104 protein-coding genes and 2 tRNA genes (2 of these 106 running past the window's edge) are annotated in these 115,343 nt (G+C 37.5%); 60 read left to right on the forward strand and 46 right to left on the reverse strand.

The features are described from left to right. Both KRODI_RS03000 and KRODI_RS03005 read right to left on the reverse strand, forming a co-directional pair. A protein-coding gene (locus tag KRODI_RS03000; protein WP_013750095.1) for an ABC transporter permease crosses the window boundary here: on the reverse strand, positions 1–583 show its 5' portion. The gene continues 518 nt to the left of window position 1, outside the view; only the first 583 of its 1,101 coding nucleotides appear in the window; its start codon is at positions 581–583; its stop codon lies off the left edge, out of view. A gap of 3 nt (positions 584–586) precedes the next feature. Further along, positions 587–2,743, reverse strand: a complete 2,157-nt coding sequence (locus tag KRODI_RS03005; protein WP_013750096.1) for a carboxy terminal-processing peptidase — start codon at positions 2,741–2,743, stop codon at positions 587–589. Positions 2,744–2,890: 147 nt separating this feature from the next. On the opposite strand from KRODI_RS03005, the gene surE reads away from it, so the two are divergent. The 5 genes from surE (at position 2,891) to KRODI_RS03030 (ending at position 7,827) form a co-directional block, all read left to right on the forward strand. Further along, positions 2,891–3,664, forward strand: a complete 774-nt coding sequence (surE, locus tag KRODI_RS03010; RefSeq protein WP_013750097.1) for a 5'/3'-nucleotidase SurE — start codon at positions 2,891–2,893, stop codon at positions 3,662–3,664. Between the two features lie 147 nt (positions 3,665–3,811). Beyond that, a complete protein-coding gene (locus KRODI_RS03015; protein WP_013750098.1) occupies positions 3,812–4,099 on the forward strand; it encodes a hypothetical protein in 288 nt (95 codons plus the stop codon). Next, on the forward strand, positions 4,099–5,223 hold the full coding sequence (lpxB, locus tag KRODI_RS03020; protein WP_013750099.1) for a lipid-A-disaccharide synthase: 1,125 nt from the start codon (positions 4,099–4,101) through the stop codon (positions 5,221–5,223). Before KRODI_RS03015 ends, lpxB begins: the two co-directional genes overlap by 1 nt. Positions 5,224–5,246: 23 nt before the next feature. After that, complete coding sequence (locus KRODI_RS03025) at positions 5,247–5,744, forward strand: C40 family peptidase (RefSeq protein ID WP_013750100.1); 498 nt, start codon at positions 5,247–5,249, stop codon at positions 5,742–5,744. A gap of 58 nt (positions 5,745–5,802) precedes the next feature. Next, positions 5,803–7,827 (forward strand): ComEC/Rec2 family competence protein, encoded by a 2,025-nt coding sequence (locus KRODI_RS03030; protein ID WP_083811788.1) that lies wholly within the window; start codon positions 5,803–5,805, stop codon positions 7,825–7,827. 6 nt (positions 7,828–7,833) lie between these two features. Here the strand turns inward: KRODI_RS03030 and KRODI_RS03035 are convergent, their stop codons facing one another. The 3 genes from KRODI_RS03035 to KRODI_RS03045 all read right to left on the reverse strand — a co-directional run bounded on the left by KRODI_RS03035 (position 7,834) and on the right by KRODI_RS03045 (position 12,300). Beyond that, on the reverse strand, positions 7,834–8,376 hold the full coding sequence (locus tag KRODI_RS03035; protein WP_013750102.1) for a thioredoxin family protein: 543 nt from the start codon (positions 8,374–8,376) through the stop codon (positions 7,834–7,836). Between the two features lie 104 nt (positions 8,377–8,480). Then, on the reverse strand, positions 8,481–10,070 hold the full coding sequence (locus KRODI_RS03040; protein ID WP_013750103.1) for a peptide MFS transporter: 1,590 nt from the start codon (positions 10,068–10,070) through the stop codon (positions 8,481–8,483). 40 nt (positions 10,071–10,110) lie between these two features. Continuing rightward, complete coding sequence (locus KRODI_RS03045) at positions 10,111–12,300, reverse strand: S9 family peptidase (RefSeq protein ID WP_013750104.1); 2,190 nt, start codon at positions 12,298–12,300, stop codon at positions 10,111–10,113. Between the two features lie 174 nt (positions 12,301–12,474). On the opposite strand from KRODI_RS03045, the gene KRODI_RS03050 reads away from it, so the two are divergent. Both KRODI_RS03050 and KRODI_RS03055 read left to right on the forward strand, forming a co-directional pair. Further along, on the forward strand, positions 12,475–13,788 hold the full coding sequence (locus KRODI_RS03050; protein ID WP_013750105.1) for a hydroxymethylglutaryl-CoA reductase, degradative: 1,314 nt from the start codon (positions 12,475–12,477) through the stop codon (positions 13,786–13,788). A gap of 26 nt (positions 13,789–13,814) precedes the next feature. Next, the gene (locus KRODI_RS03055) at positions 13,815–14,729 is read left to right on the forward strand and encodes a GYDIA family GHMP kinase (RefSeq protein ID WP_013750106.1); all 915 of its coding nucleotides are present in this window, start codon (positions 13,815–13,817) and stop codon (positions 14,727–14,729) included. Between the two features lie 113 nt (positions 14,730–14,842). On the opposite strand, the gene KRODI_RS03060 is transcribed toward KRODI_RS03055, so the two are convergent. The 12 genes from KRODI_RS03060 to KRODI_RS03115 all read right to left on the reverse strand — a co-directional run bounded on the left by KRODI_RS03060 (position 14,843) and on the right by KRODI_RS03115 (position 26,572). Then, on the reverse strand, positions 14,843–16,984 hold the full coding sequence (locus tag KRODI_RS03060) for a peptidylprolyl isomerase (protein ID WP_013750107.1): 2,142 nt from the start codon (positions 16,982–16,984) through the stop codon (positions 14,843–14,845). Positions 16,985–17,060: 76 nt separating this feature from the next. Beyond that, entirely contained in the window at positions 17,061–18,359 is a 1,299-nt protein-coding gene (locus tag KRODI_RS03065) for a hemolysin family protein (RefSeq protein WP_013750108.1), read from the reverse strand. Then, positions 18,359–18,553, reverse strand: a complete 195-nt coding sequence (locus KRODI_RS03070; RefSeq protein WP_013750109.1) for a hypothetical protein — start codon at positions 18,551–18,553, stop codon at positions 18,359–18,361. The genes KRODI_RS03065 and KRODI_RS03070 overlap by 1 nt, the downstream gene beginning before the upstream one ends. After that, positions 18,550–19,119, reverse strand: coding sequence for an LPS export ABC transporter periplasmic protein LptC (gene lptC / locus KRODI_RS03075; protein ID WP_013750110.1), 570 nt, complete (start codon positions 19,117–19,119; stop codon positions 18,550–18,552). The genes KRODI_RS03070 and lptC overlap by 4 nt, the downstream gene beginning before the upstream one ends. Beyond that, a complete protein-coding gene (locus KRODI_RS03080) occupies positions 19,119–20,498 on the reverse strand; it encodes a hypothetical protein (RefSeq protein ID WP_013750111.1) in 1,380 nt (459 codons plus the stop codon). The genes lptC and KRODI_RS03080 overlap by 1 nt, the downstream gene beginning before the upstream one ends. A 17-nt stretch (positions 20,499–20,515) precedes the next feature. Further along, a complete protein-coding gene (locus KRODI_RS03085; protein ID WP_013750112.1) occupies positions 20,516–21,763 on the reverse strand; it encodes a hypothetical protein in 1,248 nt (415 codons plus the stop codon). Then, positions 21,756–22,481, reverse strand: coding sequence for a type III pantothenate kinase (locus KRODI_RS03090; protein ID WP_013750113.1), 726 nt, complete (start codon positions 22,479–22,481; stop codon positions 21,756–21,758). The genes KRODI_RS03085 and KRODI_RS03090 overlap by 8 nt, the downstream gene beginning before the upstream one ends. 63 nt (positions 22,482–22,544) lie before the next feature. Continuing rightward, positions 22,545–23,321, reverse strand: coding sequence for a zinc-dependent peptidase (locus KRODI_RS03095; protein WP_013750114.1), 777 nt, complete (start codon positions 23,319–23,321; stop codon positions 22,545–22,547). Positions 23,322–23,340: 19 nt separating this feature from the next. Next, the gene (locus tag KRODI_RS03100) at positions 23,341–24,189 is read right to left on the reverse strand and encodes an alpha/beta hydrolase (RefSeq protein WP_013750115.1); all 849 of its coding nucleotides are present in this window, start codon (positions 24,187–24,189) and stop codon (positions 23,341–23,343) included. Positions 24,190–24,338: 149 nt separating this feature from the next. After that, positions 24,339–24,932, reverse strand: a complete 594-nt coding sequence (locus KRODI_RS03105) for a hypothetical protein (protein WP_013750116.1) — start codon at positions 24,930–24,932, stop codon at positions 24,339–24,341. Positions 24,933–25,319: 387 nt separating this feature from the next. Beyond that, positions 25,320–25,392: transfer RNA gene (locus tag KRODI_RS03110), tRNA-Phe, on the reverse strand. A 178-nt stretch (positions 25,393–25,570) separates the two neighbouring features. Then, complete coding sequence (locus tag KRODI_RS03115; RefSeq protein ID WP_013750117.1) at positions 25,571–26,572, reverse strand: aldose epimerase family protein; 1,002 nt, start codon at positions 26,570–26,572, stop codon at positions 25,571–25,573. 130 nt (positions 26,573–26,702) lie between these two features. Between KRODI_RS03115 and KRODI_RS03120 the strand changes: the two genes are divergently transcribed. The 17 genes from KRODI_RS03120 (at position 26,703) to KRODI_RS03205 (ending at position 43,674) form a co-directional block, all read left to right on the forward strand. Continuing rightward, positions 26,703–27,038 carry an arsenosugar biosynthesis-associated peroxidase-like protein gene (locus tag KRODI_RS03120; RefSeq protein WP_013750118.1) on the forward strand — a complete coding sequence of 112 codons (336 nt, stop codon included), beginning with the start codon at positions 26,703–26,705 and terminating at the stop codon, positions 27,036–27,038. Positions 27,039–27,117: 79 nt separating this feature from the next. Continuing rightward, a complete protein-coding gene (arsS, locus tag KRODI_RS03125) occupies positions 27,118–28,173 on the forward strand; it encodes an arsenosugar biosynthesis radical SAM (seleno)protein ArsS (RefSeq protein WP_013750119.1) in 1,056 nt (351 codons plus the stop codon). A 91-nt stretch (positions 28,174–28,264) separates the two neighbouring features. Further along, positions 28,265–28,870: a DUF2064 domain-containing protein gene (locus tag KRODI_RS03130; protein WP_013750120.1), complete on the forward strand. Its 606-nt coding sequence runs from the start codon at positions 28,265–28,267 to the stop codon at positions 28,868–28,870. A 66-nt stretch (positions 28,871–28,936) separates the two neighbouring features. Beyond that, positions 28,937–32,152: a SusC/RagA family TonB-linked outer membrane protein gene (locus KRODI_RS03135; RefSeq protein ID WP_013750121.1), complete on the forward strand. Its 3,216-nt coding sequence runs from the start codon at positions 28,937–28,939 to the stop codon at positions 32,150–32,152. 34 nt (positions 32,153–32,186) lie between these two features. After that, a complete protein-coding gene (locus KRODI_RS03140) occupies positions 32,187–33,626 on the forward strand; it encodes a SusD/RagB family nutrient-binding outer membrane lipoprotein (protein ID WP_013750122.1) in 1,440 nt (479 codons plus the stop codon). 114 nt (positions 33,627–33,740) lie between these two features. Beyond that, complete coding sequence (locus KRODI_RS03145) at positions 33,741–35,075, forward strand: sodium:solute symporter family transporter (RefSeq protein ID WP_013750123.1); 1,335 nt, start codon at positions 33,741–33,743, stop codon at positions 35,073–35,075. Beyond that, the gene (locus KRODI_RS03150; protein ID WP_013750124.1) at positions 35,060–35,887 is read left to right on the forward strand and encodes a metallophosphoesterase family protein; all 828 of its coding nucleotides are present in this window, start codon (positions 35,060–35,062) and stop codon (positions 35,885–35,887) included. Before KRODI_RS03145 ends, KRODI_RS03150 begins: the two co-directional genes overlap by 16 nt. A 3-nt stretch (positions 35,888–35,890) precedes the next feature. After that, a complete protein-coding gene (locus KRODI_RS03155; RefSeq protein ID WP_013750125.1) occupies positions 35,891–36,385 on the forward strand; it encodes a rhodanese-like domain-containing protein in 495 nt (164 codons plus the stop codon). Continuing rightward, positions 36,386–36,577: a hypothetical protein gene (locus KRODI_RS03160; protein WP_013750126.1), complete on the forward strand. Its 192-nt coding sequence runs from the start codon at positions 36,386–36,388 to the stop codon at positions 36,575–36,577. Positions 36,578–36,755: 178 nt separating this feature from the next. Further along, positions 36,756–37,358: a TIGR04282 family arsenosugar biosynthesis glycosyltransferase gene (locus KRODI_RS03170; protein WP_013750128.1), complete on the forward strand. Its 603-nt coding sequence runs from the start codon at positions 36,756–36,758 to the stop codon at positions 37,356–37,358. A gap of 33 nt (positions 37,359–37,391) precedes the next feature. Continuing rightward, a complete protein-coding gene (locus KRODI_RS03175) occupies positions 37,392–38,204 on the forward strand; it encodes a purine-nucleoside phosphorylase (RefSeq protein WP_013750129.1) in 813 nt (270 codons plus the stop codon). Positions 38,205–38,285: 81 nt separating this feature from the next. Next, positions 38,286–39,254 (forward strand): arsenosugar biosynthesis arsenite methyltransferase ArsM, encoded by a 969-nt coding sequence (gene arsM / locus KRODI_RS03180; RefSeq protein ID WP_013750130.1) that lies wholly within the window; start codon positions 38,286–38,288, stop codon positions 39,252–39,254. A gap of 129 nt (positions 39,255–39,383) precedes the next feature. After that, positions 39,384–40,274, forward strand: a complete 891-nt coding sequence (locus KRODI_RS03185; protein WP_013750131.1) for a sterol desaturase family protein — start codon at positions 39,384–39,386, stop codon at positions 40,272–40,274. A 49-nt stretch (positions 40,275–40,323) separates the two neighbouring features. Continuing rightward, entirely contained in the window at positions 40,324–41,223 is a 900-nt protein-coding gene (locus tag KRODI_RS03190) for a DUF547 domain-containing protein (RefSeq protein WP_013750132.1), read from the forward strand. Positions 41,224–41,314: 91 nt separating this feature from the next. Next, positions 41,315–42,115, forward strand: a complete 801-nt coding sequence (locus KRODI_RS03195) for a DUF547 domain-containing protein (protein ID WP_013750133.1) — start codon at positions 41,315–41,317, stop codon at positions 42,113–42,115. Between the two features lie 53 nt (positions 42,116–42,168). Beyond that, complete coding sequence (locus tag KRODI_RS03200) at positions 42,169–42,879, forward strand: TIGR04283 family arsenosugar biosynthesis glycosyltransferase (protein ID WP_013750134.1); 711 nt, start codon at positions 42,169–42,171, stop codon at positions 42,877–42,879. A 195-nt stretch (positions 42,880–43,074) separates the two neighbouring features. After that, on the forward strand, positions 43,075–43,674 hold the full coding sequence (locus KRODI_RS03205) for a nitroreductase family protein (protein ID WP_013750135.1): 600 nt from the start codon (positions 43,075–43,077) through the stop codon (positions 43,672–43,674). A 90-nt stretch (positions 43,675–43,764) separates the two neighbouring features. On the opposite strand, the gene KRODI_RS03210 is transcribed toward KRODI_RS03205, so the two are convergent. The 3 genes from KRODI_RS03210 to KRODI_RS03220 all read right to left on the reverse strand — a co-directional run bounded on the left by KRODI_RS03210 (position 43,765) and on the right by KRODI_RS03220 (position 46,013). Next, positions 43,765–44,526 carry a head GIN domain-containing protein gene (locus KRODI_RS03210; RefSeq protein ID WP_041295604.1) on the reverse strand — a complete coding sequence of 254 codons (762 nt, stop codon included), beginning with the start codon at positions 44,524–44,526 and terminating at the stop codon, positions 43,765–43,767. Positions 44,527–44,528: 2 nt separating this feature from the next. Continuing rightward, positions 44,529–45,635, reverse strand: coding sequence for an acyloxyacyl hydrolase (locus KRODI_RS03215; protein WP_013750137.1), 1,107 nt, complete (start codon positions 45,633–45,635; stop codon positions 44,529–44,531). A gap of 222 nt (positions 45,636–45,857) precedes the next feature. Next, the gene (locus KRODI_RS03220) at positions 45,858–46,013 is read right to left on the reverse strand and encodes a YqaE/Pmp3 family membrane protein (RefSeq protein ID WP_013750138.1); all 156 of its coding nucleotides are present in this window, start codon (positions 46,011–46,013) and stop codon (positions 45,858–45,860) included. Positions 46,014–46,237: 224 nt separating this feature from the next. On the opposite strand from KRODI_RS03220, the gene KRODI_RS03225 reads away from it, so the two are divergent. Further along, positions 46,238–48,424: an ATP-binding protein gene (locus tag KRODI_RS03225; RefSeq protein ID WP_158306997.1), complete on the forward strand. Its 2,187-nt coding sequence runs from the start codon at positions 46,238–46,240 to the stop codon at positions 48,422–48,424. An 18-nt stretch (positions 48,425–48,442) separates the two neighbouring features. Here KRODI_RS03225 and KRODI_RS03230 read toward each other — a convergent pair whose 3' ends face one another. From KRODI_RS03230 to KRODI_RS03250, 5 genes are all read right to left on the reverse strand, one after another. Beyond that, on the reverse strand, positions 48,443–49,702 hold the full coding sequence (locus KRODI_RS03230) for a hypothetical protein (RefSeq protein WP_013750140.1): 1,260 nt from the start codon (positions 49,700–49,702) through the stop codon (positions 48,443–48,445). Positions 49,703–49,764: 62 nt separating this feature from the next. Further along, positions 49,765–50,991: a POTRA domain-containing protein gene (locus KRODI_RS03235; protein WP_237699377.1), complete on the reverse strand. Its 1,227-nt coding sequence runs from the start codon at positions 50,989–50,991 to the stop codon at positions 49,765–49,767. 129 nt (positions 50,992–51,120) lie between these two features. Beyond that, complete coding sequence (locus tag KRODI_RS03240; RefSeq protein WP_013750142.1) at positions 51,121–52,131, reverse strand: glycoside hydrolase family 113; 1,011 nt, start codon at positions 52,129–52,131, stop codon at positions 51,121–51,123. A gap of 218 nt (positions 52,132–52,349) precedes the next feature. Next, entirely contained in the window at positions 52,350–53,240 is an 891-nt protein-coding gene (locus KRODI_RS03245) for a hypothetical protein (RefSeq protein ID WP_013750143.1), read from the reverse strand. 185 nt (positions 53,241–53,425) lie between these two features. Beyond that, positions 53,426–54,148: a DUF547 domain-containing protein gene (locus KRODI_RS03250; protein WP_013750144.1), complete on the reverse strand. Its 723-nt coding sequence runs from the start codon at positions 54,146–54,148 to the stop codon at positions 53,426–53,428. Between the two features lie 356 nt (positions 54,149–54,504). Between KRODI_RS03250 and KRODI_RS03255 the strand changes: the two genes are divergently transcribed. The 7 genes from KRODI_RS03255 (at position 54,505) to KRODI_RS03285 (ending at position 61,132) form a co-directional block, all read left to right on the forward strand. Beyond that, complete coding sequence (locus KRODI_RS03255) at positions 54,505–55,845, forward strand: NAD(P)/FAD-dependent oxidoreductase (RefSeq protein ID WP_013750145.1); 1,341 nt, start codon at positions 54,505–54,507, stop codon at positions 55,843–55,845. 21 nt (positions 55,846–55,866) lie between these two features. Further along, complete coding sequence (locus KRODI_RS03260; protein ID WP_013750146.1) at positions 55,867–57,501, forward strand: 4Fe-4S binding protein; 1,635 nt, start codon at positions 55,867–55,869, stop codon at positions 57,499–57,501. Between the two features lie 236 nt (positions 57,502–57,737). Then, positions 57,738–58,466, forward strand: coding sequence for a DUF4328 domain-containing protein (locus KRODI_RS03265; protein WP_013750147.1), 729 nt, complete (start codon positions 57,738–57,740; stop codon positions 58,464–58,466). A 21-nt stretch (positions 58,467–58,487) separates the two neighbouring features. Then, the gene (locus KRODI_RS03270) at positions 58,488–58,793 is read left to right on the forward strand and encodes a dATP/dGTP pyrophosphohydrolase domain-containing protein (RefSeq protein ID WP_041295605.1); all 306 of its coding nucleotides are present in this window, start codon (positions 58,488–58,490) and stop codon (positions 58,791–58,793) included. Positions 58,794–58,895: 102 nt separating this feature from the next. Further along, positions 58,896–59,585, forward strand: coding sequence for a GNAT family N-acetyltransferase (locus tag KRODI_RS03275; protein ID WP_013750148.1), 690 nt, complete (start codon positions 58,896–58,898; stop codon positions 59,583–59,585). 5 nt (positions 59,586–59,590) lie between these two features. Further along, a complete protein-coding gene (locus tag KRODI_RS03280; RefSeq protein ID WP_013750149.1) occupies positions 59,591–60,133 on the forward strand; it encodes a DinB family protein in 543 nt (180 codons plus the stop codon). Between the two features lie 72 nt (positions 60,134–60,205). Beyond that, on the forward strand, positions 60,206–61,132 hold the full coding sequence (locus KRODI_RS03285) for a DUF4240 domain-containing protein (RefSeq protein WP_013750150.1): 927 nt from the start codon (positions 60,206–60,208) through the stop codon (positions 61,130–61,132). A gap of 100 nt (positions 61,133–61,232) precedes the next feature. On the opposite strand, the gene KRODI_RS03290 is transcribed toward KRODI_RS03285, so the two are convergent. Further along, a complete protein-coding gene (locus tag KRODI_RS03290; RefSeq protein ID WP_013750151.1) occupies positions 61,233–62,168 on the reverse strand; it encodes a lipid A deacylase LpxR family protein in 936 nt (311 codons plus the stop codon). Positions 62,169–62,326: 158 nt separating this feature from the next. Between KRODI_RS03290 and KRODI_RS03295 the strand changes: the two genes are divergently transcribed. Beyond that, positions 62,327–62,800 carry a hypothetical protein gene (locus KRODI_RS03295; protein ID WP_013750152.1) on the forward strand — a complete coding sequence of 158 codons (474 nt, stop codon included), beginning with the start codon at positions 62,327–62,329 and terminating at the stop codon, positions 62,798–62,800. Between the two features lie 58 nt (positions 62,801–62,858). On the opposite strand, the gene accC is transcribed toward KRODI_RS03295, so the two are convergent. The 6 genes from accC to pdxA form a co-directional block, all read right to left on the reverse strand. Next, positions 62,859–64,211, reverse strand: a complete 1,353-nt coding sequence (gene accC / locus KRODI_RS03300; protein WP_013750153.1) for an acetyl-CoA carboxylase biotin carboxylase subunit — start codon at positions 64,209–64,211, stop codon at positions 62,859–62,861. 106 nt (positions 64,212–64,317) lie between these two features. Beyond that, complete coding sequence (gene accB, locus KRODI_RS03305; protein ID WP_013750154.1) at positions 64,318–64,812, reverse strand: acetyl-CoA carboxylase biotin carboxyl carrier protein; 495 nt, start codon at positions 64,810–64,812, stop codon at positions 64,318–64,320. Between the two features lie 27 nt (positions 64,813–64,839). Continuing rightward, positions 64,840–65,838 carry a beta-ketoacyl-ACP synthase III gene (locus tag KRODI_RS03310; RefSeq protein WP_013750155.1) on the reverse strand — a complete coding sequence of 333 codons (999 nt, stop codon included), beginning with the start codon at positions 65,836–65,838 and terminating at the stop codon, positions 64,840–64,842. 163 nt (positions 65,839–66,001) lie between these two features. After that, positions 66,002–66,199 (reverse strand): 50S ribosomal protein L32, encoded by a 198-nt coding sequence (gene rpmF / locus KRODI_RS03315; protein ID WP_013750156.1) that lies wholly within the window; start codon positions 66,197–66,199, stop codon positions 66,002–66,004. A 9-nt stretch (positions 66,200–66,208) separates the two neighbouring features. Next, a complete protein-coding gene (locus KRODI_RS03320) occupies positions 66,209–66,748 on the reverse strand; it encodes a YceD family protein (RefSeq protein ID WP_013750157.1) in 540 nt (179 codons plus the stop codon). Between the two features lie 108 nt (positions 66,749–66,856). Further along, on the reverse strand, positions 66,857–67,939 hold the full coding sequence (gene pdxA, locus KRODI_RS03325; protein WP_013750158.1) for a 4-hydroxythreonine-4-phosphate dehydrogenase PdxA: 1,083 nt from the start codon (positions 67,937–67,939) through the stop codon (positions 66,857–66,859). Positions 67,940–67,998: 59 nt separating this feature from the next. Between pdxA and KRODI_RS03330 the strand changes: the two genes are divergently transcribed. Next, a complete protein-coding gene (locus tag KRODI_RS03330) occupies positions 67,999–68,586 on the forward strand; it encodes a riboflavin synthase (protein ID WP_013750159.1) in 588 nt (195 codons plus the stop codon). Here the strand turns inward: KRODI_RS03330 and KRODI_RS03335 are convergent. The 3 genes from KRODI_RS03335 to mce all read right to left on the reverse strand — a co-directional run bounded on the left by KRODI_RS03335 (position 68,570) and on the right by mce (position 69,597). Continuing rightward, positions 68,570–68,797 carry a hypothetical protein gene (locus KRODI_RS03335; RefSeq protein WP_013750160.1) on the reverse strand — a complete coding sequence of 76 codons (228 nt, stop codon included), beginning with the start codon at positions 68,795–68,797 and terminating at the stop codon, positions 68,570–68,572. The two genes, KRODI_RS03330 and KRODI_RS03335, sit on opposite strands and share 17 nt — an antisense overlap. A gap of 239 nt (positions 68,798–69,036) precedes the next feature. Continuing rightward, positions 69,037–69,110, reverse strand: a tRNA-Ile gene (locus KRODI_RS03340). Positions 69,111–69,189: 79 nt separating this feature from the next. Continuing rightward, positions 69,190–69,597 (reverse strand): methylmalonyl-CoA epimerase, encoded by a 408-nt coding sequence (gene mce, locus KRODI_RS03345; protein WP_013750161.1) that lies wholly within the window; start codon positions 69,595–69,597, stop codon positions 69,190–69,192. Between the two features lie 160 nt (positions 69,598–69,757). Between mce and rbfA the strand changes: the two genes are divergently transcribed. Both rbfA and KRODI_RS03355 read left to right on the forward strand, forming a co-directional pair. Next, a complete protein-coding gene (gene rbfA, locus KRODI_RS03350; RefSeq protein WP_013750162.1) occupies positions 69,758–70,150 on the forward strand; it encodes a 30S ribosome-binding factor RbfA in 393 nt (130 codons plus the stop codon). Beyond that, positions 70,151–71,356 (forward strand): ABC transporter permease, encoded by a 1,206-nt coding sequence (locus tag KRODI_RS03355; RefSeq protein ID WP_013750163.1) that lies wholly within the window; start codon positions 70,151–70,153, stop codon positions 71,354–71,356. It abuts the gene before it with no gap. On the opposite strand, the gene dusB is transcribed toward KRODI_RS03355, so the two are convergent. Together dusB and KRODI_RS03365 are read right to left on the reverse strand one after the other, a co-directional pair. Then, positions 71,353–72,345 (reverse strand): tRNA dihydrouridine synthase DusB, encoded by a 993-nt coding sequence (gene dusB / locus KRODI_RS03360; protein WP_013750164.1) that lies wholly within the window; start codon positions 72,343–72,345, stop codon positions 71,353–71,355. The two genes, KRODI_RS03355 and dusB, sit on opposite strands and share 4 nt — an antisense overlap. Before the next feature lie 227 nt (positions 72,346–72,572). Beyond that, a complete protein-coding gene (locus tag KRODI_RS03365) occupies positions 72,573–74,984 on the reverse strand; it encodes an outer membrane beta-barrel family protein (protein WP_013750165.1) in 2,412 nt (803 codons plus the stop codon). Between the two features lie 135 nt (positions 74,985–75,119). On the opposite strand from KRODI_RS03365, the gene lepA reads away from it, so the two are divergent. Further along, entirely contained in the window at positions 75,120–76,916 is a 1,797-nt protein-coding gene (gene lepA, locus KRODI_RS03370) for a translation elongation factor 4 (RefSeq protein WP_013750166.1), read from the forward strand. Positions 76,917–76,973: 57 nt separating this feature from the next. Here lepA and KRODI_RS03375 read toward each other — a convergent pair whose 3' ends face one another. Beyond that, positions 76,974–77,690: a copper homeostasis protein CutC gene (locus tag KRODI_RS03375; RefSeq protein ID WP_013750167.1), complete on the reverse strand. Its 717-nt coding sequence runs from the start codon at positions 77,688–77,690 to the stop codon at positions 76,974–76,976. 100 nt (positions 77,691–77,790) lie between these two features. Between KRODI_RS03375 and KRODI_RS03380 the strand changes: the two genes are divergently transcribed. The 4 genes from KRODI_RS03380 (at position 77,791) to polA (ending at position 86,712) form a co-directional block, all read left to right on the forward strand. Then, entirely contained in the window at positions 77,791–80,733 is a 2,943-nt protein-coding gene (locus tag KRODI_RS03380; RefSeq protein WP_013750168.1) for a GH92 family glycosyl hydrolase, read from the forward strand. Between the two features lie 10 nt (positions 80,734–80,743). After that, on the forward strand, positions 80,744–81,544 hold the full coding sequence (locus KRODI_RS03385; protein ID WP_013750169.1) for a sulfurtransferase: 801 nt from the start codon (positions 80,744–80,746) through the stop codon (positions 81,542–81,544). A gap of 24 nt (positions 81,545–81,568) precedes the next feature. Continuing rightward, complete coding sequence (locus tag KRODI_RS03390) at positions 81,569–82,597, forward strand: isoaspartyl peptidase/L-asparaginase family protein (protein WP_013750170.1); 1,029 nt, start codon at positions 81,569–81,571, stop codon at positions 82,595–82,597. A gap of 1,265 nt (positions 82,598–83,862) precedes the next feature. Then, positions 83,863–86,712 (forward strand): DNA polymerase I, encoded by a 2,850-nt coding sequence (gene polA / locus KRODI_RS03405; RefSeq protein ID WP_013750172.1) that lies wholly within the window; start codon positions 83,863–83,865, stop codon positions 86,710–86,712. Between the two features lie 82 nt (positions 86,713–86,794). On the opposite strand, the gene KRODI_RS03410 is transcribed toward polA, so the two are convergent. The 3 genes from KRODI_RS03410 to KRODI_RS03420 all read right to left on the reverse strand — a co-directional run bounded on the left by KRODI_RS03410 (position 86,795) and on the right by KRODI_RS03420 (position 91,220). Continuing rightward, the gene (locus KRODI_RS03410) at positions 86,795–87,298 is read right to left on the reverse strand and encodes a hypothetical protein (protein ID WP_013750173.1); all 504 of its coding nucleotides are present in this window, start codon (positions 87,296–87,298) and stop codon (positions 86,795–86,797) included. 295 nt (positions 87,299–87,593) lie between these two features. After that, positions 87,594–88,406 carry a hypothetical protein gene (locus KRODI_RS03415; protein WP_013750174.1) on the reverse strand — a complete coding sequence of 271 codons (813 nt, stop codon included), beginning with the start codon at positions 88,404–88,406 and terminating at the stop codon, positions 87,594–87,596. 120 nt (positions 88,407–88,526) lie between these two features. After that, positions 88,527–91,220 (reverse strand): DUF5916 domain-containing protein, encoded by a 2,694-nt coding sequence (locus KRODI_RS03420; protein ID WP_013750175.1) that lies wholly within the window; start codon positions 91,218–91,220, stop codon positions 88,527–88,529. 293 nt (positions 91,221–91,513) lie between these two features. Here KRODI_RS03420 and rplM point away from each other — a divergent pair, with 293 nt between their 5' ends. The 4 genes from rplM (at position 91,514) to tsf (ending at position 94,457) form a co-directional block, all read left to right on the forward strand. Continuing rightward, complete coding sequence (gene rplM / locus KRODI_RS03425) at positions 91,514–91,969, forward strand: 50S ribosomal protein L13 (protein ID WP_013750176.1); 456 nt, start codon at positions 91,514–91,516, stop codon at positions 91,967–91,969. Next, positions 91,970–92,356: a 30S ribosomal protein S9 gene (gene rpsI, locus KRODI_RS03430; protein ID WP_013750177.1), complete on the forward strand. Its 387-nt coding sequence runs from the start codon at positions 91,970–91,972 to the stop codon at positions 92,354–92,356. It begins immediately after the preceding gene. A gap of 207 nt (positions 92,357–92,563) precedes the next feature. Continuing rightward, positions 92,564–93,400, forward strand: coding sequence for a 30S ribosomal protein S2 (rpsB, locus tag KRODI_RS03435; protein WP_013750178.1), 837 nt, complete (start codon positions 92,564–92,566; stop codon positions 93,398–93,400). A 91-nt stretch (positions 93,401–93,491) separates the two neighbouring features. Then, positions 93,492–94,457, forward strand: a complete 966-nt coding sequence (tsf, locus tag KRODI_RS03440; protein WP_013750179.1) for a translation elongation factor Ts — start codon at positions 93,492–93,494, stop codon at positions 94,455–94,457. Between the two features lie 62 nt (positions 94,458–94,519). Here the strand turns inward: tsf and KRODI_RS03445 are convergent, their stop codons facing one another. The 4 genes from KRODI_RS03445 to KRODI_RS03460 all read right to left on the reverse strand — a co-directional run bounded on the left by KRODI_RS03445 (position 94,520) and on the right by KRODI_RS03460 (position 98,367). After that, the gene (locus KRODI_RS03445) at positions 94,520–95,002 is read right to left on the reverse strand and encodes a hypothetical protein (protein ID WP_013750180.1); all 483 of its coding nucleotides are present in this window, start codon (positions 95,000–95,002) and stop codon (positions 94,520–94,522) included. Between the two features lie 422 nt (positions 95,003–95,424). Then, positions 95,425–95,925 (reverse strand): hypothetical protein, encoded by a 501-nt coding sequence (locus KRODI_RS03450; protein ID WP_144783010.1) that lies wholly within the window; start codon positions 95,923–95,925, stop codon positions 95,425–95,427. 53 nt (positions 95,926–95,978) lie between these two features. Further along, the gene (locus KRODI_RS03455) at positions 95,979–97,496 is read right to left on the reverse strand and encodes a hypothetical protein (RefSeq protein WP_013750182.1); all 1,518 of its coding nucleotides are present in this window, start codon (positions 97,494–97,496) and stop codon (positions 95,979–95,981) included. Positions 97,497–97,854: 358 nt separating this feature from the next. Next, positions 97,855–98,367, reverse strand: a complete 513-nt coding sequence (locus KRODI_RS03460; protein WP_013750183.1) for a hypothetical protein — start codon at positions 98,365–98,367, stop codon at positions 97,855–97,857. A gap of 281 nt (positions 98,368–98,648) precedes the next feature. Here KRODI_RS03460 and pyrH point away from each other — a divergent pair, with 281 nt between their 5' ends. The 14 genes from pyrH to KRODI_RS03530 all read left to right on the forward strand — a co-directional run bounded on the left by pyrH (position 98,649) and on the right by KRODI_RS03530 (position 113,677). Continuing rightward, positions 98,649–99,353, forward strand: coding sequence for a UMP kinase (gene pyrH, locus KRODI_RS03465; RefSeq protein ID WP_013750184.1), 705 nt, complete (start codon positions 98,649–98,651; stop codon positions 99,351–99,353). 53 nt (positions 99,354–99,406) lie between these two features. Continuing rightward, the gene (gene frr, locus KRODI_RS03470; protein ID WP_013750185.1) at positions 99,407–99,964 is read left to right on the forward strand and encodes a ribosome recycling factor; all 558 of its coding nucleotides are present in this window, start codon (positions 99,407–99,409) and stop codon (positions 99,962–99,964) included. A gap of 77 nt (positions 99,965–100,041) precedes the next feature. Further along, complete coding sequence (locus tag KRODI_RS03475) at positions 100,042–102,162, forward strand: DUF5686 family protein (RefSeq protein WP_013750186.1); 2,121 nt, start codon at positions 100,042–100,044, stop codon at positions 102,160–102,162. Between the two features lie 150 nt (positions 102,163–102,312). After that, the gene (locus KRODI_RS03480) at positions 102,313–104,721 is read left to right on the forward strand and encodes an efflux RND transporter permease subunit (protein WP_013750187.1); all 2,409 of its coding nucleotides are present in this window, start codon (positions 102,313–102,315) and stop codon (positions 104,719–104,721) included. A 35-nt stretch (positions 104,722–104,756) separates the two neighbouring features. After that, entirely contained in the window at positions 104,757–105,302 is a 546-nt protein-coding gene (locus KRODI_RS03485) for a pyridoxamine 5'-phosphate oxidase family protein (protein ID WP_013750188.1), read from the forward strand. A 177-nt stretch (positions 105,303–105,479) separates the two neighbouring features. After that, positions 105,480–106,922 (forward strand): asparagine--tRNA ligase, encoded by a 1,443-nt coding sequence (gene asnS / locus KRODI_RS03490; protein WP_013750189.1) that lies wholly within the window; start codon positions 105,480–105,482, stop codon positions 106,920–106,922. Positions 106,923–107,835: 913 nt separating this feature from the next. Then, complete coding sequence (locus KRODI_RS03495; RefSeq protein WP_013750190.1) at positions 107,836–108,357, forward strand: hypothetical protein; 522 nt, start codon at positions 107,836–107,838, stop codon at positions 108,355–108,357. An 18-nt stretch (positions 108,358–108,375) separates the two neighbouring features. Further along, complete coding sequence (locus tag KRODI_RS03500; protein WP_013750191.1) at positions 108,376–109,023, forward strand: hypothetical protein; 648 nt, start codon at positions 108,376–108,378, stop codon at positions 109,021–109,023. A 172-nt stretch (positions 109,024–109,195) separates the two neighbouring features. After that, positions 109,196–109,852 carry a hypothetical protein gene (locus KRODI_RS03505; RefSeq protein WP_013750192.1) on the forward strand — a complete coding sequence of 219 codons (657 nt, stop codon included), beginning with the start codon at positions 109,196–109,198 and terminating at the stop codon, positions 109,850–109,852. 489 nt (positions 109,853–110,341) lie between these two features. Next, on the forward strand, positions 110,342–110,512 hold the full coding sequence (locus tag KRODI_RS15565) for a hypothetical protein (RefSeq protein WP_158306998.1): 171 nt from the start codon (positions 110,342–110,344) through the stop codon (positions 110,510–110,512). A gap of 36 nt (positions 110,513–110,548) precedes the next feature. Further along, positions 110,549–111,205: a hypothetical protein gene (locus KRODI_RS03515; protein WP_013750194.1), complete on the forward strand. Its 657-nt coding sequence runs from the start codon at positions 110,549–110,551 to the stop codon at positions 111,203–111,205. A gap of 273 nt (positions 111,206–111,478) precedes the next feature. Then, a complete protein-coding gene (locus KRODI_RS03520) occupies positions 111,479–112,132 on the forward strand; it encodes a hypothetical protein (RefSeq protein WP_144783008.1) in 654 nt (217 codons plus the stop codon). Between the two features lie 133 nt (positions 112,133–112,265). After that, positions 112,266–113,051, forward strand: a complete 786-nt coding sequence (locus KRODI_RS03525; RefSeq protein ID WP_013750196.1) for a sensor histidine kinase — start codon at positions 112,266–112,268, stop codon at positions 113,049–113,051. Beyond that, positions 113,048–113,677, forward strand: coding sequence for a response regulator transcription factor (locus KRODI_RS03530; RefSeq protein WP_013750197.1), 630 nt, complete (start codon positions 113,048–113,050; stop codon positions 113,675–113,677). Before KRODI_RS03525 ends, KRODI_RS03530 begins: the two co-directional genes overlap by 4 nt. 17 nt (positions 113,678–113,694) lie before the next feature. Here the strand turns inward: KRODI_RS03530 and KRODI_RS03535 are convergent, their stop codons facing one another. Further along, positions 113,695–114,039, reverse strand: a complete 345-nt coding sequence (locus KRODI_RS03535) for a DUF1801 domain-containing protein (RefSeq protein WP_013750198.1) — start codon at positions 114,037–114,039, stop codon at positions 113,695–113,697. A 199-nt stretch (positions 114,040–114,238) separates the two neighbouring features. Between KRODI_RS03535 and KRODI_RS03540 the strand changes: the two genes are divergently transcribed. Further along, positions 114,239–115,343, forward strand: the 5' portion of a protein-coding gene (locus KRODI_RS03540) for a sodium:solute symporter family protein (RefSeq protein ID WP_013750199.1). 707 nt of this gene lie beyond the right edge of the window; 1,105 of the gene's 1,812 nt are visible here — the first part of the coding sequence; the start codon lies at positions 114,239–114,241; its stop codon lies beyond the right edge, outside the window.

Genomic DNA, 115,343 nt, shown 5'->3' on the forward strand with positions numbered 1-115,343 from the left:
CTCCAAAATACCCCGCAAGCGACCCCATAAGTAAGCCTATGATAAGTGAAATAAATACAGCCACAAATCCTATGGAAAAAGAAATACGCGCACCTATAAGCATACGACTTAGTAAGTCCCGACCGTACTTATCTGTACCTAACAAAAATGTACGTGAGGAGATATTCGCTTTCGCGAAAGCGTTATAATCCTCCACACCATCTATTTCCAGCGTTTTAGGCATTCCTTCTACTCCATCGCCTACATACTGGATGTAAGTAATACCACTTTCTGAAATAGTATACGAAGTGACGGGAATTTCTGTACTCGCATTCTTACTGCCAGAAAACCATTTTGAAAAGAAACTTTGACTCGCATCAACCTGAGCGGGTATGGTGAGTATATCTACCGTAAATCCTGGGCCTTGAGAGTGAATAGAGAGGTGCATTTGATTTGCGTTCTCACTACTATCTGGTGCAATTACATAGGCAAACAATGCTGCAAGACCACACAACACGATATATAGTAAACTCAAAACGCCCCAAAAATTCTTTTTGAATTTTTGGAGCGCTAAGCCTGTTAAAGAATTTGCTCTTTGCGACATGAATTAATCTTTTATCGCAGCAAGTTTATCTTTTCTTATGTTATTTATTTTAAGATCCTTAAGCACATTTAACGCCTCTTCTACGTAAGCATCTTTTGTAAGACTCTTGTGCCAGCGATCACGCTTTTCCTTTAAAATAGTATCGCTTTCAAAAAGTTTCTGCTCATAAGGAAGTGACTTGTATGACAACTTCGTATCATAATCATCTATCGCATCAAATTTCTTTGCAAACTCCTCACTTTGCGCAAGACGCTCTTTATACTTTTCATAATTAAGTGACCATTGTTGATCATCTCTACGATCTTTAATCCACTTAGCATAATCATCTACTAGTTGTAAATGCTCACTCTTAGACATACGTTGCACACTATTTTCAATAGTTTCATCAAAATCTACATAACCATCCCAAACATCATAACTTGCAGCTTTAATTTTATCCCAAGGAAGCGGGTTTTCTTGATCACGCTCTCCTATGTCGATATACTTAAAACGATCCGGAACTACCACATCACTCTTCACTCCTTCTAGCTGAGTAGACCCACCATTAACACGGTAGAATTTCTGCGTAGTCAACTTAAGCGCTCCAAGATCTCCATAAGGGTTCTTACGTAAGTACTGGTTAAGGTCTGCAACATTCTGCACAGTTCCCTTACCGTATGTTTGTTTACCTCCTATGATGATTGCTCGTTTATAATCTTGCATTGCAGCTGCGAGAATCTCACTTGCCGAAGCAGATATTTCATTTACAAGAATCACAAGTGGACCATCCCATAAAATAGAAGAATCTGCATCTTCAAGAACTTCTGGCTCATCGCCACTAGAAGCTACTTGCACAATAGGTCCGTCTTTAATAAATAGTCCAGCAATATCTACAACTGTTTTTAAAGATCCTCCTCCATTATTTCTAAGATCAATAACTAGACCTTCCATTCCTTCTTCTTTAAGACGCTCTATTTCTTTTTTTACATCACTTGCAGCGTTCTTCTCTTTGTAATCATCCATCGTAAAGTAAAACTTAGGAAGATTTACAATACCATACTTTTTACCATCTTTTTCAACCTCGGCAGATTTTGCATAGGTTTCTTCGAGTTCAACAATGTCTCTTTCTATAGTAATATTCTGAGTGCTTCCGTCTAGTTTTGTTTTTACCGTAAGAATCACCTTAGTACCTTTTGGGCCCTTGATATATTCTATTGCATCTTGTAAACGCATCCCCACAATGCTAATGGCATCTTTCTCGTCTTCTTGGCGCACTTTCATAATAACATCACCTTCGCGCAGCTCATCACCTCTCCATGCTGGACCTCCAGAAATAACATCTGTAATTTTTATCTCTCCGTTTTTCTTTTGAAGTCTCGCACCTATTCCTTGAAACTGACCACTCATCTGAGTATCAAAACGATCTTTTGCTACTGGAGCAAAGTAATATGTGTGAGGATCAAATTCCTCCACTACCGCATTCAAGAAAATAGCAAAGTAATCTTGACGCTCTAGTTCATCTGTAAATTCAAAAAACTCTTTTGTATTATCCTTTACTTCATTTCTAGCCTTAAGCTCTAATGCTTCATCGCTAAGAATTTCCTTAGGTTCATCTGTATTTACAACCTCTTCACCTTCTTCTGGTGTTTTTTCCTGCTCCTCCTTTTTATCAAAATAAGAACTCAATGCATTGAGTTTTAATTGCTGTCTCCAGCGATTTTTAAGCTCTTTCTTATTTTTTGCAAATGGTTGCTTTTCATAATCTGTATCTAAGATTTCATCCTCTGTAAAGTCAAATGGCTTTTCTAGCAAGTCTGCTTGAATCTCGTTTGCTTCCTTCGTACGCTCCATAAGACGTGAGTAAGTAAGATCAAAGAACGTCAAGTCCTTATCTCTAATAGCATCATCTATTTTATCCTTATACTTCTCAAATTCTTCAATATCTTTCTTGTAAAAGAAACGGCGATATGGATCTAATGCATCTATATAATCATCAAATACCGCTGCAGAAAATTCGTCATTAATATCTTTGGCATCATAATGACCTCTCTCAAGTAAATAAGAAATAAGATCAAGTAATGTCTTATCCTTATCTGGATCATCAAATGACTTTGTAGTAAAACTGCAACTCGCTACGGAGAAGAGGAGTACTACTGCGATTAATTTTAAATTCCTTTTCATAAAATCTTTTATTTGCATGTAACTAGCAATGTACATTAAAAATTGTGCCACGATAAGATTAACCTTCGTAATCTTTTGTTAAACCCGACTGTCGCTCGAATTGAAGTACAATTTACGTATTTTCGTGCTTAGTTTACAACTCCTCTTATGAAGAATAAACCATTAATACTTGTTACAAACGATGACGGTATTACCGCTCCCGGAATACGCAACCTTATCGATGTAATGCTCACGATAGGTGATGTCATTGTTGTTGCACCAGATAGCCCGCAGAGTGGTATGGGACACGCCATTACCATAAACGACACACTGTACTGTGACCCTGTAAAACTTGATCCAGCAGCGACACATAAAGAATATACATGCTCTGGAACTCCAGCAGATTGTGTAAAACTTGCAAACCAGCAGATTGTTCCTCGCAGACCCGACATCTGTGTGAGCGGTATAAATCACGGCAGCAACTCTAGCATCAATGTAATTTACAGTGGTACGATGAGCGCAGCTGTAGAAGCTGGTGTAGAAGGCATCCCAGCAATAGGATTCTCACTATTAGACTACAGTCACGATGCCGATTTTGAGCCTGCAAAAAAATATGTGGAGCGCATCACTCGCCAAGTATTAAAAAACGGACTTCCTAAGGGAATTGTTTTAAATGTAAATATCCCAAAACTACCAGCAGCCGAAATTAAAGGTACTAAGGTATGCCGTCAAGCAAAAGCGCAATGGGTAGAAGATTTTGACAAGCGCACTAACCCTATGGGCAGAGATTACTACTGGCTCACCGGCAAGTTTGTAAATCAAGATAAAGGAGAAGATACAGATGAGTGGGCGCTGTCTCAAGGGTATGTATCTGTTGTGCCAGTGCAATTTGACCTCACGGCTCACCACTTTTTACAAGAATTAAATGAGTGGGAAGACTAGTCTAAAGTTTACAAAGCAATCGTAACTTTGACACACATCAATATCTTCCCATAGCTTAATGTGAATAATTCCGCTTTCGCGAAAATTTTAAAACAATAAGCATATTTGTAAAGAATTCAAATTTTGGCGAAAGCCGAAACATAGCATATGAAAAAAGACATTATTATAGGAATCATAGTAGGACTCATTGCAAATGCGATAGGTGTATTATTATTTTCTCTATACATAGGTAGTACTCAAGATCGAACTATTACAAACGTGCTTCAAACCGCAGTAACCGAAGGGCGTCTAGGTAAAATTATGGCAATAGGTGCCGTTCTTAATCTGCTCGCATTCTTTTTAATGCTTAGACAAGGACAAGATGCGAGAGCGAGAGGCGTTCTTTTTGCTACGATTACTATTGCATTTGTAACTATGATATTAATGTTTACCTAATGAAATATTACGTTCTTGCAGGCGAGGCTAGTGGTGATTTACATGGTGCAAACCTTATGAAATCATTGTATAAAGAAGATCCAGAGGCAGATATACGCTTTTGGGGTGGTGATCTCATGCAGGAAGTAGGTGGCACTCTTGTGACACATTACAAAGAGCGTGCTTTTATGGGCTTTATGGAGGTTGTCACAAACTTGCGTAAGATCACAGGCCTTATTAAAGATTGTAAGAGAGATATTGCCCGTTTTGAACCAGATGCACTTATACTTATAGATAACTCTGGTTTTAACTTGCGCATTGCAGAGTGGGCAAAACCATTAGGCGTAACGACGCACTATTATATCAGTCCGCAGGTATGGGCATCACGTGCTAGTCGTGTCAAAAAGATTAAAGCATATGTAGATCATATGTATGTGATATTACCTTTTGTAAAGGACTTTTATGACGAGCATGACTACAAAGTACATTTTGTAGGTCACCCACTTCTAGATGCCGTTGCAGGTCGTAAGCAAGCAGATCCAGTTGCTTTTACAAAAGAACACGACCTTGATGAGCGACCTATGATTGCCTTACTCCCAGGAAGTCGTAAGCAAGAAATAAGCGCTATGCTCGATGTCATGCTAAGTGTAGTAAATGATTATCCAGACTATCAATTTGTAATCGCTGGAGCGCCGAGCCAAGAGGTATCTTTTTACCAACCTTTCCTAAAAGATTATCCAGTAAAGCTGGTGATGAATAAAACGTATGATATTTTGAGTTTTGCAAATGCCGCTTTAATCACTTCTGGGACCGCTACACTAGAAGCTGCAATATTTAAAGTACCACAGGTAGTTTGTTACAAAGCAAATGCCGTCTCATACAGTATTGCAAAACGCATTATAAAAACCAAATATATCTCGCTGGTAAATCTTATTATGGATCGTGAGGTGGTAAAGGAATTAATACAAGGAGATCTCAATACTGCACAATTAAAAAAGGAACTTGACAAGATTACTAATGATGATTATCGTGCAACGCTGTTTGAAGACTATTTTGCGCTTGAGAAAAAATTAGGTGGAGCTGGAGCAAGTCAAAAGACTGCATCGCTCATTGTAGCAACCACCAAAGCTCAGCTAAGCAATTAACAACCTACGAGCCCAACTACTATATGAAACAATTATTCATAGTGCTTTCTTTACTCTTTTTACTGACTTCATGTGGAAGTTCAAAAACGACAACATCTAGAACAAGAGCTACTGCTAGGGTCAAAGATATAAGCGCATCAAAGATGGATCGCATTATTAACCAAGCACAATCATTTGCAGGTACTCGATATAAATTTGGTGGTACTACAAGAAAGGGAATGGACTGCTCTGGATTGATTTACATTGCCTTTCAAAAAGAAAATATAGTTCTACCTCGTATCTCCAGACAGATGGCAGAAAGAGGTCAACCTATAAAAGATAAAGACATTTCTAAGGGTGATTTGCTATTTTTTAGAACAAATAAAAGCAGCAAACGCATAAATCATGTAGGACTCGTCACTAAAGTTACAAGTGATGATATTTACTTTATACACGCGACTACTTCAAAAGGCGTACTCACCTCTAACCTCAATGAGCGCTACTGGAATAACGCCTACATCATGGCTAGACGTGTCTTGTAAATTATAAATCACTATATTACTGAAAGTTACACCTCAAAAAAGGTTAATTAGTAATATATTGAAGAGGATTAACACGCCCATTTTAGTAATACTTCTCGCCCTCATTGCTGGGATAATTTGTTATGACGTCTATAAAGTCTCCTTGTTCTGGATAGCTATTATCCTCCTACTCGCTGCATCATTTCTTTTTGTACTCCACAGACGTGCTTTTAAAAGACCTCTCAACGCCATAGCGTTTACCGTAGGTATTGCCATTGTATTTATAACCATAGGCTACTTAACCTCCGAAAGAGCAAACGCGCTAAACAACGAGACGCATTTTACCCACACAAACACTAGCAACCCAAGTACCTTTTTATTCTCGATAGATGAAGTACTAAAACCCACAATGTATCAAGACAAATATGTTGTTACATTAAAGACGATAAACAAAGAAGCTACTTCGGGCAAGGTAATTCTCAATGTCAATAGAGATAGCATATCGCATCGTCTTCGCGTAGGAGAATGGTACTACACAAGAGCTCTACTTTTACCTCTCCCCAAACCCAAAAACCCATATCAATTTGATTACGGAAGCTATTTAAAAAGAAAACAAATACACGGGCAGCTGTCAATTAATAAAAACGTGTTACTCATATCACAACACACCTCTAGCGGATTGAGGGTGTGGTCATCACGCTTTCGCGAAAGCGTACTAAAAGCAATTCACTCTCATTCATTTACTAGCGACCAACTTGCAGTTATAGATGCACTCGTTCTTGGGCAGAAAAATGGTATAGATAAGCAAATGAGCACTCATTATGCATCTGCCGGAATGATGCACATACTTGCCGTCTCCGGGCTGCATGTAGGCATTATACTATTATTGCTACGCTTTATTACCAAACCAATAGCAGACTACAAGCTACGATGGCTTCGGTCTATGATTATTATCGCTATGATTTGGATTTTTGCTTTTATCACTGGATTATCACCCTCAGTATTGAGGGCTGCTACTATGTTTAGCTTTCTTGAGGTAGGACAACAACTAGGCGGAAAAAGAAAAACTACTGATGCCGTTATGGCTTCTGCTGTTCTATTACTTTTATACGATCCATTTCTTATACATCAAGTAGGCTTCCAACTTAGTTATCTCGCTGTTATTGGAATTTTATGGATTCAACCATGGCTATCTTCTTTTTATACTCCGCGGTATTATATAGACAGGCTTCTCTGGGGTATTGCTACGGTTTCTGTTGCTGCCCAGTTAGGCGTACTACCCTTGAGTTTATTTTACTTCCACCAGTTTCCAGGATTATTTTTTCTGTCTAATGTTATCATTATTCCATTTCTAGGAATCATATTAGGCGGCGGTATTCTAGTTGTATTACTTGCTGTATTAGATATCTTACCAGAGACTTTAGTAACGACGTATGGCTACGCCATAGACCTAATGAATGGATTTATTTTTTGGGTAGCTAATAAAGAGGCCTTTATCACAGATCACATCACGATAAGTTTTGCATTACTTATAGGCTTATATCTCTGCATTGTTTTCAGTATTTCTTTATTCAAAAAATACAATAATCCCAGACTTGTACCGGCATCTCTATCTATGGTATTGTTGACCTCTATTATTATTTATGAGAAAAGTAATCCTCCCGCTACGCATCTCACTATTTTCAACAAAAGCAAATCTACCATGATAGGTACTTTCCACATCTCCACGCTTAAAATACATAGCGCAGACTCATTACATACCATAATACAAGATAGTAGAGTACGCAATTATAAGGATGGCTTGCGTGTAGATAAAGTAACTGTAGAAGGCATGCAGAACTATTTTCGCTTTAAGCGAAAAGAAATACTCGTTATAGATAGTCTTGGCATATATCAATTAGCTAATGCAAATCCAGATTACATACTTCTCACCCAGTCCCCAAAGATTAATATGAACAGACTTACAGAGAGATTTCCAAAAGCTCAAATCATTGCAGATGCATCAAACTACAAAAGTTACATCACTAGATGGAAAACAACATGTTTAAATAAAAAAATCCCTTTTCATAGTATTTATGAAAAGGGAGCTTATATAATTGAATGATTTTTTCTAATTAGGCCATGAGTACTCAAACTCTTCTTGATAGGTTGCCCACTTCTCTTGAGTAGTAATCTCTTTATAATCATCATTACCCACCATCTTCACGTATATTTCTAAACGCTTAGGAGAGTGATAACCTACAATAGGCTGGATATAATTACCTTTTTCGTCAAAGAATACCATACTTGGATACCCCTGAAGTTTTAAAGCCTGTGCAAGTTCATGCTGACTGTTACGCCCTCTTGATTTTTTAGGATCATGACGCGGGTTGGTATATGTGTTACCTAAGTAATTAATTACTTCTGTACCTTCTGCGTTAAATTTTACCGCGTAGTAGTTTTCATTTATAAAAGCAGCTACATCTGGATTTGCAAAGGTGTTTTTGTCTAACATTTTACAAGGTCCACACCATACAGTGTAAACATCCATAAAAATCTTTTTAGGCTCTTTTTGTTGGGCAGCAAGCGCCTCATCCATGGTCATCCAGTTAATCTTCTGGGCACTCATAGTTCCCGTCGCAATAAATAGAAGAAGGTATAATACTTTTTTCATTAGATTCTTTCCTTTAGAGGTAGTCTGTTTATGTTTCAAATTCTTACAGACAAAAAACGTTCCACAAAATAGGGAACGTTTTTAAATTATACTATTAAATGTGCTTAGCGTATACCATGCATCATTCTAATAAGTGTTTTATTTAATAATAACATTACAACACCTGCTGCTGCTGGTATTACGGTAAAAATCAAAAAGAAGATTGCCATTCCATGCTCCTCAACTATTGGATCAATATAACTACCCGTTATACCCGCTGCAAAGTTTGCTATAAAGTTTGCAACAAACCAGATACCAAACATAAGCCCAACAAGTTTTGCTGGTGCAAGTTTACTTACATATGAAAGTCCCACTGGTGATACACATAACTCTCCTAGTGTATGGAATAAATATGCAAGTACTAGAAATACCATACTTACAGAAGCAGTTTTTGCACCTAATGGGATTCCCATAGATCCAAAAGAAAGAATACCAAAACCAAGACCTAAAAGAATAAGTCCAATAGCAAACTTTACTGGTCCGCTAGGGTTGTATTTGCTCTTCCATATTTTTGAAAATAAAGGAGCAAATGCAATGATAAAGAATGAATTTAATATTCCGAACCAAGAAGCAGGTACTTCTGGAGCGTCATCTGCAAACTGACGAGATAACATCCAGATTACAATTCCCCAAATGATAACAAAACCTAAGCCTAAGATAATATTAGAAAGTGCGTATTTACCATACGTTTGCTTAAATAACATCGCTAATACCCATGTAATAATAAGCATAGGAACTACTGTAAGTATTGTGTTGACTATTTTAAAAGTCATACCGCTACTACCTTCAAGAACTCTATCTGTATAATCTGCTGCAAAGATGGTCATAGATCCTCCTGCTTGCTCAAATGCCCACCAAAAGAAAATAGTGAAAAATGCAAGAACACTAATTACAATTAAACGATCACGAGTTACTTTAGACTTTTCGGCATCGTCAATAACATCTTCAATACTATCTGCAGCATTTTCAACGCCATCTTCTAAGACATCATCAAGTTCACCAGCTTTTGCTGGTGCTGATCCTATCTTACCAAAGATACCTTGAGCAAAATAAAACTGAAGCATTCCCACAAGCATGAAAATTCCCGCAAGCCCAAATCCATAATGCCATCCAACAGATTCTCCAATATAACCACAAAGTAAAATACCTAAAAAAGCTCCGGAGTTAATACCCATGTAAAATATGGTATATCCCGCATCCTTTTCTTTACCTTGATCCTTATACAACTGCCCTACCATCGAAGAAATATTCGGCTTAAACATACCGTTACCAATGATGAGTAATATAAGACCTGCATAAAAGAAAATGTCTGAACTAATCTCAAAAGCCATAGATGCGTGACCTAGTGTCATCAATAAGGCACCTATGATTACGGCTTTTCTATATCCTGTAATCTTATCAGCTATTAAACCTCCTAATATCGGAGTCACATAAACTAGACCTGTATAGAACGCATATAACTGTAGTGCCTCTGCTCGCTCCCAGCCCCATCCGCCATCAATAATAGCTGACACTAAAAATAAAACAAGTAATGCACGCATTCCATAGTAGGAAAATCGTTCCCACATTTCTGTAAAAAAGAGAACAAAAAGACCTGAAGGATGCCCTAAAACTGTCTTTTGATTGGTTTCAGAACCACCGAATTTATATTCCATATTGTATTATTTATTTACTGCTAATATAAGTTGTTTATCCTTAAAGTTTCTCTTTTATGAATTCTGTCATCATTGTATATAAATGAAAACGCGTATTCCCACCATAGATACCGTGGTTTCTATCTGGATAATTGAAGTAGTCAAATTGCTTATTTGCTTGTACTAAAGCCTCTACGAGACGCGTAGAGTTTTGCACATGCACATTATCATCTCCACCTCCATGCACAAGTAATAAATCACCTTCCATCTTATCTACGTGGCTCATAGGAGAGTTGTTATCATACCCACTTGCATTTTCTTGCGGAGTTTGCATGTAACGCTCTGTATAAATAGAATCATAAAACCTCCAAGAAGTAACTGGTGCAACAGCGATCGCCATTTCAAAGGTATCTGCTCCTTGGAAAAGACAATTAGACGCCATAAAGCCTCCATAACTCCATCCCCAGATTCCTGTGCGATTTTCATCTATGTATGGACGTTCACTTAATTGTTTAGCAGCTGCTATTTGATCTTGCACTTCATACTTCCCTAATTCTTTCTGAGTGATTTTCTTAAAATCACGTCCTTTTAATCCTGTTCCTCTAGGATCTACACAAACCACGATATAGTCGTTCTGAGCAAGCATCTGGAACCAGTAATCATTACCTGTATCCCATTTATTTGCAACGCTTTGTGATCCAGGCCCAGAGTACTGAGTCATAAATAACGGATACTTTTTATTAGGATCAAAGTTTGTAGGTTTAATCATATATGCATTAAGAGAAACTCCGTTTACGTCAATCTCAAAAAATTCCTTTGGAGAGATATCATAAGTAGCATAAAGCTCTTTGAGATCATTATTGTCTTTTATAACACGTATTTGCTTTCCATCCCTAGCATCGTTAAGTGTAAAACGATAAGGCGTTGTTGTGTTTGAGTATGTATGAATGAAGTTGCTAAAGTCTGCACTAAAATCGGCATCATTTGTTCCTTCCTTTATAGCGAGTGCTTGCTTCTTTTTACCGTTAAGTCCTATCGCGTAAACCCCTCGGTTGATTGAACCATTTTCTGAGCTTTGGTAAAATATCCTTTTTGTTTTTGCATCATAACCGTAATATCCTGTCACTTCCCAGTCGCCTGAGGTTACTTGGCTTTTAAGAGTTCCATCTGCATTGTGGTGATACACGTGATTCCATCCATCTTTTTCACTCGTCCAGATAAAGCTGTTATCTTCTAGAAAAGTAAGATTATCTGTTACATCCACGTAAGCCTTATCCGTTTCAAGAACAGCGAGTTTTGTTTGATAGGTAGCCGCATTAAAAAGTGACAACTTCAATGTGTCTTGATGACGATTTAAAGTTTGTACAGAAAGTACGTTTGGATCTTTTGACCAAGATATACGTGGAATATAGTACCCAGCGTTATCACCTAGATTTATCTCAACATCCTTTGCTTTACGGCTATTTCCGCTATCTAAGTTGTGAAGGCGTAATGTTACTTTTGCATTTGCCTCACCAGCTTTAGGGTATTTAAAAACTGACTGTGTCTGGTAAAGCTCTTTGCCATAAATATCCATAGAGAATTCTGGCACATCTGTTTCGTCAAAACGTATATAAGCTATCTTCTTGCTATCTGCACTCCAATCAAAGGCGCGCACAAAACCAAATTCTTCTTCATAAACCCAATCCGTAATACCGTTTATAATACTATTTTTCTTTCCATCTATAGTAAGCTGCTGGGTTGTACCTTCTGCGATGTTAAATACATATAAGTTGTTACCCTTTCCGTAAGCAATCATCGTCCCATCAGGAGAAAATGTAGGCTCTTGGATAAGATCATCTGATACCTTTGTTAGCTTTCGCGAAAGCGTATTCCAAACATAAAATTCGCCTAGCGTAGATCTTCTAAAGATTGACTGTAGTTTGGTCGCTAGCAAGACTTGCTTTTCATCACCACTAAATTCATAACTGATGAAGTAATCAAGACCTTCAATGTCTGCACTGCTTACTGCTGTGCGCACTTTATCTCCCGTTGCATAGCTGTAAATATCTACACTTCCCGTACGTGATGCTCTATCAAAGTTTTGAACGGCATACTCTTGTCCGTTTGCCATGGAGTGAATAGACTGGAGTCTCTCTGCACTAAAAGTGCCTTCTTTCCATATATCTTCAAGGGTGATTTGCTTTTTTTGCGCAGTTGCGCTCTGGATTGCCATGAGTAAAATGGCACTCAAAAAGAGTTGTATTTTCATATATAATTGCTAATTCTAGTAATGTATCTCAATTTTACTAAAAATAACGCAAAAAGCCCCGTAAAAGCTGTTAAATAGCGCCATATTGTTAAGAAATAAAATCACTAGATTACTTACACAAAGCTAGGTTTACCTCATTCTCAGTATCTTTGACACTTTTATAAATACAGCTTAATGACAAAGGCAATATCAGGATTTTCAAGACTTTCAAAAACAGAGAAAATTGCGTGGCTCACGTCTACGTATTTTGAAAATCCAACACAGGCAACTGAGGTGCTATCATCTTACTGGAATGATGATAAAAAATTACAACAGCTACACGATGAGTTTATAGAAAACACCATCACTAACTACTACTTACCACTAGGTGTTGCGCCAAACTTTGTTATAAATGATCGTATTTATACCATTCCCATGGCTATCGAGGAGAGCTCTGTGGTAGCTGCCGCAAGTAAAGCGGCTAAATTCTGGAAAGATAGAGGTGGTTTTAAAACTACCGTACTAGGAACTACAAAAGTAGGCCAAGTACATTTTACCTATGATGGTGATGCGTCGCTTTTGACATCATTTTTTGAATCCATCAAGCCACAGTTAATTGCAGATACTGCTGCAATCACAAAAAACATGGAGAAACGTGGTGGTGGCATTAAAGACATCACGCTCGTAAATAAAACCCAAGCAGTAGCAGATTATTACCAACTTCATTGCACTTTTGAAACGCTAAATGCAATGGGAGCCAATTTTATAAATAGTTGTCTAGAACAATTTGCAACGACACTTAAAGCGGGTTTTGAGGAAGAAGTACGCTTTCGCGAAAGCGGTGCAAACCTCTCTATTATCATGTCTATTTTATCAAACTACGTTCCAGATTGTGTAGTGCGAGCAGAGGTAAGTTGTCCAGTAGCTGATCTTTCTGAAAAGAATATAGATGGTGCACAATTTGCTAAAAAATTCATACAAGCTATTGCCATTGCCGAAGAGGAACCTTACCGCGCAGTTACTCACAACAAAGGAATAATGAATGGTATTGATGCTGTAATTCTTGCCACTGGAAACGACTTTAGAGCCGTAGAGGCTGGCGTGCACGCATATGCTGCTAGGGACGGGCAATATAGAAGTCTCACACATGCTAGCGTAAATAATGGAATATTTAAATTTTGGATTGAGGTACCACTCGCACTAGGAACCGTAGGCGGACTTACAAAATTACATCCGCTGGTAAAATGGTCTATGGAATTGCTAGAAAACCCATCTGCGCAAGAACTTATGCAAATTGTAGCTGTTGCGGGACTTGCACAAAACTTTGCAGCCTTAAAATCACTCACTACAACGGGAATTCAAGAAGGACACATGAAAATGCACCTCATGAATATCCTTAATCAAATGGAAGCAACTACTGCAGAAAAACAAGAAACAGTCACTCATTTTAAGACCAACACGGTTACACACAGCGCCGTTGTTTCTTTTATAGAAGCACTACGCTCATAAGTAGCCCACAAACACAAATACACAAAGTGAACTCATCTTTTTACAGCCATGGTAAGTTATTATTAACCGCAGAATATCTGGTTCTTGATGGTGCAGAAGCACTTGCGCTTCCCACAACCAGAGGTCAGAAACTTACAGTCACAACAACGCAAGATCCGGGCCTACGTTGGAAAAGCGAGCTACATGATGGTTCCACATGGTTTGAAACCCATTTTACATTACCCATAAAAGACTGCGCAGTTCCTAATGGGGATATCCCGCAGCGCTTACTTACCATATTACAAGCAGCACAAGAACTTAATCCACAGTTTTTACAAGGGCAAGAAGGGCTTATAGCAACTAGCACTTTAGAATTCCCAAGAGATTGGGGTCTGGGCTCCTCCTCTACTCTTATTGCAAACATTGCTTTATGGGCTCAAGTTAACCCTTATAAGCTACTTGAAATGACTTTTGGAGGAAGTGGTTATGATATTGCCTCTGCAACAGCACAGAGCGCCATTACCTACCAGAGAACGAAAAGCGATCCAATCGTCAAAAGTGTAACTTTTGACCCCGACTTTAAAGAAAACATCTTCTTTATACACCTCAATAAAAAGCAGAACAGTAGACAAAGCATTAAGCACTATAGAAGCTTAGACAGCAACTTACTCCTCAACGAGGTTTCTCATTTTTCTCAACTTACTACAGCTGTCAAAGAAACCAAGGCACTTCAAGCTTTTGAACAACTGCTTACTGAGCACGAAGAAAGACTTTCAAAAATCATCAAAACTCCTACTATTAAAAGTGAGCTATTTTCTGACTATCCACACCTCATTAAGAGTTTAGGAGGTTGGGGAGGTGATTTTGTAATGGTTACCGGAGAAGCTCAAGAAATGGAGTATTTTAAAAACAAAGGCTTTCATACTATCATCCCGTACAACGAGATGATACTAAACTTCTAAGAACGATTTACAGATAAGTTTTACGCTTTCGCGAAAGCGAACTAACACCATGATAAACTAAAAAGGCTCGAACATAACGTTCGAGCCTTTTTAATAATTATGTAATTCAACTACTAGTAAAAAGTAGCTCTGTTATCTTCAATTTCTGCAGCTTCCTTAAGTGCATTAAGCACTTTAGAACTTACTGCTACTCTAGCCTTTTGAGCTTCTTGAGTTGCAAATGATGCGTAGTTTTCAAGCGCCGGTGCTTCCGTAATTTTTGTTACTTGAACCACATAAACTCCTCTTGAACCTTCAATAGGATCAGAAATTTCTCCCTCTTTTAATCCAAACGCCGCTCCTACAACTTTAGGCTCATTACCTGCTCCAGCAATCGTAGGCGCATTCATAGATATTGCAGATGCAGTTTTTACAGTTTGGCTTTGTGACTGTGCCATCTCTGCAAGTGTAGCTCCAGAGAGCTTGTCTTTTATGATAGCAGCTTTCTTCATGTTACGTAGTATAGGAGTTACCTGAGTAGATACATCCTCTACACGCTCCGTTCCTTTAGGAGTGCGACGAGTAACTTGTGCTACAATATATCCATTGTTTACTGGAAAACGCTTAATATCTCCTACAGAAACTTCTTCCTCAAAAGCCCACTGCACGATTGAACGTTGAGCTCCTTCTCCAGGAAGATTCTCATCCATTGCACGTATACGCTGCACTGGTCTTACTGTGTAACCATTTTCTGTTGCTACTTCTTGAAAATCTCCATCTTGTGCAGCTAATTCAAATTTTTGAGTTGTATTGTAGATAGATGAAATTGTTTTATCTGATGGTACAATCTCTTTTACTACCGTTGCTACTTTAATTACATCCTGAAGATTCTTTTGATCTGTAATCTCAATCACGTGGTAACCAAAGTTTGTTTCGGCTATACCTACAGATCCAGTTTTATTATCAACGATAAAGTCTCTATATCCTTCAGCAAAGAGATTTGGATTTTGGTAATCAAGATCTCCTCCATTTTCGCTGTTACTCTTATCTGAAGAAAACTCTTTTGCTAGCTCTTCAAATTTCCCACTGTTTCTTTTTATAACTGAAAGCAAACTATCTGCAAGATTCTTTGCTTCTTCTTTAGTACGAGTGGCAGATGAAGGAACAGGTCCTCTCTGAGTATTTGTAACCGCTCCTTTAAAATCAATTAAAATATGACGTGACTTTACTGAGTCTGGCATTTTTCTCACATCCATTACACGAGAAAGGTTCATGTAATTGTTATCCTTATAAGGACCGTAAACACCTCCTTTGCCTAAGGCAAATAATGTATCTGCGTTTGTTGCAGGTAAGTTCTTTTTAAAGAACCAACGATTTACATAAGGAATATCTGAATTGTCTAATAAGAAATCTTCTACTCTATCTGTCTTATCAAATCCTGCAAGTGTTTCCGTCACTCCAGTTGCACCATTACGTGAGGTGTACTCATTTCTAAGTTTAGATAATTCAGCTTTAAGTGCATTTTCATCTTCTAATGAAGCTTCTTCTGAAAATTTCACAAAACGAATGCTACGTGTTTCGTCTGTTTTATACTCTTCTTTATGCTCATTTACATATTTCTGAATTTCTTCTTTGCTTACCGGTGCCTCTTCATCTGGAACTGAAGTATAAGGAACTTGTACAAACTGTATATCTACATTATTGTTATCAAGTCTGTAAGCAATCTCACCATCTTTAAGTGTAGATCCTACTCCTGCTTTTATAAGGTTGTAGTATATACTTTGCTTTTCTTGATTTCTTAAGTTTTCTTCAAAATTTAACCAGTTTTGGTAATCATTAGGATTCTGGCTCTCTTTAAGAGTTGCGATAAATTCTTGCATCTTCCCCTCACTAAAGAAACCATCACCATCTTGAAAACGTGTGTCGTTTTGCAATGCTTGCTTAAGCAATTCTTGCGTGCGGTCTCTACCTACTTCAATACCTAACTCTTCATACTGCTCTTCAAGAACAACACGATTAATCTCTTGCTCCCACACTGTATTTACAGCACGTGTAGTTGAGGCATTTGCTCCTAATCTACGTGTTTGCTCCTCTACTTTTGAAGCAAAAGCTTCACGATCAATATTTACTCCATTAATAGATGCTACGCGATTTTGCTTATCAGCATTGAAACCTCCACTATCTAAAATTGAAGAAAAAATGAATGCAAATAGCGCAAGTGCGATAATGATTATCAAAAAGATGCTCTTGCTACGTATTTTATTTAAAATTGCCATTGTCTGTTGTTTATGCTATAATAGTGGGCGAAAATACCATTTTCTCCCATAATAAAAAATAAAAAAATAAGCCAATTTAGTCTTTAGAAATACGGACTTCCAAGAGTTCAATTTTTGTATTTGAAGTCTCAAGGATATGAAAGATTATACCGTCTATCTCTATGTTCTCTCCTTCTTGTGGTATTTCCTCTGCATGGCTCACTACTAAACCTCCTAAAGTCTCATAGTTTTCACTCTCTGGAAGGTTCAACCTATAGGTCTCATTGAGGTAATCTACTTCATGTCTAGCAGAGAGTTTATAATGATCTTCTCCTAGCTGCTCCTCAATAAGCTCTGCTGTATCATGCTCATCCTCGATCTCACCAAAAAGCTCTTCTACAATATCTTCTACGGTCATCATGCCACTCGTACCACCATATTCATCAATAACAACACAGATACTCTTGCGCTTCTTTGTGAGCATATTCAACACATCTTTAACAAGCATTGTTTCTGGCACATATACCACAGGCATTAGAACACTACTTATTGTTTTAGGCTTTTTAAACAACTCAAAAGAGTGCACGTATCCTATGATATCATCTATTGTATCCTTATATACAAGTATCTTAGAAAGCCCAGTTTCTATAAATATTTTGTTAATCGCCGCTGGCGTAGTACGTTCATCTACCGCTATAATCTCAGTACGAGGAAGCATTACTTCTCTAGACTTAACCTCAGAAAATTCGAGAGCATTTTGAAATATCTGGATTTCCGTATCTACTTCATCTTGATCATTTACAGATTCCATTTGCTCAGAAATATAATTTCCTAATTCCACTTTCGTGAAAGCTAGTTGCACTTCATCTCCATCTGTTTTAAACAAATATTTAAGTACTAAGTCTGAAACCCAAATTATAAAAGCACTTAAAAAATAAAACAGCAGATAGAAAATATAGGCAGGTATAGCAAAAAACTTAAGCAGCTTATTTGCATAAATCTGAAAAAATACTTTTGGTAAAAATTCTGCAGTAATTAGAATGACAATGGTAGAAATAATAGTCTGACTCAATAGACTGAATTCTTGGACGAATGTTTCTAACCACGTCAAATTTTCGCCGAAAGGCAAACCCTCAAGCCACCCTTGCAAGAGTGCTCCCATAAAATAACCATATACCACCAAAGCAATATTATTGCCCAGTAACATGGTTGCGATAAACTTTGAAGGTCTCGCAGTAAGACGAGTTAATACAATAGAAAGAAAATCATTCTGCTTTTTTTCTATTTCGATATGGATTTTGTTTGCCGAGATATATGCAATCTCCATTCCTGAGAAGAATGCAGATAATATTAATGAGCAACAAACGACAATTATCTGGACTTCAAAGCTGCCCATTAAGAGTTTTTCCTGTTTTCAAATTTCTTACGAAAGTGACGTCTAAAGAAATACATACCCACACTTATAGCAAAGAAAAATAAAAATAAATAAGCTCTGGGCTGATCTTCTCCCCATAGTGATACTACTTTATATCCTGCTAGTACAGCTACTATGATATATACGTACTCCGTGTATTTTGCATATCGCATCATAAGTCTTCTTTATTTTCTTTAACGTATTGTTTACTTACGTTGTTTAAAGATACAAAATTTGTAAAGTCTTCATTAGAATCAAAAAGGTCTCCATCATTGCGGGAGCCATCTTTTGTAATAATGGTATAAGGTTGATCTGTAAAAATCCAGTTATTAGTTTGATCCCAATACAACTGCTCTGCTTTAAGTGTAACAGAATCACTAGTTACAAGCGTCACGTTCTTCTGCAGGTCTATAAGATTTGTATATTTATACCGTATAGCATAATCTGAGGTGATCACATTCTCTTTATCGTCATCTATAAAAATAACTTCAACACCTTCTGGAAACTCCTCATATGGAAAAGGCGAGTTTGCATAATTCTTTATATATGGTGTTTTAAGGTGAGCCGTTACCTTTCCAGAGTCTGTATATTTTAAGTTGATACCTCTTCCCTCAGTAACAGGCCCGTCAGACTTGATACTCATTTTACGTATCTCCTCCCCGTTATCACCACAACTTAAAAACAAAGTCACGGCAAAAGCCGTGACTAAGAATTTTAATATATTTCTATGTTGTAGATACATTAGTTACCTGGAACTCTTACGCTTGATCCAATCCAACATCCTATTTTAATAGTTTGACCACCTTTTCCAGATTGAAATATATCTGCCTTGCTTGGTGCTATTGCTCTGTAACTTGCTGCAGTTTTATTTGCAGTCCCTGCTAATGATGGACTTACTCGTCCTGCTCTTTCTGCAGTACTTGCAGCTAACCAATATACCGCTCTTTTATCAAAAGCATTTTCTCCACAGTTATTTGCACTTGCTGCATACATTGCTGCAATATTTAAGTAAGCTTGACCTAAAGTACCATCTTCAGATAATGCCTTATTGAATAAGCCTCTTGCTTTACCATAGCTTCCTGCTTTTTTAGCTTGAAGTGCAAGTCTGTAATAAGCGCTTGCTCTTTCTTTTGGATCTGTTTCAAGATCAATAGCTTCTTGGTAATATCTAGACTCCGCAGCTGTATCTCCTCTGTTTCCAGCCAGAATACCTAAATATTTTGCAGATTTGGCTGAAGGCTCAAGTCTGTGTAAGTTTTCAACCATTTGCTTAAATAAGTCTGTATCAGTACAATCTTTTCCAGCAAGACGTCCAGCAGCTTTCTTAATCCATTCCTTGTCATTTTTCATAGACTCAAAATCTTTTTGGTAAAGCGGTACTAGGTTCTCACAATTACCTAATGCTCCCATTGCCCCATCAGTACTTCCTCCAAATATTCCAAAAGCTCTAAGGTTAGTTTCATAACCTTTTACTCTTCTTTTCTCCTTTGCACTAAGTGCTGTACCAGCCTCTTCTTTATCTAAAAGAGCTTGTAGTTTAGTATCAAGAACAGTTGCTTCCTTTCCTAATTTGCTTTGAGTATCATCATAAAGATCAAAAACATCTTGTAATGGAATTTGCTCTCCTTCTTTATATAAATCTACAGCTAGTTTAAAACGAGTATAGATGCTTTTTGCACTTGATATAGAAGCTGCGTCTAGTTCAAATGCTTTTTGAAATGCATCAAACTGAGATTTCTTAGTTCCTATTTTGCTATCAAACATTATCTGAGCTTGATCTGCTGCGTTTTCACCTTTGTCAGTTTTTCCTGGGAAATACTGCTCTCTTTGCTGTAGCAATAAAATTAAATCTTGAGCTACTGCTTTCTCTTGCTCTCCGCTTGCGGCTTTAAGATCTGCTTTCAGCAGCTTCTCACCATACTGGTATAATGCAAGTGACCAGTTAGGACAGTCTTTTCTAAGTTTTATAAATGGTGCTCTTGCAGCATCCCAGTTCTTAACTTTTGCAGCTTCGTTAAATATAGAACCTGTAGTCATACATTCTTCACTTATTTGAGCTTGAGCAGTAAATCCTACTGTCATTATTATAGCTACAAAAAGTGTGGTCAATTTAGTTTTCATAGTGTTAGGTTTTTCAATTAATTAAATTTACTCTGGACGAACCATAAGTCGTTTACTGATAAGCTTATTCCTACATTAACAAAGTTCTCTTGAATAAGACCTGAACTTGTGGTTCCTCGCTGGCCCATCTCAAACATAAGGTTAAAATTACTTATTCTTCGCCCCGTGGGTAGTCCTACTCCAAAAGATATGCCAAACTCATTTATATCCTCGTTAGACACCACAATACCGCTTTCTTCATACCTAAATCCAGCGCGGTAAGTAATACGATCCCAATAACTTGTAACAGAATTATATTTAGGAATATAAAAACCTCCTATACGCATCTGGCTAGCATCATCAAAAGAAACATCATCTAACGTAAATGTTCTATTACTAAAATTACTCGATTTCTGAGATGTATATTCTGCACCTACATACCACTTATTTACCGCACCTATACCCAAACCTAATGTTAAGGTTGAAGGAAAGTCAAAATCTGTATCCTGTACATCAATCTGCTCAGCATCTACATCTGCACTTACACCTGAATTATTAAAAATCACAGAAGCTACCTGACGTGAATTCTCTGTACTTATACTTGTAGAAGGTGAATATTTTATAGAAGAAGTAAGTTGCAAATTGTCTGATATCATGCGTTCATACTGAGCAGCAAAATCAAATGTAAAACCAGAAAAATCACTACGGTTACTCTCTCGAGTAGCAAGCTCAACACCTTCTTGAGACCTTAAAGCTTCGTTTTGAATATTACCGAAATTATAATGTGTACTAGCACCCACGGTTAAACCTGGCGCCACAGTATATCCTGCAGATAGAAATGCTCTGTTTATACCTCCACGACCACTAAAGGCGTTTACAACATCTTCGTTACTGTCATCTAACTTATACCCTACGGTTGTATATGGCATAAGTCCAAAGCTCACCCCTACTTTTTTAGAAACCGGAAAACCTATCGCTAGGTAATCAAAGGTAGATTTTGAAGAACCCTCTTCCGTAAAGTCGTCTTTTGCCGTAACCTCTTGGTGATTACCACCTACTGTAAAAGTTGTATAACGCAACTTACCTAATGAAGCAGGATTTAATAAATTCAAGTGTAAACTATCACTATAAGACTGTATACCTCCCATAGATTTATTTTCTACAGTACCTTTAAACTGTTGCAAACCTACTCCGTAAAACGAATATGGAGATGTTGTAGCTCCCTCTTGTGTAAGACCCTTAAAGGCCATCATCAACACTGCTACTATAAAAAGTTTTTTAATCATTCTGATATGTTAAGATATAATTGAGGCCCTCTAGCAAAAATTTTGAGTGCGCAAAGATGCTATTTTTTAATCGTTTTGCCAAGAATTCGGCATCACCACCAGTTATTATTACTATTTCCACATTATAATGCTCTTTATAATGAGTTATTGCACCATCCATTTCTAACAAAACACCTTGTACTACCCCGGAATGAATAGCCTCGTTAGTCGTAGTACCCACAATGCTCTCGGGAAGTTGCTTTTCAAGTAGTGGTAAATTTGCCGTGAGATTGTTTAGAGTTTCATATCGCAATCGCAATCCTGGTGATATCGCCCCTCCTTTATAAGAGCCTTCTGCAGTAATAAAATCATAGGTAATACAAGTACCTGTATCTATTATGAGTCCATTTTTTTTAGGATACGCTTTCGCGAAAGCGGAAACCAGCGCAATCCTATCTACACCAAGTGTGTGTGGAGTACCGTAATCGTTTTTAAATGGAAGCGGAGTTTTATGACTGAGAATTATTGTAGGAAATCGCAGCTGCACAGATTGGGCTTGCTCTTTAGAAAGCCTCCCTACAGAGGATATGATCGCTTTCTTAATAGGATACAAGCCTGCAAATTCCCCAACTTCCTCTATAAAATCTTCAAGAAGGAAGTGGTGCCAAGCCTGTAACACATCGCCATTAAAAACAGCCGTTTTGACCCTCGTATTCCCTACATCAATAATAAGTTGCATAAACTATAGTAAGCTTCAAAAATACAAAAGCAATATACCTGCAATGTTAAGGGAATGATAAAACTAAGCCGAAACATGTGTCACAAAACAGAGTTCTAGCATTTTATAAAGTTCCGGGTGTTTTCTTTTAAACAATGCTGGACGTTCAAAGAAGTACTCAGAAGCCACGGCAAAGAATTCTATCTCGCTAGTACCTCCGTATTTCCTTATATCTGACTTATCATTATTTATAGCATCCATCTCCTTATACATAAGGTCTAACCAAGGAGCAATGTTTTCTTTACCGAGCAGATATTCTGGTATGCCATCAGTTACTCCATCCATCTTATCTAGCAGGTGCACAAATTCATGAACCGCAGTATTTCCTTTGTCAGTTTTATTTGTAAATCCAAACACTAGCGCTTTACGCGATAAAATCATATGATTCTCAAACTGCCCAGACCCCACCATACCACCTATGATACGATTTTCTCCCTCAGAGTGAAACTCTAAGTCTGCATTAAAATAATCTGGATATATCAAAACCGTGTCAAGATTATTATAGTGCCAGTCTCCAAAGTTAAATATAGGAATCACCGCACTCGCAGCGACAAATATCTTATCTCTATCTGTAAGCTCAAATTGAACAGCTTCCACATTTACCTCCGCTAGAAAAGCCATCATTCTCTTTTTAAAAAACGCTTGCTTTTTTGGAGTTAGTTTCTGGTAAAACAACACCTCATCACTCAATATCTTATCCCATACCGCAGGAAATTCTTGTGGGATACGCTTTCGCGAAAGCGTAAAAAGACCAAAGCCCATAAAAATAAAAAGAGCTACTCCAGCTATAAATAAAATCATTTGCTAAAAATACACCATCCTACTCTTGCTCGCTCATAAATTGTATAATCTCATCATACCTATTATTTGAACCAAAAATATATTGAGTAATCATAGGAACATGCTTTTTGTCTAGCGTGATCCTGCGTGCATTTGGTTGAAATTTAACAAGCTCTTCTTTAAAGCGATTATTTGCTACCGTAATAGATGGATACGTTTTACTGCCTACATAACTGAGTATAGGTGGCGTTTCATCATTTATGAAATATATAGGCGATGCATCTTTCCACAGCTCAGGATTAGTTGTCCATGTAGTGTCATAATTATTACTTACCTCTGGCTCGTTCTCGCTCAAGTAATGATACATATCAAGCCCCGCAGCATCATTGAGAATAATTCCAGAAATATCTTCTTGATTAATATTATACTTAGGATTCATTACCGCCAGTGCAACAAGGTGCCCACCAGCGGAATGTCCCGTCACAAAAATCTTATTTGGATCTCCTCCATAACGAGCCGCGTTTTCCTTTGTCCACGCTATTGCTTCTGCGATTTGAGCAGCTTGATCATCATAAGTAGCATTAGGACTTAAGGTGTATCCTGGCAATACAGCAAGTATATCTTTTTGAGCAAAATTACGACCTAACCACCAGTATATTTCTTTTTTACCTTGATTCCAGTTACCTCCGTGTACATAGATAATTACAGGAACTTTCTTATTATCGCCAGAAGGCTCATAAATATTAAGCGTAGGTGCCTCAAGATTTTCTGCTTGACTAGTAGTTATAGTTTCCGCTCCTAGATAAGAGATGTTTTTATGTTTAGTACTTGAACAGCTCAACATTGTTACACTTAGGATTGCAATTGTTATATAGATATATAGACGCATATTTTTTTGAGCGAAGCTACTTTAGAATATTGCAAATGCGTGTTAAGCATTTGGTAAGTAAATATTATAATTGTCACAATTAGTGAGAAGGATGAGATATACAGATATCTTTCGTGTGAGCGACCTAACACAGCTTCCGATACTAAAAATTAATCCAATTTCGCATACATTGAAAAAACACTATCATAAGGATTAACAAAATGCTCCGAATTTCTTTCATAAAAGTTTTTTGGAGATTCAAAACCTTCAATTATGTATGCTTTACGCACTAGAATACTTAGCCTCTTATTTTTAAAAACCGTCCATATAAGATCTTCGTCATAACTAGGGTCTACAAAGCTATCTGGGTTTTTTATTAGCCCCTCCCTGTATGGCTGCAACATGCCCCCAAGATCCATAAACTCTATTAATTGCCCATCCTCTAGACTCATCCATATAAATTTTCGATGAAGCCAGCCTATTCTATATGAAGAACCATATATTCTACCTCCCTTATATCTCTCATCATAATCGTCGAATATTTTAAAGTTTTTTGTAATTGACATCTTAAAGTAAAAATGTCGCTTAATTTTTACTAAGTCTAAATCTGTTAAGTCATCTACTTTTAATGGAGCTTCGATAGGGTCTAGATAAAAATTGAATTCTTTAACTTTTCTAGAGATATTGAGATAGAGCTGGTTATCTATTATTTTAAAATTAGAAGGAACATCCAAATAATTAGGAGTCCAAAATAAATCTTTCACAGATTGAGGTAAAACGAAACCACCGCAAGAATACCAGCTCTTTAACTATTTCATAGGATTCTCCTCCTCTGATTTGGGACCAGCAATTGATGAATTTTGTATTTGAGTAGACGGTCCCATGAGAAAAGCCCTCTACAACGAAGTAATCATACTTCATACCCTCTTTACTATAACTTTTCCTATTCAATTTTAATAAGTTTATTAATTAGACGATTTTTTTTGCATTCAAAAACTTTTTCGAGGCAAAAGCTATTTATCTCATGATCGCTAAAAGATTATATTCGATTTTACATAGCGCATAAAAAAGTACGCAATATCTCTCAAATACCAATTAAATCTCAAACTCATCTAAAAACAAAAAACCCGATCAAAAGATCGGGTTTTTAGTGGTGCCTCCAGGAATCGAACCAGGGACACATGGATTTTCAGTCCATTGCTCTACCAACTGAGCTAAGGCACCTAAATATTTTTAGGTTACTTACGTTTGTAACTCGAGTTTTCTAATTATTATTAAGATAACCTCTAGTAGCTTTCGTAAGCGGTTGCAAATATAAAACCTTTCTGAACTCTGGCAAGTATTTTTTCAAATAAAATTCATTTTTTTTGAAATTAATTTCACACCGACAATCATGTAAATCTCATTCAAAATCATAAACTATCTGTTCCTCATACACTTCCGATGGCAAAAGGATTGTTGAAGGAAAATGTGAATGTGATGGAGAATTTGGAAAATATTGTGGCTCTAAGCACAATCCCGGACTTTCTAAAGCTAAATAGCCTTTTTTACCACTAGCAAGCATAATAGATTTTGCACTAAAAAATTGTAATCCTGGTTGCGTGCAATGCACTTTTAAAGTAATATCGCTATCTGGAGCCCACACCTGAGCTGCAAGCCTGAGTTTATTGGGTGTTTTATCTAACGCATAGTTTAAATCAAATCCTTCGTCAGCATCTCCCACGGCTTTCACTTCAGTAAAATCATATGGAGTGCCCGCAACCGGCAATAAGTGACCCGTAGTTATCATATTACCATCCAGCTCAGTATACGAGGCGCCATGTATTTGCAACTTATGATGTACAACAGCCTTCTTTACTCCACTACACAAGTTAAAATAATCATGCCTGGTGAAGTTTGCGATAGTTGGCTGGTCTGTAGTAGCACTTAATTGCATTTCTAGTCGTAGGCCCACAAGCTTAAAAGTAATTTGAACTTTCAAATTACCTGGGAAACCTTGATCACCATCTTCACTATCTAGAGAAAGCTCTAAGCTGTCATCCTTCATTACTGCATCCCAGACACGTTTATCAAAACCTTTAATACCTCCGTGAAGTTGGTTCTCTCCTTCATTTACTGATAACGCTATTTTTTTACCTTCAATAACCACTTCTTTCTTAAGTCTGTTTGCATTGCGCCCTATAAAACTCCCTAGATACGGATGTGGAGCTTCATACTCTTGTAAAGTATCAAAACCTAAAACAACATCTACTGTACCAGCAGTTTCATTTGGAACGTACAGCTTTTGGATAGTTGCTCCATATGTGAGTACCTCAACGCGCAATCCGAGCGGGTTTTCTAAAATAAATTTAAAAATTTCTTCACCGCTAGCTGTAAAGCCAAATGATGTTTTAGTTATAGTCATATTAATGGTCTGTATGCTAATGTACATCTAGAATCCTGTGTCATCAAAACTTCAATCTAATTTTCTACGTAAGTAATTGGGAGTGGTTACGATTAAAGGTATATTCGTGTGTTTACACAACAATGTTATTATGGCAGATCAATATTACGACCCAAAAGATTTAAGAAAATTCGGAAAAATTACGGAGTGGAGTGAAGAGTTAGGAACTAAGTTTTTTGACTACTACGGTAAAGTTTTTGAAGAGGGAGCACTCACTGCGCGTGAGAAATCGCTCATCGCGCTTGCCGTTGCCCACACAGAGCAGTGCCCATATTGCATAGACGCATATACTAAAGACGGCCTACAGAAAGGAATCACTAAGGAAGAGATGATGGAGGCTGTACACGTAGGTGCCGCTATAAAAAGTGGTGCGACGCTAGTACACGGCGTGATGATGATGAATAAAGTAAATAAACTAGACGGATAGTTTTACGCTTTCGCGAAAGCGTACTCATACAGATTTCCAACCAAAAGAAATCAACACTACAAACGACAAACATTTTTAAATGTCAGCAACAAAATCACTGAAGAAAGAAGGTAGCGAACTCGCACAAGCAAACAAGCAGATAGAAATTTTATCTAATGGTATTTTTAAAGATGAACTACCTACGTTTGCTAAGAAAATAAAGGAGACCAACCAGCTACCGTTACGCCCTAACAAGCTAGAAATACTCCAAATTAACGTGGGGTACATGTGCAACCAAGTGTGTGATCACTGTCACGTAGATGCTGGCCCAGATCGCAAGGAGATTATGACTTGGGAGACTATGGAGCAATGTCTCGAAGTGATACGCAATACTGGTGCTCACACGCTAGATCTTACTGGTGGCGCTCCAGAGATGAATCCGCATTTTAGACGTTTTGTAGAAGAAGCGAGTAAGGCGGGGATTAAAGACTTTATTGTGCGTTCTAATCTTACTATTATACGTGCAAATAAAAAGTACTACGACCTTCCAGATTTCTTTAAAAAACACAACGTACACGTCATCTCATCTATGCCACACTGGACACGTGGAAAGACAGATAAGCAACGCGGTGATGGTGTTTTTGATAAGTCTATAAAAGCATTACAAGAGCTTAACGAGCGTGGCTACGGTATGCCAGGAAGCGACTTAAGACTAGACCTAGTTTACAATCCATCTGGAGCTTTCTTACCGGGAGACCAAGCAAGTATGGAGAAGGATTTTAAAAAGGCACTTATGGAGGATTTTAATATCCAGTTCCACAACCTTTTTGCAATCACAAACTTACCTATAGCACGATTTTTAGATTACCTCATCGCATCAGAAAACTATGAGGATTATATGTATCAACTCGTAGAGGCATATAACCCTGCCGCAGTAGAAAATGTAATGTGTAAAAACACAATCTCAATAAGCTGGGATGGTTATTTATTTGATTGTGATTTTAATCAAATGCTAGAATTGCCAGTCGCGAGTAGTGTAAAGCACATAAAAGATTATAATGAAGATTTACTTAATGATCGCAATATTATGATCTCTCAGCACTGTTATGGTTGTACTGCAGGAGCAGGAAGTAGTTGTCAAGGAACCGTTGCTTAATACGTAGAAAATCACGACACCAAAAACCGCCATACTCATATTTGCTCAAACAGCAACTACAGAAGCTTCTCGTAAGAAGCTTGGGCAGTCTGTGGCTTTATTTAAAGAGCTCAATAGGCAAACTATTACTACGGCACGCAAGACAGGAATCCCCTACGTTCTTTTTTCTGAAAATGAGCAGGTAGGGAACACCTTTGGCGAGCGTTTTACAAATGCGCTTACAACAGTTTTTGAAAGTGGTTATGACCAAGTTATAACCATAGGTAATGACACTCCGCACCTTACGGCGGGGCATATTCTTTTAGCGCAAGAAAAGCTTAAACAGTCTACGCTTGTTATTGGCCCCAGTACAGATGGCGGTTGTTATCTAATGGGGATTAAAAAGAACCATTTTAAGCCTGAGCAGTTTAAAAATCTACCGTGGCAGTCTAGTAAACTGGGTGCAATTATTTCTGATACGCTTTCGCGAAAGCATACAAACCTTTACCTCCTTGAGACGCTCTCAGATCTTGACACATTTGCAGATTTACAGCAGATTTTAAAAGAGGCTTCTACATTATCAAAAAGAATATTACAACTTATACAAAACATAGTAAATCAAGGTGTTTCTCTTGGTTATTACACTACCAACCGATTCTTTGAGTCGCTCACTAAAAGCCACTTTAATAAAGGTTCACCGTCATTAGTTCGTATTTAGATCTTGTAAGCCACAACAGTTTACAGTTATTCTTAGATTTTCTTATTTACCAACTAATACACTCAGATGAAATCATTTTATCTTAGTATGCTCTTGCTTTTTACAGCAAGTTTGTATGCTCAAACTACCGTTACCGGAACCGTCACAAGCGCAGAAGATAACACTACAATACCTTTTGTAAATGTCCTTGTAGAAGGCACAAATCAAGGAACTATTACAGACGAAAATGGTGCTTACTCCATCACCATACCTACGGATGCATCCGTTTTAAAATTCTCTTCGCTCGGTTATAGCTCACAATTAATTACTGTAGCTGGCAGAACGCAAATAGACGTAACACTAAACATCTCGCAGGAGGGACTTGACGAGGTGGTAGTAACCGCTCTAGGCGTAAAACGCAACACAAGAGAACTAGGTTATACAGTACAAACCATCAATGCAAAAGATATAGACGAGGTAAAGTCTGTAAACTTTCTGGACAACCTTTCTGGTAAGCTTGCTGGTGTCACCATCACGCAAGGCGCAACCGGTGTAGGCTCTTCATCACGCATAAGCATACGTGGAGAAGCTTCGTTTTCTAATAACAATCCGTTGTTTGTAGTAGATGGTGTACCTATTAACAACAACACTGTTTTTAACTTCACAAATGAAGCAGCCGCAGGTTTTCAAGAAGTAGATTTTGGGAACGGCGCAATGGAAGTAAATCCAGATGATATTGCTTCTGTTTCTGTACTTAAAGGCCCAAGTGCAGCAGCACTATACGGTACGCGTGCGTCAAATGGAGTCATTGTTATAGAAACTAAAGATGGTAGCAAGAAAAAAGGACTTGGTATAAGCATTAACTCTTCTATCTTTTTTGACAGTGCTTTCCAACTTCCAGATTTTCAAAACGAGTATGGTCAAGGACAAGGAGGCGTTTTTGAATATGTAGATGGCCTCGGAGCAGGAATCTCAGATAACATTACGTACTCTTGGGGACCTAGGCTAGATGCTGGAAATTTAATTCCGCAGTTTGATAGTCCGGTGACACTTGCAGATGGAACGATTGTACGTGGTGGAGATACGGCTTTATACAATGGACTTGCCATCACTCCTACTGAATTTAGGTCAAACCCAGATAACCTAAAAGACTTTTATGAAACTGGTGTAACCACCATAAATAACGTATCTGTCTCTAGCGGATTTGATAAAGGTGATTTCCGTATATCTTTTACAGACCTACGTAGTGAGTCTATCATCCCTGGTGTAAACTTAGATAGACAAACCATCGCAACAAAACTCAACTTTAAGCCCACAGACAAAACTAAAATTAAGGCGAGCATTAGTTATGTAAATTCTGGTAGTGATAACCGCCCATCAAACGGATACGGAAGTGAGAATGTAAATTACTCACTCGTAGCCTGGGGACCTCGCTCTCTTAATATAGACAGCCTACGTGATTACTGGCAGCCAGGTTTAGAAGGCGTGCAGCAGTATTCTTTTAACTACACCTTCTTTGATAATCCATTTTTTATTTTAGAAGAAAACAGAAACTTTTTTAACCGTGATCGCGTTTTTGGAAACATTGCCCTTACACAAACACTCGCCAAAAATCTTGACCTTACCATACGCACAGGGATGGACTACAGTAGTGAGAAACGACAGTTTTTAAGAAACTTTAGTTCTAACCGTTTCCAGAATGGTGGCTATGCTGAGCACGATGTTTTTTATCGTGAGATCAACACAGACTTCTTACTTAACTATGACAATAAGTTTGGCGACTTCTCGCTAGATGTAAGTCTTGGAGGTAATCGCTTATCACAGGTAGCTTCTACAAAACAAGTGCAAACTACAAATCTTGCACAACCAGGCATCTTTAACCTTAACAATGCTGCATCACCTATAGAAGCATTCCAATTTGAATCTGAAAAGCGTATCAACTCATTTTACGGAGTGGCAAAATTGGGCTACAAGAACTTTTTATATCTAGATGTTACTGGACGTAATGACTGGTCAAGCGCACTTGCAACACCTTTTAGTGCAGATAACACTTCGTTTTTCTATCCTTCGGCTAGTTTGAGTTTTATAGGATCTAACGTTTGGGAACTTCCAGAAGCGATAAGCTACTTGCAACTAAGAGCAAGTGTTGCTCAAGTGGGTAATGACACTAATCCTTTCCAAACTTCTGGAGCGTTTATCGCACAAACTCCTTTTGAAGGGCAGCCCACCTTTAGCGCACAAAACTTTATCCCTAATGCAAACCTAAAACCAGAGCAAACTACATCGTACGAGATAGGTACAGACATACGTTTCTTTAAAGACAGGTTTAATATAGACTTCACCTACTACAACGCCCTTACCAAAGATCAGATTATCTCCTTACCTATTGCTATTTCCTCAGGCTTTAATCAGCAGGTGGTAAATGGTGGTGAGGTACGCACTTCGGGTATCGAGGTCATTGCAGGCATCACTCCTATCGTAAATGAAAACTTTAGATGGAACACGACCTTTAACTTCAGCACCAATAAGTCTGTAGTTGAGAGTCTACCGCAATCTGATGGTCGTCTTACGCTTGCCTTTAGCCGTATTTATGACAGCGCAAACCAGACCGTATTTTTTCAAGTAGAAGAAGGCGGGGAAGTTGGCGATATTTATGGAACAGGCTACCTACGTAATGACGATGGTGATTTTATCATTGATAATAATGGTCGCTTTATTGCAGATAACAATCTCAAGAAAATAGGAAACTACACCGCAGATTTTAATCTAGGGTGGAACAATGATTTCCGTTACAAGCAGTGGAGTGCCTCTTTCTTATTTGACTGGCGTCAAGGTGGGGATATTGTCTCTAGAACGCGAGCGCTAGGTAATGTAGGCGGCCAACTAGCAGAAACAGCTTTCCGCCCAGAAGAGGGAATTATAGCACAAGGAGTTGTAAACACAGGTACTGCGGCAAATCCAAATTTTGTTCCAAACACCACGGCAGTTTCGGCAGAGAGTTATTACCGTCAGTTTTATGACCGTAACCACGAAGAAAACAACATTTATGACGCATCATTCTTAAAACTTCGTCAGTTTTCTATAGGATATTCATTCAAGCTTAAAGATGGATTTATCGGTCTTAAAGAAGGTGTAGACGTCAACCTTTCACTTATAGGGCGCAATCTTTTTGCTATTACAGAAAATCCACATTTTGACCCTGAGCAACTCGCAGTACAAGGACAAGGATTTGTAAGCGGTGTAGAAGATTTGAGCTACGCTACAACAAGAAGCTTCGGATTTAAGGCAGGATTTAACTTTTAACGCTTTCGCGAAAGCGTAACATAAAACATTACAAATGAAACAATTTTTATACATCACTTCCCTCCTGCTTTTACTCGGAATGAGCAGTTGCACAGAAGATTTTGAAGAAATAAACACCAACCCAAATGACCCCGTAAGCGTGCAACCTAGCTTGTTATTGCGACAAGTTATTTATGACTACGGAGAGCAAATGAGCTATGAAGGTTTTGTGGCTGGAGATTTACTATCGCAGCATAGAACGGCTCTTGACTTTAACCTCTTTGATCGTCACGCTTTGAAATCACCTCAGTTAGGTGGAAATCCTTGGCCTATATTTTATACGAATTTAAGAGACAACGAGATTATCTTACAGCAGGCGCAAACTAATGTGACCTTTGCCGTGTATGAAGGTCCTGCACTTATCTTAAAGGCTTATATCGCTGCTGGGCTTACAGATCTTTTTGGCGATGTTCCTTACTCAGAAGCGTTTAATGGAATAGATGGGACGGTAACGCCAGCTTATGACACGCAGGAGGCGATATATACTGGAGCAAATGGTATTCTGGCAAATCTAGATGCAGGAATTGCTGCTATAGAAGCTTATGAAGATGTGATCCCGCTAGAAGGAGATATACTTTATGGTGGTGATTTACAAGCTTGGGTACGCTTTGCAAACAGTCTTAAAATCAAACACCTTTTACGTATCTCAGATCGTGTAGATGTAAGTGCAGATTTACAAGCGCTGGTTAATGAGGACAACTTTATAACTAGTAATAGTGATAATGCTGTTTTTAACTTTAGCAATACAGAGCCTAACAGTTTTAGACTTGCACAATTGCGTGTGGGCGACTTTAACAACTTTGTGCTCTCAGAAACGATGGAAACAATTCTTGTAGACCTTGAAGACACGAGGCTTAGTACGTTCTTTAGACCAGCATCAAATACTGACGATTTTAACGGGCTTATAAATGGAATAGATGCAACCTCAACGGCTGCCGTGCTAGGAGACTTATCGCTTGCAGGTACTGCTTTTAGAGAAGATACCTCTGTGCTAGATGCCAACTTTATGACGGCTTGGGAAACTTCGCTAGCTCTAGCCGAAGCTGCCCAGCGCGGACTTATCACCGCAGATGCGCAGGCACTTTATGAGAATGGTGTCACTCTCGCTTTTGAATACTGGCAAACACCATTACCAGCAGATTATCTTACTGGTAATGCTGCTTTCAATAACGCAGATAGTTCGCCGCTAGAGCAAATACTTACTCAGAAATGGATTGCAAACATCATAAACGGCTATGAAGGTTGGATAGAATATAGACGTGCCGGTTTTCCTGCGTTTATGGATGTGCAAGCAAGTCTCAACGACGGTTTAATTCCCGTACGTATGCCTTACCCATCTGAAGAAGAGGCGCTCAATGCAGATAATTATCAGACAGCATTTGATGCCACAGATGGCAATAGCCTTAATGTACGCGTGTGGTGGGATGTAGATTAATGAATTGTGGGAGGGTACTGCGGACATCTCCCCTAGCCCCTCTTCAAAGAGGGGAACACAAGAACCAAGCTTTTGCAAAGCAAAAGCGATTACAACTAGTTAAGTAATTACTATATGAATGTAGAAATCTGGCAATGGGGATTAATTATAGCATCGAGTGTGTTGATGTTTGTGCTGTCCCCGCTTGCCAAAAGTCCTGATGAGTTTTTTAAGGCTACGCATCGTAAGAAGTCTCCTAATGTCTGGATGCTTACGGGTAGTCTCATTATCTCGTGGATTTTTGCAAAGAGTATAACCAATGCTGCCAACTTAGGCCTGAGTTTTGGTATTGTGGGTGGTGTGGCTTATGCGGGTTACTACCTCTCCTTTGCTGTGGCTGGTGTGATTATCTACCATATGCGCTTGCAAGGTGGGTTTACAAGTATACATCAGTTTCTGACTTCTCGGTTTGGAAAAGGAGCGATGCGCTTATTTTCTGTGCTTATTGCCATTAGGCTTTTTAATGAGGTGTGGAGTAACACGATGGTGATAGGTTCTTATTTTGGAGAAATGGGAAGTGCTCCTTACTATTGGGCGATTCTTGTATTTACCATACTCACACTGGCTTATGCGCTCAAGGGCGGATTGAGCAGTTCTATATTTACAGATGTGATACAGATGGGATTATTTTCCATACTGCTATGTGTGATTTTATGGAGTATATTTTCGGTAGATGATTTTAGTGTGAAGGAAGTTGCAACTTCTGGAACGTGGAGTTTTGATCTTGGTCTTAATTTACTTTTTGCAGCCTTGTTGCAGTCATTTTCATATCCTTTTCACGATCCTGTATTAACAGACAGAGCTTTTTTAAGTTCGCCTAAGGTTACTCTACGTAGCTTTCTAATCGCCTCGGTATTGGGAGCAGCTTGCATTATCTTATTTAGTGTAATAGGTGTGTATGCCCAGTCACAAGGAATGGCAGGTCAAGCCGCTGTAGAAGTGGGTAAAGCTTTTGGCGTAGTCATATTACTAGTGATCAACTTTATTATGATTACCTCGGCGGCATCTACGCTAGATAGTACATTCTCCTCATTTTCAAAGCTACTTTCAGTCGATTTGAATTTGGGTAAAAATCTTTCGTTTGGGAGATTATCTATGGCGATTATTGCTGTTTTAGGAACCATTCCAGTATTTCTTAATGCAGAGATTTTGAGTGCAACAACCATATCTGGAACGATGGTTATTGGACTTACGCCAGTATTTTTATTTTGGCGAAAGCCAGCCCCAAAAATTAGTTATTACTTGAGTGTAGTGACGGGTATTATTTTTGGCTTCATATTAGTTTTTGATGCCTTACCATTATCATTACAATTTACAACAGGATCTTATGCTGCGCTACTCTGGACCAACGTCTGGGGCATCACAGCCTGCACCTTATTATACCTCATACCGCGATGGATAAAAAGATAAAAAACATAGGCAAGCTCACTGGTAAAGTTCTCCTTTATGGCGGTGTGTATAGCAATCTACAAGCGCTAGAAAAACTAAAATCTATTGCAGAGCAACAAGGGATTGCTCCAGAAAATTGCATCTGCACCGGAGACATTGTGGGTTATTGCGCGCAGCCAGAAGAAACCGTTCAACTCTACAAAATATGGGGAACACACGGTATCGCTGGTAATGTAGAAAAGCAACTGAGTGAGGGCGCAGAAGATTGTGGATGTGACTTTAGAGAAGGATCGCGTTGTGATGGTTTTAGCCAGCTGTGGTATCCATACGCACAAAGCAAGCTCTCTAAGAATTCGCTAGAAACCTTAGAAACGCTTCCAGAACATATTACATTTACCTATACTGGTAAAAAGGTGACGGTTGTACACGGCTCATATAATCATATTTCTGAATTTATATTTAAATCTACGCCTTGGGAAATAAAAGGCTCAAATTTTGATACAACCCAAAGTGATGTGATCATTGCGGGACATTGCGGCTTGCCTTTTCATACGGAGCAAGAAGATAAACTCTGGCTCAACCCTGGCGTGATTGGGATGCCAGCAAATGACGGCTCTACCGAAGTCTGGTATGCCATTCTAGATGACACTTCTGGCAATCTTAGCTATGAACATCATACATTTGCATATAATTACAAGCTCACGAGCCAGTTAATGCAAAACGGCTTACTGCCAGAAGAATATGCACGTACCATCGTAACTGGCATCTGGGACAACACAGAAATACTGCCGCCTGTAGAAAGTGGCTTGCAGGGATTTGGTATAAAACTATAAGACGTGAACACTAAGAATATCGCTTACATATTACTTCTATTGGTTTCGGCAGCTTCATTTGGACAGTCAGATATGGATGTGCTCTTAAAACAGTACAACACGCGCTCTGTTCCTTATATTTCTGTGCAAGAACTCAAGATGGAAATAAGTGATTATTTAATTTTAGACACTCGTAAAAAGGAAGAATTTGATGTGAGTCATATCCCTGGAGCAGTGTGGGTTTCTGAGAAAGTGAATGATAGTATGTACGCTTTCGCGAAAGCAAAAAAAGATCAACCTATCGTCGTTTATTGCTCTGTAGGGATACGCTCAGAAGATTTTGGCGAGCGACTAAAGAAAAAGGGATTTACAAACGTTCAAAACCTTTACGGAAGCATATTTGCTTGGAAAGATGAAGGCTACGAAATTGAAAACAATAAAAATCAACCAACCGACTCTGTTCACGTATTTTCCAAAGTATGGGGAAAGTATTTAAAAACAGGACATAAAGTTTACTAGATGAATAAATATATACCACTCATTTTTATAGGACTCACCATAGGAGGATTTGCTTTACTAGCCTATCATCTTACTAATGAGACATCCACTTGGAAAGACTATCTTTCTAGCATTCTCATTATTATTGCAAATATTGGGATGTTTATAGCCATTAAAAAAAGTGACCAGTGGACAAAAAAAGATGACGAGTAATGACTAGAAAAAAAGTTCTTTTCATCTTTATCATATTGATAATACTATTGATTGTAGTCACTGTAAGCAAATTACATTTTGACAATCTAAGTTGGGCAAATAATTCAAGTATGTACCAGCAACTTATCGTGATGGCGCTCATGTTTATTTATGTTATTATAAATTATAGAAAATTAAAATGACAAAAAACCTACTACTAATATTCACTAGGAATCCAGAACTAGGCAAAGTAAAGAGTAGGCTTGCTAAAGGCGTAGGTGAAGAAAACGCTCTTGAGATTTACAAAAAATTACTCTCACATACTAAGGACGTAGTTGCAACTTTAAATTGCACAAAACGCGTAGGATACTCTGTGCAGGTACGCCCAGATGACATGTGGGATAATGCTATTTTTGAAAAATTTCAGCAAGAAGGTGAAGATCTAGGTATACGTATGCACAATGCATTTGAGCAAGCATTTGCAGATGGGTATGACAATATACTCATTGTGGGAAGTGATCTTTTTGACTTGCGCGCTTCTCACATAAATGAGGCTTTTGACGCACTACAATCTAACGATGCCGTAATAGGTCCAGCGCAAGATGGAGGCTATTATCTACTAGGTATGAGTAAGCTTATAAAAGGAGTGTTTTACAACAAAGAATGGGGCGGAGATACCGTATTTAAAAGCACGATGAATGATCTAGAAACGGCAAATGTTCATCAACTTGAAACCCTCAATGACATTGATTTTGCAGAGGACTTAAAACCATATGCTGAGTTTGCTCAGTATTTACAATAACAAGAAAATTTAATACGTTTAAAAAAACATATTATGGAAAAATACATCATAGAAACCGCAGAATATTTAAAAGGTAAAGGATTTGAAAGTCCCGAAATTGGTATCATTTTAGGTACTGGACTTGGACAACTTATTGATCGTGTTGAGATAGAACACACTGCGAGTTATAATCATATCCCTAATTTTCCAACGGCGACTGTAGAGTTCCACACCGGCAAATTAATTTACGGTACGCTAGAAGGTAAAAAAGTTATCATTATGCAAGGCCGTTTTCACGTGTATGAAGGCTACTCGCTTACAGATGTAACTTACCCAGTACGTGTGATGCACGCTTTAGGTATCAAGCACCTATTAGTATCTAATGCTTCTGGAGCGATTAACCTTGATTTCAAAAAAGGAGAATTAATGCTTATAGATGATCACATTAATCTTCAAGGAGGGTCACCGCTTGCTTTTAAAGGTGTAGAAAAAATGGGAGAACGCTTTGTAGATATGAGCGCACCTTATGATGCTGCTATGAACAATACGCTACGCACTATTGCAAAAGACAATGGCATAAACTTACACGAAGGAGTATATGCATCTGTAGTAGGGCCACAGCTAGAAACTCGCGCAGAATATCGCTATTTAAGGATTATAGGAGCAGATGCTGTAGGGATGAGTACCGTACCAGAAATTATCGTAGCAAATCACTTAAAACTTCCAGTGGTGGCAGTATCTGTTCTTACAGATGAGTGTGACCCAGACAACCTCAAGCCAGTAGATATTTCAGAAATAATCGCAATGGCTGGTAAGGCAGAGCCAGAGATGATTACGCTCTTTACGGGATTGATTAAATCTTTGTAAAGCACGCTTTCGCGAAAGCGGAATCTGAACCTAAAGATATCATCATTACAAACGAACTACTATCTATTTAAACAACGAGTTATGAGTTACCTTAATGCTACAAATGATCTTTATAAGGAAGCAGCACTTACACCAGATGTAGGACTTTGCTGTACTACAAATCCTATTTGGGAATTACCTGGACTAAAGATCCCAAAGATTATGCAGGAGATGAACTACGGTTGCGGAAGCACTGTAAACGCTCGTGATCTTACTAATGAACCTAAAATGCTATATGTAGGTGTAGGTGGTGGTATGGAGCTATTACAGTTTGCATATTTTAATCGTAATACAGGTGGCGTAGTGGGTGTAGATGTGGTGGATGAAATGCTAGAGGCGTCTCGTAAAAACTTTGAAGAAGCAGAAAAATTAAACCCTTGGTTCAAAAGTGAATTTGTAGATCTTCAAAAAGGAGATGCGCTTAACCTTAATGTGGCAGATAACTCAATAGACGTAGCTGCTCAGAATTGTCTCTTTAACATTTTTAAAGCCGAAGATTTAAAACGTGCCATTGCCGAGATGTACCGCGTGCTTAAACCTCACGGAAAGCTTGTAATGAGCGACCCTACTTGTGAGCAGGAAATGAATGAGGAGTTGCGCAATGATGATCGTTTACGTGCGCTTTGTCTTTCCGGAAGTTTACCCATAGCCGAATATGTAAAAGCACTTACAGATGCTGGTTTTGGAACTATTGAGATAAGAGCTCGTAAGCCATATAGAATACTTAATCCTGGAGCATACCCTACAGATGAGCTCATATACATTGAGTCTATTGAAGTAGCAGCAATCAAAGACCCTATGCCAGCAGACGGACCTTGTATTTTTACAGGTAAAGCTGCTATTTATTATGGAGAAGAAGACTTTTTTGATGATAAGCTAGGGCACATCCTTCTTAAAAATCAGCCGTTGGCTATTTGTGATAAAACAGCTGGAGCACTTGCTGCTTTAGGTCGTAATGACATCTTTATAAGTGAGTCTACTTACCATTATGATGGTGGTGGATGTTGCTAGGCCCATACTCATAAAATTACTACCCTTTTAGGTATTCAAATCTATTGAAACCTTGTAAGGATAATACAAAAGGCACAACTAAGGTTGTGCCTTTTCATTTTTGTAAATTTGTTATTATCACTTTATAATATGCGCAAATACTTAGATACTTTCTTACAATCTTACTCCGACTATTGGAGTTATTTTAAGCGTGAGATTTTCTTTGAGAATAACTGGGATAATTATTTCTGGGGATTAATCATTGTGTCTCTTGTAGTTTGGGGATTAGAAATTGCATTTCCATGGCGTAAGAATCAGAAAATCTTCCGTGAAGACTTCTGGATGGACTTATTTTATATGTTCTTTAATTTCTTCTTCCTCAATCTCATCGTATTTATCGCTCTTACAAATACAGCAGCACTCTTCTTTGATGATATTCTGGGCGTTGTAGGATTAGAATTAAGTGATTTCCAACTTTTTGATGTAGACACACTACCTTTTGGCGTAGGGCTTCTCATCTTTTTTATCATATCAGACTTTGTACAGTGGAACACGCACAGAATATTACACAGAGTACCATTTTTATGGAATTTTCATAAAGTGCATCATTCTACAAAGGAGATGGCTTTTGCAGCACAGATGCGCTATCATTGGGTAGAGCCTATTATGTACAAGTCTTTTTTATACATTCCTATTGCGATTATAGGTGGTTTTGACCTTGCATATGTCGCTATCATACATTTTGCCGCACTTACGGTAGGTCACCTCAACCATGCAAACATAGGCTGGGACTACGGACCGCTTAAGTATATTCTCAATAACCCGAAGATGCACATCTGGCATCACGCAAAAGAATTGCCTGAGCGTGTAAAGTATGGTGTAAACTTCGGACTAACATTGAGTGTATGGGATTACCTTTTTGGAACTAGTCACGTTCCTCATGATGGTCGTGATATCGAATTAGGGTTTGATGGAGATGAAACATTTCCAACGGACTTTGTAGGTCAAATCACCTACCCTCTTTCTGAAAAAGAAAAGTAGGTTATTGCATACGCTTTCGCGAAAGCGAACTAATCTTAGAAAAAATCTGATGCAAAAATTAGCTTACTTCATATTGACAGTTACATTTCTCACTAGCTGTAGCAGTTCTAAAAGTGTCACAACTCCTGCTGAACCTGAGGTTCCTATGGTGATTACCGAGTCCCGTGTTGAAATACCGCAAACGGTAATTACTGAAACAGAAAAAGTGGAAACAACGATCTCTAAACCAGAGGAAGCCGTTGAAATTGCTGTCTACAACAATGAACCCGAAGAGTTTGTTGAAGTTGAAATTATTGATGAAGTTTCCAATTTCAGTCATGACGCTTTTGATTCCATTTTAAAGAAATACGTTTCTAAAGAAGGTAATGTAAACTACAGTGGTATTAAATCTAACTGGGGTAGTTTACGTGCATATATCGCTTCCCTAGGGCAATCGCTGCCTACAGCAACTTGGTCGCAAGAAGAGAAGCTATCCTACTGGATGAATGCTTATAATGCGATGACGATAGATCTTATACTACGTAATTATCCACTTAAAAGTATAAAAGATATTAAAGATCCCTGGGATCAACGGTTTTGGAAATTAGGTGACAAGTGGTACAATCTCAATGAGATTGAGCATGGGATTCTACGTAAGATGGGCGATGCTCGTATACACTTTGGGATAAACTGCGCTTCTTTTTCTTGCCCGCCGTTGCTTAATGAAGCCTTTACACCGACTAAGGTAGATGCGCAACTAGAGATGCTTTCTCGCAAATTTATTAATGATCCTTCTCGCAATACTATCACAAGTGATCGCGTAGAAGTTTCAAAGATTTTCACGTGGTTTGCCAAAGATTTCAAAACAGATGGTTCACTCATAGATTTCTTAGATCGCTACTCAACGACTTCAATTTCAGATAACGCAAAAGTGCGTTACCGTGATTATGATTGGACATTGAATAAGTAGTAATGTTTTCACAAAACTCACTTAACTGCGCGTTAATGGGTATTGATTTTGCTTTCGCGAAAGCGATATTGTACTCTCAATAAGATATATTATGAAAAACCTCTTAAGATCACTTATCATAAGTGCCTTTGCAATCACACTGCAAAGTTGCGCTACACTAGCTGCAGGCGGAATTACAAGTCAAGGACAGCCTACTAAACAAGTAGAAGGAACTCTAACCTCAACTACTGCAAATTCTACTGTAAATGTAGATCACTCTGCCTGGGACAGGCTTCTTAAAAAGCATGTAGACTCAAAAGGAATGGTAGATTATAAAGGATTTGCTAAGGATCAAAAAGCTCTTAATGCTTACTTAGATAAACTTGCTAGCCTAGATCCTAATAATGACTGGAGCGTTCAAGAATTGCTCGCTTATTATATCAATATTTACAATGCGTATACCGTAGATCAAATCCTTAAAAATCCAAATGTTACGAGCATAAAAGAAATAGACGGTGTTTGGACTAAAGGAATCGTTACGGTGCAAAACAGAAAGCTATCCCTAGGAGGAATTGAGAATGGCGTGCTACGCAAGATGAACGAACCTAGAATACACTTTGCTATAAATTGCGCTTCTATTTCTTGCCCACCATTATTAAGAGAAGCTTATACTGCTGGAAAGATTAATGAACAACTAGAAAGAGCTACAAAGGAGTTTATAAACAGCGACAAGAATACTATCACAGCAAATAAAGTAGAGCTATCTTCTATTTTCAAGTTTTATACAAAAGATTTTTATAGAGGATCTAATGAAAGTTTAATCCCTTACATAAATAAATACAGTAATGTAGAAGTAAGAGGTGATGCTCTTGTAACTTTCAAAGATTATGACTGGGGATTAAATAACCAGTAAATAAAAACCATCTTTACTCTTTTTCCGTAGATTTGGCAACCATAAATTATTTAATGAAGCCTTCTATTTCGATTGTCATACCAGTACTTAATGAATCTGAAACGATTATTAAATTACTAGTACACTTGAAAGAGAAGGCTTTTTCATGCGATTATGTAAAGCAAATAATTGTAGTAGATGGAGGTAGCAAGGATGACACTTACCATCTTGTAAGCGGCTATAGCGATTGGAATCCTGAGATTACACTGATAAAATCTGAAAAGGGCAGAGCAAAACAAATGAATACTGGAGCGGCCATCGCCACAAGTTCAATTCTTTACTTTTTACATGCAGACTCCTACCCGCCACAAGACTATGATAGGCATATCATTGAACAAGTATCTACTGGTAACCCTGCTGGATGTTTTAAAATGAAATTTGACTCTAGTCACTGGTGGTTAAGACTCGCTGGGTGGCTTACACAATTTAAGTGGAGAGCTTGTAGAGGAGGAGATCAAAGTCAGTTTATTACTGCTGATTTATTTAAGGAGCTCGGCACTTTTGACGAGCGTTATATTATTTATGAAGATAACGACCTTATTAATAAGTTATATGCCAAACGTAAATTTGTGGTGATTCAAGAGTGGCTAACTACCTCTGCAAGACGTTATGATGAAAATGGAGTATGGAAACTACAATTTTACTTCTGGAATATTTATGTGCGTAAATGGTTTGGTGCAAGTGCAGAAGATTTGCATAAATATTATCTCAAGAAAATTTCTTAATCTGTAAAAGAATAAACCCGAACATCTCCCTTTAGAAAATCCAAAGCTCGATCAATTCTTAATTGAACTCTATTCATATAGCTAAACGCACAAAGTTCTCTTAAAATAGTACTATCTATTGAGGCAGTTATTGCAATGCAACATTGCGATACTTAATTTTACTCACATACCTAATATGGTTTAAAAACAATTGATATGAGCTTTATAAATGCAATGCAAGAACGTTATACTACAAAGAAGTATAACGCATCAAAAAAGATAGATAGTAAACATATAGAAGAGCTTAAGGAAATACTTCGCTTAAGCCCGTCTTCCATCAATAGCCAGCCATGGAAATTCACTTTTGTTTCTGACGAGGCTACCAAAGAAAAACTTTCTAAAGTATCGTGGATCAATACCGAGAAAGTCACCAATAGTGATACTGTAGTTGTTTTTAGCAGGATTAATGATCTAGCAGCTTTTGAAAAACAAATAGAAGAAGAACTACCTCAAGGTGCAGTAGATTACTATAAAGAATACCTAAAACCGTTACCAGAGCAAGAAATCAAGGCATGGTTTGACAAGCAAGTGTATTTATCGCTAGGAGTATTATTAAGCGCCTGTGCTACAATGAATATTGATGCAACTCCAATGGAGGGAATTGAACCAGAAAATTACGATAATATATTAGACAATAAAGGCTATGCAACGCTAGTAGCTGTCGCAATAGGATATCGCGATGAGGATGACTTTAACCAACCAAGTAAAAAACCAAAGTCAAGAATAGCTTTAGAGAAGGTAGTAGAAAGTATCTAACACACTAGGATTAATACATGAGTATCATTAAAAAAGGAGTCACTTTAAATAAGTGACTCCTTTTTTATAGTCTATATCTGAAGTACAGGACTAATCAAAAATAACTTCTCCTGTAAAAAATGCTTCCACATCTACAATAGGTGGCGTGTTATTCAATATCAAATTACCCGTACTTCTAAGTTCTCCTGTAATTGATAATTGGGGAGAGATCAATACATCATTTGTACCCCTATGGAAAATAGTAACATTTTGCACAGCTAAATCCTGTAGTGGCAATCTACTATCACCTTCCAGCAAGTTAATGTCTAGATTAGTCACAGCACCTCGTATAAAAAAATTAGATAACCCATTACATTGAAGTAACACATCTTCTGAGTCTAGCTCCATATCAAAATCACCATCTTTATGATAAAAGTCTTCCTCAATAAGGTCATCAGACACTAGGCGCAGAGTATTCCAACCTATTACTCCATCTCCTAAAACTGTGCTGCCGCTACTATTTCTAATTTGGCTAAGGTTTGGGTGTGACACCCGTAATATAGAAGTATCATAATCTCTCACGAGATTACATGAAGCATTATTTTTTACAATGAGCGTATTATCCTCGACATAAACCTCAAAATCTTCTAGCAGGTTTTCTCCAGTTTCTAGTAGTACTGATATCTCTGGAGCATCTTTTACAATTAATTGCACACGTTCAAAAACTATGATACTATCAAAGCTGGCTAGGTCATATTCCTCAGTGATTATGGATCCGCTTGTTTTGAGACATGATAATGTATCCTCAGTATCACATGATGCAAACCACATCATAACTGGCAACAACACTACTATTAAATATTTATTTTTCATCTTTAAAATCTATATCCTAGTCCAAATTCAACCGCCTCTGCTTTTGCTCCATGTGCTTTTACGACCATACTTCCAGAAAAGTGCTCTCCAAAAGTTCTTTTGAGGCCCAATCGATTATAAAACCTTCCTTCAAAATCGTATGGATAGTACACATAGTAGCCTAACTGAGAGACAAACGAAAGCTCGTTAAAATGCAACTCATGCCCTATAAAAACTCCAAAACGTTTCCAGTCTTCATCACCTGTAACTTCACCATCTGGAAAAGCGACAGACTCATAACGAATGAGCTCTTTTAAAAAATTTGCAAAGAAGGCATCTACTCCAGCGGTAAAACTAGACTTATGATTTATACGCTTATCTGCAAATGCCGTAAGCGTTAAGAAGCCATATCGTGGAGAATTATTTATATCACTTTGATTTGCACCACCACTCACTACGAGATTATAATGTATAGGCTCTGAGTATGCTGTTTTTTCTCCTAGTGGGATGTAATCCGGAAACTCATTTGCTTTTGGAAAATAATTAATCCCCGCAGTAAATGCCCATGTATTTGTGGAGTTATTAGGCGCTTTGAGGTTTGCGTTACTGTAGTGTATAATGGTAACCCCTGCGTGTACTCCTATATTTTTGAAGATATTATTCTGCTTGAAACCAAATTTAAGCATGGTACTACTCAACACAGTGGTACCGTAAGCGTTATTTATAAAGTTAGTCTCTCTATCATATGGATTTGTGGCAATTGCAACTCCTTGCCCTATTCTAAACTGTAATCTACGCTTCCAGTAGTAAAAGTTATAATGCGCATAAGCACTATACAATTCGCCTAGATTTTCATTTTTCATGTCTTGATACACAAAAGTGTAACCCACATCTGGAAAATTATAACGTCGCTCCCATGCTTCATACCCGTATGTCTTTCGGTTATATGCAAGCATTATCCCTTGCGGATGCTCCGTTATTAGATGCGAAATATCTGGATTATGTTCTAAGATTGTACCGTAAAAAAAATCTGCTTCAAGATCAAATGGGCGTACTTTTTCTTCTTGTGCATGTATTGCAGTAATTAGTAAACAAGAAAAGGCGATGCCTAGCTGGCGCAAGTAATTCATAAGAGGTACTGGTTAGTCTGTGAACTTACGAAAAAATGGACTTGAAGGTTTACTTTTTACTCTAATTATCGTTAAACTATGAATATTTACAAATGAATAATTATGCTTTCGCGAAAGCATACCAAAAATCACTACTCCGATAGTCGTTTTACACTAAGGAATTTCTACAAAACAAAAAAGGGATGCACTTTCGTACATCCCCTAATATATCCTAAAATTATACTACTTACTGTTAACATAAAAGGCATGTATTATACCTGGGATTATACCTAGAATTGTAAGGATAATATTTATGATTAAATCCTTACCTACGCCTTTGTTTAAAGCAACAGCAAGTGGTGGAAATATAATATTTAAAATGATGGTTAGAATTGACATTATTATTGGTTTTAGTTAGTCACAAATATATCGAGCATCAGTGTTTGAGAACGTTAAGTCATTATTAATTGAGATAGTCTTAACTAAGAACAATAAAATTTGTAAGATTTTTCCTTTATTAAAAATACATACTAACGATTAAATGCAATTTTATTATAGTTTTGTATATTGACACCTATTAAAACACTGAAATGAAGATAATTGCTTTTTTTTTAATGCTTGTTATGTCGGTATCTATAGGAACGGCACAGATAGATAGCTTAAAAATAAAAGAAAGATTGAGGAGTCTCATGGACTCTTCCGCAACCTACTATGAAACTAATAACTATAGTAAATCCCTTGAATTTAATATAAGAATCATTGAGGAGGCAAAAAAAATAAATGATACTGGCTATTTGCAAAGTGGCTTCCGATATTTAGGATATGACTATTTAATCTTACAAGACACCATACAAGCTAGAGAAAGCTTTGAGCGGTCTCAAGAATATGCTAGCCTTGCTCAAGATAGCCTAGGCTTAGGTTTGACCTATATGGATCTTGCAAATCTTTATGGTTACTCGGAGAACTCCCTTGATAGAGCTCTTCAATATCACGACAAGTCTATTATAGTATTCAGAAAATTAAAAGACTCATTTAACCTAAGCAATGCATATTTAAATACTGTGCTCACATTACAAGAACATGAGCGATATGACAAGTCATTAAAATACTTAAAAAAGGCTGACCAGTTAAAAAATGAACTCTCAAATAGTTTAAAGACAAGTCTTGAAAATCAGTGGGCGATTTACTACCTGCATGAAAAGAACTATAAGAAAGTAGATTATCATTTATCAAAAATTTTTAAGGACACCTTATTACAAGCATCAACCTTTGAACTTGCAGATAGTTATCTTAGCTATAGTCTAAGTTTATATGGTCAAAAACGGTATAAAGAGGCTTATGAGTATAGCGTAAAGTACCAGACACTTTATGAGCAAACAACTGAGGAATATCAAAATGAAGAATCTCAAAAGATAGCTGCAAATTTTCAAGTATCCGAATACAAAAAGGATATTGAGAGGAACGAATTAGAAAATAGACTTCAAGCAGAAATTGTAAGAAGCCAGATAAACTGGAATAAATTTCTCATTGTTGTAACAGCGTCAAGTATTTTATTGCTCATCTTACTTTATAGAATGTATAAAAGTAAGAAGGACTATGTAAAAAGCCTTACTGAAAAAAATATAGAATATCTTACAGCAAAAAATGAATCTGAGCAGTCTACAAAAGCTAAGACGGCCTTTTTCTCAACGGTGAGCCATGAGTTAAGAACTCCACTCTATGGTGTAATAGGACTCAGTACTATCCTGATGGACGACCCAAAGTTAAAATCTCATCAACAAGACCTTAAGTCTCTCAAGTTCTCTGCAGACTATCTACTTGCGCTTATAAATGATGTATTGCAAATCAATAAAATTGATTCAAATACAGTCATAGAAAACAATGAAGTTTTTAATACAAGAGATTTTATTAGAAACATTGTCTCTTCTTTTGAATATATGCGCCAGCAAAACAAAAACAACATTCACATTAATATTGATGAAAACGTTCCAGAATTTGTAAAAGGAGATGCTACAAGGCTTTCTCAAATACTAATGAACTTAGTAGGAAACGCTTGTAAGTTTACAGAAAATGGAGATATCTATATCATACTCGAAGCTTCCGGTGTAAGAGATCAAAAGACGAGTATTCACTTTACAATTCAAGATACAGGTATAGGTATTCCCGCAGAAAAACAGCAAAGTATTTTTGATGAGTTCTCCCAAGTAAGCTCAAGACATTATACGTATCAAGGAACCGGCTTAGGACTGCCTATAGTACAAAAATTGCTAGCGCTATCAGGGTCAGAGATACACTTATCTAGCAAGGAAGGAAAAGGTTCTACATTCTTCTTTACACTTGATTTTGAGTTATCAAATGAGGAATTACTTATAGAGCCTATCGTTATAGTAGACGACAAACAACTTAAAAATAAACGCATCCTTATTGTGGATGACAATCGCATTAATCAAATTGTAACTAAGAAAATACTACAAAAACTGGAAGTTACTTGCAGCATTGCAAATAATGGTCAAGAAGCTGTAGAATGTGCTAGGGATAATGAGTATGATCTTATCCTTATGGATATTAATATGCCTGTAAAAGATGGTTTAGAAGCCACAAAGGAAATTAGAATCTTTAATGCTAACATACCTATAATAGCACTTACGGCGGTAGAGGTAAAAGAAATGCGCTACAAAATTTATAATGCTGGACTTACAGATATTATTGTGAAGCCTTATGATATCACTATTTTCAAACGAACAATCCTGCGCAACCTAAAACATACAAATCTTGATCAACCTACTTATACAAAAGAACTTCATATATAATCTTAGGCCTTCTTAAGATTAAAAGTATTGCCCCACACCGAAAACAAATCCGCTTGTGGAGTTTGGGGTTATTCCATATCCATAATCAATCCTAAAAGTTGCGTTAAAAATCTTTTTGTGAGTAAAACGCAATCCTATTCCAGGATACACTCTAAGGTTTTGATCATCTCCAAAGTCATCAAAATCTCCACCTGGATTTCTCCAAGATCCAGCATCTATAAAGGCATTACCTTGTAATACAAAGGATTCTTTATCAACCAGTGTATGTCTATACTCTGTGTTTATTACAATTACTCCTGTACCACGATCTATCGTATTCCCTACTCCTCTAATATTTAAATTATTATCTACAGAAAATGGTGCAAATGGTGAGTCTGCATTAGATGCTAGACCTACACGTAACCTGTTTGCCCAGTTTCCTTTGTCACCTACTCTAGTAAAATATTGAAAATCATTCCACCAGATTGTAAAATCGGGTAATCTGGAATCATTTGCCATTACATGCTGCACATTAAAAGTGCTCTTAAAGCCAGATATATACTGGTAATAGTAGTCTAGAGCATTATACTCATAAATACCTTTTAAAAGAACCTTATCTACTGTGAATTCTTGAGGAACTTCGGGTGCAGTGGCACCAGCTAGGTACTCATACTTTTCATTGAATAAATTCACACCTGCTTCTACCCGATGCTTTAAGTTAAAAGCATATAATCCTAGCACTTCAAAAGAGGTGTTACTGTACTTATAATCTGCAGTACCTTCGTCTAGAAATACAGGCTCCTGCGTGGTTAATCGCTGTACATTCATCGCAACCCCTAGCTTATTATTTAATAAAAATGGAGCTCTAAGATTCACGCCATATGAATCAAAAACATCTCGTTGATAAAATCCTCCAAAGGCTATATTCCTCCCTAAGGTATTGAACTCGTATAAGCCTATTCTAAAAGCAAATTCATCATCATTTGTAGTATAGATATTAAGTTGAGGATTTATCGTTATATGCTCTTCAATATAATAGCGAACTTCATAATTATCAAAAGAAGGAATCACTTGATAATATGCGTGACGGACTGCTGGCAGCCTTTTGAGTCTTATAATATCTACCTCTAGCATGGTGGAATCTAAAGGACTATCTACATGCAAATCACTAATGAGTTTAATAAAAGAAGTCTTAAGTTTTTTATTGCCATGAATGGTAAATTCCTCCACAATCCCTTCTTGTGCATTAGCCAGAGAGCAACACAGCATAAGTAGAAAATATAACCAGAAGAGATTCATGTATTATAGAATTTACTATACTTAATAATTAGATTATATCATCATCTACAAATTTTCTTACTTTAAAAATACTGCCCTATCCCAAATACGAGACCCCGATTTTGGGTAGCCCCTAATCCGACACCATAGTCTAATCTAATTACCGCATTAAAAATACGTTTATGAATAAAACGCACTCCAAGACCAGAGTATAGCTCCACATTATTGATACTGGCTAGATCACCAAACCCTTCTCTAGGACTCCGTATTGATCCAGCATCTATAAAAGCATTTCCTTGAAGTACAAACCAATCCTTTTCTATAAGTGTATGTCTATATTCTGTATTTACAAAAACAAAGGATGTCCCTCTATCAATATCATTTCCTGCTCCTCTAAGGTTAAATTGATTATCAACCGTAAAAGGAGCAAACTCAGATTCATAATAAGAAGCATATCCTAGCTGTAGTCTACTAGCCCAGTTACCCTTTGTTCCTACTTTTTTAAAATATGCTGTTGCGTTTTGTGCTACTAGCCCTTCCTCTAAGAGTCCATCATCACCTAGAATATATCGCACATCAAGGAGATTGCGCACTCCCTCTACATATTGATACGTAATGTTTAAAAAATTAGTCTCATACTCTCCGCGTAGAGAAACTTTATTTGCATCAAGTCTTGCTGGCAGTACACTTTGCACCTCCGTATCATCAATGTCGTAAGATTCTTTATACACTCTCACTCCTAACTCTGCTTTATTATGAAAATCTATTTCATACAACCCATAAACCTCTGCACCCACATCATCTTTCTGGTAGTTTATAGGAGCCTGATCTAGGTAAATAGGTTCAAAAGTTACATTTTTAATATAGTTGACACCTAACCCCAATTTGTTAGTAATTAAGAAAGGCGCTTCCCAGTAGGCTCCATAGGAGTCAAAAACATCCCGTTGATAAAAGCCACCAAGAATCTGACTTTGACCAAGGAAATTAAATTCGAATGCGCTTACGCGAAAAGCAAAACTACCATCATTTGCTTCCGAGATGCGTAATCCCGGGATGATGGTAAAATTTTCGACAATTTTATAGGTGAGTTTGTACGTGCTGTCTGTAAGTTTAGTTTGAACAACTGTAGCATTTGCAATGGCTGGTAGTCTATTTAAACGCTCAATATCTGTTGCTACTTTAAGAGAGTCATATGCCGTTTGTGATTTTACTTTAATAAGCCTTCTCAATAAAGATTCATCTACACGTTTTAATCCTTCAAAAGTAATTTCTTCTATAATAGGTTCTTGTGAAAAAAGAAATGAAGTCATCAACAGAGCGCAGACGAGGGAGAAATATTTCATAAAGGCTATAGCTATATTAAAAACGTTGGTCGAAAGTAATGCACAATCATTGCGCAACACGCCATTATTTACTTAAATAAATGATGAGCATCTTATTTAATACTTACCATAATGCTGTCTTATTACAGCTTCGGCTGGTTTATTTTGGGGTGTAAACTGGTTGTTTTCTGGACCTCCTACCTCATCATGTTTAATGAACCACTTCCATATAAATCCTCCTGCCATCCACTCTTCATCCCATACTGTATCAAAGAGAGCTTGCGTCGCTTGTGCCTGTCCTTCAAGATTTACGGTGGTCATAGATCTATCTGCCTTCCAAGGTTCTTTGCCTGTATAATCTACAGAGCGGTACCCAAATTCTGTGAAAATCACTTTGCGGTTTTCCGCTTTCGCGAAAGCGGACATCTCCTCCTTCCATAGTTGCCATCCTGCTGTAACACACTCCACAGATGGTGTTTGATCATCACAAACAGGAAAATAAGCATCAATACCTATGTAGTCTAGCTGACTCCAAAATGGAGTTTTCTTATACTCATCCCAGTTTGCTGCATAGGTAAGTTTACCATTGTACACCTCTCTTATATCAATAATAAGTTGCGTCCAAAAATCTGGTCTGTTTGTTACAAATTGTTCTAACTCTGTACCTATGCAAAAGATGGTTGCTCCTTCTTCTTGAGCTAGTGTGGCATAATCAATTATAAAGTTGCGGTATGAGGTTTCTAGTGCTAACCACTCTGCTTCTGTCTCCATTTTAAGGTACCCAGTAAACTCGCCATTGCGTATCCATATCTGTGGTTTTACCATCACCTCAATACCTGCTTTGTGCAATTCTGACACATAGTTGCGACCTCCTTCCCTGGTCTCGCCATACCACTGCCTGTCTGTATTGTATATAATTTGTGGTTTATCTTTTTGTGGCACAAACCCAAACGGCATTACCGCAGCATAGTTTGCATTTACAAGTTGTACAGGGCTTACATGAGTGCTATCTACCGGATTACGATTTGCAACAAAACTCACCCCATTGATTTTCTTTTCTTCTGTTTTTTGAGCAGTACACGCTTGTAGACAAATCAATAAAAAGAAACATCCTATAATATTTTTCATCTACTTATTTTTTGATTTAAAGATATGTGTTTATGATTAAAATTTGAAAAGTATATGAGTTATAACGAAAGATCTTAAAAGCAATAAGACCTTAAGAACTGGGTAGCTCTCAAGGTCTATCATAGTGTGCTGTATACTCATTGTAGTTAAGGTATATGAATATACATTGCACTCGTAAAGAGCTTAGATTAGGGGAACCTAAGCGCTCTAGCTATATGTTAAAAAACAGCTCTCAACCCTAGGTTAAAAGTCTGCCCTAATCCAGTATCGTTTCCTCTTACAAAGTTTGTATATAATGCCTCAAGGTTGAGAGCATCTGTAAGTTGATATTTTGCTCCACCACCTACAGCTGTAAAGTCTTGTGAGAATTCGTTTCCTAGGTCAAGAAGTTGTGAGTGCTGTACAAGCCCTAATACTGTAAATTTTGAACTTGGGAAATAACTTAAAAACAACCCTGGTGTAAGACGCAAACTATCATTTGCAAAACTATCCTCATCATCTCCAAAGTTGAGCTCAGAATTCAAATCTGCAAATAGTTGCCAGTCTCCTCCTGCAAAAGTGTGGTCAAAGAAAAATCTGTTTTGCCATGTAAATCCTTTTTGATCAAGAAAAACACCTTCTTCTGTCTCATTATCCACTAGAGGAATAAAAAACGAACTCTGGATAGAGAAATTATTTACTTTACTAAACGGAACAAACTTTACAGATGGTGCTATAGAAGTAAGACCGCTACGAGCAGTGCCTCGCTCACCATCAAATTTAAAAACATCAAAAGCATCGCGACCTCCTATAGTGCTGGATCTAGCCTCTAGAATCAATCCTACATTTACTCTGTTATTATTTGAAACACCAGTGTACACTTCAAGTGTTGATGTAAAGAAATTATTTCTTGGGATATCACGATCTTCACCATTTTCGCCAAAAGTATCTTTTGTTTCTGTGTAAAGATTATTAAACCATTTGATGTCAAATTTTCCTTTTGAGATAAGTTTAGAAGGTGTGAGTGTCTGTATTACAGAGCCTCCGTCTTCAAGGTTTTCTGTATCATCTTGTGCAAAAGATGTTGCTGCAATAAGCATTAAAGCGACTAGTAGGATTGTTTTTTTCATTGTAGTTGTTTTTAGTTATTTATTTGTGCGTCACACACCAGATGGCTAGGGTTTAATACTATCTGGTAAGAACGGCTTTTTAAGTCAATAGTTATCTACCTCGACAGGTATCGAGTAGTTGTAATAGGTAAATTTTAATGGAGTTTAGCTAGTAATTTATAATTACTATAATATTGTAGAAACTACTATTTAAAATCATTAAGCGTCCAATCATATGGATAGTATGAAAGCTTTGCATCACTAGAAATAGGCTCTTTTCGGTATTTATTTAAAAAATCTATCTCTGTACCATTACGTACGAAGTCTTCTTTATACCATTCAAATATTTGAGAAATCTGCACCTTATTTCCTTTCACTTTAATGAAGTTAGGATTATTTACAGCAAGCGTAGTCTGGCGTTGTAATTGTGATTTTAATTTGGCTGGTGTATATGCCTCATTGATGATAGGTGGACATCCTAGTCCTGCACATACTAGCACAAAGTGAAAAAGAGGTTCACCTGGAAATTGTGCTCTTAACTTCTTATTTTCTATATCATTTAAAGTGATATTTGTCCCGCCTAACTTGAAGGTGTTTTTATCAAAGAAACCTTTTATAGATAGTGGTTGCTTTACTGGATACTTCTCTGTGATTCCTTTTATTACTGCTAGATTGTATGCGTTAATCCAAAACGATTGATACGTTGCCGCATCAGATGTGCTTACAGATATAGATGCTGCATTTTCTAATAGCTCATCTAGCGCTTGCGGGTTTGCCTTTACAGCGGCATAATTCACTAGCCCATTTTTTACGTTTGCCTTAAAAAAAGTATCTGCATCAGCAAAAAATGATGTAGTATCTTGAGCTTGGATATACACACTTGACAAGGTGATTACAAGAAGTAGTGCGAGGTTGGTAATTGATTTCATAAGTAAACTTTTTCTGCACAATCGGTCGAGCTCAAATAAAGAGACTTACAACCAGATCATTAAAAATTTAAAATATGTAGTCCGTAACGCTCCATAATGAGCATCAAATTTTCCTTACAGCACTTTATGCATTTAGATAAATTCTAAATAGACAGCATCCCGTTAAGTTTGTTATCTTTAAAACGACCCAAGGATATGTTATCTCATAGAAACAAGTTTTAAAATGCTTGTTTAGACTACTATATATTTTGCTTTCGCGAAAGGGTAACAAAAAGATTTTTTCGCGAAAGCGGTACAACAACAACCATACATTTCTTAATTTTTACTTAGGTGAAAACTATATAAAACCAACCTCTATGCAAGAACATATCGTCATTATAGGCAACGGGATTTCTGGCGTTACAACCGCCCGTCACATCCGCAAAGCTTCTGACAAAAAGATCACCATCATTTCTGCCGAAACGGATCACTTCTTTTCTCGCACAGCGCTTATGTATATCTATATGGGACATATGAAATATGAGCACACAAAACCGTATGAAGATTACTTCTGGAAGAAAAACCGTATTGATCTCAAACGCGCTTTTGTAGAGACAGTAGATCACGAGAATAAGCAATTATTACTCTCTGGTGGTGAAAAAATGAGTTATGATAAACTCGTGCTTGCTGTGGGGTCAAAACCTAATAAATTTGGCTGGCCAGGACAAGATCTCGATGGTGTACAAGGGTTGTATTCAAAACAAGATTTAGATAAACTAGAAGCAAATGCTCCAGATAACAAAACGTGTAAACGTGCTGTGGTAGTAGGTGGAGGTCTTATAGGTATTGAGATGGTAGAGATGTTACTCACTCGTGACATCCCTGTGACTTTTTTAGTTCGCGAGAATAACTTCTGGAACGGAGTGCTCCCTTTAGGTGAAAGCCAGATGCTCAATCGTCACATAAAAAGTCATCATGTAGATTTACGATTAGGTTTTAATCTAGACAGTATTCTAGCAGATGATCATGGTAAAGTGCGCGCTATAACTATAAAAGAGACTGGCGAAGAGATTGCTTGTAACGTTGTAGGGCTTACCGCTGGTGTGTCTCCTAATGTGGCTTTCTTAAAAGATAGCGGTATTGAGATAGGACGAGGTATCAAGGTCAATCCTATGCTAGAGACTAATATAAAAGATATTTATGCCATAGGTGATTGTGCAGAGCAACACGAGGGTATAAATGGTCGCAGACCGATTGAGGCTGTCTGGTATACTGGTAGAATGATGGGCGAGGCACTTGCTCAGACACTTACTGGAAAACCTACAGCATATAACCCTGGTCACTGGTTTAACAGTGCAAAATTTATGGATATAGAGTACCAGACGTATGGTTGGGTTTTCTCAAAACCTAAAGAAGGTAATACGCACTTTCACTGGATGCATAAGGATGATAATAAATGTATCACTATCGAGATGCAAGAAGGTACTCGTAAGTTTATAGGAATAAATAATTTTGGGATTAGGCTGCGTCATGAACTCTTTGACCGCTGGCTTACCGAAGGGCAAACTACAGACTATGTACTAGAGCATCTTAAGGATGCCAACTTTGATCCGGAGCTCTACACGCATTACGAAAAAGAAATCCTAGCTGAGTACAACAAACAATACGGAACTTCTCTCGCTCCTAAGAAAAAGAGCTGGAAAAGAATCTTTGCATAACCTACCTAACGACTTACATTTATGAAAATTATTAAAAACTTAGGCCTGGTTATCTTTCTTACCGGACTAGCAATATGGACTGCTTCTGTGTTTATGGGAGGCTTTACATTACAACAAGATCAACTAGACGCTTTTGTTTCTGAAAAAGGAATTAAAAGCGAACTCATTACTAAAAAAATAACAGAAGACGTAGTGGGCAAAACCCTAGGCACCTTTGCCTTTACAGGTGCCATACGTAATGCCCTTGCCGAAAATAATACCTATTATGATACTCAAATAGCCAAATATGACGCTGCAAAGGAATGGGATAAAAAAGGAGAACAATACCAGTATCGCATTAATGATAAAGACTTTCAAGCCTTTAGCTTCTCCCTAGCCAAAAAAGCAGGAACAGGCTTCATCGTTGAAAATAAAGGGCTCATGTGGTTCTTAACTTTTGGACTTAGCATCTTAGGAGCACTTATGTTTATTTTTCCTAACCTTGTTTTATTAGGTAAACCAGGAATTAAAAACGACCACATCTACCACGACGCAGCTACAAACCGCGGCTGGATTGCATGGCTAGTACTCATATACCTCGTGCTATTTTACCTAGTGCTTTATTTTAATGCAGACTATGTAGTAAACTGGACATTTATACTCGACCCTATCAGTAATGCGCTTAATGGTGGAGATGCCAGCCAGTGGTTTGTGTACGGTTTCTTGTACTGTACCATCATGCTCACGATGGCTATGCGTATGTATATAAAGTACCGTCACAATAAATACCAGATTGTACGTACTACCTCTGTATTATTCTTCCAAATAGTATTTGCCTTCCTTATTCCAGAGATCATGTCTAGCTTAGGAAAGCCAGGATATGATTTTAAAAATGCATTCCCACTTGACTATGATTTCTTTTTTGAGTGGAATCTAGAAACACTTACAGAAAGTGGTGGCCTAGGTATTTTCATCCTCGTATGGGGTGTTGTACTTACACTCGTTATTGTACCGGTAATGGTATACTTCTTTGGAAAAAGATGGTACTGTAGCTGGGTTTGTGGTTGTGGTGGCCTTGCCGAAACTCTTGGTGATCCCTACCGCCAGCATTCTAATAAAACGATGAAAGCTTGGAAGCTTGAGCGCTGGCTCATACACTCGGTACTCGTGTTTTCACTAGTGATGACACTCGTCACATTATACTGTTACTTTACCGGTGCAGAAGCTTTTTTAGGAATCAACTCGCAGTGGATAAAAGACACCTATAGCTTCCTGATAGGTGCTTGGTTTGCAGGAGTAATCGGGACTGGATTCTACCCTATTTTTGGTAACCGTGTATGGTGTCGTTTTGGATGCCCGCTAGCAGCCTACTTAGGGTTTGTACAACGTTTTAAATCTCGTTTTAGAATTACTACAAACGGAGGGCAATGTATCTCTTGTGGTAACTGTTCTACCTATTGTGAGCAAGGAATTGATGTACGTGCATATGCTCAGAAAGGAGAAAACATCGTACGTTCTAGCTGTGTAGGTTGTGGTGTATGTAGCGCAGTATGTCCTCGTGGCGTACTTAAGTTAGAAAACGGACCAGAAGCAGGTCGTATCAACCCTACTCAAGTATTACTAGGTAATGACGTAGACCTTATGGACTATGTAAATAATGATCAAGATGTAGCGTAACTATTTTATTACGCTTTCGCGAAAATGTGATATTTCAAAAACCACCTCAGGAAACTGTGGTGGTTTTTGGGTTTTAAACTGTGTATTAAAGCTTGCTTCTGATAAGGTGATATGAACTTTATTTCAAAAAAAGCATGATTATATGGGAATCCGTAAAAACAAAGCGCTAAGCTTTTGTATTTTCGGTGGCTACATACCAAATACAAATATATAACCTTAAAAAAACGGCTAATCCATTGGAAAATTCAAACCTAGAAAACACTAACAATAACCCAATTAAAACAGGGATAACTTATAATGTCAACGCCATAAAGCCAAATCTGAAAAGAGCAAAAATTGCTCAGATATTAGTCTGGCTAGTTATGGTTCTTGACATCTTCTCAATTGTATCATCATATTTACAGTATAACATCTTACAGTCAATACAAAACGATGAGTTTGTTACCGAGCAAGCACTAAATGCAAACGACACTAGAGAACAAATTATAGCCATTCTTTACACAATCATATTTATAACATCTACAGTAACTTTTATTCAATGGTTTAGAAGAGCCTACTACAACCTGAATATCAGAGCAAAAACAAACCACACAGATGGATGGGCTGCAGGTAGTTGGTTTGTACCTATAATTTCATTGTATCGTCCGTATCAGATAATGAAGGAAATGTGGGAAAAAACAACACGTTTAATAAAAGCTGAAGATTCTAACTACTTAGACAGCAATACTACAGTTATCGGAATTTGGTGGACATTATGGATTGTATCTAACTATATAGGTAATTATGTACTTAAGAGTATCTTTAAAGAACAGACTATTGAGACTTTAATGAGTAGTACTATTGCAGACATGGTCATGTCAATATTAGGAATACCCCTAGCTATCGTGACCGTAACTATTATCAAAAACTATTCGTCCAAAGAAGAGAAAATATCAAGTTTAGAAAAACAAAAATCTATTTTGTAGATAGCATAACTCAACTAAATCATGGATATCATCGCGTTAGAAAAGAAAAGACTAGAATGGTCTCTTAGAACATTTACTGAAGCAACCCCAATGGGATCGCTTCAAAAAGCTAAGGAAGAGATAAAAGAAATAGAAGACGATATTACCAATGACATTAAAAACCCAGTCGAATATGCAGATGCTATCATGTGCATATTTGACGTAGCAGCTAGAATGGGAATAAGTGTAGAAGATGTCATGATTGCCTATGAAGAGAAGCTTGCCGTCAATATGAAGCGAACTTGGAAGAAGAATTCAAACAATAGCTATTCACATATAAAGTCATAATTTTAAGCTTTCTTATAGGTATACTTTTGGCTAAGAAATCAACTTTATAAACGACTACAGAACTGTAAAAATTTTAATAAAACTCAATCTTCCTTCAGCTCAATGACAACCCTACCTCAACAACTAGAAAATCCTGTCTGGTATTCTTTAAGTGAAACGCATAAAAAGTTTGCAGTTACTTTTGATGGCGTTCTGTTTTATAATCCCGCGGTATGTTCGTTTGGGGCTTTCTTTGATGAGGCGAAGACTGCAAGCGCTTCTAGGGAATATATAAAGACCAGAAAAGATTTCTTCTTCGTTTCAGAAAACCAAACACCCCAAATAGATGACACAAAAATTGTTCTAAACAGAAAAATTGATGGCTGTCAGATGGTGTTGAAAGAGTTAAGTGACGTTGCAATCAAAGAAGAGATCATATTATTGAATGAGTCTTATATTGATGAGATTTATGAGCTCGTATGGTTAGTAATGCCTGGCTTCTATCAAAAGCGCAGTTTTGAAATGGGCAATTTCTATGGAGTTATTAAAAATGGTAAACTAGTTGCTATCGCCGGACAACGCATGCAAACCAATCTCTTTGTAGAAATAAGCTCCGTAGTCACCCATCCTGATTACACCAAGCAAAAACTAGCTAGTCAGCTCATTGCTCACAACGCTCAAGAGATTTTAAGAGAAAACAAAACGCCCATTTTACATACCAATAAAGGAAACCTTGCAATCCCATTATATAAAAGATTAGGATTTGAGGTCACTAGGGATATGAATTGGTGGTTATATTGTAGAAAAGAGTAAATACTATGAGACAACTTTTTATCTTATCAATCATTTTATGTTTTAGTACTAGCGACACCTTGTTATATGCTCAAGAAACTAATTTCATAAACGACTATATACAGCGTTTAGAAAACTCCCAAGAATATCTCAATCGCGTTGCAGAAGCAATGCCTCGTGAGAAATACAGCTACAGAGTGACACCAGCCTCTAGTAGTTTTGAAGAAAACTTAATGCACATCGCATGGGCGATGGATTGGCATAGTGAATCACTTTTAAATGGTCGTCCAGCAAGGAATTGGGAGACAGATAGCGAACTTAAAGTTGCTTCCAAAACTAAGGAGGAAATGATTGCTGCTGTAAACAAGACTTTTGAACACACCGTCAAATTAATCCAAGGGCTTGATACAACCCAATTAAATGACACAGTAGCTTACGGCAATCTGCAACGCACAAAGCGCCAAGTGTTACTTATCCTCACCGATCACATTACGCACCACAGGGCACAAATGCTAGTTGCATTACGCCTTAATGGCTTAGTTCCACCACGGTATATGTTGTATCAGTAATGTAAGACAGAACGTATTTAAAAGGGTACTACCATATTTTTAAAATGAAATCATCACGAATAAATTTCAATAATGAAAGATTTAATTAAACTTGGAAAGAAAAGAACACTGCTTATTTCATTAAGTATTTTACTTGTCTCCATACATACTATTTATTTTTACAATGTGAGTGTATTAGAGATAGAACCTACGAAACTCCTTCAACAATTCATACGTTTCTTATTAACTATTGGGCTGCTACTCATGGTTTATAAAGGAAAAAATTGGGCAAGGATTATTGCTATAATTCTATTTGCTTTTGGAATATTAGGGGCCATTTTTGGATTCATTACAACCGATACTTATTTTCTAAATAAAACGCCGTTCTTAGTAATGATTTTCGTCTATGGATTGGCCGTTTATCATTTCAGCTTTTCAAAAAGTTTTAAGGCCTTTTTTGAATCTCAAAAAACTAACATTACCCAAGCTCCCGGCTTATACGAGAGACAGATGCAATTAGATAAGTTCTGGCAAATCATCGAAAACAGTAATACTAAAAGTCATGGTGATTATGAACAGCAGCAAGAGCAATTAAAAAAAGAATTACTACTTCTTAATCCTCCAGAAATTGTTGCTTTTAATAACACCTTTAAATTTTTAAAAGGAAGCATTTACAATTGGGACTTTTGGGCAGCTGCATATATCATTAATGGAGGGTGCTCTGATGATTGCTTCTCAGACTTCAGAGGTTGGTTAATAGGCAGAGGAAAACAAATCTTTGATAATGCAGTTGAAGATATTGAAAGCCTAGCTAATCTTGAAGATGCTAATGATGGTGACTGGGAAGGTTTAAGTTATATACCAAGTGTTGCCTTTGAAGAGAAGACCGGAATAGATATGCCTATAGGAATTCGACAAAACATGATTATTTTTGGTGATGAATGGAATGAAGAAGGAGATGATTTGAAGAATAAATATCCTAAACTATGGATGGCTTTTGAGGAAAATTCTAGTAGCTGATACATGTTCAGAAATGAAAAATCGATTAACATACAATATCTAGTTAACTCGAAGTAATTTACAAACAGCAGTAAAACCTCTAGTAAATCAAGACAGGCTTTTACAACGTAAACCCTATCCTAATACCTCCCCATTTATAAGAGCTACCAGTTGCAAATTCCTTTGTGATTACGGAGCGAGTGTATTCAAAATAGAGCGTTTTTGTTTTAAGAATAATTCCGTAATCAAACTGTCCCGTTACTCTTTGTACATCTCCAGACTCAATGGTGTATGGACTATCGCGATTAATCAATCCTCCTTGTAATGTAGCGTCATAACCAATGACGCTCACCATAGGAGCGGCATAGGCATATAGTTTGAAACCGCTACGCTCTGATAGTGATGAAAATGAATTATTAATAATTCCCACAGTACTATTTACTCCTAGTGATCCATTAGTAAAAAGGGTTCCTACCTTTACATTTGCACTCGCTTGAAGCGAAAATAGATCTTCATATCGCACAAGTTGCTTTTCATATCCTACTTCGTAGTTAAGTACGAGATCATTTTTAATTTGATTTTTCCACCCTAGCGGAATTTTATTTCCCGTAGCCTCATGAATGCCCCGCTGCATTTCTTCTCCAAACGCTCCAGGACCTATAATTCCAATACTTAAACCACTACTAAATATACTTTTCGCAGAAGCATCTACCGCAATCATGGAGTTTTTTAGCATTATTGCTGCGGCAAATGGCCTGTCACCCACTTGTATTTCTGGGAGCTCATAATGATTAGGTGTAAACCCTATATGCTCGATGGATAATCCATAGCGACGCTCGATATTTTTAGGTATATAAAACAACTTATTTACAGGATTTTTCGCTAAGAATGGTGCTACCAATTCAAAACTATAACCTTGGGTATAATTTTCATCTGTTGCAGCAAAGTAGTCATTGTCGTAGCTAAATCTAAAATAGTGATTTGTGTTTATTGCTCTATAAGAAGTGGTATTATCAATTTTTTGGCTCCAAGAATACTGACTTGAAAGCGATAACATAAGTAGTAGATAACACAAATTCTTCATACTAAGTATACGAGAAACTTGTATTCAAGGTTTTCAAAATAAGAGCCAAATTTTATATCATAAAAGATATGATCACCATGCACGCTTTCGCGAAAGCGTAATAAATAATATCTTGTCATAAAACTACATAGATGACTACTTCACAATTACTAGGCGTTCACCTACAGCAACTCATTACAGGGCCTAATCTGACGGGATCACATCTATCGCAACATCTAGATGATGTTTCTGTAAATGAAGCCATCACGAGTCTCTATGGACTCAATAGTATAGCGCAGCTGGTATTTCATATTCACTACTACATAAATGCTGTGGGAGACGTACTAGAAGGCAAACCACTTCTTGCTAAGGATTCTTTAAGTTTTAATGTTCCCTTGATTAATACGGAAGCAGCATGGCAATTACAAAAAGAACAACTCTATGCGGCGACACATCGCTGTGCACAACTAGCAAAAGATTTTCCTCAAGAGAAATTAAAAGAAGATTTTGTAGTGGAAAAATATGGCAGTTATGAGCATAACTTAGTAGGCCTACTAGAGCACTCACATTATCATTTTGGCCAGATGGTGATTATAAAGAAAATATTGCGAGCCCAAGTAAAGTAATCTACCGCTACACTTTAAGCAAAAAAAATCTCGATATTGCTATCGAGATTTTTTTAATCTATTCTTGTTCTGCTGGCTTCATTACAAAGTCTTCCATAAACTTCGTTGTATAATTACCAGCTATATAATCCGGGTGATCCATTAACTGTCTGTGAAAAGGAATTGTTGTTTTAATTCCTTCTATCACAAACTCATCAAGAGCACGCTTCATTTTATTAATTGCCTCTTCTCTAGTTTGCGCAGTAGTAATCAACTTTGCAATCATAGAGTCATAATTAGGAGGAATCATATAGCCACTATAAACGTGAGTATCTATACGCACTCCGTGACCTCCTGGTGCATGCAAATTAGTAATGCGCCCTGGTGATGGTCTAAAACCGTTATAAGGATCTTCTGCGTTTATACGACACTCGATAGAGTGTAACTGTGGATAATAATTTTTTCCTGATACTGGTACTCCCGCAGCAACAAGTATTTGCTCACGTATTAAATCGTAATCTACTACTTGCTCTGTAATAGGATGCTCTACTTGGATACGAGTGTTCATCTCCATGAAGTAGAAGTTGCGGTGCTTATCTACAAGGAACTCTACCGTACCTGCTCCTTCATACTTAATATATTCGGCAGCTTTTACGGCAGCTTCTCCCATACGCTCACGTAGGTCATCTGTCATAAATGGTGACGGAGTTTCCTCAGTAAGTTTCTGATGACGTCTTTGTACAGAACAATCTCTTTCAGAAAGGTGACACGCTTTACCGTTGCTATCTCCTACAATCTGGATTTCAATATGGCGTGGCTCTTCAATAAGCTTTTCCATATACATACCGTCATTACCAAATGCTGCGGCACTTTCTTGACGAGCACCTTCCCAAGCCTTAAGAAGATCTTCTTTCTTCCATACAGCACGCATACCTTTACCACCACCACCGGCAGTAGCTTTAAGCATAACAGGGTAACCAGTTTCTTTTGCTAGTTTCTGGCACTCTTCAAAGTCTTTTATAATTCCGTCAGATCCAGGCACACATGGTACACCAGCTGCTTTCATTGTTTTCTTTGCAGTTGCCTTATCTCCCATTTTAGAAATCATCTCTGCAGATGCTCCTATAAATTTGATATCGTGCTCCTCACATATTTTTGAAAACTTTGCATTTTCAGATAAGAAACCATATCCCGGGTGAATTGCGTCTGCATTTGTAATCTCTGCAGCAGCAATAACATTAGACATTTTAAGATAAGACTCTGCACTAGGGGCAGGTCCTATACATACGGCCTCATCTGCAAACTTCACGTGTAAACTCTCACGATCTGCAGTAGAATATACCGCTACGGTTTTGATTCCCATCTCCTTACACGTGCGTATAACACGGAGTGCGATCTCACCACGATTTGCTATAAGTATCTTTTTAAACATAGTGTTTATTTTTTATTGTGGTACGTAAAAATGAGCAGTAAGATTACGCTTTCGCGAAAGCATACTACCACAATACCTCCTCAATGATTAAAATACCCGTAGGAGATTATGACGGATCTACCAAGAATAATGGTTGATCAAACTCTACAGGAGAAGAATCATCTACAAGAATCTTTACGATTGTTCCAGATACTTCACTTTCGATCTCGTTAAAAAGCTTCATCGCTTCAATAACACAAAGTACATCTCCTTCTGAGATTTGTTTTCCTACTTCAACAAACATAGGCTTGTCTGGAGCAGGCTTTCTATAAAAAGTTCCGATAATAGGAGACTTTATAGTGATATATTTTGAATTTTCATCCTCTGCTGGTGCTGCTGGTGCTACAGGAACTGCTGCTTCTGGTGCAGGAGCTGGTGCTGCTGCGGCAGGCGCTTGTGGTGCCATTTGCATTGCAGGCATTTGCTGTAAGAAAGTAGTAGGTGCCTTATCATCGTCGCCAGTCTTGATAGTGATTTTTACGTCATCCATTTCAAGTTTTACTTCGCTCGCGCCAGACTTTGCAACAAATCTGATCAGGTTTTGAATTTCTTTTAAATCCATAAGTGTTTGAATTTAGCTTGTTTAGTTTTAGTTGGAGTCATATGCCCACTTGAAGTAAATAGAACCCCAAGTGAATCCACCGCCAAAGGCAGCAAATATGATATTATCTCCTTTTTTTAGTTGGTTTTCGTAATCACTCATCAGCAAAGGTAAGGTAGCTGACGTGGTATTTCCATACCTATGTATATTAATAAGTACTTTATCATCATCAAGACCCATTCGTCTTGAGGTAGCATCTATGATACGCTTGTTTGCTTGATGTGCGATAAGGAAGTCTACGTCGTCACCCGTAAGGTTATTACGCTTCATTATTTTATCACTTACATCTGCCATATTAGACACTGCAAATTTAAAAACAGTCTTCCCATCTTGAAAAACGGTGTGCTGCTTATTATCTATAGTTTCTTGTGAAGGAGGTAATATACTTCCTCCGGCATCAATCTTAAGATACTCTCTACCTATTCCATCAGATCTTAATAGCTCATCTTGTAATCCTAATCCTTCTTGATTAGGTTCAAACAAGACAGCACCAGCACCATCACCAAAGATGATACAGGTTGTTCTATCTGTATAGTCTATAATAGAGGACATTTTATCTGCCCCGATAAGAAGTATTTTTTTATAACGACCAGACTCAATATAGCTCGCTGCTGTAGACATTCCATAAAGGAAGCTAGAACATGCAGCCGAAAGATCAAATGCAAATGCATTTACGGCTCCTATTTGAGTTGCAGTATATACTGCTGTGGATGCAACAGGCATATCTGGTGTCGCAGTCGCAACTATGACCATATCAATTTCTGAGGGGTCAAGTTGTCTTTTTGCAAGAAGGTCTTGGGCTGCCTTTATGGCTAGAAACGATGTTCCCTTTCCCTTTTCCTTGAGGATTCTACGTTCTTTAATACCAGTGCGAGAGGTGATCCACTCATCATTAGTATCTACCATGCCTGCAAGTATTTCATTGGTCAAGACATAGTCTGGAACGTAAGCGCCTACAGCTGTAATTGCCGCTGAGATTTTACTCATTTGTTTCAGTTAAATTTTTTCGAATATTGACGATTATAGTCAAAAACGAGGGGAAAAATACTAAAAATTGATCAAAACTAGCCTTTAATTAACTTTTTTTGATCAATTGTGAGCATAAAAAAAACTCTCACGTTGTGAGAGTTCTATTTTATAAAAGCAAAGCTTACGCCTCTACTTCTTCCGTCTTATCAATAACTACTTGACCTCTATAGTACAACTTCCCTTCAAACCAGTGTGCTCTGTGGTAAAGGTGTGCCTCTCCAGTTGTTGGATCTACAGCTATTTGTGGTATAGCAGCTTTGTAATGCGTTCTTCTTTTATCTCTTCTTGTTTTGGAGATTTTTCTCTTAGGATGTGCCATTACGTACTCTTATTTATCTGTTAATAGTTTTTTTAAAGAATCCCATCTAGGATCTGTATCTTCTTTTTCTTCTTTTACTTTTTGATCCGGAATACTTAATTCTTCCAGCCTATCTAATATATCTGACTGCAATGTTCCATCCTCAATACCAGGGTGAACCCTCTTATTAGGCAGTGCCAATATAATGAGTTCATAAATATACTGAGCGACATTTACTTCGTACTCACCGTAAGGCAAGATTAAAATATCTTCAATATCATTATTAAACTCTTGACCAAACTTCACTACGAGAGTGTAGACATCTTCCACAGGTTGATCATAAGGCTCATTAGTAACATCACAGTTCACATTGATAGTACCTGAGATTTTAAAATCAAACTCCATAAAAGTAGACTTCTTTGTTAAGAGAAGTGTAGCCTCAATGTTTGCATCATTAAAGTCATCATATTCAAAAAGATCAAAGAACGATTTTGTAATCGTGTAATCAAATGTATGCTCTCCTTCTTTTAAACCTACGTATTGTATGGTGTATGGTTTCAATCCTTTCATCACATCAGCCGTTTGGAGCGTGCAAAGATACATAATTTTTTATATCACAAAGCACAAGCTCAATTTTATTTTAATTCTCTACAGCTACTAAGAATGCTCTTTAGTATCTTATCTTTTTGCTGGCGGTCTACCCGATCGCTCTCTACCAGCACGTCTAGGAGAAACCTTAAGTACATCCTTTGTAATCTCTTGGTATTCTTTTCTTTTATTATAAATCTTTACTGCCGAAAAAACAGCTTCTCTAAAAGAGCCTTCATCTGCAGCACCTTTCCCCGCAATCTCATAAGCAGTGCCGTGATCTGGAGACGTGCGAACCCTGTCTAATCCCGCAGTATAATTTACCCCCTTACCAAAAGACAATGTCTTAAAAGGAATTAGCCCTTGGTCGTGATAAGCAGCTAGAATTGCATCAAAATTTTTATAATTCCCTGACCCAAAAAAGCTATCTGCAGCATAAGGCCCATAAACTAACTGACCATTTGCACGCATTTTTTCAAGCGTAGGTATCAACACCTTATCATCATCATCTCCTATAACTCCATTATCTCCAACATGAGGATTAATACCCAGCAAAGCAATTTTAGGCCTATCTACGCCAAAATCTTGCTTCAAGGCATTATATAATGTATTTACTTTCTTGACAATCACCTCTGGTGTAATCTCACTAGCCACATCTTTTACAGGAACATGATCTGTAAGTAAACCTACCTTAAGCGTATCTGTAATCATAAGCATCATCGCATCACCCTCTAGCTCTTGTGCTAGATAATCTGTATGACCCGGGAATGCAAAATCTTCTTTCTGGATATTAGCCTTATTTATAGGAGCGGTTACAAGTACATCAATATCTCCATTTTTAAGCGCCTTAGTAGCTTCCACAAAAGACTTTAAAGCATAATCGCCTGCTGTTTCAGTCGCCTCTCCCCATTTAATCTCTACAGGCTCCTTCCATAAATTATAGACGTTTATTTTATTATCTAACGCTTTCGCGAAAGCGTCTATCCCATGAAACTCCGCTTGTAAACTCAAAGACTTCTTAATATAAGAAAGTGTCTTTGCCGAAGCAAAAATTATAGGTGTACAAAAATCAAACATCATCACTTCTGAAAATGTCTTTATCACAACCTCTGCCCCTATGCCATTTAAATCTCCAATAGAAATCCCTACACGTACTTTTTGATCTTTATTCATGTGATGCTTCTAGCGTTTTGTATTTTTACAACACAAAAGTAACCAAATAAAATCCATTCATGTTTACAGGTATTATTGAAGATCTTGCTACTGTAGTTTCAATAGAAAAAGATCAGGAAAACATACACTACAAGATAAAAAGCAGCATCACTAGCCAACTCAAAATTGACCAAAGTGTTGCTCACAATGGTGTTTGCCTAACTGTAGTGGCTATAGAAGATGACATCTACAAAGTTACAGCTATACAAGAAACTCTTGATAAGACAAATTTAAACAGCCTCGCTACTAACGACACTGTAAATCTAGAGCGCGCTATGCAGTTAGGCGCCCGTCTTGACGGACATATTGTGCAGGGTCATGTAGACCAAGTGGGAACATGTACTAACATTGAGGAAGAGGATGGAAGCTGGAGATTTACTTTTAAATATGATACTTCATTAGGAAATGTTACTATTGAAAAGGGATCTATCACTGTAAATGGGACAAGCTTAACCGTAGTAGACTCTACAGAAGGAGGGTTTAGTGTAGCTATTATTCCTTACACATATGAGAACACCGTATTTAAAGACTTTAAAATAGGCATGGAGGTAAACTTAGAGTTTGATGTAATAGGGAAATATGTAAAACGTCTTACGCAGGGCTATTAGATCTAGCTTTATTGTTCTTGTAAGCGTAAAAAGCACCTGCTAGTACACCACAAATTACCAATATAATGATATTGTCATCTATAGGCGCGACAAGTCCAGGTAGAGAGGATGTCCTAGTGCCCGGAGGCGGAGGTCCATCTTGTGCATATCCACATACCCCTACAAATGATAGGAGAATTGCTGCAATGAAAGTTCTGAGATTGGGGCTCATAATAATTCAAAAGTAATACCTCTTAGACTGCAAAATAATCTTACTGTCTTCAGAGTATAGGTTGGGTATAATTGTGTCTTTCAACGTCAATAATACGCATTTAATCGTAAAAACAAGCAAATTACTTGTAGTTTTAATTTAAAATAAGAATACAGTAAAATATTAATCAGCTAGGTTAACTGATTAATATATATAATAAAACGATAAAGTTTATGGATTTAGTATTCTAACTAAAAAAGTGGTCCCACTTGGGCTCGAACCAAGGACCCTCTGATTATGAGTCAGATGCTCTAACCAGCTGAGCTATGGGACCGTTGTTTTCTATGTTTCTCAGATGAGGTTGAAAACGGGTGCAAATTTAGTATAAATCTTAACCCAACCAAAGGTTTTTATTACAAATTATCAATTTCTTGACATAATTCTACTAGAACACCTCCAGCAGTCTTAGGGTGCACAAATGCAACCAGCTTATTATCAGCCCCTTTCTTTGGTTTTTCATTTAATAAAATAAAACCTTCTTTTTTTAATCGCTCCATTTCTTCTACTATATTATCTACTGCAAAGGCTATGTGATGTATTCCTTCTCCTTTCTTTTCTAAAAATTTAGCAATAGGCCCATCTTCTGTTGTTGCCTCTAGAAGCTCTATTTTATTAGGCCCAGATTGAAAAAAGGATGTACGCACTCCTTCTGAGGCTACTTCTTCTATTTTATAATGAGCTACACCCAATAACTTCTCGTATAAATCATTTCCCGCCTCGAGATCCTTAACTGCGATTCCTATATGTTCTATTTTTTTCATAGTTTATTTAATTTATGATGTGTTGTTTCATACTAATAGTATCGTGTAGGCAAGTTTAGCTTTCGCGAAAGCGTAATTACAACCATTATTACTACTAAAGTTTAATGATAACTTACTTACACAAAAGTAATACAATTCAAAAAACGTATTTTTGCAGTCTATGGAATCAAACAGACAGAAAAAAGTAGCAGGAGTTCTTCAGAAGGATCTTGCAGAAGTTCTTCAGAACGCACTACGTGACAGTGGTAAGGGAGGCATCATTGTGTCCGTTACTAAAGTAAAAGTTCCTACAGATCTTTCTATTGCCAAAGTATACCTAAGCGTTTTCCCTAACGACAAAGCTGCAGATATACTTAAAGAAGTAAATCAAGTAAAACCTATTATAAGACACAATATATCTCAACGCACACGCCACCAACTGCGTCGCATGCCTGAGTTACAATTTTTTATAGACGACACACTAGAGTATCTAGATGGTATTGAACGCTCTCTTAAACGCGAGGAAAACCCACTTGAAGACCCTAGTCTACTAGCGCGACGTAAAAAGATATAAATGCAATTTCCCTATTATATTGCAAAGAGATATCTTATTTCTAAAAGCGGCACTAATGCCGTAAACATCATCACACTAGTATCTGTGGTGAGCATTATACTAGGAACCTTAGTACTGTTTATAGTACTCTCAGCGTTCTCTGGACTTAAGGAGTTTAATTTATCTATAACTTCTATTATAGATCCAGATCTAAAAATTGCTCCAGCTTCAGGAAAGACCATCACGCTATCTCCAGATCAAGAACAGCAGCTCAACTCCTTAAAAGGTGTAGCTTCTTATTCTAAAGTTATTGAAGAACGTGCATATCTAGAGTATGATGGAAGGACTTCTCTTGCGTTCTTAAAAGGGGTAGATGAGCGCTACCTAGATGTTACTCAAATGGACAGCACTATTTTTGTAGGCTACTGGCCTAGTCCAGGAGAACCTGAGGTTGCTATGGGACTTCTCGTGCGCAAGCGCCTCTCAATAAACGTAGGAGATTATGGAAGCCTTGTGACTATCATGACGCCAAAACCAGGCACAGGGCAAATTACAGACCCAACGCAGGCCTTTAACTCCTCTAAAGCGATGGTAAGCGGTGTCTTTCAAGCAGGAGATGCACTAGATAACGATCACGTCTTTGGCAATATTGACTTTGTAGGCTCTCTCCTTGATTATCCAGCAAACCAAATAAGCACCATTGAGTTTAAACTAGATTCAGATGCAGATGAAGATAATCTGCGTGAAGAGTTAAATGCTATTTTTAATAATAATATCATTATCAAAAATAGAATAGAGCTTAACGATGCTCTTTATAAAATGCTCAACACAGAAAATCTAGCTTTGTACTTTATTTGTACGCTCGTACTTATTATCGCTCTTTTTAGTTTCGTAGGAAGTTTAATTATGATTATTGTAGATAAACGAAAGCACATCAAGACACTAATTGACTTAGGAGCAACGCTACCTACTATAAGAAAAATAATATTTACTCAGGGCGCGCTCATGATTGTTATAGGCGGAGCTATTGGCATCCTACTAGGAGCGATACTTATAGTCCTGCAGCAGCAATTTGGCTTTATACCTATCACTGCCGAACTTCCTTATCCTGTAAAGTTTGAAGTAATTAATATTGTGCTCGTATACGCCACTATATTAATACTAGGCTTTCTAGCAGCTAGACTTGCAGCTACTAGAATAAATAGAAAACTTATAGAAGACTCTTAGACGAACTGGTAATCACCAAATTCTTTTTCAATAAGGTCAAGTGCGCTAAAAACATCTTCACTCTGATCTGATGTCACAAGCTTCATACGATATTCTTTAAAGTGAGGAATCCCTCTAAAGTAATTTGTATAATGTCTTCGTGTTTCAAAAACACCTAGCACTTCACCTTTCCAATCTATAGACATCTGTAGGTGACGTCTTGCGGCTTCTATACGTTCTTTCATAGTAGGGGGCGCCTTGTGTGTCCCAGTTTCCATGAAATGCTTTACTTCATTAAAAAACCAAGGATACCCTATACTTGCGCGACCTATCATCGCGCCATCTAGTCCGTATTTATCACGCATCTCTACAGCGCGTTCTGGTGTATTAACATCACCATTACCAAACACAGGAATTTGCATACGAGGATTATTCTTCACCTCTGCAATAGGACCCCAGTCTGCATCTCCCTTATACATTTGTGCACGTGTACGCCCATGAATAGATATGGCAGCACAACCTACATCTTGCAATCGCTCTGCAACCTCAACGATTTTTATACTATCGTGATCCCAGCCTAGACGAGTCTTTACCGTTACTGGCAGTTTGGTATGATTTACCATTGCTTTAGTAAGACTTACCATTAAATCAATATCTTTTAAAATTCCAGCCCCAGCGCCTTTAGAAACTACCTTTTTTACTGGACATCCAAAGTTGATATCTATGATATCTGGACCACTCGCTTCTACAATCTCCACACTACGTAGCATCGACTCCTCTACAGCTCCAAATATTTGAATCCCGACAGGGCGTTCTTTTTCATAAATATCAAGCTTCATGACACTTTTGGCAGCATCTCTTATCAAGCCTTCACTAGAGATAAACTCTGTATACACTACATCTGCCCCTTGCTCCTTGCACAATGCACGGAAAGGTGGATCACTCACATCCTCCATAGGCGCCAGTAATAACGGAAAATCTCCTACATCTATATCTCCTATTTTTGCCATTATTCAGTATTAAAAAGTGTGGTAATAAATATCACCACTGTTTTATTGTAAACGTATTTGTTTTTAGGTACGCTTTCGCGAAAGCGTAACAACCGCAAAGGTACTTTCTTTTTCCAAGTGAATAAAACGAAGCGCTCAAGAAGTAATTGCAAAACGGATTTGTATCTAAACAACAAAACCACTTCGTTGAAGTGGTTTTGTAATAGTATTATCGATGAATACTTGTCTTAATTATTAATTCTATCCCGCTCTGCCTTATCTAAATCGCGATTATTATCTTTCAACTTATAGTTACCAAAATTATATTTGAACCCAATTCTAAGAAATTGAGTCTCCAATTCAGGAAAATATTGATTATCTAGTCCCTCATATTTGGCTGACACAACAGCATTTGCCTGATTAAGAATATCTCCTACAGATAAGCTCACAGAAGCTCTTTTATTCCATAAAGATTTACGAAGGCCAAGGTCCAGTTGAATGGTTTCATCTTGAGTATAAGAACCTACGATAAATTTAGATAAGTACTCGAAGGTCACAAAACCCGTTAAGGTCTCTGCCTTATCTAGGGTAAGATAGTTTCCCACATAAGCATAAAATCCATTTACGTCATTTTTAAAGCTAGTGTTTGTAGATCTATTTATAAGGAATGAATCTTCTTCATGAAAAGCACTTACATACACACTCGTATAAAGCCAGCTACTTACAGAGCGACCATGACTAAAATCTAGTCCCCATGATTTACTACCTAGAGCATTCTGGCTGTCTGACCTCAACACTTGATTCTCGTTGTCTTGTGTAGCCACCCTAACAATGTTCTCTCCATTATCTCTATAGTAAACATCAAAAAAGTATTCATCTTTTAATGAATAATTCACATTGAATTGATGACTAAAAGATGGTTGTAGTCCAGAATTTCCTATTATGAAATTGTTCTCATTTATAAAATATGCAAATGGATTAAGGTCTTGGTAACGCGGTCTTTCTAACCTACGAGAATAATCTATCGCAAAGCTGTGATTTTCAAAAGGGCTATACTGCACATAAGCACTAGGGAATAATTCAAAATAATCTAACTCTGTCTTAGTATTTAAAACAATAGAATTCCCTATGCTATTTGTCTGCTCAGCCCTCAAGCCACCTTTTATGGACCATTTTTCCCAATCTTTATTAAACGAAATATATGCAGCGTATACATTTTCATCATATAAGAAGTTATCGCTTTGTGCCTGCTCAAGTCCAGTATTTTCAACATTGTTTAAATCAAAAAAATCAATCTTAGATTGAGAATCTATAATCGCAACTTTGGCACCTGATTGAAAAAGCACCTCGCCAAAACTTCTATTGTAATCTACCTGTCCAGTAAAAATCTCAATATCTTGAGTAGCATCTGTTGCAAATCTTATGTTACTGAGCACATCATTAATTTCATTTGTATAGACTGACCCCAGTCGCTGTAGTTTACTGCGATTAAAACTAGTAAAGTGTGCGCTTGTACTCAGTTCACCTTTTTCTAAAGCGTACGTATGCTTCAAATCAAAAGCTACATTGTTACGATCACTGTCTATATTACTTTGTGTTCTTATAAAAAAAGGATCTTCAGAAGGAGAGACAACATCTGTCGTTGCCCTCGTAAATTCAAAAACATCTGGAGAAAACAAACCTATTACAGACAAGCTAAGTTGTGACTTCTCCGTTAGCTCATAATCGACTACAAGATTTGCATTGTGTGCCTTAGACCACGTTTTGCGCTCAAAATCTTGATCCCAAATCTTAGTAACACCTTGATCTACATAATTAATTGAATTATCACTCTGCTTTGTAGCTTTAAGAGGATTATAACTATAATTAAAGAACAAGCTTACCTTATCATTTTTAAAGAAATGACTAGTACCAAAAGTATGTTTTGGGTAAATAGCATAAGTGCCTGTAGCACTCACATTTCCTTTGTAACCAGCTGCAACAGCCTTAGATGTATTGATATTTAAAATAGCTCCTCCCTCTGCATCATACTTAGCTGGAGGATTTGTAATCACCTCAACAGACTTTATATTATTCCCGTCCAGACTTTCTAGTAAACTTCTTATCTCTTCAACACTAAGTTGTACTTTTCTATCATTAAGATATACAGTAACAGGTTGATTCCTAACATTTATTCCTCCTTGAGTTACAACTACAGCAGGTGTACGTCTTAAGATATCTAGTGTACTTCCAGTAGAGAGAATACTATTTTCCACATTAAACACAAGTCTATCTGATTTGCGATCAACGGTTGGAGTTTTTGCGGTAATTGTTACCTCACCCAAACTTTCCTCACTTGCCTGTAAAACTATAGGTGAAAGCGTTCTATTTCCCGAAAGGGAAATTACATTGGTCGTTACGTCTTCAAACCCTACAAAGCTCACTTTAATGTAATATTCTTCAGATGGTTTTATGGAAGAAATCACAAAAGACCCATTGTCTTCTGTAATAGTACCTTGTACAATTTCTTTTTCTGCATCTAGCAACACTACGTTTGCAAAAGGAATAGGTTGTGCATTAACGTCTTGCACTTTACCATTAATGTTAAAGTCTTGACCGTAAGAGCAAAACGCTGTTAACACTATGAATATGAGAATGAGGGAATTCTTAATTTCTGTCATAAGTTGATAAAAATAGGTAGAAACCTAATAATGAGTATAATGTATTTAACATTTTTTTATAATAAATATTCTAATCTCTAATACCGTGACAATATGATGTCATATCTCGTATATTTGCATTCTATTTGAGAGACTATGAAGAACATCCGAAATTTTTGCATAATTGCCCATATTGATCACGGCAAAAGTACACTTGCAGATCGTCTACTTGATGAGACTGCAACGGTTACAAAACGTGAGTCTCAAGCACAGCTGCTAGACAGTATGGACCTAGAGCGTGAGCGTGGAATCACGATCAAATCCCACGCTATACAGATGGAATATGTATATGAGGGAGAAAATTATATTCTCAATCTCATTGACACTCCTGGACATGTGGATTTTTCATATGAAGTTTCTAGAAGTATCGCGGCTTGTGAAGGAGCTTTACTTGTTGTCGATGCTGCTCAAAGTATACAAGCACAAACAATTTCAAATCTTTATCTAGCATTAGAAAATGATCTTGAGATTATCCCTGTTCTTAATAAAATAGATCTTCCAAGTGCAAATCCAGAAGAGGTTACAGATGATATTGTAGACCTTCTAGGATGCGAACCAGAAGACATTATACCCGCTTCTGCAAAAACTGGAATTGGTATCAAAGAGATTCTTGCTGCGGTAATCAATCGTATTCCTGCACCAAAAGGAAATCCAGATGAACCTCTTCAAGCTTTGATATTTGACAGTGTTTACAACCCTTTCCGTGGTGTGGAGACTTACTTCCGCGTTATTAATGGAAGTATCAAGAAAAACCAACAAATTAAGTTTGTCGCAACAGGAAACACATACGGCGCAGACGAGGTAGGTACGTTAAAACTTACACAAGCCCCAAAGCAAGAAGTAAAAACTGGTGATGTAGGCTACCTAATCACTGGAATAAAAGATGCCCGCGAAGTAAAAGTGGGTGATACAATTACAGATGCCAAGAACCCAACGCAAAATGCTATTGAAGGTTTTGAAGATGTAAAACCAATGGTTTTTGCTGGCATCTATCCAGTAGACACCGAGGACTACGAAGAGCTTCGTAACTCTATGGAAAAACTACAACTTAATGATGCTTCTCTAGTTTTTGAGCCAGAGAGTTCGGCTGCACTAGGTTTTGGTTTCCGTTGTGGATTCCTTGGAATGCTTCACCTAGAAATCATACAAGAACGTCTTGAGCGTGAATTTGACATGACGGTTATCACTACGGTACCTAACGTGTCTTACCATGCCTTTACACATAAAAACCCTGAGGAGATTATTCTAGTCAATAATCCTTCAGATCTTCCTGAACCTTCTTCATTAAACCGTGTAGAAGAACCATTCATTAAAGCAACTATCATTACAAAATCTGATTTTGTAGGACCTGTAATGTCTTTATGTATTGAAAAAAGAGGACAGATTGTAAGCCAGACATACCTTACTACAGAAAGGGTAGAACTTAATTTTGACATGCCACTTGCAGAGATTGTTTTTGACTTCTATGATCGTCTTAAAACAGTTTCAAAAGGGTATGCTTCTTTTGATTACTCTCCTATAGGCCTACGCGCTTCAAAACTTGTAAAAGTTGATGTGCTGCTTAATGGGCAAGCGGTAGATGCATTATCTGCGTTATTACACCAAGACAATGCTTACGATATAGGTAAGCGTATGTGTGAAAAATTAAGAGAGTTAATACCACGCCAGCAGTTTGACATTCCAATACAAGCAGCTATTGGGGCTAAGATCATCTCTCGTGAGACGGTTAAAGCACTTCGTAAGGATGTAACGGCTAAGTGTTATGGTGGAGATATCTCTCGTAAGCGTAAGCTACTAGAAAAACAAAAGAAAGGTAAGAAGCGTATGCGTGCCGTGGGTAATGTAGAAATCCCACAAGAAGCATTTATGGCGGTTCTTAAGTTGAATGATTAATCATCAACTACAATAATTAATATCAAAGGGTGCAGTTTTAAAACTGCACCCTTTTTTTTATAGCATATTTAAGAGTGCCTTTATTTTAAAAACATCAGAGGTTTGAAGTAAGTTATTTTCATGACCTGCTAGCGAATGCATTTTTATAGGATGATTATATCCAAACGCATTACTACTCAAACTACCATGCACTTCGCTAAAACCTGCGTTCTTAAATTTCATAACATTATCAACAGAGATTCCTCCGCCAGGTAAAATACCTATACGATTTCTAGCCGCAGCTAGTAATTGCACCAAGGTTTCATAACCTTCATTCACATTAACATTCATTCCAGAAGTTAAAACCCTCTGAGCGCCCATATCTATGAGTAGCTCTAAGGCAGCAAGAACATCAGGCGTCCAATCGAAAGCACGATGAAAGGTAAAAGGTAGTTCACCACATTCGGTTATTAAGCGTTCAGTCCTCTCTGCGTCAATTTTAAAATCTGTGTTTAATATTCCAGAAACTATTCCGTGAGCACCTTGCGCTTTCGCGAAAGCAATATCCCGCAACATCACATCAAAATCGGCTTCCGAGTACATAAAATCTCCAGATCTTGGCCTTATGAGTACAAATACAGGGATATCTAGTTCTTGCATCACTTTCTCTATCAAACCATTACTAGGAGTTATCCCTCCAAGTGACAGCTCTTGACAAAGTTCAATACGATGTGCTCCTGCATCTTGAGCAGCCAGCGCACTTTCAAACGAGTTTGCACAGATTTCTAATTTCATTCCTTAAAGATACTAAACCATATGTGCCCTTTCTTTAATGTAAAAGTCGGTTTAAAGAATTACTGCTTTTCTGTATCTTAGACACAAACCTACCATATCAATGCGCTACCTACTCTCTCTTTTTGTTCTCCTATTTATTATCACTAGTTGCGAGCATATTACGGAGGTTACTCCCGCTCAAAAAGACCAAGACCTCATAGGCTACGTAAATCCTTTTATAGGTACAGGCGGTCACGGTCACACCTACCCTGGGGCGACCATGCCTTTTGGCATGATGCAACTTAGTCCAGACACACGCCTTGATGGCTGGGACGGTTGTTCTGGGTATCATTATGATGATGAGTTTATCTATGGCTTCAGCCACACACATTTGAGCGGGACGGGAGTTTCAGACTATGGAGATATCCTCTTGATGCCTTCTACTTCCATAATGTTTAATAATGGTGCAGATGGAAAACCTGGGTATCGGGATCATTTTACGCATGATAATGAAGTAGCACAACCAGGATATTATAGCGTACATCTAGACAACTCAAATATAGACGTAGCTCTTACTGTTGCTGCTCGTAGCGGTGTGCATAAGTACGCTTTCGCGAAAGCGGACTCTTTAAAAAACTTTGTGATTTTAGATCTTGAGCACCGTGATGAAGTACTGAGCACCAAAATAGATACACTCTCTAGCACAGAACTCTCGGGACATAGACACTCCAAGGCTTGGGCTAGCAACCAAAAGCTGTTTTATTACATTAAAACATCACACAGTTTCAAATACCTAAAGCAACCAAAAGGGACGAAGAACGGCGCGACATCACACAAAGCTGCATTGCAGTTTGACAATCCCAAGAATGAAGAAATCATCATAAAAATCGGAATATCTGCCGTAGATGAAGCTGGGGCGCGAAAGAACCTAGAAACCGAAATAGGAAACAAAACCTTTGACCAAGTAAAGCAAGAAGCACAAAGTACTTGGGAAAGTCAGCTAGAAAAAATTGTTGTAGAAAGTGAAAACTCAGATTACAAAACTAATTTTTATACTTCGCTATATCATACCATGCTAGCCCCTAACCTTTATCAAGATGTGGATGGCCGCTACCGAGGGATGGATCTAGAAATTCACCAAACAGACGCATTTGATTACTACACTGTTTTCTCACTGTGGGATACGTATCGCGCAGCGCATCCCTTGTATACTATTATAGAAGAAGAGCGCACCAATGATTTTATAAATACTTTTCTTGCCAAGTATGATGAAGGTGGTATTATGCCCATCTGGGATCTAGCTGGCAACTATACTGGCTGTATGATAGGTTATCATGCAGTACCCGTAATCGCAGATGCATATCTAAAAGGAATACGTGATTACGATACAGATAAAGCTTTTAAAGCGATGCTTCATAGCGCCTCGCAAGACAAACTTGGTCTTGACTCTTACAAGAAATACGGTTTTATACCTGCAAATGACGAAGCAGAGTCTGTATCAAAGACACTAGAATATGCTTATGATGACTGGACCATAGCTCAAATGGCTCAAGAAATGGGTAATGATGAAATCTATCAAGAATTTACAAAACGTGCACAGTCTTATAAAAATGTATATGACCCTTCTTCTGGTTTTATGCGAGGTCGCATGCGCAACACATGGTTCTCTCCTTTTGATCCCTTTGAAGTAAATTTTAATTATACCGAAGCAAATGCCTGGCAATATAGTCTCTATGCACCTCAAGATATAAGTGGGCTTATTCATCTCTCTGGAGGAAATAAGGTTTTTGAAAGAAAACTAGACACACTATTTACGGCCGAGACTGCAACTTCTGGTCGTCACCAGCAAGATATCACAGGATTAATAGGACAATATGCACATGGCAATGAACCTAGCCACCATATGGCATATTTATATAATTATATACAGAAGCCGTGGAAAACTCAGAAGCGTGTACACGAGATCCTTACTACATTATATACCAATTCTCCAGATGGAATTTCTGGTAATGAAGATTGTGGGCAAATGAGCGCGTGGTATGTACTAAGCTCTTTAGGCTTTTACCCTGTAACCCCTGGAAGTAATGAGTATGTTATTGGCACGCCATTATTTGATAAGGCTACCATACATTTAGAAAATGGCAATAGTTTTACCATTGTTGCACAAAATCTCTCTGAAGAAAATATACACATAGAAAGTGCGTATATGAATGATAAGGCGTACCCATATTCATACTTGAAACACGGAGATATAATGGATGGCGGCGAACTCATATTTAATATGGCAGCTACTCATTCCCGATGGGCAAAACACCCCGCTCATAGTCCTAAAACAAGTATTGAGGATAATAAATTTACAGTAGCGCCTTTTATAGCAAAAGGAGAAGCCAACTTTAAAAAAGACACAGAAATCACACTCGCCACCACAGATAAAAATGTGGATGTTTTTTATGCACTAGAAGAAGATGGTAATAACTTCAAAAAATACAGACTACCCATTAAAATTAAAGATCACAACACCTTACGCACCTATGCGATGGGTCGTCATGGACAAAGTGCTACCATAGAAACTCCGTTGTTCAAACTAAATGAAAACTACAGTCTCACACTAGACGCTACCTACGCAAATGCTTATAATGCCGGTGGAGATAATGCATTGATAGATGGAGTAAGAGGAGTAAAAGAATTCCGTTCAGGCACATGGCAGGGCTATGATGCCCAAGATGTAGTAGCTACGCTAGACTTAGGCAAAACACAAACCATCACTAGTATTGAAACTGCTTTTTTACAAGATCAACGCAGTTGGATTTTCTACCCAACAGAAGTAACATTGCTTACATCTATGGACGGTGAAAATTTTGAAATCTATCACCAAGAGGAAATTGATGCTGCTTCTCGTGATGAGGACATTGCTATTAAAAGTATTAAAGGGATACAACAAGGTACACAAGCGCGCTATATAAAGCTTATCGCAAAGACACTAGGAGATCTTCCAGAGTGGCACTTAGGCTTTCCATATCAAGGAAAAAGTTGGGTATTTGTAGACGAGATTGTAGTTCAGTAACAGAATAATTATGGTAGATCAATTAGTTTCAGTACAGTGGCTTGAGAAACATCTTAGTGATGACAATATGGTATTACTAGATGCAAGCGCTCATTTTAATACTGCTTCAAACATCCGTGGAGCGCAACACTTTGATATTAAAAACACTTTTAGCGACACAAAAAGTGCTTTTCCTAACACATTCCCTCAACCTGCACAGTTTGAAAAAGAATGCCAAACCTTAGGCATAGATAGTGACAGTCATATTATCATATATGATGACAAAGGGATTTTTACCAGTCCGCGCGTGTGGTGGATGTTTAAAACAATGGGACATCACAATGTATCTGTATTAGACGGTGGTCTCCCAGAATGGATAGGAAACAATTCTCTAGTTACAACTATTGTCCAAGTAAAAAGAACCACTGGTAATTTTAAAGCTCACCTTGATGAGTCTGCTATTAAGAGCTACACACAAGTAGTTCAAAATACCAATAGCGGAGACTGCCAACTCATTGATGCTCGATCTAGTGGTAGATTTAATGGAACTGATCCAGAACCTAGGACACATATACAAAGCGGCCACATTAAAAACTCATTAAACTTACCATATACAGAAGTTTTAGATAGCGGAAAGTTTAAGTCTAAGGAAGAATTAAAACTCATTTTTAATAATCTTAATCTTGCAGACACGCCAATTATTTTTAGCTGCGGTTCTGGAATTACTGCTTGTATCATTTTATTTGCTTGGGCCTTAATTTCAGATAGAAAGTGTAGTGTCTATGATGGCTCATGGACAGAATGGGCAGAAAAACAAGAACTATTTGTTTAATATCACTGTAGTACATATCGCATTATGAACAGAAGAAAATTTATAAATAAATCTGCAGTTGCGGGAGCTGGGATTGCTACAGGCGCAAGTTTGATGGCATGCAATGACCTAAGCACAAGCACTGGTGATGTGGATAATACCGCTTTCGCGAAAGCGCAAAAAGAAAACATCAAAAAACCATCTCCCATTGCCATTTGTACATGGGGCTTTTCTGGAGCTACAGCAAAAGCTGGCGAACTCCTAGATGGCGGCAGCTCTGCACTCGATGCAATTATAGCAGGTGTCGCTGTAGAAGAAGAAAATATAGAAAATACCACCGTAGGAATAGGAGCCACTCCAGACAGAGAGGGTAATGTAACGCTAGATGCCTGCGTGATGAATCCAGAAGGAGATTGCGGAGCTGTGCTTGCTGTTGAAAATATAGTAAATGTGGCTGCATTAGCTCGTAAGGTTATGGAGGAAACGCCACACGTCATCTTAGCAGGAAAAGGCGCCGAAGAATTTGCTTATGAGCAGGGATTTACTAAACAAAAACTTCTCACAGAAGAACGCAAAGAAGCTTGGAAAGAGTGGTTGAAAACAAGTGATTACAAACCGGAAATTAACATAGAGAATCACGATACCATCGGGATGCTTGCTATAGATAACAATGGTGATATTGCAGGTGCTTGCACTACGTCTGGATTAGGCTATAAAATGAAAGGGCGCGTAGGAGATTCTCCCATTATAGGATCTGGACTTTTTATAGATAATGAAGTAGGTGGTGCTGTAGCCACAGGAATGGGAGAAGAAGTACTCAAGACAGTTGGCAGTTTTTTAATTGTAGAGTTAATGCGTTCTGGAATGTCACCACAAGCTGCTTGTGAGGAAGCAATCCATAGAATTACAAAGAAGGGAGCTCGTTATAAGGATTTCCAAATCGCCTACATCGCTATGAATAAATCTGGTGAGACTGGAAGTCATTGTATTCATAAGGGATTTACAATGATGAAGTATCAAAATAAAAAAAATGAAAATATTTCATCTTCTTTTTACGACACAAAAAATAGCTAGTTCATCACACATATTTGTCACATGAAATAGACACGATACCTATTTGCATCGTTAAAATACACAAAAGACGCTATTTTACTAAGATTTAGTTAATTGTAAAATCTGAAATACGCTTTTTTAAACACTGAATTTCAATCAATTAAACACCAACATCATCTCAGAATTAAATAATACACAATATTCTATTTAAAGATTTGTTATATATTTGCGCAAGCCGGTAAGGCAAAAAATATTTAAGACTGTTGTAATTGACTTTAAATAATCAATTATGATTTGGGGTGAAAGCCAAGCATTCTTGCTTGGCTTTCTTTATGCCCAAAAGTCAAGGATTGGCTTTCACAACAAATCATATTGGGGTCGCGAGTAGACAAGCTCTAATGCTAGCACTATTTAAAAACGAGCGGTTTTACATATTTCTCATTCTTGCTTGGCTTTCTTTATGCCCAAAAGTCAAGGATTGGCTTTCACAACAAATCATATTGGGGTCGCGAGTAGATAAGTTTTAATGCTAGCACTATTTTAAAACGAGCGGTTTCATGTATTTCTCATTCTTGCTTGGCTTTTACTGTGATCAAGGTTAAGTTCTAATATCCGATACGTTCATTTTTTTCATTGACAAAAAAACGAACCAAAAAAGTCTAGACTTAATCAAACTTTACTAAAAATTTCTTTCGTTGCGGCGCAAACTAAAAGTCATCGCCGATTATGTCTTTCTAAGCTTATATTGAAAATATGTCTATTGTAAAATATTGAGGAGGCTATCGCTAGTTTGCTCAACCCTCCACTTACTTCATTTTTTACGTAAAATTCGCTTAGGTCATTTAAAATGATTGTGAACTAAAATGTTTATTTTTAAAAAATTATGGATTCAATTGTAGTTTTAAAAACAATAGTTTTCATTCCATTAATTGAGTCCTTTTCAAAGAAGTCGTTCATTTTTTTCATTGACAAAAAAAACGAACCAAAAAAGTCTAGACTTAACCGAACTTTACTAAAAATTTCCGTCGTTGCGGTGCAAACTAAAGCCATTGAAGAATTAGTCATATTCGTCTAAATTAGAAATATGACTAATAAAAAATAATTGTGAGGCTATCGCTAGTTTGCTCAACCCTTCACTTACTTCATTATTTTACGTAAAACTTGCTTAGGTCATATGTTTGGCGCCACTATTTATCAACACCGCTGCTATATCTAAGTACATCTTCTTACATTTGAGTTTTAGCCGTCATACGCTTTCGCGAAAGCGTAATTCAAAACAACTTCACGTGACCAATACCACAGAGAATACCCAGAAGAGATTATTTCTACTAGATGCATATGCTCTCATTTTTAGAGGATATTATGCGCTTATAAAAAACCCACGTATCACAAGCTCCGGAATGGATGTAAGTGCAATTATGGGATTTACTAATAGTCTTTTTGACGTTATAAAGAGAGAACGTCCAGATCATCTTGCGGTGGCTTTTGACAAAGGTGGAAGCTCTGCACGTGTGGAGGCTTTTGAAGATTACAAGGCAAACCGTGATGAAACTCCAGAGGCAATACGTATTGCGATTCCTCATATCCAAGAGATTCTTAGGGCTATGCACATACCTATCATAGAACGTCAAGGTGTAGAAGCAGATGACCTCATAGGAACCCTATCTAAGCAAGCCGAAAAGGAAGGTTTTAAGGTGTATATGGTCACTCCAGATAAAGATTATGCACAGCTGGTATCTGAAAATATCTTTATGTATAAGCCTGCCCGAATGGGTAATGGTATAGAAATCTGGGGTATACCAGAGGTGCAAAAACGTTTTGAAGTTGAACGTCCGGAGCAAGTTATTGATTACTTAGGCATGATGGGTGATGCTTCAGATAACATTCCTGGACTTCCAGGAGTGGGCGATAAAACCGCAAAGAAATTTATAGCTGCATACGGATCTATGGAAGGCTTACTGGCAAATACAGATAAGCTCAAGGGTAAGATGAAAGAGAAGGTTATAGAAAATGCCGAATTAGGCTTACTTTCTAAAAAACTTGCGACCATCATGCTAGATTGCGACGTGACTTTTAATGCAAAAGATTACGAACTTTCTGAACCAGATGCTGAGGCAGTGGGAAAAAAGTTTGAGGAGCTTGAGTTCCGCCGAATGAAAGATCAATTTATCAAAATATTTTCTGGAGAAGCAGATCAAGGTACACAAGTTTCTTCTACGCCTACAGCAAAGAAAGCGGTGGCTTCAAATGCTGGTGCTGGTCAGTTTTCATTATTTGGTGGTGATAGCGGAGCGACTGCAGCCGCAGTTTCTGATGCGTCAACTCGCAAAACAATAAAAGACACGCAGCATTTTTATCAAAAAGTTGATAGTCCGCTTGCGCGAAAATTATTCATACAAAACCTCAACAAGCAGTCTTCTGTATGTTTTGACACTGAAACTACAGGTCTCGATCCGCTCGTTGCAGAACTAGTAGGAATTGCTTTTTCATGGGAAGCAGGAAAAGGATATTACATACCCTTTCCAGAAAGTAAGGAAGAAGCACAGGCACTTATAGAAGAGTTGAGACCTTTCTTTGAAAACACAGCGATTGAAAAGATAGGACAGAATTTAAAATACGATATCAAAGTACTTGCGAAGTATAACGTAAAGGTAAAAGGGAAACTTTTTGATACCATGCTCGCTCATTATCTCATCAACCCAGATATGCGTCACAATATGGACGTACTCGCAGAAACCTATCTTAACTACACACCTGTATCTATCACAGAACTTATAGGAAAGAAAGGAAAGAACCAGAAGTCTATGCGCGATGTTTCTGTAGATGACCAAACAGAATATGCGGTAGAGGATGCAGATATTACATTACAACTTAAACAACATTTTGAAAAAGAGCTAGACGAGGCTGGTACTCGTAAGTTATTTGACGATATTGAAATTCCGCTATTACGTGTGCTAGCGGCTATGGAAGTGGAAGGAATCAATCTTGATGTATCTTTCTTGCAAAGCCTTTCTGGAGATCTCAATGCAGATATAGAGCGTCTTACATCAGAAATTTTCGCGGAAGCGGGAGAAGAATTTAATATAGGCTCTCCTAAGCAGTTAGGTGAGATTCTATTTGACAAAATGAAACTTGTCGACAAACCTAAAAAGACAAAAACAGGTCAATACTCTACTGCCGAAGATGTACTCTCGTACCTTGCAAAGGATCACGACATTATCCAAAAAGTACTAGACTATCGCGGCTTGTCAAAATTAAAATCCACCTATGTAGACGCGCTTCCAGAGCAAGTAGCTCAAGATGGACGCGTCCATACAGATTACATGCAAACGGTTGCAGCTACGGGACGTTTGAGCTCAAACAATCCTAACTTACAGAATATTCCAATTCGTACAGAACGCGGTCGCCAAGTGCGTAAGGCTTTTGTACCAAGAGATGAAAATCACACCCTACTTGCTGCCGATTATTCTCAAATAGAACTGCGCATTATTGCCGCGTTAAGTGAGGAAGAAAACATGATCCAAGCATTTACAGATGGAGAAGACATTCACGCTAGTACAGCTGCCAAAGTTTTTAATGTGCCGCTAGAAGAGGTTACTCGAGAGCAACGTAGTAATGCTAAGACGGTAAACTTTGGGATTATATACGGAGTGTCTGCCTTTGGACTTTCTAACCAGACAGATTTATCGCGTGGCGAGGCAAAAGAGCTAATAGACAATTATTACAAATCATACCCAAAACTACGTAACTACATGAGCGAGCTTGTTGAGTTTGCGAGAGAAAATGGTTATGTAAAAACAGTATTAGATCGTCGTCGTTACCTTAACGGTATTAACTCCAGCAACGGAGTTGTGCGAGGCGCAGCCGAGCGAAATGCAGTCAATGCTCCTATACAAGGAAGCGCTGCAGATATTATTAAAATCGCGATGATTAATATTTTTGAGAAGCTAGAAAATAGCGACTATAAAACAAAGATGCTTCTTCAAGTGCATGATGAACTTGTTTTTGATGTTCCTAATGACGAACTAGATGCCATTAAAGAGCTAATCAAGACAGAAATGGAAAGTGCCTTTAAGATGGCTGTACCCCTTGATGTTGAGGTAGGGTTAGGTCAGAATTGGTTAGAGGCGCATTAAACCAAACTCTTTACAATAAAGAAAGCCCGAACATCTTACGATGTTTGGGCTTTCTTATGTTTGCTATTTTACATTCTATAAGTTACTCTCTCACGTATGTAGATATTGCCATTGTATCATCAAAACCTCCCGAGGGTGCATTATTTAATAAGTCTCTAGTAAGTGTTTCTTCAAATCTCAATGTATCCCTATCTTCAGAGAGCAGTCCTACAATACTATTATTAATAGTTACTGTTCTCTCGTTCTGAACATACGACGGAGGATTTACATAGTTGACTACTACTAGGCATATAAATTCGTTTAAATGACCATTGCCATCATCATCTACACATGTAGTAATAGGATAAGGTGGTATCACCGTGTTATCTAAACTAAAAGTAATTTGTTGCGGACTCAAAACTGCTCCGTTTTCTTCCAATAAGTTAGTAGAAAAAATACCATCATTATTTAAATCTAATGGTACCGTAAGATCGTAAGATATTTGCTTGTACACACCTCCCTTAATGCTGTCTTTCTTATTCACATCATCATTACCGCAGCTTGAAATGCTAAGAGTTACGATGCAAAAAATAATAATCCGTTTCATAATAAAATTTACGCTATCAAATATATAGCGTTCTATCGTTACATTATTAAGTAACTAGAAAAAAAATTAACATTTTTCACTAAAACATTAACAGATAGAAGATATTTGACATTAAAGCACTAATTAAATTTTTCAACGCCTAGATACGTATAAATGAGTACTTCCTTTTTTATGCTTTCGCGAAAGCGTAACCCTTAATAAAAACCACATTCTTATTATTAGCATGTGGTTTTTTAGTTTTTTAAAATTTCAATTTCCCAAAACTTAAATATCACACGATATTAAGGTTAACAACTTATCGATATGCTTTATAGATTACTACTATCTGATTAGTTCGTTCACCAGCGGTTGCACTAAGAAAACGATCTACATCTAGTGTAAATCCATCTGAATTAAAACTATCTAAAGAAGCTCTAATAAAGCCTTGTTGTGTAGTGCCACTTGATCCACCACTTGTACCATCATCAGAAAGTGGCGATCCATTATTATTAACAAAATAAGCTGCTATACAATAATCTTCTGACGCATATGTCCCTATATTATTAATACTTGAACCACTAAAGGCATTAGAAATCACTTGTTGATCTATTGCACCAGTACCGCCATTTATAGCATAACCCGTAGTCATTCCTCCAGCCATTCTAATATCGTTTGAATTATTTGCACCAGATCTAGCTGTACCTTCATCAAAACCTTGGACTCTATTTATTGCTGTAAACTCAACAGAGCTAGGCTCAAAGCCTATTCCCGTTACATCAATTGTTCCAGAGCCATCTATAAGAATTTTACCGAAACGCACTGGACTTTGATTAGCTTGCGCTACTTGATTCCACTGGCCGTCTTGCCAGTAATAAAATCCTTTTGAAGTTAATGTCCCAGCTCCTGTATTGTATACCATCGTACCCTCTACAAGAGTAGGCCCATTAGGATTTATTACTGTTGTAACATCTGATATAGAACTTAAATCTACTCGCGGAATCAAAAGACCACTATTATTACTTGTTATATCTAGAGCAGCATAGGGTGACACTGTCCCTACACCTACTTGAGCATAAGTATTTGTAACCAGTAAACTAACAATCAATAAAACTAAAGGGGTGAATTTCATAAATGTTCTTTTGATGCTAAACTATACGTTTATACACTTATAGAAATTTTTATTAAGAAATTCTTAAACTTAAAAAACCAAGAACTCGACGTAAGGTGTTATCAAGCAGACAAAAGACAGTTACAACACAAATCGATACGTCCATTTAACTAAAAACGTATTTCTAATTTGCTGCCCTAGCACTTGACTATCAAAAGCATCTGTAAGACTTTCTCTAGAAGATGCGCCTCCTTCTATTCCTTGTGACCACACTAAAAACACTTCTGACCCCGGAATATACTCCCACCTTGCAACAAGATTAGAGCGAAACTGCACGAAGTTAAAATCAGGATTTCCAAAACTATAATCTGTAGTACCATCCACATCTTCATCTACTGCATAGCCACCGTCTACCTCACTTATTTGGTTCTGATTAAATAGTGTAACTCGCTCATTGAGGTTTTCATTATCACTATCTGCTACAAAATTGAAATTAGTATAAGTTCCTTTAGCAATAAATGGCTGTGCATAATACTGTATGGTAAAATTAGGATTGATATTATAATTAACGCGCAAGGTTGCGCTCAAGGTTTCCTGCTCAATCTCCCCAGTTATATATCTCGTCCCAAAAGTAGCAGGCGCATACGATTGCTGTGATACGTATTGTGTTTTATTTGGGTTCATCTCATATTCTGTAGAAAGAGATAAACTCAATGCATCAAGTGGCTGGTAGTTGAGACGTAACTCATACCTATTTAAAGAAAAGTTATCTTGTTTTGCTTGAGAATTTACATAAACAGCAATAGCACTTAACTTCTTACGTTGATCTGTCCCCACGGCTGCAAAGTAAAAGTTCTCTTCATTAAATCTCCAGCGTGGTCCACCACGCAAGAAGGAGTTAATAAATATGCGAGGTTTATGAGCGCCTCCTACTTCAGTAAACCAATTGTTTTTCCAGTTAATTTCTGCCCTACCTTCATACTGTATACGGTTAAAATTTCCATCAAAATCATATTGTGTTGTTTGCTCAACACCTACATTAGCTTGTCTATACCAGGAAGTTGAGTTATTCCAGAAGCGTCTTACGCTTGCAAACTGTACAATTCTATCTGCGCGACGCAAGAAGCCTATATCATTAAGCTCTAATCCTGGAGACCTCCAGTTACCTCCTAGCTCATATCGCCACTTGCCACTTCCTCTACCTATAGCAAGATTACCACCAGTACCAGACAGACTCGTTGCGTCTGGATCAACTTCTAGATGCTCTGCATCTACTCGCTGAAATAAGTGCGTAAGCGATGTCTGTGTATTTAAAATAGCTTGAGGATCTCCGTTTACACGGCTTATAATACCACGCCCTTCTATATAATACTTACGATCTTTCCAGTTGTGTCTAAAATCGATACCGCCAGTGTAGGCTTGCGTATGTAAAAAGTCTAGGCTACGCTCCATATCTCTGTGAGTAGTAGTAAATATCCCGCCTACAAAAGAGTTGCGGTCATTAAAATCTTTTTGAACACGACCTACAAAGTAATTAGTGAGTGGCTCTACCAGCTCCTTACGCTTTTCACCCAGAAGCCCATCTAGATCAAGAGGGTCTGTAATCTCTTCTCGATTGTCTAGTTCAATCTCGGCAAATTCTTTTCCTGTTACACTTTCTAGCACGCCTATAGTCCAGCCATCTTTCGTTTTACCACTAAACTTTGCTGCTCCTAATATGGTAGTATTAGTAGGAAAGTCTTCATACTCTCCTTTTGAGGCATCAAAGGTGGTTCCTCCTTGTGGAGTGCGCCCTATACGTCTAGGAAAAAATACGTTATCTGCACCACCACCCACTCTAAAGTCAAAGACACTCTTATTTTCTACAAAGAAAGGGCGACGCTCTTCAAAAAATATTTCAAACCCGTCTAATGCAATAGCGCCAGGATCTGCATCTACTTGTCCAAAATCTGGATTTACCGTAAGATCGAGAGTAAGATCATTTGTTATTCCAATCTTAGCATCTAGACCTACATTCCCTCCAAAATCATCTCCATCTCTAAAAGGATTACCCACTTCTTCCTCAAAAGTGTCATACTGCCCCAGCACAAAGGGTTGAATCTCTAATTGCTTTTGTGGCTTAATTCCTTTGATACCTCGTAGCTCTCCAAATTCGCTCACCCATCCTGGAGGATTGGCAGGAAGTGGCTGCCAGGTAGAACGCTCTTCATTTGCAAAGTAGCGCCTTGTAGATTGTATACCCCAAGTTTGAATCTCTTCTGCACTAAAGCGTAGCTGACTCAAAGGTATACGCATTTCTGCAGTCCAGCCCTCCTCATTTTCTCCTGTGGCTAGATACCAGATAGGATTCCAGCTACTATCAAAATTGCCGTTATTTGACACAAACTCATCGCCTTTTACTCCTGAGGCAGAGGCAGTAAAAGAAAAAGCAGTACGATCGTCATTATAACTGTCTATATTAATCTCTACCCAATCACCTGGAAAATCATCTCGACGCCCTAGTCTTCTTTCTATTTTAGATTTATCACTTTCGAGACAATGGAAAGCTATATAAAGATTTTTACCATCATAAGTAATTTTCATTTTTGTTTGCTGGGTAGGTTCAGTACCTACATCTGGCTGAAATTCTACATATCCAGAAGACCATGCTACGTCATTCCAGGCTGCATCAGAGAGGTCTCCATCTATATCTGGAGCCTCTCCTTTTACAGCAATTGTGTTGTATACTTTCTTGGGGATGTTAAGCTCAGTAGCTTCTGTTTGGGCTACTAAGCTTAGGGAACTTAGAAAAAGGAGCGCGATTACTGCTCCGAGTTGATTGATAGTAAGTAACATTGGTTTGGTTTTGATTGATTTACTAGAAAGACTCTATAGCGCTGTAAATGTGACAGCAACAAATAATCTTTATGATTATCTTAACATTTAGAATGAAGATATACGCTTTCGCGAAAGCGTGAAAAATCAAAGATTAAGAGCATTTTTGGGACTACCTTATAATACTTATTTGACCAAGAAAAAGAACAATACAAAATATAGTCAGACAGACGTTTGTGAGATAAATAAATTTATGTACTTTTGCAAACCCGTTTTTAGGCGGGAAATGGAATGTTTAATTAAAATTAATTAGTGTGGACGCATTAAGTTACAAAACAGTATCTGCAAACAAAGCTACCGTAAACAAGGAGTGGGTTTTGATAGATGCAGACGGACAAACGCTAGGTCGTATGTCTTCTATCGTAGCTAAGTTTTTACGCGGTAAGTACAAACCGAGCTTTACACCTCACGTAGATTGTGGAGATAACGTTGTTATCATAAACGCTGCAAAGGTGCAATTATCAGGAAACAAGTGGACGGAAAAATCATATATCCGTCACACAGGTTATCCAGGTGGGCAACGTAGTCTTACAGCTAGAGAGCTTTACGATAAAGATCCTACACGTGTAGTAGAAGCTGCCGTGAAAGGGATGTTACCAAAAAACAAATTGGGGAGTGCTATCTTCCGTAACCTTAAAGTGTATGCAGGAGCAGAGCACGATCAGGAAGCGCAGAAGCCTCGTGCCATTAACCTAAACGAAATTAAGTAAATGGAGACTTTACACAAAATCGGTCGTCGTAAGACCGCAGTAGCTCGTGTTTACCTTTCTGAAGGAAAAGGAAACATCACTATTAACAAAAAAGAACTGAACAACTACTTCCCTACAGGAACACTTCAGTACAAAGTAAACCAACCACTTGTTATGACTAACAATGAGGGTAACTTTGATATTAAAGTAAACGTTTATGGTGGTGGTATTACTGGTCAAGCTGAGGCTATCAGACTTGCTCTTTCTAGAGCAATGTGTGAGCTAGACGAAGAAAATCGTCTTATCCTTAAGCCAGAAGGACTTCTTACTCGTGACCCAAGAATGGTGGAACGTAAGAAATTTGGTCAGAAGAAAGCACGTAAGAAATTCCAATTCTCTAAGCGTTAATATTTCGCTTTGCTCTCAAGTGGTTTTATTACTACAGAGAGACTATTGGAAACTGATTACTATCAAAATTTAAAATTAATTGAAATGTTGTCGTTGCTTATTATGTTTTCGCGAAAGCGAAGTCTAATAAGGTTAGTTTAGCATCTAAACTTCGTGAACTCGGAGTTGCTAATTTTAATGTCCAACGGAACGTAAACTATTACAAAAATGGCAAACAACATCGAAATAAAAGAATTGCTTGATGCAGGTGTACACTTTGGACACCTCACAAGAAGATGGGATCCAAACATGGCACCGTATATCTATATGGAGCGCAATGGGATACACATCATCAATCTTTACAAAACTGCAGCAAAGATAGAAGAGACTTGCGAGGCTCTTCAAAAGATTGCTGCTTCAGGTAGAAAAATACTCTTTGTAGCTACCAAAAAACAAGCTAAAGATATCGTAGCTGAAAAAGCACGTAACGCAAACATGCCGTACATCACAGAAAGATGGCCTGGTGGAATGCTTACTAACTTTGTTACAATACGTAAGGCTGTTAAGAAAATGCAGACAATCGACCAGATGAAAAAAGACGGTCGTTTTGATACACTTTCTAAGAAAGAAAAACTACAGATGAACCGTCTTCGTGAGAAGCTTGACAAAAACCTTGGTTCTATTTCAGATATGACTCGTCTTCCAGGCGCTCTATTTGTAGTAGATATCAAGAGAGAGCACATCGCGATTAAAGAAGCTCAAAAATTAAACATTCCAATTTTTGCAATGGTAGATACTAACTCTGATCCAAGAGAAGTAGATTATCTTATCCCTGCAAATGATGATGCTTCTAAATCTATAGACAAAATCGTAGGTTTCGTTTCTGAAGCTGTTAGTGCTGGACTTGCAGATCGCAAAGCTGGTAAAGACGCAGCAAAAGAAGGTGATGATTCTCCAAAGGCTGAAAAGAAAGCTAAAAAAGCAGATGCTCCAAAGGCAGAAGCAAAAGCTCCTAAAGCTGAGGCTGCAAAAGCACCTGTAGCGGCTAGCGAAGAAGAAGAATAATAACTATTTGATAATACTTAAGAGTCGTCTACTTCTTTTCTTTGTTGAAAACGAATAGACGACTTTTTTCAATTTTAAAACCTTATATATCATGGCAAACATTACCGCCGCAGACGTAAAGAAATTAAGAGAAGCTACTGGAGCTGGAATGATGGACTGTAAAAAAGCCCTAGTTGAAGCCGAAGGTAACTTTGATGATGCAATCACTGTACTTCGTAAAAAAGGACAGAAAGTTGCAGAAAAGAGAGCAGATAGAGATTCTTCTGAAGGTGTAGTTATTGCAAAGATCAATGCAGATAACACACGCGGAGTTGTTGTATCACTTAACTGTGAGACTGACTTTGTAACAAAGAACGATTCTTTTATCGAGCTAGCTACAAAAATGGGAGATATCGCATTAAGCGTAAACTCTAAAGAAGAAATGCTTGCTGCAGATTTTGACGGAATGACTGTTAAAGAAAAGCTTATCGAGCAAACTGGTGTCATAGGTGAGAAAATCGAAATAGGAGGTTATGAGACATTAGAAGCTCCTTTTGTAGGTTCTTATGTACACGGTAACAAAATAGGTGCCTTAGTAGGTCTTAGCGCTGCCACAGATAATGCTGAGGAGGTTGCAAAGAGCGTTTCTATGCAAGTTGCATCTATGGGAGCAAACACGCTTTCTTACAAAGATTTTGACGCTGCATTTGTAGCATCAGAAACTGATGCACGTATTGCTGCTATCGAAAAGGACAATATTGAACTAGGTCGTCTTGGGAAAACTCTTAAAAACGTACCTCAATATATCTCTATGTCACAACTTACTGAAGAAGTAATGGCACAGGCAGAAGCAGATATTAAAGAACAATTAAAAGCTGAAGGTAAGCCAGAAAAAATCTGGGATAACATTGTACCTGGTAAAGTAGCTCGTTTTGTTGCAGACAACACGACTCTTGATCACGAGCAAGCGTTACTTGACCAACGTTTTATTATGGATGAAAGCCAGAACGTAGCAGAATTTGTTGCTTCAAAAGGTGATGCATCTGTAGTAGCTTTTAAAAGAGTTTCTCTAGCATAATTGCTTTACAAACTTTATTGATATTAAAAACGCCTCCATATGGAGGCGTTTTTTGTTTAGAATTATTCTACCGAAAGATGTTCTCGATACACCTCTCTTAAAACAATAGTATTTTCCTCTAACTCAGAAACATCTAGAATAAACTTATTTTTTGTGCTAAACAAGAGCTTTAAAAGATCATTTTTAGAAAGTGAAGATAACCTTTCCAAAGTCCAGATTTTATCATCATATTTAACCATATTCTCGGATCTTAGCCGAAATACTGTGGTACTATCATAAGCAAACTGGTAGTCAAAATTTTTAAAATCTTTAAATACTAATTTCAATGGAAGATTTAATTGAGACTTATCTTTATAATTCTCCAGTTCAAAATTATAATTCCATTTCCTATTATTAGGTAACGAATCTCTAGAGATTGACATTCCCTCAATACTCTCGTCAAAATAAAAAATGGCTATTTCGTTTTTATTGTAAGTGGATAAAAAGTCTTTAGACTCACAAGAACTCATTAACAATATTATCACTATAAATTTATAGATTCTCATTCTGAACAATTATTTGTAAAACCACTTGTCCCCACTGTTACCCCGTACAGCGTGAAATTCTGATATTGAGGTGTATTTTCTATAGGAGTTATTCGCACCCACCCATCCGACCATTTTTATACTCGTTAACATTAATATTATATGGATTACCTCTTCGTACACGACCACCATCACTTCTCTCTCTAAACACTCTTTTGAGCCTATCCTCGAGCCAACAATTTACATCATATTCTAAAAATCCATACTGACCTTGAAAATGACCTCTTTGTCCCCATATGCTTTGAAATGAGAAGCACAACCATCCTAGTCAGTAAAATGCAGTACAAATGGACAAATATCGATGACATGAGTACGATTTAAATAACTAAGTAATAACATATTTCTGAAAATGGGAATTTATACAGATATTCGATAATATTTTATTAGAAAATCATTCTTTCTTTAAAAACCCAAGAGTTCTCATCATATTTTAAAATCATAAGAGCACTTTGAGAAGTATTGTTAGTACCTATAGAATAGAAAATAATTGCATAATCCTTGCTAACTGTAAAAAATGGCTTGGAAAGATATATAAAAGGATTTTTTAATTCTCTAGGATCCCCTTTTTTCTTATGAGGGTACAATTCAAAATTGCTATAACAGATAAATTTTTTATTGATTTTTAAATTATCACAGTTAAGTGCATTTAAGCCCTGAAGCTGCCTGCTAATTGTACTTTTAGATTTGCTTAGTTCAACACTACTTTCTTGAGATAATAAAATTGTTTGTTGCAAATAATAAGGCTTATCCTCATCAAGCATTTCTATTAATTCATCAACTCTAGTATTAACATTTAAAACAAAGCTTACTTTTTCATCTTTATAAACGTTTTCTAAATGAGAAGCCGCAACGTTTGAAACATCTGCTGCTTCATTATTTTGCAAAAAATCACTGTTATAGGTTTTACAACTTAAAAGTAGTACTATTAAAAATAAAATTAGTCGCATGGCTCTGTAGTATTGATATTGTTTCCTTTAGACTCATAAGAATAGATTGTTCCATCTGGATGGTGAAATTCTAAACTACTGTTATCCTGTTCTACTGCAATAGTATTAATAATATCTAGCCATTCTGTATTAACGTTATCAGGGTTATCTGTTTCATCGTCTGGAACTAAATATTTTGGATATAAATTTTTGAAAGATTCTGTCTCGGTCAGTCCCGCCCAGCTTAATTTTTCATAATAAGTAAATGATTCATCTAAACCTATACCTCTACCATATTCAGAAACAGAAGTAGCTATAGAAGAAACAAATTCTGACATAGCTTCATGGTGAGTAATATTTAAATCAACATCCAATCCAGCCCTATATTCACTGTAAGCCTCTACTAAATCCGCATACCCCTCTAATGGTGTTCCATCATCATTTACCAGATGTCCATCTTCGTGCATATAAACTAAAACTGCGTGTAGACTTTCGTGTATAGCTGTTCTAGCTAAAGACAAATTTGTTGTAGTAGTCAGATATGATTCTCTGAACTTTATTTTGACATCACAAGTTCTTGTAGATGTATTGTAAAGAAAGGTTGGTCTTGTTGCTGCGTTTCCAGATACATCATCACTAGAATCTAATGTCAAATTTGTTTCACTATTCACTTCAAAAGTCCTATTGATTAGAGTAGTTAAAGGAGAACTTAAACCAATAGCAACCTCTATAATATTTTTGTGGCAAGGCTTAGAACGTAAATTTTCTGTGTAAATTATGTTTTCAACCTCCTCACAGTTCCCATAATAATCTTGATTGCTTCCATCTTCACACTTCATTTTCTCACAACCGTGCAAAGAGTCTCCACAAGGAAAGAGAGGCTCACCAGCACTAGAACCTCCTGGGTTGTAATGTGAATTACCAGAACTACCGCCCAATGGCACTTCTACATCACCATTATTAACACCTATACTTATCCCACCTCCACGTGGTGGAAATGTAAATATTGTCACAGATCCATTATTTATAGCACTCCCGCTACCGCTACTTGTTAAAATAATTTCATCAATTCCTTGCACTCCACAAGTATAATAAAACTCATCACATGATTCAAGCTCGACTACCCTTAGAGATTTGGACTTTGGAGATGACAAGCTACCTACAAATCTTGAAACAAAAACTCCACCTCTTAAGCGAAATCCATTAACAAATTCTCCATCTTCGTTTAAAATCACTAATATATTTGTGCCCTTATTTATTTCATCCTCAGATTTTGAGGCGTAGAAAAACGAATAATAACCTTTAATCTCATTATTTTCCTTTATTAAGAAAAACTCACCAAGCACATTAGAGTCAGTATTAGTATTAAAAACAGGAAGAGTCACATTACTTCCTACTATCGACTTATAAGTTAATGACTTCCCATCAAGGGAAGGTAAAATGATATTATTTTTAGTGCGTGCGCCATTATTTAAAATTTTGGTAGCATATTTTAAAGCGTCGCTCTCCTCAACTGTTTGAATAGACATAAACTCATCTTGAACCACGAGGTCAATTACTTAGTTGTCACTTTGACAACAAACAATAATTATTGCCATGAAAAATAAGGATAAGCCTTTCAAAAATGATGTTTTGTTTTGTTTCATTTGTTTGTTTGCTTGTTGCATAATTTATAATTTGGAGTAAACGTACTACAAATCAGTGAGCTAAAAAAAAGGAAATCCGTAAAATGAAGATATTTTTCTTAAAAAAAGTCTGCTTTCGCGAAAGCGTATACATAAAACATCAAACCTAAAGAGTTTCTCTAGCTTAATCGCTTTACAAACTTTATTGATATTAAAAACGCCTCCAGATGAAGGCGTTTTTTGTTTAATTCTTTAAAGAGGCCTACGAAATATACTGATCCATTATCGGCACAGACACCTCTTTACTCCTACTTATGGCAATGCCATTAAGTTCATTAGTGAGCACAAACATTGCTTTGAGTTCAAGAGCATAGCCGTCTTTTTCATCTCGCATTGCCTCAATAACCTTATTACTTACAAGGGAATTACCAGGTCTAACGGAGCTAGGGTCTTTTTGTAATTGGAATTTAAAACGGGCGGTAACATTACCATTACTTGCCTTATAACTCTTACCAAGCTTGTTATAAATCATATCATCCTCGTTAGAGTAAGCGTCTTTTACTTGCTCAACATCTAATTGACAATGCAACTCATTAATGAGCGGCATCATAATATCTTCCTCTCCATCTACGTCGTAAACAAATCCTTGTACGTAGTAGATAACATCGAGTTGCTTATCTAGATTACTGAAAATAATATCTGTTTTAATCTCTATATCAATACCGCTTGACGCGTTACCAATAACTTTTAATAATGTAGCTTGTAGTTTTGCCATTGTATGTTGTTTTTATGATTACTACTCCAAAATTATAACGAGACACATACAATTCAATATCACTCCACCCTTAAAACATAACGTTAAAATACTTATTACCAGTGCCTTAAAACCCCTCTAAAATCCCATAAATACATTGAACATTCGGTCTTTATCAAGTTAATTGACCTTAAGAAGATCTCTGTTTTATAAAAGTCCGCTTTCGCGAAAGCGTGAAAACCATTGCCACACATTTTTAAATCATTCTGTTTAAATAGTATATTTGCATAACTACACAGACTATGAAATATAAAAGAATATTACTTAAACTTTCTGGTGAGGCCTTAATGGGAGATCGCCAGTACGGAATAGATCCTAACCGTCTTGCAGAATATGCAGAAGACATTAAAGCAGTAACAGAAAAAGGTGTTGAAGTTGCTATTGTTATAGGTGGCGGAAATATATTTAGAGGTGTAGCGGGAGCTAGCAAAGGAATGGATCGCGTACAAAGTGATCACATGGGAATGCTTGCCACTGTAATAAACGGTCTTGCACTTCAAGACGCACTAGAACAAGCAAACGTAAAAACAAGATTGCAAACAGCTATTAAAATTAATGAAGTGGCTGAGCCTTTTATACGTCGTAAAGCAATGGCACATCTCAATAAAGGACGTGTGGTTATCTTTGGTGGAGGTACAGGTAATCCTTACTTTACTACAGACTCTGCTGCGGTATTGAGAGCAATCGAGATAGAGGCAGATGTTATTTTAAAAGGAACGAGAGTAGATGGTATTTACAACTCGGATCCTGAGAAAAATACAGATGCTATTAAGTATGATCATATCTCTTTTGACGATGTGCTACGCAAAGGATTAAAGGTGATGGACACTACGGCTTTTACATTAAGTCAAGAAAATGAGTTACCTATTATTGTTTTTGATATGAATACTCGTGGCAACTTGATGAAAGTGGTCTCTGGTGACGCTATAGGTACTACCGTAAACTAATACCAAGAGAATTGGCTCAATTTTTGTAAACTTGCTATCATAATTATATTACCATGAACGAAGATTTAAAATTTATAATAGATACTGCCAAAGAAGCAATGGACGATGCCATTGTACACTTAGCAAAACGATTACTTACTATACGTGCTGGAAAAGCAAGCCCGGCAATGCTACAAGGTTTAATGGTTAACTATTACGGAAGCCCTACTCCTTTGAGTCAAGTGGCAAATGTAAACACTCCAGATGGTCGTACGATTACTGTACAACCATGGGAAAAAAGCCTTATGCAAGAGATTGAAAAGGCTATTATAAATGCAAACCTAGGCTTTAACCCAATGAATAACGGGGAAAACATTATCATTAATGTACCGCCACTTACAGAGGAAAGACGTAAAGATCTTGTAAAACAAGCGCGTGCAGAGGCAGAAGACTCAAAAGTAGGTGTGCGTAATGATCGCAAAAACGCAAATAATGATATCAAAAAAGTAGATGACGCATCTGATGATGAAAAGGCAAATGCAGAAGTAGATATCCAGAAGCTTACTGATATTCATATCAAGAAAATAGAAGACGTTCTTAGCAAGAAAGAAGCTGAGATCATGACTGTATAATAGTACAGACGTTAAACAATTATAAAAAAGCGACCTCATGGTCGCTTTTTTGATACATTTACCTTTCAACCTACTCTATGCGTCAGTTTATAATTGTCTATCTCTTATGCTTAAGTTTTACTGCGATAGCTCAGAATGAGCCAGACGTGCAGCGCATTATCAATCAAGCAATTGAAAATAAAGTTAAGAACGACCCGAGAGAGGTACTCGCTTCTTATACATATGACGTTTATGAGAAAACGGTAATTACAGACAGCCTTAATGGAAGTACGCATAACTTCTTTTCTGAAAAAGTAAGCCAACTTCAATTTACAGGGGATCAACAGTTTTCGGAGAATATTATTGGATATCAGCTTGCTGGTTTTAAGAATCCGCGATACGAGGTGTTTGCTGTAAACGTACAATCAAGATCATTTTATGATGATGACTTTGTAATTTTCAATAATCGATATGCGGGAATTCTCTCAACAAGAGGAATGCGCAATTATAATTACAGTGTTACTTCTAGCGCTGTAAATGGTGATTACCAAGTAAGTTTTAGCCCTAAAAAACCTAAGAAAATTCCTGGGCTTACTGGGACAATGACCTTAGATAAAAACACACTCGCTATAAAAGGCGTGCAAGTGCGTATTACAGATAAGCTTAACATTATTCTTAATCAAGAGTACACCTACATAGAAGACGCAAACATTTATTTACCGAAACAGCGAGAATTATTTCTTGATAAAGGAAGTGAAGATCGCAAGCTTTCTTTCTTTAAAGGGCGTATCTCTATAGGTACTATAGAAAACGAAGTGCTGGAAGATATGGTCACTCGTAAGTTTCTTGTAGCTACTACAAGAATGAGTAATTACAATGTGAACAAGGAGGTTACCATTCCAGATTCTAAGTATGCGATTACTTTTAAGGAAGGTGCAAGCGAGCAACCAGAATCGTTCTGGCAAAACTATCGCACGACACCGTTATCTAGCAAAGATGAACGCAGTTTCTCAGAACTAGAGCGCATTGTAAATGCCGAAAACATAGAACGTCGATTAGGGACTACTAATAATTTTAGTATTGGTTATTTTAGCTTTGACGCCTTTGATTTTGACCTTACCTATCCTGTAAAATTCAATAATTATGAGGGTTTGAGACTTGGACTTGGCGGAGTGACTAATGAGTCTTTCTCTAAGCGTTTCCGCATAGAAGGCTATGCTGCTTATGGATTTAAAGACCAAGATATCAAGTATGGTATAGGTGCTGGTTATCTTCTCGATCCAGACAAGGGAGCATGGATTTCTGGAACGTACAACAGTGACCTAGAAGAAGTAGGTAATTATGCATACTTAACAGATCGCCGTGTGTATTCCCTCTTTGAACCACGCCTAGTAAACATCACCCAGTTTTATAAACACCGCACTACCCGTTTAAATCTAGAATACAGATTAACACCACAATTGCTTTCTGAGTTGCAAATTGCTCATAGAAGACTAGATCAGACAACACCTTATCGCTATAATAACGATGGGAACATCATACGTAATTATGATATTTCTGAAGCAACAGCCTCTTTCCGCTGGAGTCCATCTAATAAATATTTAAAAACAGAAAATGATATTGTCCCTGTTTATGAGGGCTACCCTATAATTTCTGGTCAGGTATCTCAAGCTATTGATGGTCTAGGAGGGGATCTTGCATTTACAAAACTTGCCGCCAAAGTATTTTACAGAGTAGACAGACTCAACAAATCTGCTACGGAGTTTCTGGTAGAAGGAAATGTTGGTTTTGGAGATTTACCTATCACCCACCTATTCCACGCATTTCCTAATGCTCCTACTAAGGAAACGATACTTCAGCGTTTTTCGGTGGCTGGGGTTAATAGTTTTGAGACTATGTTTTTTGGTGAATTCTTTTCAGACAAGCTGCTTACTGCTCAGGTAAAACATAGACTGGCGCCATTTAATATCTCTAAGAGCTTTAAACCAGAATTGGTTTTTATAAGCCGATTTGCCATAGGAGATATAAGTAACCCAGAAGATCATCTCGACATTGGAGAGTTTGGTTCGCTTAGTAAAGGTTATACAGAAACTGGTTTTGAACTCAACAAGCTGCTTTTTGGTTTTGGAACGAGTCTCACCTACCGTTACGGAGCTTACCATTTACCTAACTGGGGAGATAACATTGCGTTTAAGTTTACATTCAATCTCAAACTGTAGTAAACCCATCGTAACCTTATTCAATCTACTGAACCTAGGTTAATTTTTTACGCTTTCGCGAAAGCGTAACCCCTACCACCTACAAGCCTTTTTCAATTTGCCCGCATATCTGCATCCAAAAGAATATCTTTGCGGTGCTAAAACAAGTCAATGGCAAAATTTCTGAGTAAAGGTTTTTGGGAGTCTGTAGCGAGTTTAATACTACGCAATCGTCCTTTGATTCTCATTCTTATTGTGGGTTTCACCATTTTCTTAGGTTTCCAATGGCGCAATATGCGCTTTACCTATACAGAGGCAAACTTACTTCCTGACGACCATGAAGTAAATCTAGAATACCAGAATTTTAAAGATAAATTTGGTGAAGAGGGAAACCTCATCGTGTTAGGAATACAAGACGAACGTCTATTTACTCCTGAAGTCCTCACTGCTTGGAATGACTTATCTGCAAAGATTGCAAAGGCAGACGCTGTTGCATTATCCCTTTCTCTTAAAGATCTCAAGATATTAGATAAACAAGAAAATCCGCAGCGATTTGATCTTGTTCCCTTCATGACAGACAGCACGCTCACTGCCGAAAGTGCTGCTAGTTATAGAAAATTACTCTTTGATGATTTACCATTTTATGAAAATCTGATTTACAACAAAGAGACAGGTACGGTGCGCTCTGCAGTGTATCTTAAGAAAGATTTAATCAACACCCCAGCGCGTTTAGACTTTGTAGTAAATGATCTTATGCCCGCTATCGCGACTTTTGAAAAAGACTACGATATCGATGTGCGCACCAGTGGGATGCCATACATACGAACGCTCAATGCTCAAAATATTATTGATGAGATAGGCATATTTGTAGGTGCAGCATTGCTAGTTACTTCTTTTATATTCTTCTTTTTCTTTAGATCATACAGAGCAACCTTTATCTCCATGATTACGGTAATAATAGGTGTGATGTGGGCTTTTGGGTTTCTAGGATTACTAGGATATGAGATCACAGTACTTACAGCTATTATCCCGCCGCTTATTATTGTGATTGGGATTCCTAACTGTATTTTCTTGATTAATAAATACCAGCAAGAATATAAAAATCACGGTAACCAAGTGAAAGCATTACAACGTGTAATTACCAAAGTAGGTAATGCGACCTTGATGACTAACATTACCACGGCATCTGGATTTGCTACTTTTATTCTTACTGAGAGTTCGCTACTAAGCGAGTTTGGTGTTGTCGCGAGTATTAATATCATCGCTATATTTTTACTTAGCTTACTTATCATTCCTATCATTTACAGTTACATGTCTCCTCCTAAGGAGAAGCACCTTAAACACCTAGGTAAAACTTGGATAGAAGGGTTTGTAAACTGGATGGAGCGCATGGTACGTACAAGACGTACTGCAATTTATGGATCAAGTGTATTATTACTTGCACTGAGTATTGTAGGTATATATCAAATACGTATTTCTGGTTCGCTTATAGAAGACATGCCTAAAAAAGCTGATTTCTATAAGGATATAAAGTTTTTTGAGGAAGAATTTGATGGGATCATGCCATTAGAAATTCTGATTGACACCAAGAAAAAACAAGGAGTCATGAAGCTTGCCACGCTTAAACGCATGGAAGAGCTAAGCGCTACCATAGAGGAGCAACCAGAACTCTCTGCTCCTATATCTATTGTAAACCTTGTGAAGTATGCAAAGCAAGCATACTTTAATGGGAATCCTAAATATTACCAACTACCTACAAGTAACGAGCGCAATTTTATACTGCCGTATGCAAAGAGTTTTGACAATGATCAAAATCTCATGGGAGCCTACGTAGATAGTACGGGTCAATATGCTAGAATTACTACCTTCATGAAAGATGTAGGTACTGATAAAATGGAGCGCGCTGAAGAAAATATCCAATTAAAAATAGACAAGCTCTTTCCAGAAGAACGATATGAGGTTACCATGACAGGTACTGCACTCGTTTTTCAGAAAGGAACAGATTACCTAGTAATGAACCTTGTGATAAGTCTATCACTTGCCATCTTACTCATCGCATTATTTATGGCGTGGATGTTTAAGTCGCTACGTATGATTATAGTGTCTCTCATTCCCAACTTATTACCACTGCTAGTTACGGCGGGCATGATGGGCTTTATAGGCATCCCTATCAAGCCATCTACAATACTTGTTTTTAGTATTGCCTTTGGTATTTCTGTAGATGATACGATTCACTTTCTGGCCAAATACCGTCAAGAGCTCAAAGCTAACAAATGGAAGATCAAAAAATCTGTTTACGGTTCGCTACGTGAGACAGGTGTAAGTATGTTTTACACCTCAATTGTATTATTCTTTGGCTTCTCTGTGTTCATGATTAGTAGCTTTGGGGGAACTGTAGCACTAGGTGGTCTTGTAAGTGCTACTCTATTATTTGCAATGCTAGCTAACCTTTTACTATTACCGTCACTGTTGTTATCCCTAGAAAAAGAGATTGCAAACAAGGACACCTTTAAAGAACCTGCACTACAAATTGTAGAACGTGAGGGTGATGAAGAAACTGCTGACAAAGAGCTTGAGTAACTAGATATTCCCTTTGTATCTTTATACAAAAAGGTATGACAGATCAGTATTTTAAGGAAGCACAAGACGAGTTACAACTTGGCGTCAACAAAAAGGGACACCCGTTTAGGTACACCACTATGGGAACGGTAGATGCTTCTGGAGTTCCTGCGCTTAGAACAGTTATACTAAGACAAGTTACAGACGATTTTAAACTGAGAATTTATACTGACAGTAGATCCAATAAAGTAGCTCAGTTACTACAGAATGATGTCACTAGCTTGCTCTTCTACCATCCTAAAAAGTTGCTGCAGATTAAAGTTACAGGAAACGCGTCTATCATTACAGATCCCGTAGAGTTGCAACGCTACTACAGCGGCGTGCAGCCTTCATCAAAAAAAGATTACACTACTACTGATGCTCCTGGCGCAGAGATTTCAAACCCAGATGCAGTAGACTACCTTGAGAACACCCACTACTTTACTATTATTGAGATTGCACCTACACATTTAGAGTTTCTTCAGCTTAAGAGACCTAACCATATTAGAGCGAGTTTTACACTTGAAGATGGAACATGGAAAGGGCAGTTTTTAAACCCTTAAGGGTACGCTTTCGCGAAAGCGTAAAAACCTTTTTTACACCTCAACTTGAGTACTGCTCCAAATCTCAATAAAGAGTAATGCGCCTTAGCGTATATTTCAGTCCATTTACCCCTTACCCTACCACAAAAATCTTTTATATTTGCCCTCTATCTAGAGAATTCATTTAAATAAGATACAATGACACATACGCCTATTATAGCGCTACTCGAAAGTGACAAAATTCATCAAGAATTTACTGTAAAAGGATGGGTAAGATCCTTCCGCGGAAACCAGTTTATCGCACTTAATGATGGTTCTACTATTAATAACCTTCAGTGTGTAGTCGATTTTGAAAATACAGACGAAGCACTTTTAAAGCGTATCACGACAGGTGCTGCCGTTGCCATCAAAGGAACCTTAGAAGAAAGTCAAGGTGGAGGGCAACGTATAGAAATAAAAGTAAAAGATATCCAGATTGAGGGAGATGCAGATCCTCAAGAATTAAAAAACACGATACTCTCTCCTAAGCGTCACACACTAGAGAAACTACGTGAGCAGGCACACTTAAGAGTTCGCACTAATACCTTTGGCGCTGTAATGCGTTTACGCTCAAAGTTATCGTTTGCCATACACGAGTATTTTAATAAAAATGGCTACTTCCATGCACATACGCCTATCATTACCGGTAGTGATGCAGAGGGAGCTGGTGAGATGTTTCGCGTAAGCGCACTGGATCCAGAAAATCCGCCGCGCACAGAAGATGGAAAGATTGATTACAGCAAAGACTTCTTTGGTAAAGAAACGAACCTTACGGTTTCTGGACAGCTAGAAGGAGAGACTTATGCATTAGGACTTGGGAAGATTTATACCTTTGGACCAACCTTTAGAGCAGAAAACAGTAACACTTCTCGTCACCTTGCAGAGTTCTGGATGGTAGAACCAGAGATGGCTTTTTGTGATCTAGATGGTAACATGGATCTTGCCGAAGATTTTATCAAGTATGTAATTAACTACGCGCTAGAAAACTGTCAAGATGATCTTGAGTTTCTAGAAAACAGATTAATTCAAGAAGATAAAAGTAAGCCAGAAGCAGATCGTGCGCCTATGCCACTGCGCGAGAAACTTAACTTTATAGTAGACAACAACTTTAAGCGTGTAAGCTATACGGAGGCAATTGACATCTTGCGTAATAGTAAGCCTAACAAGAAGAAAAAGTTCAAATACCCGATCAATGAATGGGGAGCAGATTTACAGTCTGAGCATGAGCGTTACCTTGTAGAAAAGCACTTTAACTGCCCAGTAATCTTATTTGATTACCCAGCAAACATCAAGGCGTTTTACATGCGTCTTAACGAAGATGGTAAGACCGTACGTGCTATGGATGTACTTTTCCCTGGAATAGGTGAGATGGTAGGAGGATCACAGCGTGAGGAGCGTCTAGACGTTCTTAAAGAAAAAATGGCTGCCTTAGATATCTCTGAGGAAGAGCTTTCTTGGTACCTAGACACTCGCAAGTTTGGAACGTGTACGCACAGTGGTTTTGGTCTTGGTTTTGAGCGCCTTGTGCTATTTGTAACGGGAATGACAAACATACGTGACGTAATACCTTACCCACGTTTTCCTGGTCACGCGGAGTTTTAGAATATACTTTCTTTCGCTTTCGCGAAAATTTGAATATATCAACTATTATAAATCCAATGTACTTAGGTATGTTGGATTTTTTTTGTGGAACATCCTCAATTATGTGTGCTTACTCTTGCCTGCTTACTCATATGCGAAACATCCTCCCTAGCCCTCCTTCAAAGGAGGGAATTTAAGTACAGAAATCCAAATGTTCTCACTCCTACGCGCTTACTCTTGTGGAACATCCTCCCTAGCCCTCCTTCGAAGGAGGGGACTTGAGTTCAAGTTCAACTATTGTCATCTCGACGTAAGGAGAGATCTCGTTATCTAGATTGGAGAAGTTGCTATGTTGGGGTTCTTACTCGGGTGTGCTTACTCATATGTGATTTCTCCATAGGTCGAAATGACGATGACTTGTTTTCTTCAACTTCAAGTTCAGATTCAAGTTCTCAAATCCAACTGTTCTCACTTCTGCGTGCTTACTATTGTGGAACATCCTCCCTAGCCCTCCTTCAAAGGAGGGGACTTGAGTTCAAGTTCAACTATTGTCATCTCGACGGAAGGAGAGATCTCATTATTTGGCTTAGGGAAGTTGCTTACTAGTAGTTATTACTTGAGTGTGCTCACCGTTATGCGATTTCTCCACAAGGTCGAAATGACAATGATTTAAATTTCAGTTTTAGGTTCGACTTAAACTTCGACTTCAAGTTCAGGTTCAAGTTCAACTTAAAAAGGGCATATTCGTCTCCATATATTTCATATTGTATCAATTACAATCATAAGTTGTATTTTGTAATGAAATAACAATCCAAACTATTTCTAGAATCAAATTATTAATGCGTGTTCTTTCTTTTTTAAATATTGCTTCACATTAGATTGTGATAAATAAACTTAGGACTGTTAGGAAAGAATGGACCAACCAAATTAAACAATGGAAGACGTACCAGATAATATTATCCCTGTTGAAGAGGCAGATAGCCTTTACAGGACTTATGGACAAAACAGAGCACCTTTTATAGAGGGTGGAGTAAACAAACTGTATGAAGATCTTGACAAACCTTATGAAGCGACAAGATTTGTGACTGCAGATTATGAAAAGATGAAAGCATATATGGCTTTTATCGAGAAAGAATCCAAAGAAGCTGGAGTAACTCCAAAAGGGCTTCGTATCTATTTTGGCGCTACAAAACCTGCAAAAGGGAATCCTGGAAGAGAAACTGTTTTTCTAAATCCAGTCGCTGCATTTAAAGGAATTGATGGAGATATTTCTTATGCAATTCATACAGATGTAGACGGCAATAAAGAACCAATCACGGTAGGAGATGTGATTGATGGTAAAATACCAAAGCCTTCTGATAGTAAGTTAAGTAATGGAGTCATACAGAGTTTAGCAGGTGATGATGTTATATGGCCACCACCACCAATTCAAAACGATCCTAACGATTACCACTAGAAATAAGAGGCCAGAATAATGAAAACAATAATTTATGCAGTACATATTGCAGAACTGCTTGCCGCTATTTTGGCCTCTATTTATTATTTTAAATACAAAAAGACACCTATAAAGTTTTTCTACATTTATTTATGGTATGTCCTTATTAATGAAGCTTTAGCAAGTATTCTTATACCAAAAGGTATCGTTAGTTATCACCTCACAAATATTTACGGATTAATCACATCACTTTATGTAACCTGGATTTGCCTGAGATATGTGAGAACATTATATCTCAATAGAATTATTAAATTTCTGATGCTCATAATCGGCATCACCCATATAGCTGAGTTTGTCATAAAAGGCTTTGATGAGCCTTGGGCTATTTCAAAAACGATAGGCCCACTTTTAGGAGTAGTAGCTCTTTTTATTTATTTAATTAATTTGTTCAAAAGCGCCTCTGTCATAAATCCGTTTAAAGAAACTGTTACTTATTTTTTAATAGGTTTTGCACTGTTTTTCGTTGCCTCACCAGTAATCCTTATGGCTCGTATCTATTACTTAAACAATCTCACGATGAGTTACAACCTCTCCTACATTATGGGAGCAATTGCAATTCTTATGTATACCATCTTCTCCTTTGGGTTTATCTATTCTAAAAAAGCATCTGACTTAGAAGAGAACTAGATTGCTTCCTTTATTTATGCAACAACATGCTCTACCAATAATAGCATTAGCACTGACTTCCTATAAAGGGACATTTACCCCTACCTCATGAGTAGTAGGGATAGTATACTTGTATTTCCCTAGCTTGGTTAACGTTTTATTTACATTAATACTAACCAAAATTCTAATACACATGAAAACATGTAAATTTCTAACCTTCCTTTTATTGGGCGGATTCTTAATGCTAAGCTGCGGCGGTGACCCCAAGGGCACACCTCACACAGATGATCACGATGAAGAACCTCTGGCTGCTCCTAACACCATAATTTCATTGCAAGAAGCTGAAGATATGTACCACAGATACGGTAACCAACGAGTACCGCTTATAGAAAAATCAGTAAACATTGATAAAGATGGTGACTCTATCAAGCCGGATGATGAACGTTACGTTCAGGCAACTCGCGCATTATCTATGGACTATAAAGGTCTTAAGGCATATCTGGCTTTTATTGAGCAGCAAGCTAAATCCACAAAAACAGATATCTCAGGATTACGTATTTATTTTTCTCAATATAAGAAAGGTAAAAATGACGGCAGGGCAACCGTTTTTTTAAATCCTATAATGGAGGCAGGACAGAAAGGAGACATAAGAGATGATGTCGCTTTTGCAATTAAAACAGATGGGAATAAAAGTACAGCTGTACCTGTAGGGAAGCTTATTAAGATTCCATCTGAGAAATCTAATAGAGCAGACTTAACAATGCCCATACAGAATGGAGTACAGAGTTTAGCATCAAATAAATCTCCATGGACACCGCCACCTCCATATAATGAGGATGATTATCAATAAACTACGTGATTTATGTACGAGAATTTTCAAATAGCGATGTTTACGTCTGAGTTCATAGCAGCGCTATTTGGAACTTTTTATTTTTATAAGTATAAAAATACTGACATCAATTTTTTGATATTGTTACTATGGTATATCCCTGTTAATGAGATGTTATGTCAATACATATTTCCAAGATCTGAAATTGGTTACCTATTATACAATCTCTATGATTTAATTGTTTCGAGCACGATACTTATTATGTTGAAAACTCAAATTAGACTAAAAGCTAGAAAAAACATAGTTCTTGTTCTTCTAGTCCTATGTATCACAATATTTCTAATAAGTTTATTCTTCTTTAATCCATTTAAAGAATTTTCTAAATCGAATTTCACAATTTTCACTGTCTTAGTAATAACTGCATTATTAATTTATTTTATTGACCTCTTAAATTCTGATAAAATCCTACTACTGAGCAAAAATTTATTCTTAATTATCAATCTCGGTTTTTTGATCTTTTTTATTGCTTATCCAGTTATAAGTCTAGCCAGAGAGTTTATAAGTGAAGATCCAAAAATTAATGGGTTACTTAATAACATACAGTTTACAGTGGCCATTTTATCATACCTCACTATTGCCTTTGGCTTCTATTATGGCAATAAGATAGAAATCGAAAACTAAAACAGTCATACTTAAAAACAACATACTGTACACCCTGTGGACTACCTAATATACATAGTGCTATTATTTGAGTTTGCTGCCGCAATCTCTGCCACTGTATATTATAAAAAGTACAAGTCAACCCCCTTAAAATGGATGCTACCGCTGTTATGGTATATCGCCATTAATGAGTTTACTTGCCACATACTACTAGCACCCTATAGATTTGAGATACTTTATAATTTTTACGAGGTTATCGTTTGTTTAGGCTTATTAATAATCACAAGATTGCATTTATCACATCATATACGCATCGCTATAGCAAATGTTTTAATTGCAATAAGCGCTATTGCATTTACTATTACTGCGATTACTCAAGACCCTTTTAATGACTGGCCTGTGTACTCATTTACGTTATCTACCATATTAATCATTATAGCACTCACGCTATACCTAGTAGAGCAATTAAGAAGTAATAAAATTGCAGCATATAGCAGAGATATCTTTTTGTGGGTGAGTATTGGTTTTTTAATATTCCATATCTCATATCCCGTTATAATGTTTTCGAGATACTTCCTTGTTACGGATAGTGTTTTTCTATATGAGGCAATTTTTCTTATTCAATTCATTGCAGTAATTGCGTGTTATGGCACGATTGCATTTGGTTTTTATAGAGGAGTACATTCAGCAACTTTAATAAGGCGCATCTTATGATTAAGGAGGAAGTTCTTGTCATATGGCTGGTCTGCGTGACTATTTTGTTTCTACTGTTTTTAGTAGCTACCCTATTTTGTGCGATTGCGTTATATTATCGGTTTGATAATAAGCCGCGATTGCCGTAAATACAGTTTTTCTTATTTTGATATGAAATTTTAATGTTGAGTACGTTTTCGCGAAAGCGTAATACAGCGCTCCACGAGTAAAAATCTTACAAAATCCATCTTTATAATTTATTACCTTTCAGCACTAACTTAAAGAAACCCCTACTTGAGTACTCTAATGTATATCTCAGAAATTATAGTGGCACTTGTGGCAACTATCTTCTTTTCTAAGTACAAACACCTCCCTATAAAAACCATACTGTATATTCTCTGGATAGCGGTCATCACAGAAAGTATGGCTAAAATATACTCACACTACTACCACAATAATCACTGGGCATATAACCTTTATGCATTCTTATTCTACATCTTGTTTTATAAGATGGTGTATGATCATATAGAAAATACGACTAGAAAACGTATTGTAACATGGTTATCTACAGCGATGATCATAACCATTATTATTAGAGCTTTTACAGTGCCTGTGGTCACGCACTATATGAGTATTATCTATAATATTGCCATGATCTTATTGGTCGTTTTACTTATGTATTATGCCATAGACCGTCTTAAGAGCGATGCACCTCTTAGGCTTAAAAACCAACTCGAACTTTTTGTTTTTGCTGGATACTTATTATTTGGTATCACCTTTATTCCATTAGCTCCATTTATGGTAGGCCAGATGGATTTTCAGTATTCAAAAGAATTATTGAACACCTTACGAGCAATCCAGACATTTTCTCTCGTAGTAACTAATATCATTTTAGTGTTTGGGTTTATATGGACAGACCCTAAAAAATTAAGTGCTTACGAAATGTAGGTGTTTATAGTACGCTTTCGCGAAAGCGTATTTCTAAAACCATCACACATTGACTTTGGGGTAAATGCCCTATGGGTAATCAATACCAAAATAAGTACCTTCAACATTCATTATAATTACTCCAATCCAAACTATGCTTTTTATCCAAAATCAAGATAATGGCACCTTGTTTATAGTCTTAGTGGCTATTACCATATTACTATTGCTACTAGTTGTTGTAGTGGTGCTCTTCTCTGTGTTTATGAAACGTAAGAACACCTTACTCTTAGAACAGGAGCACACAAAGAAAAAGTTTGAAAAAGAAATTGCAGAGACGCAGATAGAAATACGTGAAGAAACGCTACGCAATATAAGCTGGGAGCTCCATGATAACATAGGACAGCTACTTACGCTAGCCAAAATACAAACCCAAAATTGTGGTGGCAGCCAGCAAGATCTTGACGAGGCAGCAGCTACTATAGGCAAAGGCCTTACAGAAATAAGAGCGCTCTCTAAGCTCATAAATCCAGAGGCACTCAAAAATATGTCACTACCGGAAGCATTAAACTTAGAACTAGAACGCTTTAACAGAATGGCGTATCTAAAACCATCTCTCAAAATTACAGGAAGCCCTATTACTATAGATAAAAAGATAGAGACCATCATCTTTAGAATCTTACAAGAGTTTTTTACAAACACAATAAAACACTCCAAATCAACTAACCTTGATGTGTACCTAAACTATAAAATGGACACACTTAATGTTACCATAAAAGATAATGGCGTAGGCTTTAATTATAAAGAAGCAAGAGCAAAAAACGGCATCGGGCTTACTAACATCGAGACAAGAGCAAATCTAATAGGAGCTCTTGTAGACTACAAATCAAACGTAGGCGAGGGCACAACACTATCACTTACATACAAACCACAACCACAATGAAAACTATCGTTATTGTAGATGATCATACCTTATTGAGCCAGGCAATAAGCGGCTTAGTTAATTCTTTTGATAATTTTGAAGTACTCTACACTTGTAAAAATGGGCAAGAACTTCTGGACAATCTTCGTTTTGAAAATAAGCGTCCAGACATTATCTTAATGGATGTAAACATGCCTATTATGGATGGTATAGAAGCTACCGCACAAGTAAAGGAGCTTTACCCTACTATTCTCATACTAGCACTCTCTGTTGAAGAGGATGACCACACTATCTTACAAATGATACGCGCAGGCGCAAAAGGATATTTACTTAAGGACACCGAAAAAAAGACACTTGAAAATGCTCTCAACGAACTTGCATTAAATGGTTATTATCACACCAATACGGTGAGCCAACTACTTGTAAAAAGCCTAAATGGCAACAACAAAGATGCATTGCGAGATCGAGAGATCGAATTTATAAAACATGCCTGTACAGAGATGACTTATAATGAGATTGCAGATGTTATGTTTTTGAGTCCAAAAACTGTGCAAGGATATCGTGATAGCGTATTCTCAAAACTCAACTTAAAAAACAGGACAGGCTTGGTGATTTATGCACTTAAAAATGGGCTATTTAGACCCTAATAAGATGAAAATATAGGTTACGTTAATCTAGCCACTGCTTTAAGTACTTGCTCTAGCTTAGGCACATCAATCTCCTCTTGTGAATGATATCTAAGCGAGCGCAATTGCTTACGGCCTTCTCCAGCAATTAAAACATCATCAAATCCCTGTACAAGTATCCCCTTAGGAAAACCTATATCTACAAAAGTCTTTCTGAAATTTAAAAAGCAGAACATTTTACCGTTTAAGCTATAAAATGGTAAATGCCATTTATAACCCTCCTCTACGTCAGGAACGGTACGCTTAATCACTGCTTGCAACTCCATAAGCATAGAGCACCAAGGCTCTGGTTTAGCGAGGATGTATTCTTCGGCTGGGTTCATTGTTTTATTTTTTTTCTCTGTAATCTATATTTTTTTTACGCTTTCGCGAAAGCAAAACAACTCCTACTACATTACTAACTTGATAAAATGACATTGTGATGTGACATTGATTGTAGCTATTCAAAAAAACTATTGTGATGAATGCTTATCTTTCGCCTAGTAATCTCACTTCAATATAAGACAAAATACCTGATTCTTTATGATTGACTTATCTGGCTTAGACGTTGCCATTATTATTGCTCTTTTTGTAATCATTTTAGGCGTAGGTTTTTACGTAGGGAAAAGCGCAGGAAAAAATACCACGCAGTACTTTCTATCGGGTCGTAATATGCCGTGGTGGCTTTTAGGGCTTTCTATGGTGGCTACAACATTCTCTACAGATACTCCTAATCTTGTTACAGATATTGTACGTACTAACGGCGTCTCAGGTAACTGGGTATGGTGGGCATTTTTAGTCACTGGATTACTTACGGTATTTGTCTATGCAAAACTATGGCGCAAGTCTGAGGTAAAGACTGATATTGAGTTTTACGAACTGCGCTACGGTGGCGCTCCTGCTCGTTTTTTACGAGGATTCAGAGCGATCTACCTAGGGATTGTATTTAACGTACTCGCCATGGCTGGTGTAACTCTTGCCGCAATAAAAATAGGCGAAGTGATGCTAGGGCTTGATCCTGTGACTACTGTTGTTGTTGCTGGAGTGATTACGGTTGTTTTTAGTGCCATAGGAGGATTTAAAGGAGTTGTTTACACCGATTTTATATTATTCTTCGTCGCAATGGCAGGAGCTTTTGGAGCTGCATATTACATCGTAGGTATGCCAAAAATAGGCGGACTAGAGGCATTAATTTCGCATGAAAATGTAAAAGATAAAATCAATCTCCTTCCAGATTTTAACGATACAGAGATGCTTATCACCTTGCTCATTATACCGCTAGCGGTGCAATGGTGGAGTTCCTGGTATCCTGGCTCTGAGCCTGGAGGTGGTGGATATGTGGCGCAACGTATGCTTGCTGCCAAAGATGAAAACCACGCCATAGGAGCAACATTTTTCTATAACATCATGCACTACGCATTACGTCCATGGCCGTGGATTTTAGTAGCATTAGCGTCACTTGTAGTATTTCCAGACCTCGCAAGTATACAAGAGGCTTTCCCAAATATATCTGAAGATAAACTAGGCCAAGATCTAGCCTACTCTGCAATGCTCACGATGCTACCTAGCGGATTATTAGGTCTCGTGCTCGCATCACTCTCTGCCGCATATATGAGTACCATAAGTACGCACCTCAACTGGGGAGCAT

It is taken from the genome of Dokdonia sp. 4H-3-7-5 (assembly GCF_000212355.1).
Classification (GTDB): domain Bacteria; phylum Bacteroidota; class Bacteroidia; order Flavobacteriales; family Flavobacteriaceae; genus Dokdonia.

Bases quoted from the DNA above. Each gene is read 5' to 3' on its own strand.
- KRODI_RS03335 (WP_013750160.1), bottom strand. From the start codon at position 68,797: ATGAGCCCCAATCTCAGAACTTTCATTGCAGCAATTCTCCTATCATTT.
- KRODI_RS03085 (WP_013750112.1), bottom strand. From the start codon at position 21,763: ATGATTAAAAAACTTTTTATAGTAGCAGTGTTGATGATGGCCTTTAAG.
- KRODI_RS03355 (WP_013750163.1), top strand. From the start codon at position 70,151: ATGCAATTTCCCTATTATATTGCAAAGAGATATCTTATTTCTAAAAGC.
- KRODI_RS03285 (WP_013750150.1), top strand. From the start codon at position 60,206: ATGAAAGATTTAATTAAACTTGGAAAGAAAAGAACACTGCTTATTTCA.
- KRODI_RS03310 (WP_013750155.1), bottom strand. From the start codon at position 65,838: ATGAGTAAAATCTCAGCGGCAATTACAGCTGTAGGCGCTTACGTTCCA.
- surE (WP_013750097.1), top strand. From the start codon at position 2,891: ATGAAGAATAAACCATTAATACTTGTTACAAACGATGACGGTATTACC.
- KRODI_RS03025 (WP_013750100.1), top strand. From the start codon at position 5,247: ATGAAACAATTATTCATAGTGCTTTCTTTACTCTTTTTACTGACTTCA.
- KRODI_RS03390 (WP_013750170.1), top strand. From the start codon at position 81,569: ATGAACAGAAGAAAATTTATAAATAAATCTGCAGTTGCGGGAGCTGGG.
- accC (WP_013750153.1), bottom strand. From the start codon at position 64,211: ATGTTTAAAAAGATACTTATAGCAAATCGTGGTGAGATCGCACTCCGT.
- KRODI_RS03525 (WP_013750196.1), top strand. From the start codon at position 112,266: ATGCTTTTTATCCAAAATCAAGATAATGGCACCTTGTTTATAGTCTTA.
- KRODI_RS03295 (WP_013750152.1), top strand. From the start codon at position 62,327: ATGACTACTTCACAATTACTAGGCGTTCACCTACAGCAACTCATTACA.
- KRODI_RS03535 (WP_013750198.1), bottom strand. From the start codon at position 114,039: ATGAACCCAGCCGAAGAATACATCCTCGCTAAACCAGAGCCTTGGTGC.
- KRODI_RS03320 (WP_013750157.1), bottom strand. From the start codon at position 66,748: ATGAAAGGATTGAAACCATACACCATACAATACGTAGGTTTAAAAGAA.
- KRODI_RS03445 (WP_013750180.1), bottom strand. From the start codon at position 95,002: ATGAGAATCTATAAATTTATAGTGATAATATTGTTAATGAGTTCTTGT.
- KRODI_RS03410 (WP_013750173.1), bottom strand. From the start codon at position 87,298: ATGAAACGGATTATTATTTTTTGCATCGTAACTCTTAGCATTTCAAGC.
- KRODI_RS03420 (WP_013750175.1), bottom strand. From the start codon at position 91,220: ATGTTACTTACTATCAATCAACTCGGAGCAGTAATCGCGCTCCTTTTT.
- KRODI_RS03365 (WP_013750165.1), bottom strand. From the start codon at position 74,984: ATGACAGAAATTAAGAATTCCCTCATTCTCATATTCATAGTGTTAACA.
- KRODI_RS03460 (WP_013750183.1), bottom strand. From the start codon at position 98,367: ATGGCAAAACTACAAGCTACATTATTAAAAGTTATTGGTAACGCGTCA.
- KRODI_RS03290 (WP_013750151.1), bottom strand. From the start codon at position 62,168: ATGTTATCGCTTTCAAGTCAGTATTCTTGGAGCCAAAAAATTGATAAT.
- KRODI_RS03455 (WP_013750182.1), bottom strand. From the start codon at position 97,496: ATGTCTATTCAAACAGTTGAGGAGAGCGACGCTTTAAAATATGCTACC.
- rpmF (WP_013750156.1), bottom strand. From the start codon at position 66,199: ATGGCACATCCTAAGAGAAAAATCTCCAAAACAAGAAGAGATAAAAGA.
- KRODI_RS03485 (WP_013750188.1), top strand. From the start codon at position 104,757: ATGACAGATCAGTATTTTAAGGAAGCACAAGACGAGTTACAACTTGGC.
- KRODI_RS03175 (WP_013750129.1), top strand. From the start codon at position 37,392: ATGGAAAAATACATCATAGAAACCGCAGAATATTTAAAAGGTAAAGGA.
- KRODI_RS03255 (WP_013750145.1), top strand. From the start codon at position 54,505: ATGCAAGAACATATCGTCATTATAGGCAACGGGATTTCTGGCGTTACA.
- KRODI_RS03235 (WP_237699377.1), bottom strand. From the start codon at position 50,991: ATGACTTCATTTCTTTTTTCACAAGAACCTATTATAGAAGAAATTACT.
- rpsB (WP_013750178.1), top strand. From the start codon at position 92,564: ATGGCAAACAACATCGAAATAAAAGAATTGCTTGATGCAGGTGTACAC.
- KRODI_RS03415 (WP_013750174.1), bottom strand. From the start codon at position 88,406: ATGAAATTCACCCCTTTAGTTTTATTGATTGTTAGTTTACTGGTTACA.
- KRODI_RS03120 (WP_013750118.1), top strand. From the start codon at position 26,703: ATGGCAGATCAATATTACGACCCAAAAGATTTAAGAAAATTCGGAAAA.
- KRODI_RS03380 (WP_013750168.1), top strand. From the start codon at position 77,791: ATGCGCTACCTACTCTCTCTTTTTGTTCTCCTATTTATTATCACTAGT.
- lptC (WP_013750110.1), bottom strand. From the start codon at position 19,119: ATGTATCTACAACATAGAAATATATTAAAATTCTTAGTCACGGCTTTT.
- arsS (WP_013750119.1), top strand. From the start codon at position 27,118: ATGTCAGCAACAAAATCACTGAAGAAAGAAGGTAGCGAACTCGCACAA.
- pyrH (WP_013750184.1), top strand. From the start codon at position 98,649: ATGAAATATAAAAGAATATTACTTAAACTTTCTGGTGAGGCCTTAATG.
- rbfA (WP_013750162.1), top strand. From the start codon at position 69,758: ATGGAATCAAACAGACAGAAAAAAGTAGCAGGAGTTCTTCAGAAGGAT.
- KRODI_RS03375 (WP_013750167.1), bottom strand. From the start codon at position 77,690: ATGAAATTAGAAATCTGTGCAAACTCGTTTGAAAGTGCGCTGGCTGCT.
- dusB (WP_013750164.1), bottom strand. From the start codon at position 72,345: ATGGCAAAAATAGGAGATATAGATGTAGGAGATTTTCCGTTATTACTG.
- frr (WP_013750185.1), top strand. From the start codon at position 99,407: ATGAACGAAGATTTAAAATTTATAATAGATACTGCCAAAGAAGCAATG.
- KRODI_RS03205 (WP_013750135.1), top strand. From the start codon at position 43,075: ATGAGCTTTATAAATGCAATGCAAGAACGTTATACTACAAAGAAGTAT.
- KRODI_RS03115 (WP_013750117.1), bottom strand. From the start codon at position 26,572: ATGACTATAACTAAAACATCATTTGGCTTTACAGCTAGCGGTGAAGAA.
- KRODI_RS03045 (WP_013750104.1), bottom strand. From the start codon at position 12,300: ATGAAAATACAACTCTTTTTGAGTGCCATTTTACTCATGGCAATCCAG.
- KRODI_RS03530 (WP_013750197.1), top strand. From the start codon at position 113,048: ATGAAAACTATCGTTATTGTAGATGATCATACCTTATTGAGCCAGGCA.
- KRODI_RS03005 (WP_013750096.1), bottom strand. From the start codon at position 2,743: ATGAAAAGGAATTTAAAATTAATCGCAGTAGTACTCCTCTTCTCCGTA.
- KRODI_RS03240 (WP_013750142.1), bottom strand. From the start codon at position 52,131: ATGAAAAATATTATAGGATGTTTCTTTTTATTGATTTGTCTACAAGCG.
- KRODI_RS03150 (WP_013750124.1), top strand. From the start codon at position 35,060: ATGGATAAAAAGATAAAAAACATAGGCAAGCTCACTGGTAAAGTTCTC.
- KRODI_RS03090 (WP_013750113.1), bottom strand. From the start codon at position 22,481: ATGCAACTTATTATTGATGTAGGGAATACGAGGGTCAAAACGGCTGTT.
- KRODI_RS03500 (WP_013750191.1), top strand. From the start codon at position 108,376: ATGAAAACAATAATTTATGCAGTACATATTGCAGAACTGCTTGCCGCT.
- asnS (WP_013750189.1), top strand. From the start codon at position 105,480: ATGACACATACGCCTATTATAGCGCTACTCGAAAGTGACAAAATTCAT.
- KRODI_RS03190 (WP_013750132.1), top strand. From the start codon at position 40,324: ATGCAAAAATTAGCTTACTTCATATTGACAGTTACATTTCTCACTAGC.
- KRODI_RS03210 (WP_041295604.1), bottom strand. From the start codon at position 44,526: ATGAAAAATAAATATTTAATAGTAGTGTTGTTGCCAGTTATGATGTGG.
- KRODI_RS03040 (WP_013750103.1), bottom strand. From the start codon at position 10,070: ATGGAATATAAATTCGGTGGTTCTGAAACCAATCAAAAGACAGTTTTA.
- KRODI_RS03505 (WP_013750192.1), top strand. From the start codon at position 109,196: ATGAAAACATGTAAATTTCTAACCTTCCTTTTATTGGGCGGATTCTTA.
- KRODI_RS03475 (WP_013750186.1), top strand. From the start codon at position 100,042: ATGCGTCAGTTTATAATTGTCTATCTCTTATGCTTAAGTTTTACTGCG.
- KRODI_RS03250 (WP_013750144.1), bottom strand. From the start codon at position 54,148: ATGAAATCAATTACCAACCTCGCACTACTTCTTGTAATCACCTTGTCA.
- rpsI (WP_013750177.1), top strand. From the start codon at position 91,970: ATGGAGACTTTACACAAAATCGGTCGTCGTAAGACCGCAGTAGCTCGT.
- KRODI_RS03275 (WP_013750148.1), top strand. From the start codon at position 58,896: ATGACAACCCTACCTCAACAACTAGAAAATCCTGTCTGGTATTCTTTA.
- KRODI_RS03330 (WP_013750159.1), top strand. From the start codon at position 67,999: ATGTTTACAGGTATTATTGAAGATCTTGCTACTGTAGTTTCAATAGAA.
- KRODI_RS03245 (WP_013750143.1), bottom strand. From the start codon at position 53,240: ATGAAAAAAACAATCCTACTAGTCGCTTTAATGCTTATTGCAGCAACA.
- KRODI_RS03060 (WP_013750107.1), bottom strand. From the start codon at position 16,984: ATGGCAATTTTAAATAAAATACGTAGCAAGAGCATCTTTTTGATAATC.
- KRODI_RS03270 (WP_041295605.1), top strand. From the start codon at position 58,488: ATGGATATCATCGCGTTAGAAAAGAAAAGACTAGAATGGTCTCTTAGA.
- KRODI_RS03035 (WP_013750102.1), bottom strand. From the start codon at position 8,376: ATGAAAAAAGTATTATACCTTCTTCTATTTATTGCGACGGGAACTATG.
- KRODI_RS03385 (WP_013750169.1), top strand. From the start codon at position 80,744: ATGGTAGATCAATTAGTTTCAGTACAGTGGCTTGAGAAACATCTTAGT.
- KRODI_RS03095 (WP_013750114.1), bottom strand. From the start codon at position 23,321: ATGATTTTATTTATAGCTGGAGTAGCTCTTTTTATTTTTATGGGCTTT.
- KRODI_RS03230 (WP_013750140.1), bottom strand. From the start codon at position 49,702: ATGAATCTCTTCTGGTTATATTTTCTACTTATGCTGTGTTGCTCTCTG.
- KRODI_RS03015 (WP_013750098.1), top strand. From the start codon at position 3,812: ATGAAAAAAGACATTATTATAGGAATCATAGTAGGACTCATTGCAAAT.
- KRODI_RS03185 (WP_013750131.1), top strand. From the start codon at position 39,384: ATGCGCAAATACTTAGATACTTTCTTACAATCTTACTCCGACTATTGG.
- KRODI_RS03140 (WP_013750122.1), top strand. From the start codon at position 32,187: ATGAAACAATTTTTATACATCACTTCCCTCCTGCTTTTACTCGGAATG.
- KRODI_RS03280 (WP_013750149.1), top strand. From the start codon at position 59,591: ATGAGACAACTTTTTATCTTATCAATCATTTTATGTTTTAGTACTAGC.
- pdxA (WP_013750158.1), bottom strand. From the start codon at position 67,939: ATGAATAAAGATCAAAAAGTACGTGTAGGGATTTCTATTGGAGATTTA.
- KRODI_RS03065 (WP_013750108.1), bottom strand. From the start codon at position 18,359: ATGGGCAGCTTTGAAGTCCAGATAATTGTCGTTTGTTGCTCATTAATA.
- KRODI_RS03220 (WP_013750138.1), bottom strand. From the start codon at position 46,013: ATGTCAATTCTAACCATCATTTTAAATATTATATTTCCACCACTTGCT.
- KRODI_RS03200 (WP_013750134.1), top strand. From the start codon at position 42,169: ATGAAGCCTTCTATTTCGATTGTCATACCAGTACTTAATGAATCTGAA.
- KRODI_RS03215 (WP_013750137.1), bottom strand. From the start codon at position 45,635: ATGAATTACTTGCGCCAGCTAGGCATCGCCTTTTCTTGTTTACTAATT.
- KRODI_RS03170 (WP_013750128.1), top strand. From the start codon at position 36,756: ATGACAAAAAACCTACTACTAATATTCACTAGGAATCCAGAACTAGGC.
- KRODI_RS03260 (WP_013750146.1), top strand. From the start codon at position 55,867: ATGAAAATTATTAAAAACTTAGGCCTGGTTATCTTTCTTACCGGACTA.
- lepA (WP_013750166.1), top strand. From the start codon at position 75,120: ATGAAGAACATCCGAAATTTTTGCATAATTGCCCATATTGATCACGGC.
- KRODI_RS03050 (WP_013750105.1), top strand. From the start codon at position 12,475: ATGACAAAGGCAATATCAGGATTTTCAAGACTTTCAAAAACAGAGAAA.
- KRODI_RS03495 (WP_013750190.1), top strand. From the start codon at position 107,836: ATGGAAGACGTACCAGATAATATTATCCCTGTTGAAGAGGCAGATAGC.
- KRODI_RS03160 (WP_013750126.1), top strand. From the start codon at position 36,386: ATGAATAAATATATACCACTCATTTTTATAGGACTCACCATAGGAGGA.
- tsf (WP_013750179.1), top strand. From the start codon at position 93,492: ATGGCAAACATTACCGCCGCAGACGTAAAGAAATTAAGAGAAGCTACT.
- KRODI_RS03070 (WP_013750109.1), bottom strand. From the start codon at position 18,553: ATGATGCGATATGCAAAATACACGGAGTACGTATATATCATAGTAGCT.
- lpxB (WP_013750099.1), top strand. From the start codon at position 4,099: ATGAAATATTACGTTCTTGCAGGCGAGGCTAGTGGTGATTTACATGGT.
- KRODI_RS03480 (WP_013750187.1), top strand. From the start codon at position 102,313: ATGGCAAAATTTCTGAGTAAAGGTTTTTGGGAGTCTGTAGCGAGTTTA.
- mce (WP_013750161.1), bottom strand. From the start codon at position 69,597: ATGAAAAAAATAGAACATATAGGAATCGCAGTTAAGGATCTCGAGGCG.
- KRODI_RS03100 (WP_013750115.1), bottom strand. From the start codon at position 24,189: ATGCGTCTATATATCTATATAACAATTGCAATCCTAAGTGTAACAATG.
- accB (WP_013750154.1), bottom strand. From the start codon at position 64,812: ATGGATTTAAAAGAAATTCAAAACCTGATCAGATTTGTTGCAAAGTCT.
- KRODI_RS03195 (WP_013750133.1), top strand. From the start codon at position 41,315: ATGAAAAACCTCTTAAGATCACTTATCATAAGTGCCTTTGCAATCACA.
- KRODI_RS03080 (WP_013750111.1), bottom strand. From the start codon at position 20,498: ATGAAAACTAAATTGACCACACTTTTTGTAGCTATAATAATGACAGTA.
- arsM (WP_013750130.1), top strand. From the start codon at position 38,286: ATGAGTTACCTTAATGCTACAAATGATCTTTATAAGGAAGCAGCACTT.
- KRODI_RS03145 (WP_013750123.1), top strand. From the start codon at position 33,741: ATGAATGTAGAAATCTGGCAATGGGGATTAATTATAGCATCGAGTGTG.
- KRODI_RS03135 (WP_013750121.1), top strand. From the start codon at position 28,937: ATGAAATCATTTTATCTTAGTATGCTCTTGCTTTTTACAGCAAGTTTG.
- KRODI_RS03225 (WP_158306997.1), top strand. From the start codon at position 46,238: ATGTCGGTATCTATAGGAACGGCACAGATAGATAGCTTAAAAATAAAA.